We start from the raw sequence: 113,368 nt of genomic DNA, 5'->3' as shown, positions 1-113,368 counted from the left end.
TCTGCGCGAGCCCGGCCGGCGCCTCGCCGCGGGACATCAGCGCGATCCGGCGGGCGCCGAGCGCGACCAGCTTCTCGGCGGTGAGCAGGCCGAGCGCGCCGAGCCCACCGGTGATCAGATAGGTGCCCCCGGGGTCGATCTCCTCGGCCACCGGCGTCGGCCGCCCGCCGAACCGGACCACCAGCTTTCCGGTGTTGGCGCCCCGCGACAGGACGCCGAACGCCTCCGTCACCTCGTCGAGGTCGTACGCGGTGACCGGCGGCGGCCGCAGCTCGCCCGTGCTGATCAGGTCGGCCACCGGGCGGAGGATGTCCCGGGTGATGCGGGCGATCTCCGACGGCGCGAACTCGCTCAGGTCGAAGTTGTGGTACTCCGCGTCGGGCCGCTGCGCACGGGCCTCCTCCGGTGTGCGGATGCCGAGCTTGCCGAGCTCCACGAACCGGCCGCCCTCGGCGAGCACCCGGAACCCGGCGTCGACGTACTCCTTGTTGAGGGAGTTGAGCACGACGTCCACGCCGCGCCCGCCGGTCAGCCGGAGCACCTCGTCGGCGAAGTCGGTGGTGCGCGAGTTCATGACGTGCGCCACGCCCTGCTCGCGCAGCAGCGGCCACTTGCGCGGCGAGGCGGTGGCGTACACCTCGGCGCCCGCGAGCCGGGCCAGTTGCACCGCGGCCTGCCCGACGCCGCCGGCCGCGGCGTGCACGAGCACCGTGTCGCCGCGCTTGAGGTGCGCCAGGTGGTGCAGCGCGTACCAGGCGGTGACGAAGGCGGTGGGCACCGCCGCGCCCTGCTCGGCGGTGATCCCGTCCGGCCGGCGGGCCACCATCGCGGACGGCACCGTCACCCGGCTGCGCAGCGCGCCCAGCAGGCTGACGAGCACCGGCGTGCCGGGAGCGAACTCGGCGTCGGGCCCGGCCGCGACCACCGTGCCCGCGCCCTCGAAGCCGAGCGGCAGCTCGCCGTGCTCGCGGAGCATGCCGAGCGCGTTGAGCACGTCCTTGAAGTTGAGGCCGGCCGCCTCGATCCGCACCTCGACCTCGTCGCCGCGCGGCGGGGCCGGCCGGGCGGCGGGGACGGCCCGCACGCCGGAGAAGTCGCCGTACTCCTCGATCTCCAGCGCCACGTCCCCGGTCTCGTCCGCGACCGGGACGATGCGGCGGACGTGCCGGTGGCCCTCGCGGTGGGCGATCTGGAACTCGGTCGCCTCGGCGTTGCGCCACTCGTCGGCCAGCGCGGTGGTGTCCCCGGCGGGCAGGTCCAGCAGGGTCGCCCGGAAGCCCGGGTACTCGCTCCACAGCGTCTGTCCGAAGCCCCACAGCGAGGCCGCGGGCAGGCCGTCCTCGTCCGCGGGGTCCTGCGCGCCCTCGGTGACCAGCCACAGCCGCCCGCCGAAGCCCTGCAGCCGGGGCAGCAGGGCGAGCAGGTCCGTGTAGTTCTCCTCGCACTCGGCGCGCAGCCGTTCGTCGGTGAGCGGGCCGGGCAGCCGCCGCCAGAACCAGGCGACGTCGCTCCCCTCCTCCGGCGCGCCGGAGAAGGCGGTCACGTCCGGGCCCGGGTCCGCGAGCTCGGCCGGGTCGCGGTGCGCCACCAGGACCGGACGGCGCTCTCCGTCGGTGCGGATCAGCGAGCGCTTCACCCAGCGCGGCCGGTGGTACCGGGACACGGTGCGGCCGCTGTTGACGACCTTCTTGAAGGCGATGTCCCGCAGCGAGCAGACCGGCCGGCCGTCCTCGTACAGCACCGCGTCCGCCGTGGTCCCGTCGCCGGTCAGCCGGGCGACGCTGCGCAGTGCGCCGCCGCGCGGCTTCTTGTGCAGCAGCACCCCGCCGAAGCCGACCGGCAGGTACGTCTCGTCCCCCTCCACCAGCGCGGCGAGCGACTGGATCACGCCGTCCAGCAGGCCGGGCGGCAGCAGCTCCACCGCGCCCGCCGACGGATTGGCCAGGCGCGTGACGGCCGCGCCCTCGACGTCGCGGGCGAGGTGGGTGATCCGCTTGAACTCCGGTCCGTAGGTCAGGCCGTGGTCGGCGTACTCGGCGTACAGCTCGTCCGCCGGGAAGACCGTGGCCGGGTCGGCGGCCGTCAGGCGCACCGGCTCGGCCGCCTCGCCGAAGCGCGCGGTGAGGTGGCGCCGCTCCAGGCCGTCGGCGAGGCTCACCACCTCGACCTCGCCGTCCGCCATCACCCGGGTGCGCACCTCGGCGGGGACGAGCAGCGGCTCCAGGATCCGCAGGTCGGTCAGCGGCCGGGACGTCTCGCCGTACTCCGCGTCCTGGAGCGCGAGCATCAGCTCGACGTAGCCGGCGGCCGGGAACAGGACCTGCCCCATCACCACGTGGTCGCGGAGCCAGCGCGGGTGCTCCGGCTCCAGCCGGGCGGTGAACTCGCCGGGCCCGGTCCGCCGGCCGAGCAGCGGATGCAGCGCCAGCGGGTCGGCGGTGCGGCGGTGGCCGCGGGAGGGCAGCCAGTAGCGGCGGCGGTCGAAGGCGTACGAGGGCAGCACGGCGCGGGCGGTGCCCCGGCCGTGGTGAAAGCCGCGCCAGTCGACCGCCAGGCCCGCCCGGTAGGCGCGGACCAGTGAGGTGAGGACGGTGCGGCCGGCCTCGTCCTGCGGTGCGAGGCTGGCCAGCCACAGGTGGTCCTTGGGCTCGGCGACGCAGCGGCGGCCCATGGCGGTCAGCGTGTCGGCGGGCCCGACCTCCAGGAAGAGGTGGTCTCCACGGGCCTCCACGGCCCGCATGCCGGCCTGGAAGCGGACCGGCTCCGCGACGTGCCGGACCCAGTAGTCGACCGTCGAGACGGTCTCCAGGTCGGCGACCTCGCCGGTGACGTTGGAGACGAGCGTGAGCTCCGGCTCGTGGAAGGCGATGCCGTCCAGCGAGGCGCGGAACCGCTCGGTGATCTCCGCCATCAGCGGCGAGTGGAAGGCGTGGGAGACGGGCAGCTCCTTGACCCTGACGCCACGCGCGGTCAGCTGTGCCACGACCTCGTCCAGCGAGGCGCGGCCACCGGAGACGACGCAGTCCTGCGGCGTGTTGAGCGCCCCGAACGAGAGGTCCGCGTACGGCGCGACGAGCTCGGCGACCTCCTCGGCGGGCGCCGCCACGGCGACCATGGACCCGGGTGCCCGGACCGACTGCATCAGGGCGCCGCGGGCCGCCACCAGGCGCACCGCGTCCTCGAGCGAGAACAGCCCGGCGACCGCGGCCGCCGCGACCTCGCCGACGGAGTGGCCGACCAGCACGTCGGGCCGTATCCCCCAGCTCAGCCAGAGCTTGGCGAGGGCGTACTCGAGGGAGAAGAGCGCGGGCTGGGTGAACCGGGTCTGGTCGAGGTCCCCCGGCTCGCCCTCCTCGCCGAACATGAGCGCCTTGACGGAGCGGCCCAGGTGCGCGGCGAAGAGCCGGTCGCAGGCGTCCAGGTGCTCGCGGAAGACCGGGTGGCGCGCGTACAGCGGCGCTCCCATGCCGGTGTACTGCGCGCCCTGGCCGGTGAACAGCAGCGCCACCTTGCGCTCTGGTTCCGCCGTGGGCTCCTGGTCGAGGAGCGCGAGCAGTTCGTCGCGGTCGCCGACCACGCCGGCGATACGGTGGCCGAAGTGGGCCCGGCCGAGCGTGCTGGTGCGGCAGACCTCGTCGAGACCGAGGTCGGGGTGGTCTTCGAGGTGCCGCCGATGACGGGCGGCCAGCTCGCGCAGCGACTCGGGTGTCTTGGCGGAGAGCGCGAAGACCCCGGCGCCGCCGGGCTCGGGGTCGCGCGCGGTGGTGGGCGGGGCCTCTTCGAGGACGGCGGACGCGATGGTGCCGGCGAAGCCGAAGGAGTTGACCAGGGCGCGGCGCGTCGGCGCCGACCAGGCGACGGCCTTGGTCGGGACGGTGACGCGGTAGCGGTCCCAGGGAATGTGCGGGGACGGCGTCTCCCAGTGCAGGTGCGGGAAGATCTCCCCGGCCTGCAGCTGGAGCACGGCCTTGATCAGTCCGCCGACACCGGCCGCGGCCTCCATGTGTCCGACGTTGGTCTTCAGGGAGCCGACGGTGACGCCCTCGGGGAAGGTCGCGTCGACGGCGCCGAGCTCGATCGGGTCGCCCAGCGACGTGCCCGTACCGTGCGCCTCCACGTAACTCACGTCGGCCGGTTCGAGCAGCGCCGCGTCCAGCGCCGCCCGCATCACCGCCTCCTGCGCGGAGCCGTTGGGCACGGTCAGGCCGCCGCTCTCGCCGTCCTGGCGCACCGCGGTGCCGCGGACCAGGGCCAGCACGGTGTCGCCGTCGGCCTTGGCCCGCGACAGCCGTTTGAGGACGACGGCGCCGCAGCCCTCGCTGCGGCTGTAGCCGTCGGCCCGCTCGTCGAAGGTCTTGCACTCGCCGTCCGGAGCGAGCATCCCGGCCTGCGAGAAGACCACGTGGTTGCGCGGGTGGTGGATGACGTTGACGCCGCCGGCCAGCGCGATGGAGCACTCGCCGCGGCGCAGCGCCTCCACCGCCAGGTGGAGGGTCACCAGCGAGGAGGAGCAGGCGGTGTCCACCGTGAGACTGGGCCCGCGCCAGCCGAGGACGTACGAGACCCGGCCCGACACCGCGCTGTTGGCGGCGCCGGTGCCGGTGTAGGCGTCCATGTCCTCGTACGGCAGCTGCACCACTTCGAGGTTGAAGTCGACGCCGCTGGAGCCGAAGTACACGGCGCCGTCACCGCCCCGCAGGCCGGTGGGGTCGATGCCCGCGTGTTCGAGCGCCTCCCAGCAGGTCTCCAGTGCGAGCCGCTGCTGCGGGTCGATGTACTGGGCCTCCTTGGGGGAGATGCTGAAGAACCGGGGGTCGAAGCGGTCGAAGTCCCGCAGGAAGCCGCCGCCGGCGGTGCGGATCCGGCCCGCGGCGACCTGGCCCTCCCCGTCGTCCGCGAACTCCGCGGCGTCCCACCGGTCCTCGGGCACCGGCCCGGTCCCGGAGCGGCCGGCGCGCAGGAACTCCGCGAATCCCTCGGGTGTGTCGTTCTCACCGGGGAACCGCAGGCCGACACCGACGACCGCAATGGGTTCGTACTTCTCCAGCAGCAGGTTCTCCAGGAGCTTGCGCTCCTCACCCTCGTTCACGCGCGGACATCCTCACTTCTTGTAAAGGTCGTCGAGGAGCTTTCCTACGAGTGCCTTCTCCGGCCGCTGCTCGGTCCGGCGCCGGCGCTCCGTGCCGAACAGCTCCGCCAGCACGTCGGCCGCCAGGTGTTCCAGGAGGCGGGCGACGGTCGGGCTCTCGAAGAGCAGCGCCTCGTTGATGCCGGCGCCGAAGCGCTGCTCCAGGCGCTGCTTGAGCTCGGTGGCGCGCAGCGAGGTCAGGCCGAGGTCGAAGTAGTTGGCGTCCAGCGCGAGTTCCTCGCCGTCGCCGAGCAGCAGTGCGGTCCGGAACTCCGCGACGACGCTCTCCCGCAGCGCCGTGCGGCGTTCGGACAGGGGCAGGGCCGCCAGTGCGCGGTAGCCGGGGGCGGTGCGGTCCACCCTCAGCCTCCGTTCACCGGCGCGTTGGTGATGACGATCTTGACCTCGCCGCGGCTGTCGCCGCCGGCCTGGTCCCAGAAGCGGCAGCTCGTGTTGAGGACCACCATCGCGCCGCGGTCCGCGCTCGGCTCCCGCTCCAGCACCTTGTCCACGACGATCTCGCCCTCGAAGCGGCCGGTGTGGATGGCGCGGCGGTAGCTGCTGGAGAGCTTGGCGATGAGGATGTCCGGGAGCTGCCGGTCCCAGTAGTCCTGCATGGTCCACCGGTCGAACGGCGCGAAGAGCCCGTCCTGCACGGCCTTGGCGGCGATGTAATAGAACATCTGGTTGTAACAGATGTTGAACTCGACCGCGTTGAAGTGCCCGGTGGAGTCGATGTAGCAGGACTCCTCGATCTCGAACGCGCAGAGCGCGCGGGCCACGTGGTCCTCGCTGTCGCCGAGGACCACCTCGGCGGACTTCAGGTACTGGCAGTTGTCCCGGTACGGAGTGAGCACGCGGGTCAGCAGGTCCGGGTCGTTCGCCAGCGTGCGCGGCCCGGAGAGCGCGATCTCGGTGGTCATGGTGTGCCGCTTCCTCAGGTGGTGGCCGGGGTGGTCAGTAGGAGACCGGGATGGAGGTGGGGATCCGGATCAGGTAGGCGCGGCGCCACGGGATGTCCTTGACCGGCGTCGTCAGCGCCAGGCCGGGCAGCCTGCGCAGCACCGCCTCCAGCGCCACCGACATCTCCAGCCGGGCCAGCTCGGAGCCCGGGCAGTAGTGCGGCCCGTAGCCGAAGGCCACGTGGTGGTTCTCCGGACGGTCGAAGGAGAGCACGTCCGGGTCCTCGAACCGTTCCGGGTCGCGGTCGGCGGCGGCCATGCAGAGCATCACCTGGTCGCCGGCGCGGATCGTGGTGCCGCCGAGTTCGAGGTCCTCCGCCGCGAAGCGACGGGCCGAGGTGTGCGCCGTGCCGTAGTAGCGGAGGAACTCCTCCACCGCGTCGGGGAGCTTCTCCGGGTTCTCGCGCAGCTCGGCGAGGCGCTCCGGGTTGTCGAGCAGCGCCATCACCGAGCCGCCGATCATGCCGACCGTGGTGTCGTAGCCGCCCAGCAGGATCATGAAGCCGAGGCCGACCAGCTCCTCCTCGGTCAGCTCGTTGCCGTCGTCGTCGCGGGTGGCGATCCACTCCGAGACGACGTCGTCGCCGGGCTCCGCACGCCGCTTGGCGATCAGCTCCTGCAGGAAGGCGAGCATCGACTCGCCGGCCTCCTGCGACGCGGCCCGGTCGAGGCTCAGGATGGTGTCGGACCAGTAGGCGAAGTTGCCGCGGTCCTCCTCGGGCACCCCGAGCATGTCGCCGATCACGGCGATCGGCAGCGGCGCGGCGAGGGCCGCGATCAGGTCCGTCTCCCCGGTCTCGCCCATCGCGTCGATCAGCTGCTCGGTGATCTCCTCGATGCGCGGCCGCAGCGCCCTGATCCGGCGGATGGCGAAGGCGCGGTTCATGAACTTCCGCAGCCGGGTGTGGTTCGGCGGGTCCTCGCTGGCGAGCGTGTTGGACAGGAACGCGGAGGGCACCGCCAGGTTGTCCCGGTACGCCGGGTTGGCGTGTTTGATGTTGCGCACCAGCCGCTTGTCGCCGAGACCCTGGCGCACCTCCTCGTACCCGGTGACGTACCAGGACGGGGCGCCGGCCGGGGTCTCGATGCGGTGCGCCTTGCCTTCGCGGTGCATCAGCGCGTACGTGGCGTACGGGTCGGCGTGGTAGGTGTCGTCGAAGGGCATGCGGGCGAACGGGCAGCCCTCCGCCTTCTCCCCCGCCGCTGTCGTCGGTTCCGTGGTTTCCGTCATGGGTCGGCTCCTCCTCGGCGGACGTCAGGCGCCCGTGCCGGCAAAGAACGGGTGCGCGTCGTGCACCGTGACCCGGTGCGAGACGGCGGGCTCGGGCGTCGTGGTGTGCAGCGCGCGGTGGATCAGGCTGCGGTTGTCCCAGACCAGCAGGTCGCCCTCCTCGTACGTCTGGAGGTGGGTCAGCGGGTGCGTGCACTCGGGGTCGAGCTGTCCGGTCGCCTCGAGCAGCCGCGGCACCAGCGAGTCGTCCAGCCGCTCGCCGGCCTCGTTCTCCAGGGCACAGGTGAAGCCCTCGGAGATGTAGAGCACCGTCTCGCCGGTGACCGGGTGCGTGAACGTGGTGGGGTGCTTGACCGCCGGGGTCTTGCGCTCGATCTCCTCCAGCAGCTCGGAGACCGGCCGGTACACGTCCGAGGGGCGGATCTTGAAGTAGCGGCGCGGCGACTGCTCGGCGCGCGTGCCGGCGATCGCGTCCTTCAGGTCCTGCGGCAGGCTCTCGTAGGCCCTGCCCATGTCGATGAAGTACGTGCCGCGGTTCTCCTGGGGGATCACCTGCGGGTAGATCAGGGTGAGCCCGAAGGGGCGCGGCATGAACTGGTAGTCCGCGTGCCAGAACTTGCCGGTCTTGGGCACGCCGATCTGCTTGCCGTCCGCCGGCACGTTGGAGGAGACGAAGATCTCCCGGTACTCCGGGTGGTGGTACATCGGCTCGTAGTAGACGTCGATCTCACCGAGCCGGCGGCCCAGGTCGATGAAGCCCGGCGAGTCCAGGTCCTGGCCCTTCAGCACCACGATCTTGGCCGTGTAGACCTGGTGCAGCAGCTCCGCGATCTCCTGCTCGCTCGCCGAACGCGGGTCGAAGTCATGGATCTCCACGCCGAGCGCCGAGGACTCCGGTGCTTGGATGCGCATTGGTTGCCTCCCCATCGGTGCCGCCTCCGCAGCTTGCGCTCCGAGTCTCGCGAAGTGCTCGTAAACTTCTCTAAACTCTGTCCAAAGCGCGGTTGAAAGCGACCGGCGGCGAAGGGGTCCACGTTTTCGCGGCGGCGAGATCCACTGGACCACCCCGATCTCCCGCGCAGGCGGTACGACGGCACTTCCGCGTCGATTCCGCGGAAGGCGGACGGAGAGCGGCGGAGCGGGAACCGGAGCGCACCACCGGGCGGTAAGCGCTCTTTACGACGCGCTTTAGCCGCCATTGTTACCTTCTTCCCGGGAGCGGTGCGGAATCTTTCCGGGCTCCAGGGGCCTCTGTCGCGGACGGCAGTCCCCGTCACGCTCCGCCTCAATTGCACACATGGAGGATCGCCACTATGCCGGAACAGACGGGCGTGCTCGACCTGGAGGACCTGCGCTCCACCCTCGCCGAAGTCCTCGACGTCGACGTCGCGCAGGTCACCGACACGGCCGACTTCGCCGAGGACCTGGACGTGGATTCACTCATGGCGCTGGAAATCCTGGTCGCCCTGGAGGAGAAGTACCACGTCACCATGGTGGACGAGAATCCGCAGCACATTCGGTCCTTGTCGGCCACCTATGCCCTGCTTCTCGAGAAGCTCACCTCCAAGTAGGGTCTTCCATGCTCCGCACACTGCTGAGACTCACCCTCGCGGCCCTTGTCCGACTGATACTCCGGCCGCGGGTTCGGGGGCTGGAGAATCTTCCGCCCGGCCCGTTCATCATCGCCTCCAATCACCTTTCCTTTTTCGACTCGCTCTTCATTCCGATACTGACCCCGCGCCGGGTCCATTTCGTGGGCAAACAGGGCTGGCTCGAAATGCCCGGCCTGAAAGGGAAGGCGCAGGCCCTCTTCTTCCGCTCCATCGACATGATCTCGATCGACAAGAGCAGCGGAGCCGGCGTGACCTCGGGACTGACCGGCGCACTGGACATCCTGAAGCGGGGCGATGTCGTCGGCATCCACGTCGAAGGGGGCCGCTCTCCCGACGGGCGGCTGTACAAGGGCAACGCGGGCGTTGCCTGGCTCGCCCTGGCCGGCGGATTCCCCGTGGTCCCCTGCGGTCTCATCGGCACCGACAAAGTGCACCCGGTCGGCAGCAAGCGGCTTCACGTCGCCCGGTTCACCGTCAACTTCGGAGCGCCCCTCACCTTCGAGGAGGACCACGGCCGCCAGGCGGACCGCCGCGTCAGGCGCACCGTGACCGACCGGATCACCCAGGCGATCGCCGCCCAGTCCGGCCAGGAGTACGCGGACATCTACCTGTCCACGGTCAGGGAGCGCATGAAGCAGAACAGCGGCGCATGATCACGGGCCGCGGCCACCCTCCCTCGCTCGCCCCGCCCCGGCCGGTACGCCCGCCACGTGGTCCGGCAGATGTGCGACACTGTCGTACGAAGCTTGGTCCTGTGGAGCAGTTTGGAGTGCTCGCCACCCTGTCAAGGTGGAGGCCGCGGGTTCAAATCCCGTCAGGACCGCTGAGGTTTCACGTGAAACCTCGCGGCTGGGTAGCTCAGTTGGTACGAGCGATCGCCTGAAAAGCGATAGGTCGCCGGTTCGACCCCGGCCCCAGCCACAGCACAGGCCCCGATCCCCGGATCGGGGCCTTGTTGTAGGTGCCTGCGGGGCCTGTGCGGACGCCGCGGCAAAAGCGTTCGCCAGGTTTTTCCCGAGGATGAGATCCTGGAACCCGTATGTCTACGCACCCTGCCCCCGCCCTCGGCACCCTCGCCCCCCGGCTGACCGAACTGTCGCTGCGTGACGCGCACCGGCTCGGCCGCAGGCTGGAGGGTGCGCGGAAGATCCGTAAGCCGGAGGCCCGCGCCGCCGTTCTCGCCGAGATCGAGACGGAGGTCGCCAAGGCCGAGCAGAGCATCGCCGAACGCCGGGCGCGCGTGCCGGCCGTCACCTACCCCGAGCAGCTCCCGGTCAGCCAGAAGAAGGACGAGATCGCGGCGGCCATCCGTGACCACCAGGTCGTGATCGTCGCCGGTGAGACGGGGTCCGGCAAGACCACGCAGATCCCGAAGATCTGTGTCGAGCTGGGCCGGGGTGTCCGCGGCATGATCGGGCACACCCAGCCCCGACGGATCGCCGCGCGCACCGTCGCCGAGCGGGTCGCGGACGAGCTGGACACCCCGCTCGGGGAGACCGTCGGCTGGAAGGTGCGCTTCACCGACCAGGTGAACCCGCAGTCCACCTTCATCAAGCTGATGACGGACGGCATCCTGCTCGCCGAGATCCAGACCGACCGCGAGCTGCGCGCCTACGACACGATCATCATCGACGAGGCCCACGAGCGGTCGCTCAACATCGACTTCCTGCTGGGCTACCTCGCCCAGCTGCTGCCGAAGCGTCCCGACCTCAAGGTCGTCATCACCTCGGCGACCATCGACCCCGAGCGCTTCTCCCGGCACTTCGGCGACGCCCCGATCATCGAGGTCAGCGGGCGGACGTACCCCGTGGAGGTGCGCTACCGGCCGCTCCTGGAGGAGGACGGCGAGGACGCCGACCGGGACCAGATCACGGCGATCACGGACGCCGTCGAGGAGCTGATGGGCGAGGGCAAGGGCGACATCCTCGTCTTCCTCTCCGGCGAGCGGGAGATCCGCGACACGGCGGACGCGCTGGAGAAGAAGAAATACCGGTTCACGGAGGTCCTGCCGCTGTACGCGCGCCTCTCGCACGCCGAGCAGCACCGAGTGTTCCAGCAGCACACCGGGCGCCGGATCGTCCTGGCGACCAACGTCGCCGAGACCTCCCTCACCGTCCCCGGCATCAAGTACGTCATCGACCCCGGCTTCGCCCGCATCTCCCGCTACAGCCACCGCACCAAGGTCCAGCGGCTGCCCATCGAGCCGATCTCGCAGGCCAGCGCCAACCAGCGCAAGGGCCGCTGCGGCCGTACCTCCGACGGCATCTGCATCCGGCTGTACTCCGAGGACGACTTCGACGCCCGCCCGGAGTTCACGGACGCGGAGATCCTTCGCACCAACCTCGCCTCCGTCATCCTGCAGATGACCGCGGCCGGCCTCGGCGACATCGAGAAGTTCCCCTTCATCGATCCCCCGGACCACCGCAACATCCGCGACGGTGTGCAGCTCCTCCAGGAGCTGGGGGCGCTCGACCCGGCGCAGAAGGACGTGCGCAAGCGGCTGACCGAGACCGGCCGCAAGCTCGCCCAGCTGCCCGTCGACCCGCGCCTGGCCCGGATGGTGCTGGAGGCGGACAAAAACGGCTGTGTCCGCGAGGTCATGGTCATAGCCGCCGCGCTGTCCATCCAGGACCCGCGGGAGCGTCCGGCGGACAAGCAGGCCCAGGCGGACCAGCAGCACGCCCGCTTCAAGGACGAGACCAGCGACTTCCTCGCCTTCCTCAACCTCTGGCGCTATGTGCGCGAGCAGCAGAAGGAGCGCGGCTCGTCGTCCTTCCGCCGGATGTGCAAGCAGGAGTACCTCAACTTCCTGCGCATCCGCGAGTGGCAGGATATCTACACGCAGCTGCGCACGGTCGCCAAGCAGATGGGCATCCACGTCAACGACGCCGAGGACGCCGCCCCCGACGACCGCGTGCACGTGTCGCTGCTGGCCGGGCTGCTCTCCCACGTCGGCATGAAGGACGTGAAGGAGGCCGGGGGCGACGGCGGGAGGAGCACGGGGAAGAACGAGTACGTGGGCGCCCGGAACGCGAGGTTCGCGATCTTCCCGGGCTCGGCGCTGTTCAAGAAGCCCCCGCGCTTCGTGATGTCGGCCGAACTGGTGGAGACCTCCCGCCTCTGGGCCCGCGTCAACGCGAAGATCGAGCCGGAGTGGGTGGAACCGCTCGCCGGGCACCTCCTCAAGCGCACCTACAGCGAACCGCACTGGGAGAAGGACCAGGCGGCCGTGATGGCGTACGAGAAGGTCACGCTCTACGGCGTGCCCATCGTGGCGCAGCGCAAGGTGAACTACGGGCGGATCGACCCCGAGGTCAGCCGCGAGCTGTTCATCCGCAACGCCCTGGTGGAGGGCGACTGGCGCACGCACCACAAGTTCTTCGCCGACAACCGCAGGCTGCTGACCGAGGTCGAGGAGCTGGAGCACCGGGCACGGCGCCGGGACATCCTGGTCGACGACGAGACGCTGTACGACTTCTACGACCAGCGGGTGCCCGAACACGTCGTCTCCGGCGCGCACTTCGACTCCTGGTGGAAGCACAAGCGGCGCGAGCAGCCCGACTTCCTCGACTTCGAGCGCGAGATGCTCATCAACGAGAAGGCGGGGGCGGTCACCAAGGACGACTACCCGGACTCGTGGCGGCAGGGGCCGCTGAAGTTCCGGGTGACGTACCAGTTCGAGCCGGGCGCGGACGCCGACGGAGTGACCGTGCACGTGCCGCTCCAGGTGCTCAACCAGGTGACGGACGAGGGCTTCGACTGGCAGATCCCGGGCCTGCGCGAACAGGTCGTCACGGAGCTGATCCGCTCCCTGCCCAAGCCGGTGCGCCGCCACTACGTGCCCGCGCCGAACTACGCCCAGGCGTTCCTGGACCGGGCGGTGCCCCTCCAGGAGCCGCTGACGGTGACCATGGCGCGGGAGCTGAAGCGCATGGTGGGGGTGCCGTTCGACGCCGAGGACTTCGACTGGGCGAAGGTCCCCGACCACTTGAAGATCACGTTCCGGATCGTCGACGAGCGCCGCCGCAAGCTCGCCGAGGACAAGGACCTGGAGGCGCTCAAGCTCCGGCTGCGCCCGAAGGCCCGCAAGGCGCTGTCGCAGGCCGCGGCGGCCACGGCGGAGCGCAGCGGCGGGGAGTCCCTCGAGCGTTCCGGGCTGACGGACTGGACGATCGGCACGCTGACCCGGGTCTTCGAGACCCGCCGGGCCGGCCAGCCGGTGAAGGCGTACCCGGCGCTGGTGGACGACGGCCCGAAGGCGAACACGGTCTCCGTCCGCCTCTTCGACACCGAGGCCGAGCAGGCGCAGGCCATGTGGAAGGGCACGCGGCGGCTGATCCTGCGCAACATCCCGGTCAATCCGGCGAAGTTCGCGTCCGAGAAGCTGACGAACCAGCAGAAGCTGGGCCTGTCCGCGAATCCGCACGGCTCGATCCAGGCGCTGTTCGACGACTGCGCCATGGCGGCGGCGGACAAGCTGATCGCGGACTTCGGCGGCCCGGCGTGGGACGAGGAGTCGTACCGCAAGCTCTACGACAAGGTCCGCGCGGAGATCGTCGACACGACGGTCCGCACGGTGGGCCAGGTGCAGCAGGTGCTGGCGGCCTGGCAGGCGTGCGAGCGCCGGCTGAAGGCCGTACGCAGTCCGGCCCTGCTGGCGAACCTCCAGGACGTACGGACGCAGTTGGACGCGCTGGTGAAGCCCGGCTTCGTCACCGAGGCGGGGATCAAGCGGCTGCCGGACCTGATGCGCTACCTGGTCGCGGCGGACCGCCGGCTCCAGCAGATGCCGACGGGCGTGCAGCGGGACACGTCCCGCATGGAGAAGGTCCACGAGATGCGCGACGAGTACGCGTGGCTGCTCGAACAGATGCCGCAGGGCCGTCCGGTGCCGCAGCAGGTCCTGGACGTCCGGTGGATGATCGAGGAGCTCCGGGTCAGCTACTTCGCGCACGCGCTGGGCACGGCGTACCCGGTCTCCGACAAGCGGATCGTGAAGGCGATCGACGCGCTCGCGCCCTGACGGGAGGGTGACGAAGCCTGCACGGAGGGTGAGTTCGACCGGGGGCCCGCCCTCCTGTACAGTCTGTTCTCGCAGCGCACCGCACAAGAAGCGCCGCGAAACCTGGTCCTGTGGAGCAGTTTGGAGTGCTCGCCACCCTGTCAAGGTGGAGGCCGCGGGTTCAAATCCCGTCAGGACCGCAGTGAAAGAGGCCCCGCACCGTCTGGTGCGGGGCCTCTTTCGACGTGGTCGGGTCTGCTCACGTGGACGCCAGGAGACCCCAGAAGCCCTGAGGGGCCCTCAGAGGCCCTCCCGCGGCCTTGACGACGTCACATTCGCTCGGTACTCCAAAGGCAGGGCACGTCCCCCGTGTGGCCCCTGGAGGTGGCGTATGGCGGCGTCGGTCAGGCATGAGACCAGGGCCCTGCTCCGGGCGCACCTGTCGGCCGCGTTGCCGTACCGTCACGTGACGCGCCACTGCCCCATCTGCCACCGCCTGTTGCGGCTGGCGCTGGACTCGCCGGGTCCACAGTCTCCTACGAGCCGTCAAGAGGGCGTCGAGGACGGGAGCGCGCCCACGGCGTGAGCCCCGCCGGCCCCAACACCCTTGCCGCACAGACCTCGTGGAGGCCACGGCTCCATTAGCGCACGGGCGCAGGACCCAACAACCTCCGCGCCGTGTGACGGGTGTCACCGCATGAGTTTTTGAAACAGAGGCCCTTACGCCTCCCCTACAACTGGTCAATTTAATATGTGCAATTGCACCGCCTTGGCGGCACCCGCACAGCGGAACCGACACCGCCCCCCAGACTCCGACAAGCCCGCTCACAGAACCGGCCGCCGGCCCGCCGGCCGACACAGGACCGGACACGGACCGGACACCGGCCGGAGCACCGGCCCGGACACAGAAAATCGCGCTGGACCCGGCGGAGTCCAGCGCGATCGACGACGCACCTCTGTTGGGGCAGGGACCGCGTCGCTTGGAGCTGTGGTTCCAGGCGCCTCGGCAGGTTGGGGGACCTGCCGTTCTGCCCGGTTATTCGGTTGTTCAGGCCTCGCTGCGCTGCTGCGGAATGCCCGCGAGCAGGGCGCGGACCTCGGCTTCGCGGTAGCGGCGATGCCCGCCGAGCGTGCGGATCGACGTGAGCTTGCCGGCCTTCGCCCAGCGCGTGACCGTCTTCGGGTCGACGCGGAACATGGTGGCGACCTCAGCCGGGGTCAGCAGCGGCTCGGCATCAGGGGTGCGAGCGGTCATGAGCGGCCTCCTCGGGAGAACCGAACCTTCTCGGTTCATTCCTCTAAATTCTGCACCTTGACCCGCGTTGCCCGAAATGGCGGACGCGAGTCGAGTCGGTTATAGGACGAACGGCTTGTCCTCGGCACTACAACTACACCATCTGTCCAGCCGCGTCGGCCAAACCGATGGAATTGCCCTCCCAGGTGTTCATCAGCGACGGAAGCCGATGGACCATGCCATAGCGGACAGTCACGCCTCTGTGACGATCAGTCACAGGGCGCACAGGGGACACCCGACCTGACATCAGACCCCCCAAAGCGTGCAATGCTGAGATTCCGCCCACAGTGCACCACAGCAGGACGGAAGGAGCCCTCCCCGGGCTCCTTGTCCTATTTTGGCATGAGGAGGGGGAAGCGGCGCAAGAGTGATGTACGTGCGGTCCGTCACGCTTGACGCAAACGCCCGGATCGGGACCTACGTCCTTTGTCGACAAAGGATCAGCCCACACCGAACAGGTGTCGGAGCGGAAGACGAAACCCCACATCGAGCGGTACGTCAAACGTCAGTTCACCGACCGGCCCGGGCGGTCAGTTGGCGGACCGCCGGTCCCGGACCGCCCGCCAGCGCTCCACCAGCCGCCCGTAGGCCGCCCCCGCGGCGGCCCCGTCGCCGTGCCGCAGCGCCTCGATCCCCTCGGCCACGTCCGCCGCGGAGTGGTCCGCCTCCAACTCGCCCGCCGGCAGGGCGTGCACCAGCCCGCCGTAGTCCAACTCGACCAGGGAGCGCGGGTGGAACTCCTCCAGCCAGCGCCCCACGTCCACCAGCCCGTCGATGAGCGGCCCCTCGTCGACGGCCTCCCGCAGGGCCCGCAGCCCCCGGGCCACCCGCCGTCGGGCCTGGACCATCGGGGTGCGGTAGCGCAGCACCGGCGCGGTCGACGCCGGGCCGCCGCCGCCCTCCTCGTACTCCCGCTCCTCGTCGGAGACCAGCACGAACCAGTTGATCGGCACCTGCCAGGTGGCCGTGCGGATCCACGGCCGGGCGTCCGGGTTGCGCTCCAGCCAGCGCTCGTAGTCCTGCGCGCTCTGGCGGCGTACGACCGGGGGGATCAGCGCGTCCAGGACCGGCTCCGGGAAGTCCTCGGCCAGCTCGCCCAGCGCCCGCCAGCCGCGCAGCCGGGTCCGCCAGGGGCAGACGCAGACCACGCCGTCCACCTCCGTCACGAAGGCGTCGGCGCTCTCGTGCACCGGCACCGCCACGGGCGGGGTCGGCAGCAGGTCGGCCAGGGAGCGGCGCAACTCGTCCTGGTAGGAGGGCCGGTCGGCGCGGCGGGCGTAGCGGGTCCAGTGGGCGCGTTCCTCGTCGGGGAAGGCCGCCAGCGGCTCGTAGACACGCAGATACGCCGCATACGGGACGATCACCGAGGACACCTTGGGCACGCCTGCTCCCTCCCCCGCGCACCGGCGCGAAAACCTGCGGAAAGCCGTGGAAACAGATCACAAACGCGCGAGAATCTCTGCAAATCGTCGCACGCCCGTACTCCGTGCGGAGGTGATCCTGCGCACGGTGGGGCGGGCCGGCACCACCAGGCTCTAATCTCGTGCCACGGTCCCCGCCACCCGCACGGGGGCTGCCGCCCATCGCCGCACCTACACAGGAGTCACCACCGTGACCGACGTAACCGGCGCACCTGCTGATGTACTGCACACCCTGTTCCACTCGGACCAGGGGGGTCATGAGCAAGTCGTGCTCTGCCAGGACCGCGCCAGCGGCCTGAAGGCCGTCATCGCCCTCCACTCCACCGCCCTGGGCCCCGCGCTCGGCGGTACCCGCTTCTACCCGTACGCGAGCGAGGCGGAGGCCGTCGCCGACGCGCTCAACCTCGCCCGCGGGATGTCGTACAAGAACGCCATGGCCGGGCTCGACCACGGCGGCGGCAAGGCCGTGATCATCGGCGACCCCGAGCAGATCAAGAGCGAGGAACTGCTCCTCGCCTACGGCCGGTTCGTCGCCTCGCTCGGCGGCCGCTACGTCACCGCCTGCGACGTCGGCACGTACGTCGCCGACATGGACGTCGTGGCCCGCGAGTGCCGCTGGACCACCGGGCGCTCCCCGGAGAACGGCGGCGCGGGCGACTCCTCCGTCCTCACCTCCTACGGCGTGTACCAGGGCATGCGGGCCGCGGCCCAGCACCTGTGGGGCGACCCGACGCTGCGCGACCGCACCGTCGGCATCGCGGGCGTCGGCAAGGTCGGCCACCACCTGGTCGAGCACCTGCTCGCCGAGGGCGCGCACGTGGTCGTGACCGACGTGCGCAAGGACGTCGTGCGGGCCCTCACCGAGCGGCACCCGTCGGTGGTCGCCGTCGCCGACACCGACGCGCTGATCCGGGTGGAGAACCTGGACGTCTACGCGCCCTGCGCGCTCGGCGGCGCGCTGAACGACGCCACCGTGCCGGTGCTGACCGCCAAGGTGGTGTGCGGCGCGGCCAACAACCAGCTCGCCCACCCGGGCGTGGAGAAGGACCTCGCCGACCGCGGGATCCTCTACGCACCGGACTACGTGGTGAACGCCGGCGGTGTGATCCAGGTCGCCGACGAGCTGCACGGGTTCGACTTCGACCGGTGCAAGGCGAAGGCGTCGAAGATCTTCGACACCACGCTGGCCATATTCGCACGTGCGAAGGAAGACGGTATTCCGCCGGCCGCCGCGGCCGACCGGATCGCCGAGCAGCGGATGGCGGAGGCACGCGGCCGGCGGTGATCCGGCCATGACGGCGGGGGCCCGGCAGGGCCCCCGCGGGTTTGACGCGTACCCGCCGGAGGGGGCAGTTCGAGAGAACTCTCACTTATCCCGGCGGGTCGACCGCCGAAAGGTGGTTAAAATCGCGGTTGACCAGCGAGGACGGGGCGCCTCGACGGTCCTGGGCAGGTCCACGTGCTGCGGGCGACGTACCGTATGGGCGTGGGCTCAGGTACCGTGGAAGCCCTACGGACCGGTCTCTCCGCGGAGAGCCCGTTCCGGACCATGAACGCGTGTCAAGACTCTGGGGCCGTCGAGCCCCGTCGTTGAGGGGGTCGAGCCATGGGGCGCGGCCGGGCCAAGGCCAAGCAGACGAAGGTCGCCCGCCAGCTGAAGTACAACAGCGGTGGGACTGATCTCTCCCGCCTGGCCGAGGAGCTGGGCGCATCGCCATCGAACGCACAACCGCCGAACGGCGAGCGATTCGAGGACGATGAGCAGGACGACGACGTGTACGCACGTTACGCCGACCTCTATGAGGACGACGACGAGGACGAGGACGGCCAGTCCCCTTCCCAACAGCGACGCGGCGCTTGACCTAGCACGGAACACCAGCCCGGTCGGTGATGATGTCTGTCACCGACCGGGTTCTGTGCTGCCCGCGGCATCTCAGGCGGCGTAGTCGCCCACCAGTGCCGCGCCCGTCGTGTGCGCGCCGCGGTCGGTGATCTCGCCGGCCACCCAGGCGTCCACGCCGCGGTCGGTGAGGGCCGTCAGGGCCACGTCCGTCGACTCCTCGGGCACGATCGCGATCATGCCCACGCCCATGTTGAGGGTCTTCTCCAGTTCCAGGCGCTCCACCTTGCCGGTCCGGCCGACGAGGTCGAAGACCGCGCCCGGGGTCCAGGTGGAGCGGTCGACCACGGCGTGCAGGCCGTCGGGGATCACGCGGGCCAGGTTGGCCGCGAGTCCGCCGCCGGTGACGTGGCTGAAGGCGTGGACCTCGGCGGTGCGCATGAGGGCCAGGCAGTCCAGGGAGTAGATCTTGGTCGGCTCCAGCAGCTCCTCGCCGAGGGTGCGGCCGAGGCCGTCCAGGTGGGCGTCGAGCGCCAGGCCGCCCTCGTTCAGCAGGACGTGGCGGACCAGCGAGTACCCGTTCGAGTGAAGCCCGGAGGACGCCATGGCGATCACCGCGTCGCCCGTACGGATGCGGTCCGGGCCGAGCAGCCGGTCGGCCTCCACGACGCCCGTACCGGCGCCCGCGACGTCGAAGTCGTCCGCCCCCAGCAGGCCGGGGTGTTCGGCCGTCTCGCCGCCCACCAGGGCGCATCCCGCCAGCACGCAGCCCTCGGCGATGCCCTTGACGATGGCGGCGACCCGCTCGGGGTGGACCTTGCCGACGCAGATGTAGTCGGTCATGAACAGCGGCTCGGCGCCGCAGACCACGATGTCGTCCATGACCATGGCGACCAGGTCGTGGCCGATGGTGTCGTAGACGCCGAGCTGCCGGGCGATGTCGACCTTGGTGCCGACGCCGTCGGTGGCGGAGGCGAGCAGCGGGCGCTCGTAGTTCTTGAGGGCGGAGGCGTCGAAGAGGCCGGCGAAGCCGCCGAGGCCGCCGAGGACCTCGGGGCGGCGCGTCTTCTTCACCCACTCCTTCATGAGCTCGACGGCGCGGTCGCCCGCCTCGATGTCGACGCCGGCGGCTGCGTAGCTGGCACCAGTTGTGTCAGGCATGACGATGAGAACCTTCGTGTCGTACGGCGGTGGGGCGGGGAGGCGGACGGCTACGGGCGACGGATGGCGTCGGCGGCGGCCGTACCGGCGGGCCCCGCGGCCAGCTCGGTCTCCAGGAGCTGCTTGCCGAGCAGCTCGGGGTCGGGGAGCTCCATCGGGTACTCGCCGTCGAAGCAGGCGCGGCACAGGTTCGGCTTGGCGATGGTGGTCGCCTCGATCATGCCGTCGATGGAGATGTACGCCAGGGAGTCGGCGCCCATCGAGGTGCCGATCTCCTCGACGCTCATGCCGTTGGCGATGAGCTCGGCGCGGGTGGCGAAGTCGATGCCGAAGAAGCAGGGCCACTTCACGGGGGGCGACGAGATCCGGATGTGGACCTCGGCGGCACCGGCCTCGCGCAGCATGCGGACCAGGGCCCGCTGGGTGTTGCCGCGCACGATGGAGTCGTCCACGACGACCAGCCGCTTGCCCTTGATGACTTCCTTCAAGGGGTTCAGCTTCAGGCGGATGCCGAGCTGGCGGATGGTCTGCGAGGGCTGGATGAAGGTGCGGCCCACGTAGGCGTTCTTCACCAGACCGTTGCCGAAGGGGATGCCCGAGGCCTCGGCGTACCCGATCGCGGCGGGGGTGCCGGATTCCGGGGTCGCTATGACGAGGTCGGCCTCCGCGGGGGCCTCCTTCGCCAGCCTGCGCCCCATCTCGACGCGCGAGAGGTAGACGTTGCGGCCGGCGATGTCGGTGTCCGGGCGGGCCAGGTACACGTACTCGAAGACACAGCCCTTGGGCTTCGCTTCTGCGAATCGGGATGTTCGCAGGCCGTTCTCGTCGATGGCGACGAACTCGCCCGGCTCGATCTCCCGGACGAAGCTCGCACCGCAGATGTCGAGGGCGGCGGACTCCGAGGCGACCACCCAGCCGCGCTCGAGACGGCCCAGGACCAGCGGACGGATGCCCTGCGGGTCGCGGGCGGCGTAGAGGGTGTGCTCGTCCATGAAGACGAGGGAGAAGGCGCCGCGCACCTGCGGCAGCACCTTGCCGGCCGCCTCCTCGACGGTCAGCGGCTTGCCGTCGTCGTCGACCTGGCCCGCGAGCAGCGCGGTGATCAGGTCCGTGTCGTTGGTCGCCGCGACGCGGGTGGAGCGGCCGTCCTGCTTGGGCAGGTCGGCGACCATCCCGGCGAGCTGGGCGGTGTTGACGAGGTTGCCGTTGTGCCCGAGCGCGATGGAGCCCTGCGCGGTGGCACGGAACGTCGGCTGGGCGTTCTCCCACACGGAGGCACCCGTGGTCGAGTAGCGGGCGTGACCGACCGCGATGTGACCCTGGAGCGAACCGAGCGAGGTCTCGTCGAAGACCTGGGACACCAGGCCCATGTCCTTGAAGACGAGGATCTGGGAGCCGTTGCTGACCGCGATTCCCGCGGATTCCTGGCCCCGATGCTGGAGGGCGTACAGCCCGAAGTACGTGAGCTTTGCGACCTCTTCGCCCGGAGCCCAGACACCGAAGACGCCGCAAGCGTCCTGGGGGCCCTTCTCGCCGGGAAGCAGATCGTGATTGAGTCGACCGTCACCACGTGGCACGCCACCGAGTGTAGGCGAGGTCGACCACTGGTCCGAATTGGGGACAAGGGGCCAGCGGGTGATCACGGTCCGGCGGTGATCCGGCCCGTGGCGCCGTTGTCCCTGGTCAGCGGGAGGGTTTCATGATCGGAGCGGCGATGCGGCCGAACCGTCGAAGGGGTCCGGAAGCCGCTTCCCGGCGTCCATGAGTGAGCCTTCGCACATCATTCGGGTCGCGGACGGGACGCCGAGCGTGACGCGTCCGTCGCCGACGGTGGCATCCGCCTCCCCTCAGCCCAGCAGCGGCAGCAGGGCTGAGAGGTCGGCCCGCTCCCCGCTCGCGCTCACCGCGGCCCCGTCCAGGGCGTCCTGCCAGGCCAGCCGCCCGGTGGCCAGCCGGATCCAGGTCAGCGGGTCGGTCTCGACGACGTTGGGCGGGGTGCCCCGGGTGTGCCGGGGGCCCTCCACGCACTGGACGACGGCGTACGGCGGGATCCGCACCTCCGTCGAACCGCCGGGCGCCTTCACGGCGAGGGCGTCGGCGAGCAGCCGGGTCGCGGCGGCCAGGGCCTGCCGGTCGTAGGGGACGTCGAGGCCGGGGACCGCGGCGTTCAGGTCGTCGGTGTGGACGACCAGCTCGACGGTGCGGGTCACGACGTAGTCGGCCAGCGGCAGGGCACCCGCGCTCGTCGGGACCAGCCTGCTCCCGGGGTGGGTGTCGAGCCGCCCGGTGAAGCGCCGCTCGGCCTCGGCGAGGCCGGCGTCCGGGTCGGGGTGCTCGGCGGCGAGCCGGCGGGCGGCGGAGGCGATGGCGTCCGCGTCGGCGGCGATGGCGGACGGCCAGTCGGGCAGCCGCCCGTCCTGCCGCGCCGGCTCGGGCTCGTCCAGCAGCAGGTCCACGGCGGTCAGCGCCCTGCCCACGTGCGCCACCAGCTCCCGCACGGTCCACTCCCCGAGCCGGGTCGGCAGGGCGAGCTGCTCGGGGGTGAGGGTGCGGACGGCCGCCCGTACGTGCCCGAACTGGGCGAGGACGGCGGCGCGGGTGCGGGCGGGGTCGTAGGCGCGGGGGCGCTTTCTGGCCGGGGGCATGCGGTGAGCCTATGCGGGCGAGGTGGCCGGCGAGGGCGTCTCGACGATCTCGCCGTTGCGCGGGACGCCGATGCCGCGCCAGGTGAAGGGGACGCCCCGGGCCGTGTCCGGGTCGGGGCCGTCCATCAGCTGGAAGTGCACGTGCGGCTCGGTGGAGTTGCCGGAGTTCCCGCACCGGGCGACCACCTGTCCGGCGCGGACGCGCTCGCCCTCGCGGACGGTGAAGGAACCCCGCTGGACGTGGGCGTACAGGGCGTGGGTGCCGTCGTCGAGCTCCAGCACCAGGTGGTTGCCGACGAGGTGCCGGACGCCTGCCATCTCCCGCACCGAGCCCTCGACGACCATCAGGTACAGCAGCGCGGGCAGCGAGGTCCGGCTCAGGTGGTCGCGCCGGCCGTCGGCGGCCCGTACGACCGTCCCGTCGGCCACCGCGAGGAGCGGGGCGCCGAACGCCGGGAAGGCGCGGGCGCGCCGGGCGAGCGGCCACAGGAGGCGGAAGCCGGGGCGGGCGCCGGGCTCCGGCTCGGCGACGAGGTCGATGGCGAAGGTCTGGCCGTAGGCGTGGACGCCGTGGCTCGGGGTGCGGTCGGCGGGGCTGTTCAGCGCGGACCAGCGGCCGGTGACGGGCGGGGCGACCTCGACGGGCGCGGGGGCCCGGCCGGGGGCGTCCGGGGCGCCGCCGTTCCACCGGTTGACCACGGTGATCAGGGCGTGGGCGAGGACCAGCGGCAGGACGACGCACCACCACGGGAGCGCCGGGTCGAGGAGGACGGCGACGGCCACCAGGGCGGCGAAGGCGAGTTGCAGCCCCCGGAAGGTCATCATGGCGAGCTTGCGTGCGGACATCGTTCCCCCTTGCTCGTGACGGACCCGAGGGGCCTGGCGGTCCCGGCGGTCCCGGTCAGTTCCGCGCGGTCGACAGCGCCACCAGGAGCGGCACGACCCGCCCCGGCGGCACCTCGTGACGGCCCCGGCCGGTGGTGTGCAGCCAGCCGGCGCCGGTGAGCTGGCGCAGGTGGTGGTAGATCTGGCCGGTCGTGCCCATCCCGTCCAGCTCGGCCAGCTCCGCGGCGGTGCGCCGGCCGCCCAGGACCTCCCGCAGCAGCCGCAGCCGCACGGGGTGCCCGAGGGCGGCGAACACCTCGGCGGACTCGGCCCAGTCGGCCTCCAGGAGGCCGTCGGCCAGTGCGCCGTGCTGCCACTCGTACCGCTCCCCGGTCGGCAGCCGGACCGCGCCGGTGAACAGGACGCCTCCGGTCGCCGCCCCCATCCCGGTGAGCTGCTCCTTCAGTCCTTCCAGGGCCCAGAAGTCGCCCTCCTGGGGCCCGGGGGCGGGCCGGTCGGCGGCCTCCAGGGCGGCGAGGCGCCGTTCGAGGTCGGCCACGCGTTGTTCCAGGTGCTCCACGCCTTTGAGATTACGTAAGTTCGTAATTCCGCGCAAGCGCGTTCCCGCCGGGCACGCGAAAGGGCCGCCCGGAACGCTCCGGACGGCCCCTCCACGTACGTCGTACCGCTGCTACCCGAGCAGCCCCGGGATCGTCCCCTCGTGGGCCTCGCGCAGCTCCGCCAGGGAGAGGGTGAACTCGCCCTGGACCTCGACCGCGTCGCCGTCGACCACGCCGATGCGGGTGACGGGCAGGCCGCGGGCACCGCACATGTCGTTGAAGCGGACCTCTTCCGAGCGCGGGACGGCGACGACCGCGCGGCCCGCCGACTCCGAGAACAGGAAGGTGAACGCGTCGAGCCCGTCCGGTACGACCAGACGCGCGCCCCGGCCGCCCAGCAGCGCCGACTCGACGACCGCCTGGACCAGACCGCCGTCGGACAGGTCGTGCGCGGAGTCGATCATGCCGTCGCGGGAGGCGGAGATCAGGATCTCGCCGAGCAGGCGCTCGCGCTCCAGGTCGACCTTCGGGGGCAGGCCGCCGAGGTGGCCGTGGATCACCTGGGACCAGGCCGAGCCGCCGAACTCCTCACGCGTGTCGCCCAGCAGGTACAGCAGCTGGCCGTCCTCCTGGAAGGCGACCGGCGTGCGCCGGGCCACGTCGTCGATGACGCCGAGGACCGCGACCACCGGGGTGGGATGGATGGCGGCCTCGCCGGTCTGGTTGTAGAGCGAGACGTTGCCGCCCGTGACCGGGGTGCCCAGCTGCAGGCAGCCGTCGGCCAGGCCGCGCACGGCCTCCGCGAACTGCCACATGACCGCAGGGTCCTCCGGCGAGCCGAAGTTCAGGCAGTCGGAGACCGCCAGCGGCTTCGCGCCCGTCGTGGCCACGTTGCGGTAGGCCTCCGCCAGGGCGAGCTGCGCGCCCGTGTACGGGTCGAGCTTGGCGTAGCGGCCGTTGCCGTCGGTGGCGATGGCGACGCCGAGGCCGGACTCCTCGTCCACGCGGATCATGCCCGAGTCCTCGGGCTGGGCGAGGACGGTGTTGCCCTGCACGAAGTGGTCGTACTGCTGGGTGATCCACTGCTTGGACGCCTGGTTGGGCGAGCCGACCAGCTTGAGGACCTGGTCCTTCAGCTCCTCACCCGTCCCGGGCCGGGGCAGCTTGTTCGCGTCGTCGGCCTGGAGGGCGTCCTGCCAGTCCGGACGGGCGTAGGGGCGCTCGTAGACCGGGCCGTCGTGGGCGACGGTGCGCGGGTCGACGTCGACGATCTTGCCGCCGTGCCAGAAGATCTCCAGCCGGTCGCCGTCGGTCACCTCGCCGATGACGGTGGCGATGACGTCCCACTTGTCGCAGATCTCGAGGAAGCGGTCGACCTTCTCCGGCTCGACCACCGCGCACATGCGCTCCTGCGACTCGCTCATGAGGATTTCCTCGGGCGAGAGCGTCGAGTCGCGCAGCGGGACGTCGTCCAGCGTGACGCGCATGCCGCCGGAGCCGTTCGACGCCAGTTCGCTGGTCGCGCAGGACAGGCCCGCCGCTCCCAGGTCCTGGATGCCGACGACCAGCTTCTCGGCGAAGGCCTCCAGGGTGCACTCGATGAGGAGTTTCTCCTGGAAGGGGTCGCCGACCTGGACGGCGGGGCGCTTGGACGGCTTGGCGTCGTCGAAGGTCTCGGAGGCCAGGATCGAGGCGCCGCCGATGCCGTCGCCGCCGGTGCGGGCGCCGTACAGGATGACCTTGTTGCCCGCGCCGGACGCCTTGGCGAGGTGGATGTCCTCGTGCCGCATGACGCCGATGGCACCGGCGTTGACCAGCGGGTTGCCCTGGTAGCAGGCGTCGAAGACGACCTCGCCGCCGATGTTGGGCAGGCCCAGGCAGTTGCCGTAGCCGCCGATGCCGGCGACGACGCCGGGCAGGACGCGCTTGGTGTCGGGGTGGTCGGCTGCGCCGAAGCGCAGGGGGTCGACCACGGCCACCGGGCGGGCGCCCATCGCGATGATGTCGCGCACGATGCCGCCCACGCCCGTGGCCGCGCCCTGGTAGGGCTCCACGTAGGACGGGTGGTTGTGCGACTCGACCTTGAAGGTGACCGCGTAGCCCTGGCCGACGTCGACGACACCGGCGTTCTCGCCGATGCCGACGAGCAGGGCGTCGGACCGGGGGGCCTTCTCGCCGAACTGGCGCAGGTGCACCTTGCTGCTCTTGTACGAGCAGTGCTCGGACCACATCACGGAGTACATGGCCAGCTCCGCGCCGGTGGGGCGGCGGCCGAGGATCTCCACGACCCTCTCGTACTCGTCCTTCTTCAGGCCCAGCTCGGCCCAGGGCAGCTCGACGTCGGGGGTCGCGGCCGCGTGCTCGACCGTGTCCAGAGGCGTCCGGCTCATGCGTTGACCAGCTTCTTGAGGATCGAGGTGAAGAACGGCAGACCGTCGGTACGGCCCGTACCGATCAGCGGCTCGACGGCGTGCTCGGGGTGCGGCATGAGGCCGACGACGTTCCCGGCGGCGTTGGTGATGCCGGCGATGTCGTTGAGCGAGCCGTTGGGGTTCATGTCCAGGTAGCGGAAGGCCACCCGCCCCTCGGCCTCCAGCTCGTCCAGCGTGCGCCGGTCGGCGACGTAGCGGCCGTCCATGTTCTTCAGCGGGATGTGGATCTCCTGGCCGGCCGTGTAGTCGCCGGTCCAGGCGGTGTCCGCGTTCTCCACCCGCAGCTTCTGGTCGCGGCAGATGAAGTGCAGGTGGTCGTTGCCCAGCATGCCGCCCGGCAGCAGGTGGGCCTCCGTGAGGATCTGGAAGCCGTTGCAGATGCCCAGCACCGGCAGACCGGCCTTCGCCTGGTCGATGACGGTGTCCATCACGGGCGAGAAGCGGGCGATGGCGCCGGCGCGCAGATAATCGCCGTACGAGAAACCGCCGCACAGCACCACGGCGTCGACCTGCTTGAGGTCCTTGTCCTTGTGCCAGAGAGCGACGGGCTCGGCGCCGGCGACGCGGATCGCGCGCTGCGTGTCCCGGTCGTCGAGGCTGCCGGGGAAAGTGACGACGCCAATACGAGCGGTCACTTCGCGGCCCCCGCGACCACGTCCTCGGACTCGACCTTGACGGTGAAGTCCTCGATCACGGTGTTGGCGAGGAAGGATTCCGCAAGATCATGGATGCGGGCGAGGGCGGCGTCGTCGACCGGCCCGTCCACTTCCAGTTCGAATCGCTTTCCCTGACGGACGTCCGAGATCCCTTCGAAACCCAGTCGCGGCAGTGCGCGCTGCACCGCCTGGCCCTGGGGGTCGAGGATCTCCGGCTTGAGCATGACGTCGACTACGACGCGTGCCACTGGCACTCCCGGTGTGTGGTGCTGAGCAGGTTCCTTCAGACTACCCGTACAAAATTTCTACGCGCGTAGCCTTGGAGGAATCTACGTGAGCCCAGTCACGATTCGGCATCGGGAGGGGGTGCTCACGAAAAGCTTCGGGAAAGATCCCGGATCCGGTGCGGGGCAGCTATTGCGCGACGGACACGCGGGGAGATTTAGTCGGTCTTCCCATTGCAATGCCGGGCACGGTACAAATGAAATGTCATTAGCCGATACTTTGCCCAATTACAGGCGAACAGTCGGCATCATCGCGGCGTCTTGGCACGTTCGGGCACGTCATCGCGGAGATGCCGCACGAAGGGACCGATATTCGTGGCGCAGCGTGTCGTGGTCACTCTCTTTGACGACATCGACGGCTCGGAAGCGGCGGAGACGATCGCCTTCGGAGTCGACGGCCGGATGTACGAGATCGACCTGAACGAAGCCAATGCCCGGAAACTGCGCAAGGCGCTGGAGCCGTACGTCTCGGCCGGCCGCAAGCGCTCCCGCTCCGGCAGGACCTACCGGCAGACGGAGGTCGCCCCCGACCCGGCGGCGGTCCGCGCCTGGGCCCAGGCACACCGGATGGACGTGCCGGCGCGGGGCCGGATCCCGAAGAGGGTGTACGAGGCCTTCGCCGAGGCGCAGTGAGCCCGCCGCCGCGGCCGGCACGGCGGGCCGCCCGCCCGGCACGGGCGGCCGACGGGCGCTCAGCGGCCCCTCGCGGCAACCGACTTGCGCGGCACCCCGGGTGATCAGCTAAAGTCTGGAGCACGCCGAGGGGCGAGGCCGAAAGGCCCAGCTCACGGAACACGCGGGTGTAGTTCAGTAGTAGAACATCCCCCTTCCAGGGGGAAGGCGCAGTGTGCAATTCCTGTCACCCGCTCTGCACCGCCGTACCGACGACCCGTTTGGATCAGGTAGGCTGGTGCTCGCACCGATCAGTGAAAGCTGGTCGGGAGCACATGCGGACGTAGCTCAGTTGGTAGAGCGCAACCTTGCCAAGGTTGAGGTCGCGAGTTCGAGCCTCGTCGTCCGCTCGGGAATGAGACCCCGGTCCTCCAGGACCGGGGTCTTTTCGTGCGTCCGGGTGCGGTGGCCCGCACCCCGGCCCTGACATTTGTCATGCCCGGTGATGACGGCCCGCACTGTCGTCCCCTCCCGGGCGCCGGAATGCTTGAGCCATGCAAACCAACGGACACGAACACGTGATTGAGGTCACCGACCTGCGGCGTGTGTACGGGGGCGGGTTCGAGGCCGTGCGCGGGGTCGACTTCTCCGTGCGCCGCGGCGAGGTCTTCGCCCTGCTCGGCACCAACGGCGCCGGGAAGACCTCGACGGTCGAGTTGCTGGAGGGGCTCGCCGCCCCGGCCGGCGGGCGGGTGCGCGTCCTCGGGCACGACCCGTACACCGAGCGCGCCGCCGTACGCCCCCGCACCGGGGTCATGCTCCAGGAGGGCGGCTTCCCCTCCGAGCTGACCGTCGCCGAGACGGCGCGGATGTGGGCGGGGTGCGTGAGCGGTGCCCGGCCGCCGGCCGAGGTGCTGGCCCTGGTCGGACTGGAGGCCAAGGCCGGCACCCGCGTGAAGCAGTTGTCCGGGGGCCAGCGGCGCCGCCTGGACCTGGCACTCGCCCTGCTCGGCGACCCGGAGGTGCTCTTCCTCGACGAGCCCACCACCGGACTGGACGCCGAAGGCCGCCGGGACACCTGGGAGTTGGTGAGCACGCTGCGCGACGGCGGTACGACCGTGCTGCTGACCACGCACTACCTGGAAGAGGCCGAGAACCTCGCCGACCGGCTCGCGATCATGCACGACGGCCGGATCGCCACCACCGGCACCCCCGCCGAGGTGACCGCCGCGCAGCCCTCCCACATCTCCTTCGAACTGCCCGAGGGCTACTTCGTGGGCGACCTGCCGCCGCTGGCCGAACTGGGCGTCGACGACCACGAGTCCGAGGGACGGATGGTCAAGCTGCGCACCCGGGAACTCCAGCGCGCCGCCACCGGCCTGCTGGTGTGGGCCGGGCAGGCCGGGGTGGAGCTGCGCCGCCTGGACGTGCGCTCGGCGTCCCTGGAGGAGGCCTTCCTCAGCATCGCCAAGAAGGTGTCCGGGCAGGCGCCCGCCCCCACGACCGGCACGGGCGGGACGAACCAGAGGCACCAGACGAAGCAGGGGAACCAGACGAAGCAGGGGAACCGGACGAAGCAGGAGTACGCGGCATGAGCGCCACGGACACACCGGCCCGCGCCGAGCGCGCCGCCGGGACCGCGACCACCACACCGATGAGCCGCATGACGGCCCTGGCCCGCGCCGAGCTGATCCTGCTGGGGCGGAACAAGGGCACCGTCTTCGCCGCGCTGTTCATCCCGTTCGTGATGCCGTTCAGCGTGCGGGCGGGGGCCGAGGAGATGGACCTCGGCAAGGCCGGGCTGACCATCGGCACGCTCGTGCTGCCCGCCGCGATCGGCTTCTCGCTGCTGTTCGCCGTCTACTCGGCCCTGGTCGGCGTCTTCGTCGTCCGGCGCGAGGAACTCGTCCTCAAGCGGCTGCGCACCGGTGAGCTGCGGGACGTGGAGATCCTCGGCGGGTCCGCCCTGCCGGCCGTCCTCAGCGGGCTCGTGCAGTCGCTGCTGCTCGCGGCGGGCTGCGTCGCGCTGCTCGACCTGCCGGCGCCGCCGGCCCCGCACCTGGCCGTCGTCGGTCTGCTGCTGGGTCTGGTGATGTGCGCCGCGCTCGCGGCGGCCACCGCGAGCTTCACCAAGACCGGCGAGAGCGCGCAGGTCACGCCGCTGCCGTTCACCTTCCTCTCGATGCTCGGCTCGGGCCTGTTCTTCCCGCTCGACCTGCTTCCCGACCGGCTGGCCTCCGTGTGCGAGCTGCTGCCGCTGACCCCCGTCATCACCCTGGTGCGCGGCGGCTGGACCGGCGACCTGTCGGCGGCCGAGACGCTGGGCGCCCTGGCGACGGCGGTGGCCTGGACCGTGCTCGCGGTGTTTGCTGTACGACGGTGGTTCCGGTGGGAGCCGCGGCACTGACGTACGAGGGCGGGCGGGGACGTGCGCGGGGCGTACGAGGCGAGCGGGAATGGCGGACGGATGCGCAGGCCGGGCGGATGGTGGCGGCTCAAGAGCACGCCGGAGAAGGTGGAGACGTACACGCGGTGGTCGTTCCACTTCTTCGCGGTCATCGAGGTGTTCGCGCTGGGGGTGACCGCCTACGGCCGGACCGGCGCCGGGCTCGCCACCGTGCTGTGCCTGCTGGTCGCCGCGCACGCCGCCGTCTGCATGCTGGTCGCGTCCCGGGCCCTGGACTGGACGCGCGGCCGGCGGCCGCAGCCGGTGCGGCTCATGTGGGTGCTCGGCGCGGTCAGCGCCGTGGTCTCGGTCGTCGCGGTCGCGATCGCGGAGCGCGGACCGGCCGGCGAGGTGGAGACCGCGGCGGGCTCGGTCTACGGCGGGGTCCTGTGCTTCGGCGCCGGTGTCATCACGCTCGGGGTGAGCGGCCGGCGGCGCATGATCGCCGTCGTCGGCGCCTTCGCGGTGGGCGCGGGGCTCCTGACGTTCCCCCTGGGGATGCCGGTCCTCGCGTCGGTCGTGCTGGCCGGCCTCGTGTTCGTGACCGGCGGGTTCCTCGCGGTGACCTCGCTGTTCTCCCTCTGGCTGCTCAACGCGGTCTACGCGCTCGACGACGCCAAGGAGACCCGGAGCAGGCTCGCCGTCGCCGAGGAGCGGCTGCGGTTCGGCCGGGACCTGCACGACGTGATGGGGCGCAACCTGGCGGTGATCGCCCTCAAGAGCGAGCTGGCCGTCCAGTTGTCCCGGCGCGGCCGCCCCGAGGCGGTGGAGCAGATGATCGAGGTGCAGCGCATCGCCCAGGAGTCGCAGCGCGAGGTCCGGGACGTCGTGCGCGGCTACCGGGAGGCCGCCCTGGAGGTGGAACTGGCCGGCGCCCGCGGCGTGCTGTCGGCGGCCGGCATCGTGGCGAAGGTCACCGGGGAGGCGAGCGGCCTGCCCGCGGAGGTGCAGTCGGCGCTCGGCTGGGTGGTACGGGAGGCGACCACGAACGTGCTGCGGCACGGGGACGCGAAGAAGGTCGCGGTGACGGTGCGGACGTCGAAGGGGCGGGTAGTGCTGACGGTGGAGAACGACGGGGCGGCGGAGACCGGGGCGGACGGCCCCTCGGCCGGCTCCGGCAGTCCGGCCGGTGCGGCCGGTGGGGCCGGTGGGGCCGGCTCGGGCGGCGGCTCCGGGCTCGCGGGGCTGCGGGAACGGCTCTCCGCGGTGGACGGCACGCTGCGGGCGGGCCCCGTCGGCAAGGGCGTGTTCCGGCTGACGGCCGAGGTGCCGCTGCCCGCCCCCGCGGCCGGGGCCGCACTGGAGGTGGCGTCGTGACCGTGCGCGTCCTGCTCGCCGACGACGAGCACCTCATCCGCGGGGCGCTGGCCGCCCTGCTGGCCCTGGAGGACGACCTGGTCGTCGTCGCCGAGGCGGCCACCGGCCCCGAGGCACTGGCGATGGCGCGGGCGCACGCCCCGGACGTCGCCGTGCTGGATCTCCAGATGCCCGGCGCCGACGGTGTGAAGGTCGCCACATCACTGCGGGCCGAGCTGCCCGCCTGCAAGGTGCTGATCGTGACCAGTCACGGGCGCCCCGGACACCTGAAGCGGGCGCTCGCGGCGGGGGTGCGCGGGTTCGTCCCCAAGACGGTCAGCGCCCAGCGGCTCGCCGAGCTGATCCGCACGGTGCACGCCGGAAACCGGTACGTCGACCCCGAGTTGGCCGCCGACGCGATCTCCGCCGGGGACTCGCCGCTGACCGCGCGCGAGGCCGAGGTGCTGGAGCACGCCGCCGACGGGGCGCCCGTGGCGGAGATCGCCGAGCGCGCCGCACTCGCCGAGGGGACCGTGCGGAACTACCTGTCGTCCGCCGCGACCAAGCTCGGGGCGGAGAACCGGCACGCGGCGGTGCGTCTCGCACGGGAGCGGGGTTGGGTATAGTGGCTCTCGCGCCACGGGGAAACCCACGACGCACCGTGCGAACGTAGCTCAGTTGGTAGAGCGCAACCTTGCCAAGGTTGAGGTCGCGAGTTCGAACCTCGTCGTTCGCTCCAGTGGACAAGCCCCCCGGCTCCGGCCGGGGGGCTTCTTCGTGTCCGTACCCGCTACGACCAGGCCTGGCCGGTCAGCAGCTCGTACGCCTCCACGTACTTGGCACGGGTGGCGTCCACGACCTGCTGCGGCAGCGGCGGCGGGGGCTGCTCGCTCCGCCGGTCCCAGCCGGACTCGGCCGAGGTCAGCCAGTCCCGCACGAACTGCTTGTCGTACGACGGCTGCGCGCGGCCCGGCTGCCACCGGTCGGCCGGCCAGAAGCGGGAGGAGTCCGGGGTGAGGACCTCGTCGGCGAGGACCAGGTCGTCCCCGTCGAAGCCGAACTCGAACTTGGTGTCCGCGAGGACGATGCCGCGCTCGCGGGCGACGTCCCGGGCGCGGGAGTAGACGGCGAGGGTGGCCTGGCGCAGGCGGGCCGCCGTGTCCGGGCCGACCTGGCGGGCGACCTCCTCGTAGGAGACGTTCTCGTCGTGCTCGCCGACCTCGGCCTTGGTGGCCGGGGTGAAGATCGGGGCGGGCAGCTCCGAGCCGTCGACCAGGCCCTCGGGGAGGGCGAGGCCGCAGACGGTGCGGGACTCGTCGTACTCCGCCAGGCCCGAGCCGGTGAGGTAGCCGCGGGCCACGCACTCCACGGGGACCATCCGCAGCGACTTGCAGACCAGGGCGCGGCCCTCCCAGTCGGCGGGGGCGCCGGGGGGCAGCTCGCTGCTCAGGACGTGGTTCGGGACCAGGTCGGCGAGCTGCTCGAACCACCACAGGGAGAGCTGGGTGAGGACCCGGCCCTTGTCGGGGATCTCGGTCGGCAGCACCCAGTCGTAGGCGGAGATGCGGTCGCTGGCGACCATCACGAGGTCGCCCGCCTCGTTCCGGTACAGCTCGCGCACCTTGCCGGTGTGCAGATGCACCAGGCCCGGAACCTGGAGCGGCTCGGGCTTTTCAACGAATCCGGACACGGTTCCTCCCCGTGGTTCTGAACAATACGTCGATTGTCCCGTACGTCGCGGGGAGGGCGACGGGCGGGGCGACGGGGGCGTGCGGGGCGGCGTGAGCGTGCGGGGGTGGCGTGCGCGGGTCAGTCCCGTTTGCAGATGCGGTCCAGGAGGTTGGCGGTGGCGCGCTGGATCCGCGGGTCCACGTGGCCGGGACGGTCCAGCGCCGGGGACCAGGCGAAGGTGCCGGACGCGAAGACCCAGGCGCCCGACGGTGCCCGGTACAGGGACGTCTCCTGGTGGCGCCGGACGCCGTCGGCGTCGGTGTACGGGGAGTGGGCTAGCAGGACCCGCTCGTCGTGGTCGGGGAGCGCGGTGCGCGGGAAGTAGCGGTCGGCCTCGCCCGCCACCAGGTCCTCGATCTCGTCGCCCTCGTGCGCCCCGGTGGCCTCCCAGAGCCAGTGACCGGCGTTGCGGACGATCATCGGGTGCGGTTCGGGGACCCGGCCGGCGTACTGGATGCCGAGCAGTTGCTGCTCGGGGCGGTCGATCTCCCGCCACAGCGCCGGCCGGCCGGGCCCCTTGCGCTTGCGGCAGGTCAGCAGGCGGTCGGGGACGCCGGAGGGGGAAGGGGCCAGCTCCACCTGCCAGTACATGGTGTTGGCGGAGAGGAAGACCAGGGACGTCCCCTGCTCGCGGGCCAGTTCCGCGGTGCGGCGCATGGCGCTGGACCAGTACTCGTCGTGGCCGGGGAAGACCAGGCCCCGGTAGCGGGCCGGGTCGACGCGGCCGGAGTGCAGGTCGCGGGCGTCGGCGTAGGCGACGTCGTAGCCGTAGCGCTCGGCGAAACGGATGAAGTCGTAGGCGTGGCCCACGTGGAGGGGCAGACCCGCGCCGGCGTACGGGCGGTCGAAGGAGACGGTCGTCGCGGCGTCCGCCTCGCCGAGGAGCCGGCCCTCCTCGTCCCAGGCGTGGTAAAGGCTGGCGCCGGTGCGGCCGTCCTCCGGGTAGAGGTTGTACGCCTGCCAGGTGACGTCCGGCAGGAGGAGGAGCAGGTCGGCCGGGTGGTTGTCGCGGACCGTGAAGGGCACGTGGGAGCGGTAGCCGTCGGCGGTGGTCAGGACGGCCACGTACGCGCCGATGCTCCAGTACGAGGGGATCTGCAGCCGCCAGGACTGCCACCAGTGGTGGCAGGAGACCGTGCGGTCGGCGGTGAGCGGCGCGGGCTGGACGATGCCGGACAGGCGGGGGCTGGTGGTGATCTTGGCGGCGCCGTCACCGCCGTAGTGGCCGATCCGGTAGATGTCGACGCCGAACTCCTGCGGCGGGTCGACGGTGACGTGGAAGTCGATGGCCTCGCCGGGGGCGACGGCTCCCGTCGCGGTGAAGCCCTTGATCTGGCGGCCGACGTCGTCGGCGGCGCGGGGTCCTCCGCCGGTGCCGCCGCCGGTGCCGGAACGGTCCTGGTCGGCGTACCACGGGACCACCTGGCCGGTGTCGCCGAAGTACGTCTCGCCGCCGCGCAGCCACGGCACCGGACCCTGTCCGAAGGGGTCCGTCACGGCGTGCGCGAGTGCTCCCGACTCCCAGCGGCGGATCTGCTCGGGCCCCATGGGACAGTCCCCTCCCTCGTCCCCCGTGGTCGTGCGTATGACGAACGCCTTTGCCATGTGCGCGATCGGTCCCAGCACATCACATTTCGCACGCGGGCTGTCACGGTTCGTCGCGAAGTGGCCGAAAGTGGAATGGGAGCGTCCGCTTCGCTCGGGTCCGTCGGTGCGCGGGGCCGGGGGACGGCGCGGGCGTCAGACCAGACGCACCGGCTTCTCCGGGCGTATGCCGAGCTCGGTCATCCAGGCGCGCAGCGGGCCCGGGTCGCCCGTCTCGACGAGGCTGAGCACGCTGGGCTCCAGGTCCGCGGTACGGGCGCCGTCGAGCAGGAGCGACGGCCCGTCGAGCCAGTCGAGGCCGGGAACGGCTCCTGCGGTGTCCATCGCCGCGCAGCAGACCATCGCCGTGATGTGCGCGGTGAGGATCTCGCGTCCGGTGCGCGGGGGCTGCAACGGCAGGAGGGGGAGTACGCGGTCGTCCCAGAGGGCGGCGTCGGGCCCCGGGGGCGCGGAGGAGGGGGAGGAGGGCGAGGAGGGGGAGGAGGCGATCCCGGCTCCGGCGGGCAGCGCCCGTGCCTCCTCGCGGGCCAGCTGCGCAGTGAGCCCGGCGGCGAGGGCCGCACCCCGGGCCGTGGTGCCGGCGAGGTCGTCCTCGTCGTCGAGGGGGGTGGCGGGGTCGGCGTACGCCGGATGCGGGGCGGCGGGGTCGGCGGGGTCGGCGGGGTCGGCGGGGTCGGCGGGCTGAGGGTGCCGGGCGTTCCGGTCGCCGTACCGGCCGTCGGGGTCCGGGGCGGGCGGCCGGGCGGGGGTGCCGCTTGCCGCCCACGACCCGGCGGGCGGGCCGGTGTCCGCGTCGGCGGGGGTGCCGCTCCTGGACCGGGGGCCGGCGGCGGTGTCGGGGTCCTCGCCCGTGGGAGGGGTGCCGGGGTCCGGGGTCGTGAGGTGGTCCAGGACGCGGGCCAGGGTCGGGTCGTCCGTGTCCGGTGCGCCGCCCCCGGCGGTGCGGCGGACGCCCAGGGTGTCGAGCACCCGGTGCAGGCGGGCCGCGTCCGTGCGCCAGGTCCGGTCGACGACCTCTTCGGGATAGGCGTCCCATCCGACCGGCGACCAGTCCGGACCGGTCTCGGCCGGCCCTCCGTGGAAGAGGCGTGCGGCGAGGAGGGAGACCGCCTCGTCCATCGCCCCGGGCTCCTCCAGCAGGTCACAGGCGGGACGCTCGCCCAGGCGGGAGGCGAAGCCCTCGGCCAGGCGGTCGCGGCGGGACAGCTCCGTGAGGGCGGCGACGACGCCCACGTCCAGCCGCGAGGGCCAGCGGCCCATCCGCCAGGCGGGCAGCGCCACCCGGGTCAGCAACCGGTCCCAGCCCGCGTAGGCGAGCCCGACCTGCTCCTGCGCGACGATCCGCAGTCCGTAGTCCACCGCCTGTGCACGCTCGGACGCCGCGGCCGCGACCCCGCGCTCCATCTCGGCCGCGTGCCCCCGGCAGCTGCGCAGCAGGAACCGCGACACCCAGCCCAGGCCCGCGCACGCCGTCCGGGACAGCGGGTCGCGCCGGCCCGCCGAGGCCACCGCCACCGCGGCGTCCAAGCCCCGTATGAAGCGCCGGGCCGCGGCTATGTCGGGGTGCGCCGAGGGTCCCGTACCGGCGACGACGGGGCGAGGACGGCGCGCAGCTCGCCCACCCGCATCCACCACAGGAACGGCGAGCCGATGACCAGGACGGGCGCCGCGACGGCACTCCGACGGCGGGCCGCGTCGCCCAGGCCGGGCAGGACGTCGTCGGGCCCGTCCGCGGGGGGCGGTGCGTGGCGCGGAGGGGGACGGTCCTCCAGCCAGCTGTCGCAGTCCGGGGTGAGCGCTATCGCCGAGGGGGCGGGGACGTCGAGCCGGTCGGCCAGGTCCCGCACCATCCGGTACAGCTCGGGCGCCGACTCCTCGGCGACCGTGACCGTGGGGGTCACGGCGGGCCTGGAGCGGGTCACGACCAGGGCGACCCCGGCGGCGGCCAGCAGGACGAGCAGCGCGAGGACGCACACGATCCAGCGGACGACGTCCCAGCCCGCGCCCACGAGGCGCCCGGTGGACCCGCCGACCAGGAGGATCACGGCCGCGGCGGCGGGCAGCAGGGCCACGGCCAGCGCGCGGCTGCGGACCCGCAGCACCGCCAGCGCCCTGGTGCGCGCCGCGAGCGCGCCCATCTCCACACCACCAGTACCGGTCACGGCCGGACCTCACCCCCTCATCGCTGTCCTGTCTGCCCTGTCTGCACGAGACCGTCCTGCTGCACTGCCGCTCCTCCCGCTCCTTCTGCTTCTCCGGTTCTGCTCACTCCACCCACTGTGGCACCCGGCACTGACATCGCAATGCCGGTGGGCCAAGTGCCGGAACGCATGCGCGGCACCATAGTTGGGGCCCCCGCGCCCGTCAGCCGTATGGCCCATCGGTCACCCGATGGAATGGCTTTGGGGAAAGGTGGAGACGGACAGCAAAGGTCAGGCCCCGGCTCCTGGGCGGGAGCCGGGGCCTGCCGGGGCCGGTCCGGTGACCGGTGACGACGGAGGGGCGAGGGGTAGGGGGCTACGGGCGTACGGGGGTTACGCGCCCGCCGCCTTCGCCGCGATGTCGGTGCGGTGCTGCGCTCCGTCGAGGCCGATGCGGGCGACGGCCCGGTAGGCGCGGTCGCGGGCCTCGGTGAGGTCGGCGCCGGTGGCCGTGACGGACAGGACGCGGCCGCCGGCGCTGACGACGGCTCCGCCCTCGGCGCGGGTGCCGGCGTGCAGGACGTAGGCGTGCGGGGCGTCCTCGGCGGCAACCTCGTCGAGACCGGTGATCGGGTCGCCGGTGCGCGGGGTGCCGGGGTAGTTGTGCGAGGCGACGACCACGGTGACGGCTGCCTCGTCGCTCCAGCGCAGGGGCTCGAGGTCGGCGAGGTTGCCGGTGGCGGCGGCCATCAGGAGACCGGCGAGCGGCGTCTTCAGGCGGGCGAGCACGACCTGGGTCTCGGGGTCGCCGAACCGGGCGTTGAACTCGATCACGCGCACCCCGCGCGAGGTGATCGCGAGCCCGGCGTAGAGGAGTCCGGAGAACGGGGTGCCGCGCCGGCGCATCTCGTCGACGGTCGGCTGGAGCACGCTCTGCACGACCTCGTCGACCAGCTTCGGGTCGGCCCAGGGCAGCGGCGAGTAGGCGCCCATGCCGCCGGTGTTGGGGCCCTCGTCGCCGTCGAGGGCGCGCTTGAAGTCCTGGGCGGGCTGGAGCGGGCGCACGTTCTCGCCGTCGGTGACGGCGAAGAGGGAGACCTCGGGGCCGTCCAGGAACTCCTCGACGACGACGCGGTCGCAGGCGTTGGCGTGCGCGCGGGCCGTCTCGAGGTCGTCGGTGACGACGACGCCCTTGCCCGCGGCCAGCCCGTCGTCCTTGACGACGTAGGGCGCGCCGAAGGCGGCGAGGGCCGCGTCGACCTCGTCGGGCGTGGTGCAGACGTAGGAACGGGCCGTGGGCACACCCGCGCCGGCCATCACGTCCTTGGCGAAGGCCTTGGAGCCCTCCAGCCGCGCCGCCTCGCCCGAGGGCCCGAAGACCGGGATGCCCGCCTCGCGCACGGCGTCGGCGACCCCGGCGACCAGCGGCGCCTCGGGTCCTACGACGACCAGATCGGCACCGAGCCGGGTGGCGAGCGCGGTGACGGCCGCGCCGTCGAGGGCGTCGACCTGGTGCAGTTCGGCGACCTCGGCGATACCGGCGTTGCCGGGTGCGCAGTGCAGCGCGGTGACGTCGGGGTCGAGGGACAGGGAACGGCACAGGGCGTGTTCGCGGGCGCCGCCGCCGATGACAAGGACCTTCACGGGGTGAAGCCTAATGGGAAGGCGGCGGCGCGGTTTGTGCGGGCTTCCGAAGGGACGGGGCCCGGTCGCTTGTGGCTTCCTCCAGTCACGGTGCCCGGCGGGGCTACTCGTTGGCGATCTCCTCGACCACCGTGGCGCCCAGCTCGCGGACCAGCAGCTCCTTGCCGGACAGCGCGGACTCGTCGAGGTCCGGGTCGTCGTCCTCGGGGATGTCGTCCTCGGGGGACACCGAGGGCGGCTCGGGTGCCGAGGGCCGGGGCGCGGGGGCGGGGGCCGGTGCGGACGCCGGGGACGGAGCGGACGCCGTAGGGGGCGCGGCGGGCGGGGACGCGGGGGCGGACGGCCGCGGTGCGGGCGCGCCCCCGCCGCCGAAGCCGCCTCCGCCTCCACCTCCGCCGTAGCCACCGCCCCCGCCGCCGTAGCCGCCGGACGGGCCGCCGCCGGAGGGGGGCGCCGAGCCGCCGGAGGGGTCGACGACCGCGTCGATCTTCCACTGCACGTTGAACTGCTCGGCCAGGGCCTGCCGCAGCACGTCCTCGCTGCCGCTGCTGACGAAGTTGTCCCGGGCGCCGGCATTGACGAAGCCGAGCTGGAGGGAGGTGCCGTCGAAGCCGGTGACCTGAGCGTTCTGGCTGAGCAGGATCCAGGTGAACCGGCGGCGGTTCTTGACCGCCTCCAGGATGTTGGGCCAGATCGAACGGGGGTCGATCCCGGGAGCGCCCGGCGGCGGAGAGGCAGGCGCGGGAGCGGCCGCCTCGGGAGCCGGTGCCGGGGCCGGGGCCGGATGCGCGGCGGGGCCGGGAGCGGTCGCCGGGCGGGACTGTCCGCCGCCCGCCGGGGCCGCCGTGGGCCACCCGCCGGGGCGGCGCCCGCCCCCCGCGGGAGACGCGGTCGGCCAGGCACCGGGGGCGGGGGCCGGAGCCGAGGCCGGAGCCGGGGCGGAGGCAGGCGCAGGGGCGGAGGCGGGCGCAGAGGCCGCCGCAGGACCGGCGGCGGCCGGAGAAGGCGCGGCCTGCGGCTGCCCGCCCCCGGCAGAAGGACCACCCGAGTCGGCCACCCCTCCACCACCGGCACTGGCACCGCCACCGGAGGACGCACCTCCGCCCGGGCCGCCCCCCGGCGCCCCGGCGCCCTGCCCCCGTACCGCCGCACGGGCCGCCGCGGGACCGCCGCCCGGCGGCAGCGGAGCCCCGGCGGGCGCCGCGCCACCCGGGGCGGCATGCGCCTCGGGCCCGGGCACGTACCCCATGGCGGGCGCGCCCGCGCCGGCCGAGAACTGCACCCCGCGCTCGATACGGTCCAGCCGCGCCATGACGGACCGCTCGTCGCCGTACGCGGCCGGCAGCAGCACGCGCGCGCAGATCAGCTCCAGCTGGAGGCGCGGCGAGTGGGCGCCGCGCATCTCGGTGAGCCCCTCGTTGACGATGTCGGCGGCACGGCTCAGCTCGGCGGCGCCGAAGGACCGCGCCTGGGCCTGCATCCGCTCGACGACGTCGGCGGGGGCGTCGATGAGCCCCTTCTCCGCGGCATCGGGCACGGCGGCGAGGATCACCAGGTCCCGCAGGCGCTCCAGCAGGTCGGTGACGAAGCGCCGCGGGTCGTTGCCCCCCTCGATCACCCGGTCCACGACCCCGAAGGCGGCGGAGCCGTCCCCCGAGACGAACGCCTCGACGACGGAGTCGAGCAGGGAACCGTCCGTGTAACCGAGCAGGGCGGTGGTCATGTCGTACGTCACACCGTCGGCACCGGCGCCCGCGAGCAGCTGGTCCATGACGGACATGGAGTCGCGCACGGACCCCGCACCGGCCCGTACGACCAGCGGCAGCACGCCGTCCTCGACCGCGATCCCCTCCCTGCCGCACACGTCGGCGAGGTAGTCGCGCAGGGTGCCGGGCGGCACGAGCCGGAACGGGTAGTGGTGGGTGCGCGACCGGATGGTCCCGATGACCTTCTCGGGCTCGGTGGTCGCGAAGATGAACTTGAGGTGCTCCGGGGGCTCCTCGACGACCTTCAGCAGGGCGTTGAAGCCCTGCGGGGAGACCATGTGGGCCTCGTCGATGATGTAGATCTTGTATCGGCTGGAGGCGGGTCCGAAGAAGGCCTTCTCACGCAGGTCACGGGCGTCGTCCACACCTCCGTGCGAGGCGGCGTCGATCTCGATGACGTCGATGGAGCCCGGACCGTTGCGCGCGAGGTCGCGGCAGGACTGGCACTCGCCGCACGGCGTCGGCGTCGGACCCTGCTCGCAGTTCAGGCAGCGGGCCAGGATCCGGGCGCTGGTCGTCTTGCCGCAGCCGCGCGGACCGCTGAACAGGTACGCGTGATTGACCCGGTTGTTCCGCAGCGCCTGCTGCAGCGGGTCGGTGACATGCCCCTGCCCGATGACCTCGGCGAAGGACTCCGGGCGGTAACGGCGGTAGAGCGCGAGAGACGACACGCATACGAGGTTATAGGCGCCCACCGACAACCGGACCGCCCGCAAAGGAGACGCCCCCCACGCACCCGCCAGAGCCGACCTACCCTTGCTGCCTTCCGGCCCTGGGGGAGTTCAGTCAGATAGCGCCGCGTGAGGGGCTGGGCCACACGTTACCCGATGTGGGGCCCCCGGAACGAGTTCGCAAGCACTCCCCGGCGTCATGTAATGTTCTCGGCGGAGGATTCGCCTAGAGGCCTAGGGCGCACGCTTGGAAAGCGTGTTGGGGGCAACCCCTCACGAGTTCGAATCTCGTATCCTCCGCCAGTGCCTCACCGGGCACGATGTCGAAGGGCCCCACCGTTCGCGGTGGGGCCCTTCGACGTGCGTGGCGCAGTTTTGGTTGCAGTTCCCGTCTACCGCCCGTTGAGGACGGCCCGGCAGACGTTGCAGTACATGGCCGCGTTCCGCCCGTAGCGCCGCATCAGCTGGCCGCAGCCGGCACACAGCCCGAGCTCCCACGGCGGGCATCCCAGCGCGGCGGAAGCGGCGGCGCGTTCCACGGTGGTGATCCGCATCGGGTCGCGGGAGCGCTGGACCGGCATGCGGGCAAGCGTGAAGCCGCCAGTCGGCTGGTCGAGATCACGGACGGGCCGGCCGTCGCTGACGAACCAGCCCTCCTCTCCGGCTCGGCAGGCGCGGTCGATCTCCTGCTCGGCGAAGGTGACCACGTCATCCTCGTCCTCGGCCGGGGCCGTCGGGAGAGGAGTCTTCTCACCGATGAGCTCCTGCCACAGCGCGCGGTCGTCGGCCGAGACCCACATGTGCCGACCGGCGCGGCCGCTTCCTCGGTTGGGCACGTAGACCGGGACGCTGTCGCCCGTCGCGCTCTGAAGGACCAGGTCCTCGATGTGGACGGGCTTCCGCTTCGGGAGGCACAGAGCGGGCACGAACCAGTCCGCATGAATTGCGCCACAGTGACCGGCGCCCTCGCTGATGAGGCAGTGGCGCTCGCTGCTCGGTACGCACTTCCAGACTTCGAGGTGCCGGTACCCGCCGCGGATCACCATCTCCTTGCCGTCGGCGATGTCCTTCCACGGCATGTCGTCGACGCGCGCCCAGGGAGCCCTGTCGATCAGGGAAGCCGTCCGGTCCTTCGCCACCCAAAGCGGGGTGATGCCATGCTCCACCGCGTTGACCGAGCGCCGGTGCACGCTGCTGGGGCTGAGGTGGTGGTACTGGATCTCCCAGCCGATCCGTATGCCGCCGGGCCCGACGACGACGGCGTCCGAGACACTGCGCCGGTTGCCGATGGGAACCTCGGCCTCGGCGTCCAGGCCGTACCGCCCGGCGGTCTCGACGATCCGCTCCTTGGTGGCCTTGTGCTGGGCACTCTCCGTCGGCGTCGCCTTGTGCGTGATCGGCAGGTGCGAGGCGACGAGCGGTCGCCGACCGCCCACGCGCCCTCGGCGGATGAACATCCAGGGCGACTTGCCGCCCGACTCCGAGAGACACTCGCGCTTGTCGTGGTGCGCAAGGCATTCGAGGAGCTGCGGGTCGCGCTCAGAGACCTTGGAGGTGATCTCCTGGAGCAGATCGGGACGGTCCGGGTGACCGAGGTCGGGCAGGGACAGATTGATCTCTATGCCATATCCGGTGTGCCACACCCCATTAGCCATCCCTCCACCATAGGAACGACCACTGACACTCAACAGTGCACATGGGGCCCAACACCGCTATTCAGAAAGGTGGTTCGAGCACAGTCTCTGAACGTCGACGTAGCGCGGATGGTCCTATCGGCGAAATCCGGAAGATCTGTGCTCGCAGCGGTGGCGTGTCCTAGGACCCCAACGGCAGCTCGCACCAGACAGCCTTGCCCCCGCCTAGGCTGCGACGGGACCCCCAGGACGAGGCAATCGCGGCAACGACCGAGATACCACGACCGGCTTCGTCGGCTGGTCCAGCTTGCCGTCGGCGCGGCAGATAGTCGCCCCCGTCCGCGACCTCGATGATCAGCCGACGGTGGGTACGGCGCAGACGGAGCTCCATGGGTGGAGTGCCATGTTGGAGAGCATTCGACACCAACTCACTCGCGGCCAGCATGCCAAGGTCACACGTCTCAACCGGGAGGCGCCAGGAGGTGAGCGTGTCCCTTGTGAATGCCCTGGCGCGTGGGGCGGTTTCCGTGCCGCCGACGAGTTCCAGCGTCGCCTTGCCGAAGAGCTCGGCGTCGGCGCCGGTGCGGGTCGGATGCTGGAGGGCCATTACGGCGATGTCGTCATCGAGATATGCGTCGACGTCCAGAGCACCCAGGAGCGTGGCGCAGACGTCGGCAGGAGTGCCCTGGGCGCCAGCGAGCGCGCGCTCCAGTACAGCCACGCCTTCGTCGATGTCCTTACCACGGCGTTCGACAAGGCCGTCGGTGTAGAGGACGGCAGTGGAACCGGGCGGCAGGGCGATGCTGCCGGAGGTGTGCAGCCAACCGCCGGTACCGAGGGGCGGGCCGGTCAGGTCCTCGGCTCGGCGGATGGTGCCGTCCTTGTCCCGTACGAGGATCGGGAGGTGGCCGGCAGAGGCGTAGAGCAGCTTGCCCTCGTTGGGATCGTGGACCGCGTAGACGCAGGTGGCGATCTGGCTTGCTGCAATCTCGGCGGCGAGGCCGTCGAGCAACTGGAGCACTTCGTGCGGGGGCAGGTCGAGCCTGGCGTAGGCTCGGACGGCGGTGCGCAGCTGGCCCATGACGGCGGCGGCGCGCACGCCGCGCCCCATCACGTCGCCAATGACAAAAGCGGTGCGGCTGGCGCCGAGGGTGATGACGTCGTACCAGTCGCCGCCAACCCCAGCATCAGAGTCTCCGGGCTGATAGGTGGCGGCGATCCGCAGGTCATCGGGCTGCTCCAGCTCCTGCGGGAGCAGGGACTGCTGGAGGCTAACGGCCGTCTTGTGTCGATCCTTCTCGGCGAGAGCGAGCCTCTCGCGCAGCAGAGCAACGATCTCGTCTGAAGAGGAATCAAGTCCTCCAGCATCCCCGCCCGGCCGGTGAGAGTTGTTCAGGGTTGTTCGGAACAACTCGGGGTTAGAGTCTTGTGCGGGCGCTCTGGGATGGGGGACCACGCTTCCAGGGACGACGCGTGCTCCGGAGGAATCGGGCCGCTCTGAGGTGACACCCAGTTCATCTGCGGCGTCCCGCACAGCCTCCTGTTCACGGTTCAGCGCATCGTCGGTCCGCGTCAGGATCTCGTCGATTTGGTCAAGAGCGCTGTTCTCACCTGGTACTTCGTGAGCGATGGCGTCAGCGGGGATTGCGGGCAGGTCTCCAGCATCGCTGTCCAGCGGCTGTTGGCCGATGTCCAGCAGATACGCCTCCAACATCTGCACGCGCCGGGCAGCGAGGTCGGCGATGCGCTGGGCTTCGTCGCGCTGCCTTACCGCGCGCTCAAGCTGGGCGCTCAGGCGCGCCTCTTGATCGCGAGCGCGTTCAAGCAGCGGCTGCAGCGAACGCATCGGGTCCCGTGAGTGCACACTGTCCCCGGTGAGTGCGTCGATACGTCGCGACAACTCTGCGACCTTGGCCTGTGCCTGGCCGAGGACAAGGAAGAGCATCGAGGCGATCCGGAGTGCCTGCTGACGCCCCTGCTCACTCGTCTCGTATGCCTGGCGCGCACGCACAAGGTCTCTGTAGACCTCGATCGTACGTTCCTTCTCCTTGATGAGCTCGCGCGGCGAAACGACCACCTGACCATCGATGCCGACCAGGGTCGGAGCGTTCTGTGCCTTGTCCCAGAGGGCCTTGGCGTCGCGTACACGACCCAGCGCCTGCTGGCCCGGCTCGTTAGGGAAGCACACATCTGCCACGGCCTCCACGACATCCCACGTGAGGTCTTCACCCGACAATTGGATGCGCAGACGGCGGAGATCTGGGACTCTCCCGGCCGCGAAGTGTTCCCGGGTCAAGCGATTGTGGACGTCTCGAACGCTCAGACCCGCCTCATCGATCCACGATCGAATCATCAGCACCAGCGCATTGGCTTCGGCGCTGGCTCCTTTGGGCGGCGCCCAGGGACGCCCCGGACGCTTCTTCCTCTCCCCCACCGTCACTCCCCGTGTTGTTCCGCGACAACCCTCCATTGTCAGCAGAACAACATCCAAGCGGTATCACCAGCCACCGCGCAGGTGGATCGTGGAGGCGCATCGACCGTGAATGCACCTACACGTACCGAACTTGGAGACTTCCCCGTGCACCTCACACAAGCTGGACTGCTCCTCGTCACCTTGCTGGTGATTACCCTTCTGGCGATGGGAGTAGGTGGCGCAGCAGTGGCCCTCGCGCGTTGGGAGGGGCTCACGGTGCCCGCCGCTATCAGTCGAGGGGGCATCGCCTTCGCCGGGGCCATGACCCTCGGAGCATCCTTGGTCGGTCTCTTCCTGATGCTCAAGTGAGGTGGGGGAGCAGCCGACCGGTGTCGCCCGCTCCCCCACGCTTGTGCCGACCTTCAACCCGAGGAACGTGTCACAAGGGCATCTACCACTCGTCGGTGTCCCCGTACTTTCCTGGGTTCTGAGCGCGGTCCACAGCCTGTGCACGCGCCTCGGCGAAGGCCGCCTCCACGGCGTCCTTGTCCGTGCCTCGCACCTGGGCCTCGACCTCCTGGCCCGAGCCGGGGCGCCGGGCCCCCTGGAAACAGGGGGCCCTTCGTCGTTGCATCCCAGCGGTCGGCGGGCCCGGGGAGGAGACGGCGCGGCGCCCGGTGCGTGGCTCCGTGTTCTTCGTCTCGCGCCCCCGCGCCCGCATCCGCGCCGGGAGGCGGCCGGCCCTCCGGCCGCGCGGGTCCGGCGTTGCTCCGTCCAGGCGAAGTCCCGGGCGCCAATCGGTGCACTCTTCGGGTCGGACACCCGGTCGACGATTTTTGCGGGTATGGAACGGATTGGTGTGTTCCGTTCCAGCGAAGGAGGGCCGGTGGCCGAGCGCGTGGTGCATCGACGCGGTTATCGAAAAGGCCTCGGCGGTGAGATGTGCGCCGAGTTCCTGGGGACGTTCGTCCTGATCTTGTTCGGCGTCGGTTCGGTGGCCGTCGCGGTCGCCGGACTGCCGGGCTCGGGCCGCCAGGCCGTGGCCTTCGGCGCCGCCAACTGGCTCATCATCTCGTGGGGCTGGGGCCTCGCCGTCGTGTTCGGCGTCTACGTGGCCGGCGGCATCAGCGGGGCGCATCTCAACCCCGCGGTGACCCTGGGCTTCGCGGTGCGGCGGGACTTCCCGTGGCGGAAGGTCCTGCCCTACTGGCTCGCACAGGTCGTGGGGGCCTTCGTCGCCGCCGCGCTCGTGTACGCCTGCTACCGGTGGGCCATCGACGCCTCCATCGCCAAGGCGGGCGAGACACGGAAGACGTCGCTGAGCACGTACTCGATCTTCGCCACGTTCCCCGCCGAGTACTTCGGGAACTCCTGGTGGGGCCCGCTGCTCGACCAGATCGTGGGCACCGGCATCCTGCTGTTGCTGATCTGCGCGCTGATCGACACCCGCAACACGGCTCCGATGTCCAATCTCCACCCGTACCTCATCGGGCTCGTCGTCGTCGCGATCGGCCTCGCCTTCGGCACCAACGCCGGGTACGCGATCAATCCGGCCCGCGACTTCGGTCCCCGCCTGTTCACCTTCTTCGAGGGCTGGGGGGACATCGCCCTGCCGGGCACCTTCCAGTGGTTCAGCGGCTACTGGTGGATCCCCATCGTCGGCCCGCTCATCGGCGGGGTCGTCGGCGTGCTCGTGTACGACCTGCTCATCAGCCCGGTGATCAAGGCCAGGCTGAGCGAGCGCGAGGAGGGGCCGGCCACCGAGGAGCCCTAGGAGTGCCCTAGGAGGCCGCCGGCGCCCGTCCGGCATCTCCCCGGCCCCTTCGGCCACGCGCGCCAACCATCCCGACCGTCCCGATCATCCCGATCGTCCCTGGAAGGACGATTTGCCCCCTCCCGCCGACCGGAGAACCATGAGAGGTGGGTAGGGGGACATCGGCGCGCGAACGGAGGTCGCGACCATGAAGGCTGTCGTCTACAAGGGGCCGTTCTCTGTGGCGGTCGAAGACGTGGAGAAGCCGGACGTCCGGCACCCGAACGACGTGGTCGTGCGCGTCACCTCCACCGCGATCTGCGGGTCCGACCTCCACATGTACGAGGGTCGTACCGCCGCGGAGCCGGGCATCGTCTTCGGCCACGAGAACATGGGGATCGTCGACCAGGTCGGTGAGGGCGTCACCGGGCTGAAGGAGGGCGACCGCGTGGTCATGCCCTTCAACGTCGCGTGCGGCTTCTGCACCAACTGCGCCGCGGGCTACACGGGGTACTGCACGACCGTCAATCCCGGCTTCGCGGGCGGCGCGTACGGCTACGTGGCCATGGGTCCCTGGCAGGGCGGCCAGGCCGAGTACCTGCGCGTCCCGTACGCCGACTTCAACTGCCTGAAGCTGCCCGAGGGCGACGCCCACGAGACCGACTTCATCCTGCTCGCCGACATCTTCCCCACCGGCTACCACGGCTGCGAACTGGCCGATGTGCGTCCCGGGGAGAGCGTCGCGGTGTACGGCGCCGGACCCGTCGGGCTCATGGCCGCCTACTCGGCGCTGCTGCGCGGGGCCAAGAAGGTGTTCGTCGTCGACCGCGTCCCGGAGCGGCTGCGCAAGGCCGAGGAGATCGGCGCGGTGCCCGTCGACTTCTCCGCGGGCGACCCGGTCGAGCAGATCAAGGAGCAGACCGGCGGCGCGGGCACCGACAAGGGCGTGGACGCCGTCGGCTACCAGGCGACGGCGGGCAAGACCGGCGAGGAGGAACCGGCGACCGTGCTGAACTCACTGGTCAACACGGTCAGGCCCACCGGGGCGCTCGGTGTTCCCGGACTCTACGTCCCGTCCGACCCGGGCGGCCCGGACGAGCAGGCCAAGCAGGGCATGCTCCTCGTCGCGATCGGCCGGCTCTTCGAGAAGGGGCTGCGGGTCGGGACGGGCCAGTGCAACGTCAAGCGGTACAACCGCCAGCTGCGGGACCTGATCATCGAGGGCCGGGCCCGGCCCAGCTTCGTCGTCTCCCACGAACTGCCGCTGGACCAGGCGCCGTCGGGCTACGACAAGTTCGACAAGCGGGTCGAGGGCTACACCAAGGTGATCCTGCATCCCTAGGCGGCGAGGACCCCGGGGCTAAGGGGTACGGCGGCGCAGGCGCAGGCGGAACCAGAGCGCCGCGCCCGCCGCCAGGGGCACCGCGGCCAGGGGCACCGTCCACCACGGCAGGCCGGCCCACGCCGCGGGCAGGCCCACGCCGAAGCAGACGCCGAACGCGGAGAAGAGCAGCCACCTGCCGTACGGCTCCCAGGTCAGCGGTGCGTGGTCGAGCGGCCTGACCAGACGGGCGGCGCCGAACACGAGGCACTGGACCGCGAGGAGCCCGGCGAGCACGCCGACGGCGGCGTTCGCCTGGAGCTCGTCACGGGGCGCCTCCAGGGTGTCCTGCCGTACGCCGTCCTCGGCGAGCGTCATGATCTCCCCGTGCCAGGCGGTGGCCGTGACCCGGTCGCCGGGCCTCAGCCGCTCCAGGAGCGGTCCGGAGCCGTTGAAGTGGACGGTCCCCCGCCAGGAGTCCCGGTAGGTCAGGGTGGCGTCGTGGACGGATTCCTTGCCGGCGGTCCTGTCCACCGTCTTCTCCACGGTGAGCTGCCAGGTGCTCAGGCAGTCGGTGTCGCCCCGGTCCAACGCGCCGGAGGAACAGGGCCCGGCCGCGCGGTAGTCCTGGTACCGCCCGCTGTCGGAGGGGAGCCACCAGGCGAACGCGAGCCAGCAGGCCGCAGCCGCGGCCAGGGACAGCAGGAGCAGCAGGACGCCCGTGCGCCGCGCCGGAGCCGGGTCCCGCGGTGCCGCCGTCCCCGGTGGTGTCGTCGTCGCCCTCGCTCTCATCGCCCGCCTCCTTCCCGGCCAGCTTCCGTCCTCCGGGACCCGGAACACAACGAGGGGGGACGGCAGCGGGACGGGGCCCGGGACTTCCGCGTTCCGGCAGTCACGGCCCCGCTGCGGCTCCGGGTGTCGTTGGAGTCCTGCCGGGTCCCGCGACCCGGCGAGATCGGACGACCCCCCTAGCGGTCGACGCGCAGCCGTCGGGTCTCGCTCACCTGGTCGGTCTCCGACACCCGGACCGTCGCCTTCATCGTCCAGGTGCCCGGGAGGGGCAGGGTGAGGGTGTTGGCGCTCCAGTACCCGCCCCGGTCGACGAGGTCCGCCTCGATGGGGCCCACCTCCTGGTCGGGGAGGGTGAAGGCGAGGCGGAGTTCGGGAACGGCGGCCAGGCTGCCGTCGGGACCGAAGACGACGGCCTGCACCGCGTTGTCGCCGGTACGGCCCGGGTCCAGGGTGATCTGGACCGTGCCGCGGCCCGAGGCGCCGATCCGGAACGGGATCGTGGTGACGGACGCGGGCAGCACTCCGCCCGCCGGTACGGCCGCTCGTGCGGCCCCCTCCGCGGAACGGCCCGGCGGGGTGGCGGTGAGCACGGTGGTGACCCCCAGCACGACGGCGGCGACGACCGCCTCGACGAGGACGGAACGGTACAGGCCCCTGCGCAGAGCGGCTCCGGCCGCGGTGCCCCCCGCCCCGGCACCCGGACCCGGGCCGGCGTCCGACGGGCGCGGTGCCTCCGTCGGCGGGCGACGGTGCGAACCCCGGCCCAGAGCGGCTCCGCCCGCGGTGCCCCCCGCCCCGGCGCCCGGACCCGGGCCGGCGTCCGACGGGCGCGGTGCCTCCGTCGGGGGGCCGCCGCCCGCCGGTTGCGGCACCCGCTCGGGCACGCGGGCCGACTCGCGCACGGCGTCGGGCGTCGTCACCAGCGCCGCCGTCCACCTCCGGGAGACCGCCGCCGCGCCCAGCAGGACGGCCGCCAGGACCACTTTCGCCAGCAGCAGCCTGCCGTACGTCGTCGCGGTGAGCGCCTGCCAGGAGCCGAGGCCGCGCCAGGACTGGTAGACGCCCGTGACGACGAGGACGGTGACGGCGGCGAAGGCGGTCCGGGAGAAGCGGACGACCGTGGCCGCACCGGGGGCGGAACGCGAGGCGCGCAGGGTGGTGAGCAGGGCCACGAGGCCGCCGAGCCAGACCGCGGTGGCCAGCAGGTGCAGCACCGAGGACGCCATCGCGACCGGTACCTGCGGGCCGGCCGCGGCGTGCTCGGCGGCGGCCCAGGTCAGGGCGAGGGCGACGGCCAGGACGACGCCCACTCCGGCGGCGGGCCGCGTGCTCCCCCGGCGCGCACGCGCCGTCCGGGCGAGGTACGCCCCGACCGGTACCAGCAGCCCCAGCCGGGTCAGGAGCAGGGCGCCGGGGCGGGTCGTGAGGGTGTCGCCCAGCGCGGCCGGGTCCAGGGCCGCCGACGGGCCCGTGCCCGCCTCGTACGGGGCGCGCAGCACCAGCAGGGCGACGGTGGCGGCCAGCAGGGTCCACCCGGCCGCCACCAGGGGACGGCGCAGCGGCGCCGGGTCCGGTGGGCGGCACAGGGCGACGAAGGCGGCGGTGCCGACGAGCAGGGCGACGGCGAGGTAGGAGAGGTAGCGGGCGGTCTTGTGGAGGGTCGCGGTCAGCGGGTCCTCGGTGGGGCCGGGGTCCACGGGTGCGGCCGACCGCGAGGGTGCGCCGACCGAGAAGGTGAAGGCGCCCGAGACGGGGTGGCTGTCGGCGGACACCACCCGCCAGGCCACGGTGTACGTCCCCTCCCCCAGCCCGCCGAGGAGCGCGACGCGGGCGGTGTCGGCCCGTCCGTCCGCGCGTCCGGCCTCCCCCGTGCGCACCCGGTGGCCGCCCGGGTCCAGGACGCGGAAGGAGTCGTCGCGCAGGCCGACGGACTCGCTGAAGGTCAGGGTGACGTGGGCCGGGGCCCGCTCGAAAACGGCCCCGTCCCCGGGGTCGGTGCCGTCGAGGGCGGCGTGGGCGGACGCCGGTGCGGCGGTGCCGAGGAGGAACAGGAGCAGCACGGTGCCCAGCAGCACCAGCCGCGGAACTGCCCGCGGGACCGCCGGTCGTCGCCCCCGGTCTCCAGCGCCCACACCGCCGCCACACCTCACGTCGCATCTCCGTCGTCGGGGCCCACTGCCTCGCCGATACGTACGGACGGGGAGGCCCTCGCGCTCACCCGTGCGCCGGGCGGCTCCTCACCACGAGGGACGGGCCGTCACCCCGCCGTCCACCACGAGGTCGTGGCCGGTCACCCAGGACGCCAGCCGCGAGGCGAGGAACACGCAGGCGTCGCCCACGTCCTCCGGGCGCCCGAGCCGTCCCGTCGGCGCCGCCCGCCGCCACCGCCGTACGCCCTCCGGCCAGGCCTCGGACAGGCCCTCGCGGTCGATGAGGCCCGGCGACACGGAGTTGACCCTGATCCCCCACGGGCCGTACTCCAGGGCCGCCGACCGGGCGTGCATGACGACCGCCGCCTTGGAGGCGCTGTAGTGCGCGTGGGCGGGAGCGGGAGCGCCCGCCTCGATGGAGGCGATGTGCGTGACCGTGCCGCCGCCGTCCTGGTCCCGCATGATCCGGGCGGCGGCCTGTGTGCAGGCGAAGACGCCGGTGAGGTTGGTGTCCACCACCTCCCGCCACTCCGCCGCCGTCATGCCGGGCAGTTCCCGCACCGGCTGCACGCCCGCGTTGTTGACCAGCGCGGTGAGCCGCCCGCCGGCCCAGTCGGCGGCCTCCTCCACCAGGCGCCGGCAGGCGTCCTCGTCGGTGAGGTCGGCGCGCAGCACGGTGGCCCGTCCGCCCCGGTCGCGGATGCGCCGTGCCACGTCCCGCGCCGCCTGAGTCGCCGTACGGCAGTGCACCACCACCGCCGCGCCCTCCTCGGCGAGGCGCAGCGCGATGCCCCGGCCGATGCCGCCGCCCGCGCCGGTGACCAGGGCTGCCTGGCCGTCGAGGAGGGGGGAGCGGGGGCGGGGAGACGGGAGAGGGGAAGAGGAAGCGGAAGGTTGTGGGGACGAGGAGGGTGAGGAGGGCGGGGTCATGCGCGGCACAGTGCCACGATCCGGTCGGCCGCGGCCGGGTAGCGCGCCGTGAGGACGGCGGCGTCGCCGTGCTCGTAGTCCCCGTACGTGAATCCGGGCGCCATCGTGCAGCCGAAGAACGACCACGCGCCGCCCGCGGCCACCCTGCCGCCCATCCAGGTCCCGGCCGGGACCGTGAACTGCACGTGCTGCCCGCCCAGGACGTCCGGTCCCAGCACGGCCGTGCGCGCGCTGCCGTCCGGGGCGAGGAGGAGCAGGTCCAGCGGATCGCCCAGGTAGAAGTGCCAGATCTCGTCGCCGGGCAGGCGGTGCAGGGCGGAGAAGTCGCCCGGGCGGGCGGTGAGCAGGGCGACGATGGCGGTCCCGGCGGGGCGTCCGTCCGGGCGCTCGGGCCCTGCCCAGGTGCGCCGGAACAGGCCGCCCTCACGGGGGATCGGCTCCAGTGCGTAGTGCGCGATCAGGTCCTCGGCGGTGGGCGCTCCAGTCACCCGGGGAACGCTACCTCCCGGCGGAGGAACGCGAGTTGCGCCTTCTTCTCGGGCAGGTACACGTCCGGCAGGTCGACCTCGGGGAGGACCACCGCGGGACCGGCGGTGAAGCCCTGCTTGAGGAAGCGGGCGATCGCCTTGGCGTTGGCCACGTCCGGGTCGACCACGATCCGCGTCCGGTCCAGCCCCAGCAGGGCGTAGGTCACGAGGGCACCCGAGAGGGCCGCGGTCCAGCCGGGGCGCGCGCCCTCGGCTCCGGCGGGGGCGAGGAGCAGGTGGACGCCGATGTCGCCCGGCTCGGCGTCGTAGCACTCGCTCACCCGGTCGGCGGCGGGGTCGTAGGTCTGGAACAGGGCGACCGCCTCGCCGTCCTTGACGACCAGGAAGGCGTGGTGGGTGTCGAGGGTGGCCATGTGCGCGTACGTCGCGGTGACCTGGTCCACCGTCAGGCCGTTCATGCCCCAGAACGCGGCCCGTTCCTCGCTCACCCAGCCGTGGACCAGCGGGGCGTCCGCGGCGGGGTCCAGGGGGAGGACCCGGACGGTGCCGAAGCCGTCGAGGCGCTGTTCGTGGACGGCGGCCCGGTCGCCGTACGGGATCGGGTGCGGGTCAGTCATCGGATTCCTTCGTGAGGCGGGTGAAGTCGGTGACCACCGGGACGAGTTCGCCGGTGAGCCACAGGGCCTGCTGGTCGCGGCGGTGGGCTGAGCCCGGTGCGCCCGAGGCTCCGTGCGGCACCACCCAGCGGCTGTTCTGGCGGTCGGCCAGGTCCCAGACGTACCGGGCGGCCGGGCCGCGTGCGGCGCGGTCGGTGAGGCCGGGGACGGGGGAGGTGCACAGCACGCAGTCGTGGTCGCCGGAGAGGCCCGGCTCCCGCGCGGGGGCGGTGGCGTCCGGCAGGGCCCGCCAAGGGGCCAGGCGGTGGGTGTCGCCCCAGGTGCCGGCCGGCGGGTCCGCGGCGACCTCCTCCAGCGCGGCGCGTACGGTCGCGGCGCGGTCGACGCCGTACAGGTCGTCCGCGCGCAGGAGGTGTTCGAGGGCGTACGCCACGCGCGGCACCAGCGCGAGCCACGGCTGGAGCACATCGGGGTACGCGGGCGCCACGGCCGCGGGGGCGAGGGCCGGGTGCGCCGCCAGCCTCCGCACCACCGCCGCGCGCACGGCCGCGTAGGCCGCCGCGTCGGTGCTGTCGGCGTCCATGCGGCGGTCCCAGGCGAGGAGGCGGGCGCCCAGGGCGGCGGCTTCGGGGGTGAGGGGGCCGGTCCCTGTGGTCTGGGTGGTTGGGGTGGTGCCGGTGGTCTGGGTGGTGGCGGTGGTCAGCCGCTTGATGTGGGCCAGGAGGGGCGTCGCCGAGGCCAGGTGGGTGTCCGTGTGGATCGTGGGCATGTCCGATGCCGACCAGCGCTCCCTGCCCGCCAGCAGGGCGGTGATGCGGTCGGCGCGGTGCGGCGGGGCGAACTCGACGCCGAGGGGCGTGGCCGGGCCGCGCTGATTGGCCATCACCGCGACGCCGTCGGTGAGGCCGGCGCGGGGCGGGGTGTGCCAGCCGGTCCACTCGTGGCCGGGTTCCCAGGCCGGCACGGAGCGCAGCCCGTTCGCCTCCGGCCGCACCGGCACCCGGCCCGCGACCCGGTGCAGCAGGCCGCCCCCGGTGTCGGCGGCCTGCACCACGTTGACCGGCTCGGTCCACGCGTCCAGGGCGCGGTCCACGTCGGCGACCGTGCGGGCCCGCAGCAGCGGCAGCAGGGCGCCGAAGCCGAGGTCGGCCGTGACGCGGGGCGGGTACCGCAGGCTCAGGGCTGCCGGGGTGCCGTCGTCCAGGCCCTCGGGGCCGCCCGCGATCACGGGACCGCGGCCGGTCTCGATGACCTCCACCTCGACGGTCTCCTCCCCGGCGACGTCGATGCGTTCCGTGTGGCGGGCGGCGCGGTGCCAGGTGCCGTCGGGGCCGAGCGCCTCGACACCGGCGCCGGTGCGGCGCAGGCGCTCCCGGTACAGGTCCTGGTAGTCGGCCATGGCGTTGGTGATGGCCCAGGCGACCGTGCCGGTGTGGCCGAAGTGGGCGATGCCGGGGACGCCGGGCACGGCGAGGCCGACGACGTCGAACTCCGGGCAGGACAGGTGGATCTGCTGGTAGACGCCGGGTTCCTCGATGAAGCGGTGCGGGTCCCCCGCGATCAGCGCGTGCCCCGTCGTGGTCCGTCCGCCGCTCACCAGCCAGCCGTTGCTGCCCGCGGTGCCGGGGCCGTCGGCGGCGAACAGGGCTACGGCCTCCGGGCCGAGGTGGGCGGCGATGTGCTCGCGCCAGAGCTTGGCGGGGAAGCCCGCGAAGAGGATGTGCGTGGCGAGCCAGACGCCGAGCGGGGTCCAGGGCTCCCAGCGGCCGGGGGCCAGGCCGGTGCGGGCGAACTCGGGGGCGGGTTCGCCCGTGGTGAGGCCCTCGTTGACTCCGTCGACGTACGCCCGCACCCAGGCCGCCGTCTCCGGGTCCTGCCGCTCCAGGGCGGTGAAGCAGCGGCGTGCGGTGTCCGCGAGGCGGGCGCGGCGGGCGAGGCGGTCCCAGGACAGGGCCTCGGGGCCGAGGAAGGACGCGGAGGTGCCCTGGGCGCGGTGCCGCTCGACCTCCAGTTGCCAGGCGCGGTCGCGGGCGGTGACCCGGCCCTGGGCGCGGGCGAGTCCGGCGGCGGAGTCCGCGCGCAGGTGCGGGATTCCCCAGGCGTCGCGGTAGGTCTCGGCGCTCACCCCTGTGCCCCTACTTTCCTTTAGGTTAGGCTCACCTAAGTTTGTCGTCGTGGCCGAATAGTACGTGAAGGGTGAAGGAACCATGGGGCAGGGGCGGGGCTGGGAGGGCGCGGTCCTCAAGCTGATGCGCGCGAAGGACTTCGAGTTCACCGTGACGGACGCCGAGGACGTCACCCCGCACTACCGGCGGCTGCGGCTGAGCGACGGCGGCATGCTCGCGGTGACCGGTGTCCACCCCACGATGTGGGTACGGCTGTGGTTCGACAACGCGGGCCGGCCGCACCAGCGGGGGTACACGCTGGTCGACCCGGACCCGGCGGCCGGCACCTTCGCCATGGAGTTCGCCCTGCACGAGGGGTGCGCGAGCGACTGGGCGCGGGCGGCGCGGCCGGGGGACACGATCGAGGCGACGGTCCAGGGCACGGGGTTCGAGGTCCCGGCGCCCCTTCCCTCCCGCGTCTTCGCCGTCGCGGACCCGGCGTCCCTGCCCGCCCTCAACTCCCTCCTCGACGCGCTGGGGCCGGTGCCGGCGACCGTCTGGTTCGAGGGCGCGGCCGACGCCGGTCTGCCCTTCCGCACGGTGCCCGGGCGGCACGAGGTCCGCGCGGTGCCGCGGCGGGACGCGGGGGCGCACCTGGTGGCGCGGGTGAAGGAGGAACTGCCGGAACTGCTGGGGGGCGTCACGGAGCCGTATGTCTGGATCGCCTGCGACACGGCGACCACACGGGCGCTCGGCTCGTACGTCCGCAAGGAGCTGGGGGTGCCGAAGCAGCGGGTGAACGCGCTGGGGTACTGGCGCGCGGCCTGAGCGCTTACGCGCGATCATCGGGACCATGGACGTCACACTGCACCTCGCCCAGGACCCCGAGGCCGACGAACTCCTCGGGCGCAGCCCGCTCGCCGCGCTGGTCGGCATGCTGCTCGACCAGCAAGTGCCGATGGAGTGGGCGTTCAAGGGGCCGTCGACCATCGCCCGGCGGATGGGGGCGGAGGACCTGGACGCGCACGACATCGCGGCCTACGAACCCGAGGAGTTCGCCGCGCTGCTCTCCGAGAAACCGGCCGTCCACCGCTATCCCGGGTCGATGGCGGGGCGGGTGCAGCAGTTGTGCCGGTACCTCGTCGAGACGTACGACGGTGACGCCGAGGGCGTCTGGCGGGGCGTGTCCACCGGGAAGGAGCTGCTGAAGCGGCTCCAGGAACTGCCGGGGTTCGGCAAGCAGAAGGCCCAGATCTTCCTCGCCCTGCTCGGCAAGCAGCTCGGCGTCCGCCCGGAGGGGTGGCGCGAGGCCGCGGGGGCGTACGGGGAGCCCGACGCCTTCCGGTCCGTGGCGGACATCAGGGGGCCGGAGTCGCTGGCCAAGGTGCGGGCGCACAAGCAGGAGATGAAGGCTGCGGCGAAAGCGTCCGGCAAGTAGGTGGTGCGGGTGCGTTTGCCTGCGGCGCCTGTGCGGGGTGGGTGGGGGTGCGCGTGGCGCGGTGCGTTGGGGGTGGGTCGGGGCCGCGCCGGGGGGTGTCCGTCCTCGGAACGGCGCGGAATCGGTGGGCCACAGATCTCTCCGGCGATGACGCGCCAACCGCTGCGGGCGGACACCCCCCGACACGTCCCCTTCTCGCCGTACGCGGCTGCCCCGCCGCGTCGCCCCCGCTGCGGGCAGTCGTGCCTCCCCCAGCTGCGGGCAGTCGTGCCTCCCCCAGTGCCTGAAGGCCTGGGAGGTACCCCCAGGCGGCACGGGTGGGCGCAGCGGCACCCCGCCGGCGCCGGGCCCCGTGGCCCCCACCCCGGGGTGCCCGAGAGCAGCGCCCGGGACACCCCCGTGGCCCCTCCCCGGTGGCGGAGACGCCGGCTCCGCTCCCAGCATGGGGCATGAGCGAACCACCCACCGGCGCCGCCGGGCAGGAGTCCGAGCCGCCCTTCGAAGGCCCCCTGCACCTGCTGTCCCGCGCCGCCTGGCAGACCGTGCTGTTCACCGGGATCGTCTCGCTCGTCCTGGGCGTGCTGGTCCTCGTCTGGCCCGGTGCCTCGCTGCTCGCGGCCGGCGTGCTCTTCGGGCTCTACCTCGTCATCAGCGGCATCCTCCAACTGGCCGCCGCCTTCGGCACCCACCGCAGGACCTCGCTGCGAGTGCTCGCCTTCATCAGCGGTGCCGTGTCGATCCTGCTGGGACTGTTCTGCTTCCGCGGCCCCCTGCAGTCGGTGCTGCTGCTCGCGCTGTGGATCGGCATCGGCTGGCTGTTCCGCGGCGTCACGCAGATCGTGGCCGCCGCGCACGACCCTGCGATGCCCGCTCGCGGCTGGCACGTCTTCCTCGGCGTCGTCACCGTCGTGGCCGGCATCGTCCTGATCGACTCGCCGGTCGAGTCGGCCACCGTCCTCATGCTGGTCGGCGGCTGGTGGCTGGTCGTCGTCGGCGTCGTCGAGATCGTCACCTCCGTACGGCTGCGCGGGCGGGCGGAGCGGGTCCCCCACAGCCTGTGAACGGCCGTCCGTACGCCGAGCGGGCGGTTCTCGCCCCGGGCGCGGTGGACGGCGTACGGCGGGCGGGGACACGAAGGGGGTGAGACCCGCACCGCACGCCGCCGCCGTCCGCTCCGGACGTATCGGCGCCTGTCTGCGGGTCCTGGTCCTCCTGCTCGTCCTCGTCGTGCCCGGCACCCACGTGGCGGCCCCGGTCGCACCGGTCGCCGGTGCGACCGCGGAGTACGACCACCTCGACACCGTCCTGCGCGTTCCGGGCCGCAGCGGCCGGCCCGTGGCCGTGCTCCGGCCCGCCCCGCCCTCCTCCCTGACGGGCCGTCGCCGGGCGGTGCTGCTGCGAAGGGCTGCTCGTGGCGAAGGTGCCCCTTCCCTTCCCCGTGGCCCCCGTTCCGTGGTCCTGCGCTGCTGACCGTGCCGGGCCGGCCGACCGCCGGTCCCCCTCGCGCACGGACAAGCACGCCAAACACCAGGAACGAGGAACCGCCATGCCCCACGACCCGTACGCCGTCCTGCGCGCCCTCCTGCGCGCCGAGGCCGCCCGCCGTACCCCCGCATCCGGCACCGCGCCGCAGGCACCCCGCGAACAGCGGCTCCCCTCGCGGGAGCACGGGCGCGGCTGACGCACCGTTGCACGAGGGGGGCGGGGTGGCGGAGGCGGTCGTGCGGCTCTCCGCCACCCCGGGACGGCCCCCGTGGGGGCCGATCTGACGGGGCCTTTGGCGATTGGTCCCCTTTACGCGTCTTTTCCGGCGCCGTACTCCGGCGCCATGGCTGCGCCCGCAACGCCCGGGCCGGTAGGCTTTCCGTGTGATCTTCAAGCGCATCGGAAACGGCCGGCCGTACCCCGACCACGGCCGGGAAAGCACCCGGCAGTGGGCGGACGTCGCTCCGCGCCCGGTCCGCCTCGATCAGCTCGTGACGACCAAGGGTCAGCTCGACCTGGAGACGCTCCTGGCCGAGGACTCCACCTTCTACGGCGACCTCTTCGCGCACGTCGTGAAGTGGCAGGGCGATCTGTACCTGGAGGACGGACTGCACCGGGCGGTGCGGGCCGCGCTGCAGCAGCGCCAGGTGCTGCACGCCCGCGTACTCGAACTCGACTGACCCCGCGCTTGACCCTTTCGGGTTGCCTTGCACCCGACTGCGGAACGTCGACTGATCATCTAATAGGCATCGCCGCTCCCGAGCATTACGCTGCGCTCATGAGCATGCTGACTCCTCCCGGCATGGGTGGCCAGTACAAGATCACGGGGGGCAAGTACCCGCGGATGCGCCCGGTCCGGCGACGCGGCCGCGTCGTGTTCGCCGCCGTCGCCTGCGTCACCGTTCTCGGGGTGCTCGGCTGGGGCACGCTGCAGCTCATCGACGTCTTCACCGGCGGCGACAAGGCCTCGGCGGCCGGCGCCGCGGGCTGTGCCACCCCCGCGAAGGCGAGTGCCTCGCCGTCCGCCCCGGTGCTGCCGAAGCCCGGCCAGGTCACCGTCAACGTGCTCAACGCGACCACCCGCAGCGGACTGGCCCAGAAGACCGCCGACGAGCTGAAGAAGCGCGGCTTCCGCGTGGGCGAGGTGAGCAACGCGCCCGCGGAGTACGACAAGAAGGTCACCGGCACGGGCCTGCTGCTCGGCCCGGCCGCCTCCGTGAAGACGTCGCTCACGCTGCTCGGGACCCAGCTCCCCGGCGCCGAGCACCGCACCGAAGCGGCCCGCAAGGGCGCCGCCGTCGACCTGATCATCGGCGACGGGTTCAAGGGGCTGGCCAAGCCCGCGGACGCCGACGCGGCGCTGGCCGGACTGACCGCGCCGCAGCCGACGCCCACGGCTCAGAAGAAGAGCTGCTGAGCGGTTACTCGGCCGCTCCGTACATGCGGTCGCCCGCGTCGCCGAGGCCCGGGACGATGTAGCCCTGCTCGTTGAGCCGCTCGTCGACCGAGGCCGTCACGACGGTCACCGGGGTGCCGGCCAGCTCGCGCTCCATGAGTTCGACGCCCTCGGGCGCGGCCAGCAGCACCACCGCCGTCACGTCGTCGGCGCCCCGCTTGATCAGCTCCCGGATGGACGCGACCAGGGTGCCGCCGGTGGCCAGCATGGGGTCCAGGACGTACACCTGGCGGCCGGACAGGTCGTCCGGCATCCGCGTGGCGTAGGTGGACGCCTGGAGCGTCTCCTCGTTGCGCACCATGCCGAGGAAGCCCACCTCGGCGGTCGGCAGCAGCCGGACCATGCCGTCGAGCATGCCGAGACCGGCCCGCAGGATCGGCACCACCAGCGGGCGCGGGTGGGAGAGCTTCACGCCGGTGGTCTTCGAGACCGGCGTGTGGATGTCGACCTGTTCGGTGCGCACGTCGCGCGTGGCCTCGTAGGCGAGCAGGGTGACCAGCTCGTCGGCGAGACGGCGGAAGGTCGCGGAGTCGGTGCGCTGGTCGCGCAGCGTGGTGAGCTTGTGGGCGACCAGGGGGTGGTCGACGACGTGGAGACGCATGCCCACCACAGTAACCGGGCCCCGTGGGAGCGGCGTCCCCGCGGCAGTGGCAAGGCCCCGCGAGACCGCTCCACCCGTTCGCAGGCGTCAAACCGCCCGGCCGGGGGAAGGGGGGAGGGACGGACGCTGGGTGGTGAGACTGTGCCTGACCGGGACTTCCACAACACGCCGTCCCCGGGAGCGGACCGGGGGACGGGACACGGGGCGGGGCCGAGCGCGGTGCCGGAGCGGCAGCCGGACGGCGTCGGCGATCCGCCGCGGGACCCCGGGCCGGAGCGCGAGGCCGAACGGCGCCGGCGCCGGGCCCAGTTCCTGCGCGACCTCGCGGAGGCCCGCCAGTTGCGGGACCGCGTGCAGCCGCGCCGCGCCAAGACCGCCCGGCTGCGGCACGCGATGCGCATGCGCACCTTCCGCTGGTAGCCGCACCCCGGCGGACGACTTCCTGAGCCGCCCGGGGAAGATCGCGCGCCGCGCCGACGTTGGTGGTGACGGACGTACGCGGGGACCGCGAGAATCCGCGTACGATCCGCACGTGGCGGCGACGAGAACGCTGCTGGACGGCTGCCCGGGCACGCATCTTCCGGGACGCCGGTCGAAACAGCCGGACACAGGGCGCGGAAGACGTCCCCTGACTGCCTTGTTTCTGCCACGATTCCGAGTGGGTGGGGCTCGAAGCACCGCACCCCCGCCCGCAGCCTCCGCCGGGGGGACCCCCAACCGGCACGCCTAGGACCAGTGGGAGAGTCACGGTGTACTTCGCCGCACTGCTCGCGCGCACCGAAGACGGGTGGGAAGCGAGCGACACAGAGCTCGACGATGTGGAAACCCTGTCGGATCTTGCCGACCTGGCCCGGGAGGCCTCTCCCGACGAGGACACGGTGCTCGTGCTGATCGAGCAGGAGGACGCGTGGTTCGGAGTCGTCCGGGTGGACGGCGAGGAGGACCCCCGTATCTATGTCTCGGACGCCGCCGCGGCGGCCCGCAGCAGCTACGGCGAGATCCTCCTCACCGACGAACTGCTCGGCCGGGAACCCGGTGAGGACGGCGACGACCTCGACGCCCTCGACCTCGACGGCACGGAGGACGGCGAGTCCGACGACGAGGACGGCGGCGACGGCTCCGACGCGGCCGCCGGCTCCGGCGAGGCCGTGCCGCACGGGCCGGTCGGCGACGCGGAGATCCTCGACGACCTCGGCATGAGCGAGAAGGAACTGCGCTCGATGTCCGGGGACGCGGTCGGAGTGATCGCCGAGGCCCTCGGCGCCCTGGACGTCCTGGAGACCGTCCGCTGACCGCGCCGGAGGGGCAGGACCCCGAGCAGGCACCGCCCGACCCGGTGCGCGACCCGTGGCGGGCCGCGATGCGGCTCGCCCTGGCCGAGGCCGGGCGCGCCGCGGAGGGCGGGGACGTGCCCGTCGGCGCCGTCGTACTGGCGCCGGACGGGCACACGGTGCTGTCCGCCGGGTACAACGAACGCGAGGCCGGCGGGGACCCGACGGCCCACGCCGAGATCCTCGCGATCCGGCGGGCCGCCGCGGAGACCGGCGAGTGGCGGCTGGTCGGCTGCACGCTCGTCGTCACCCTGGAGCCGTGCACGATGTGCGCGGGCGCGCTCGTGCAGTCCCGCGTGGACCGCGTGGTCTACGGCGCCCGCGACGACAAGGCGGGGGCGGCCGGGTCCCTGTGGGACCTCGTGCGCGACCGGCGCCTCAACCACCGTCCCGAGGTGATCGGGGGGGTGCTCGAGGACGACTGCGCCCGGCTGCTCACGGACTTCTTCCGCGACCGCTGACCCCGGTCAGGACGGGTGTTCGTCGACCGCGATACCGATTTCAGAGCATGCCGCTGAGTGCTGTAAGGTCTCCCTCGGTAGCGTGTCCGAGCGGCCGAAGGAGCTCGCCTCGAAAGCGAGTGTGGCGCAAGTCACCGAGGGTTCAAATCCCTCCGCTACCGCTTGGGAAGGGCCCCGTCGAAAGACGGGGCCCTTCGTGCGATCATGAGCGACCGAGACGTGGGTCGAAAGGACAGGGGAGGCCGCGGTGGCGGTGAACTCGAAGAAGATCGCCGTCTATGTGGTCGTGGTCTTCGTGCTGTACGTGATCATCACCGATCCGGCCAAGGCAGCCGACTACGTGCAGATAGGCTTCCAGGGCATATCCGACGCGGCGGGCGCCGTGGGCGACTTCATGACCTGGGCCGCCAACGGAGGAAAGTGATGATCCGCCACCTTGTGCTGTTCAAACTGAACGACGGCGTCGAGCGCGACGACCCCCGCGTCGTGGAGGGCGTCGACGCCTTCCGGGCGCTCGGCGGCCAGATCGACGAGCTCCGCTTCTGGGAGTGCGCCTGGAACATCAGCGACCGGCCCATCGCCTACGACTTCGCCATCAACTCGGCCGTGGACGACGCCGACGCGCTCAAGCGCTACCTCGCACACCCGGCGCACCAGGCGGGCGTCGCGCTGTGGCGGGAGTTCGCCACCTGGGTGATCGCCGACTACGAGTTCTAGAACGACCGCGGGCCCTCAGGGCGCCGCGATCCCGTGTTCGGCCCCGCACCGGCCTGGTGCGGGGCCGTTCTGCGTTCACTCAACACGGCGTTATGCGGTGCTTGCACACAGTGGACATGTCTTGTGATGCTATGACCGCTTTTGACGGATGAGTTACGGAAGAATTGACAGATCACGAGGTGGAGTTGACCGTGCCGGCCAGTACTGCGCCTCAAGCACCGCCCGCACCCCCCGCCCAGGCCCAGGAGACACCCGCGCCGCAGCGCAGCCGGGGCGCCGACACCCGGGCCCTGACGCAGGTGCTGTTCGGCGAGCTGAAGGGCCTCACCCCGGGCACGCCGGAGCACGACCGGGTGCGCGCGGCGCTCATCGAGGCCAACCTCCCGCTGGTGCGCTACGCCGCCGCCCGCTTCCGCTCCCGCAACGAGCCGATGGAGGACGTCGTCCAGGTCGGCACGATCGGGCTCATCAACGCCATCGACCGCTTCGACCCGGAGCGGGGCGTGCAGTTCCCGACCTTCGCCATGCCGACCGTCGTCGGCGAGATCAAGCGGTACTTCCGCGACAACGTGCGCACGGTGCACGTGCCGCGCCGGCTGCACGAGCTGTGGGTGCAGGTCAACAGCGCCACCGAGGACCTGACGACCGCCTTCGGGCGCTCCCCGACCACCGCCGAGATCGCCGAGCGGCTGCGCATCACCGAGGACGAGGTGCTGTCCTGCATCGAGGCGGGACGGTCGTACCACGCGACCTCGCTGGAGGCCGCCCAGGAGGGCGACGGGCTGCCCGGCCTGCTGGACCGGCTCGGCTACGAGGACCCGGCGCTCGACGGGGTCGAGCACCGCGACCTGGTGCGCCACCTGCTCGTCCAACTCCCCGAACGGGAGCAGCGGATCCTGCTGCTGCGCTACTACAGCAACCTCACCCAGTCCCAGATCAGCGCGGAGCTCGGCGTCTCCCAGATGCACGTCTCGCGGCTTCTGGCGCGCAGTTTCCAGCGGTTGAGGTCGGCCAACCGGATCGACGCGTAAGCTCGACAGGGGCCTCACACGGGCTCGAAAGCACGAGCGAGTTGTCACCGGCGAGAGCGAATCGCTCACCGGGACCGTTGTGGACGGAATCGGGCTGAAAGCCCATCAGACCCCCTGTTTCCAGGGGGTATTCGCGTCTCGGATGTCGACATGTCACTACAGCGCGTTGCCGACATGTGACATTCTGCCGGAGACGCGTTTGCCGAGGCTTCGGCTCCGGTATTCAGGTGAAGGCTGCGTTCCCGGCGTGGGAGCGTGCGCCCCGACCGTCCCGCGACCCAAAGGGGGTGGCATGTCCGCAGAACAGGGCAGCTCGAAGGTGCTCGCGCTCGCGGAGAGCGAGACCGCGCCCGACTCGATCGAGGCGCTCGGCGCCGTCGAGACCGTCGGCCCCATCGACTCCGTCGGTGCCGTCGGTGCCGTCGACGGCGACCGGGCCGGCGAGGCCGTGCCGGACCTCGACGCCGTGCCGGCCCAGACGCTTCCGGTCACGGAGGCCATCGACACCCGCACCCTGTCCCGTTCCCTGTTCCTGCGGCTCGCCGCCCTCGACGAGGACAGCCCCGAGCGTGCCTACGTCCGGGACACCCTGATCGAGCTCAACCTCCCCCTGGTGCGCTACGCCGCCGCCCGCTTCCGCTCCCGCAACGAGCCGATGGAGGACATCGTCCAGGTCGGCACCATCGGCCTGATCAAGGCGATCGACCGCTTCGACTGCGAGCGGGGCGTCGAGTTCCCGACCTTCGCCATGCCGACCGTCGTCGGCGAGATCAAGCGGTTCTTCCGCGACACCTCCTGGTCGGTGCGCGTCCCGCGCCGCCTCCAGGAGCTTCGCCTGGCGCTGACCAAGGCCAGCGACGAGCTGTCCCAGAAGCTGGACCGCTCCCCGACGGTCGGCGAGCTGGCCGCCGTGCTGGGCGTGTCCGAGGAGGACGTGGTCGACGGTCTGGCCGTCGGCAACGCGTACACCGCCTCCTCGCTGGACTCCCCGGCCCCGGAGGACGACGGCGGCGAGGGCTCCCTGGCGGACCGCCTGGGCTACGAGGACACGGCACTGGAGGGCGTGGAGTACCGCGAGTCCCTCAAGCCGCTGCTGGCCAAGCTGCCGCCCCGGGAGCGGCGGATCATCATGCTGCGCTTCTTCGCCAACATGACCCAGTCGCAGATCGGCGAGGAGGTCGGCATCTCGCAGATGCACGTCTCCCGGTTGCTCACCCGGACCCTGTCGCAGCTGCGCGAGGGCCTGATCTCCGACTGAGCCGGCGGCGCAGGGCGTCCGCACGACAGCACGGCGGCCGCCGTGGCACCTCGGGGGTGCCGCGGCGGCCGTCTTCCGTATGTCCGCCACCGGCCCCGAAGGGCCCGGCGGCCGTCCTAGCCGAGCGCCAGCCAGGCCACGGCCGCGACGACGATCACGGCGGCCAGGATGCCGACGATCAGGCCGACGCGGGGCCCGGACGAGGAGGCGGGGGCAGCCTGCCGGCTCTGCGGGGCGTCGTCGACGAACGCGCGGAACATCTGCGTGCTGCCTGCGGGGTCGTTTGTGCCCTGGGGGCCCTGGGTGTTAGCCATGGGCCGAGACACTAGCGAATCCCCGGGTGCGGCCCAAGTGCGGGGCCCGCGAGCCCTCTTGGGCAGGTCCACCCCTTATCACCTGCGCATTTACTTTCGCAATACTTGTCTTTGCCAACTTTTTATGCCAGACCCCCCGGTTTTGTTTGCCTGTAGCAACTAACGAACCTTATGGTTGCCCTAAGCAACGAATCGGGAGGTGCGCATGGCCGGAAAGGCGCAGTACGAGGAGCTGATCCGCCAGTTCAGCGCCTTCGGTGCCGTGAAGCGGGAGATGGGACGGCTGCTGCCGTCCGACTGCCCCGGCGGGTCCGTCGCCGTACTGACCCTGCTCGGCCGGCACGGGGACATGCGCATGAGCAAGCTCGCGGAACTGCTCGCGGTGGACATGTCGGTGACCAGCCGGCACGTCGCCCACGCCGCCGAGCGCGGCTGGATCGAGCGCTTCCCCGACCCCGCCGACAAGCGCTCGCGCATTCTGCGCCTGACGCCCGCGGGGCAGGAACAGCTCGACGAGATCGCCGAGCGGAGCACCCAACTGCTCTCCCACCGCCTGAGCGACTGGTCCGACGACGAGGTCGGTCAGCTCTCCCGGCTCATGGCCCGCCTCAGGGCCAGCTTCGACGACTGCCGGGTCCCCGCGGCCCGGCCTCCCGCACTGTCCGGGGACGACACGTCCACCCGTACACCCGCGATCACCATTAAGTAAAGGAAGTCCATGGCAACGACCACACCAGCCGGTGTGCGGGCTCATGCCAAGCACGGGGGAGGCTCCGACGGAGACGCTCCGATGACGCACCGGCAGATCATGGAGGCATTGTCCGGGCTGCTGCTCGGCATGTTCTGCGCGATCCTGTCCTCGACCATCGTCACCAACGCACTGCCCGAGATCATCGGGGACCTCGGTGGCGGCCAGAGCGCCTACACCTGGGTCGTCACCGCCTCGCTGCTGACGATGACCGCGTCCACCCCGCTGTGGGGCAAGCTCGCGGACCTGTTCAGCAAGAAGGCACTGGTCCAGACGGCCCTCGTCGTCTTCGTCATAGGTTCCGTCATCGCCGGTCTGGCGCAGAACCCGGCGATGCTGATCACCGCCCGCGCCATCCAGGGCCTCGGCGGCGGCGGTCTGTCCGCCCTGGCCCAGATCATCATGGCCGCGATGATCGCCCCGCGTGAGCGCGGCCGCTACTCCGGCTACCTCGGCGCCACCTTCGCCGTCGCCACCGTCGGCGGCCCGCTGCTCGGCGGCGTCATCACCGACACCAGCTGGCTCGGCTGGCGCTGGTGCCTCTACGTCGGCGTGCCCTTCGCGATCATCGCGCTGATCGTGCTGCAGAAGACGCTGCACCTGCCCGTGATCAAGCGGAAGGTCAAGGTCGACTGGGCCGGTGCCTTCTTCGTGACCGCGGCCGTCTGCCTGCTGCTCGTCTGGGTCACCTTCGCCGACGACAAGTACTCCTGGATGTCCTGGCAGACCGGGGCCATGGTCGGCGGCGCCGTCGTGCTGACGCTGATCTTCCTCTTCGTCGAGTCGAAGGCCAGCGAGCCGATCATCCCGCTGCGCCTGTTCCGCAACCGCACCATCACCCTGGCCTCGCTGGCCTCGCTGTTCGTCGGTATCGCGATGTTCGCGGGCACCGTCTACTTCAGCCAGTACTTCCAGCTGGCCCGGGACAAGTCCCCGACCATGTCGGGCGTCATGACGATCCCGATGATCGGCGGTCTGTTCGTCTCGTCCACGGTCTCCGGCATCATCATCACCAAGACCGGCAAGTGGAAGCGCTGGCTGCTGTCCGGCGGCGTACTGCTGACCGCGGGCCTGGGCCTGCTCAGCACCATGCGCTACGACACCCCGTACTGGCACATCGGCGTCTTCATGGCGCTGATGGGTCTCGGCGTCGGCATGATGATGCAGAACCTGGTGCTCTGCACGCAGAACCAGGTGGAGCCGAGCGACCTGGGCGCCGCGTCCTCCACGGTCACCTTCTTCCGGTCCCTCGGCGGCGCGGTGGGCGTCTCGGTGCTCGGCTCCATCATGTCGAGCCGGATCAGCCACTACGCCACCGACACCATCGGGCAGCTCAAGCCCGAGGAGCAGATGGCGGCCGGCAAGGCCATGGGCTCGGGGCAGATCCCCGACATGGACCTGCTCCCCGCACCCATCCGCACCTGGCTGGAGAGCGCCTACGGACACGGCATCGCCGACATCTTCCTGTACGTCGCGCCGATCGCGCTGCTCGGCTTCCTGGTGACGCTGTTCATCAAGGAGGTGCCGCTGCGCACCAAGGGCGCCCTCGCCCAGGCGGCGGAGTCCTCGGGCGAGTCCGCCCCGCCGGTGGCGGGCACCCCCGCGGAGGCCGTCCGCGTCGCCGACGCGCCGGTCCCGGCCGGTGCGATGGCGGCCGTGTCCGCCACGCCCGCCGCGGCCCCGGACGCCTCGGCCGTCTCGGACACCGCGGCCGCTCCGGCCACGCGGCGGCCCGCCGCCGTCGCCACGACGGCCGGCTCCGGTGAACCGCAGGCACCCGTGTCCGGCGGCATCGCGGTCCGCGGCTTCGTCCGCGGCGCCGAGTCCGCGCCGGTCCCGCAGGCCGCCGTCACGCTGATCTCCCTGGCCGGCCGCCAGCTCGGCCGGTCCGTCGCCCAGGCCGACGGCTCCTACGCCGTCGACGCGCCGAGCGCCGGGTCGTACGTGCTGATCGCCTCCGCCGACGGGTTCCAGCCGCAGGCCTCCACCATCGTCGTCCACGACGAGCCGGTCGCCTACGACATCCTGCTCAGCGGCACCAGCGGGCTCACCGGTCTGGTGAGGGCCGAGGAGAGCGGGCAGCCGGTCAAGGACGCCATGGTGATCGTGACCGACGTGCGCGGTGACCTGCTGGCCAGCGCCACCACCGGCGAGGCGGGCGAGTTCGCCTTCACCGAGCTGGTGCCGGGCACGGTGACCGTCGCGGTCAACGCGGCCGGCTACCGGCCCCGCGCGCTGCCCCTCGAGGTCGGCGGCACCGGCGTCACCCGCGTCGAGGTCGACCTCCAGGCCGGCGCCCAGATCCAGGGCGTCGTGCGGGCACCGCACGGTCCGCTGGCGGACGCCCGGGTCACCCTGGTCGACGCGGCGGGCAACGTGATCGGCACGGCCACCACCGGGGCGGACGGGGCGTACGCCTTCACCGACCTGGACTCCGGCGAGTACACGGTCATCGCGACCGGCTACCCGCCGGTGGCCACCGCCCTGACGGTCGCCGGCCCCGGTGCCGACGGCCACGACATCGAGCTCGCCCACCCCGGCGAGTAGCAGGCCCCGGCCCGTGGTGGCGTGCGCGCTCTGAGCGGAGGTGCGCCCGCCCCCACGGGCCGGTTTCTTTTACGACCACTTTCTGAGCCTTTGCAGGGAGAAAACGGGATGGGACTGACCGCGAGGATCCGAACGCGGGACGGATGGGCCGTGTCGCACGCGGTCGTCACGGTGACCGACATGACCGGCGTGCAGGTGCTGCGCGCCGAGGCGGACACCGAGGGCGCCGTGCGGGACACCACCGCGCTGACGCCGGGGGCGTACACCGTGATCGTCACCGCGGTCGGCTACGCGCCCGCCGCCTCCAGCGCGATCGTCACCGCGAGCGGCCGGGCCGAGGTCGGCACGGTGACGCTGTCCCGCCAGGGCGGCACCGAACTTCCGCCGCCGGGACCGTGGACGGTCGACCCGGCGCACTCCAGCGTCGCCGCCGTCGCCCAGCACCTGGGCATCTCCAGCGTGCGCGGGCGCTTCACCGACTTCGCCGCCACCGTCGAGATCGCGCCGGACGACGTGACCAAGTCCCGGGTGGAGGCGGTGATCAAGGCGGCCTCCATCGACACGGGCAACGGCATGCGCGACACCCACCTGCGCTCGGCCGACTTCCTGGACGTGGAGCGGTTCCCGGAGATCACCTACCGCTCCACGGGCGTGAGCGAGGCCGGGCCCGACCGCTGGACCGTCCACGGCGAACTGGGCCTGCACGGGGTCGTCCGCGAGGTCGACCTGGACCTCGCCTACCTCGGCACCGGCGCCGACCCCTGGGGCGGCACCCGGGCGGCCTTCCGTGCGACGACGGAACTGCACCGCGAGGACTTCGCCATGAACTACAACCAGGTCGTCCAGGCCGGCATCGCCGCCATCGGCACCACGCTCAGGGTCGAGCTGGACGTCCAGGCGGTCCAGGGGGAGTCACTTCCGGCCGTGTGAGGCACCGCCGGACGCCCGGGCCACCACCTGGGCGCACAGGTCCCGGAGTTTGACGTTCCGGTCCTGTGAGACCCGGCGCAGCCGCTCCAGGGCCCGGCGGGCGTCGATGCGCTCCCGGGCCATGAGCATGCCGACCGCCTGGTCTATGACGCTGCGGGAGAGCAGGGCGGTGCGCACGTCGGCCGCCGAGGCCCGCTCCCGCTCGATGCGCAGGGCCTCGTTCACCGCGTCCGCGGTCCGCTCCGCGAAGGCGCGGGCCGCGTCCAGCCCCCCGGCCAGGGAGTCGGGCTCGACGCCGTAGAGATTGAGCGCGGCGCCCGTCTCGCCCTCGACGGCCAGCGGCAGCGCCAGCACACAGCGCACCCCGGTGGCCAGCGCGTACCGCGTGTACGCGGGCCAGCGGGTCTCGGCGGCCAGGTCCGCCGAGTACTGGGCTCTGCCCGACTCGGCGGCGTCCACGCAGGGCCCCGAACCGTTCTCGTACTGGCGCAGGTCCAGGCCGCTGGGCAGACCGGTGCTGCCCGCCAGCGTCATCAGCCGGTCGGCGCGGCGCACCGTGACCGAGCAGGCCCCGGCGCCGGGCACCTGCTGGACCGCCCGGTCCGTCAGGTCGCGCAGCAGGGTGTCCAGGCCACCGCCGCGCGCGAGGGCCTGGTCGAGCGTCTCCGTACTCGGGTCCGTGTCCGTGGTCTGCGGGGTCATGACCGTACGGATGTCCCGTCACCGCTCGGTCACACCTCGGCCACCGGGCGCGGAGGGGGCGTCGACGATGCGTCGGGCCAGGTCGCGGAGTTTCACGTTCTCGCGCTGGGAGGCCTTCACCAGCGACTCGAAGGCACCGGCCGCGTCGATGTCCAGACGCTCCATCAGGATGCCGGTGGCCTGGCCGATCAGGTCCCGGGTGCGCATCGCCTCGGTGAGCTGCTCGCGCACGGTCGCCGAGTCCAGGGCGAGGGAGACGTGCGCGGTGAACAGCCGCCCGATGCGGGTGGCGTCCTCGTCGAACGCCTGCGGCTTGCGGGCGTACGCCGTCAGCACGGTCAGCCGGCGCCGGTCGGCGCGCAGCCGCAGGGACAGGGCCGAGCGCAGGCCGAGCCCGGACAGGGCGTTGCCGCCGCCGTCGGCCTCGCTGTCGTCCGTGCGCACCACGGGCGTCGTCCACAGGCGCTCCCAGTCGGGGTGCGGGATGTGGCCGCCCTGGCCGCCCTGCCGGGGCTCGGCGGCGAACCGTATGGTCTCGTCGGTCCAGGCCAGGGTGCGCAGCCGGCCGCCGCGCTGGATCTCCGAGATGCCCGCGTGCTCGGCGTCGGGCAGGAGGCGTACCGCCAGTTCGACGGCGGTGTTCAGGGTGTCGCCGGGAGTGTCCGTCCCGTGCAGGTCCCGGGCCGCGGCCGTCAGGGCGTCGGCCAGCTCGAAGCCCACCGGAAAACGCGGCAAATCAGTAAATTCGGACGCAGCCACCACGAACCTCTTCGGCATGCGCGGCCTCACGGCCGTGCGCAGGAGAGCTCCGCAGCACATTCCCGACTGCGAGCACAGGACGAACAGCAACTTTAGCTGCTTGGTTGCGCGCCGGTGACGCTCGGTCGACGGTCCGGGCGGGCGGGCTGCCCTGCGGGCCCCCGGGGCATCCCGCGCCTTTCGCGCCGCAGCGCCGCGTGATGGAATGGGGACGGGTCAGGAAGCGGCCCGGCCGGAAGCCCGACGGACGTCTGTCAGGTGAGTGCTGTGTCCTTCCACCCCCAGCCCTGCGAACCGTGCGAGCCGTGTGATCCACCCGGCTGCGCCGTGCTCGCGCTCCCCAGCGAGATCGACTTCTGCAACGCGTCCGGGCTGCTGCCCCTGATCATGACCGCCGTGGAGCAGCGCTCCGACGGGCTGCGCCTGCTCGTCCTGGACCTGTCCGGGACCCGCTTCATGGACTCCCAGGGCGTCCGCCTCCTCGCCGCCGTACGCCACGGGCTGCCCGCCCGCACCCAGGTGCGCGTGGTGGCCGCCCCCAAGGGCGTGGCGAGCCGCGTCCTCGAACTCTCCGGCCTGCGCCGCGACGTCCCGGTCCACGACAGCCTCGCGGAGGCGCTGTGCGCGGAGGGCGGGACGGCGCGGCCGGACCGCGGGGCGGCGGGTGACGGCACCGCGGCCTAGGCTGACGGCATGGCACCGAACATCGCGACGAACACCCGTGTCTCCCTGGACGAGTTGCTGGACTTCGTACGCCCCCGCCATCGGGCGATCCTGCTCACCCGGCGGGCCGACGGCAGCCCGCAGGGGTCGCCGCTGACCTGCGGGGTCGACGACTCGGGCCGGATCGTCGTCTCGACCTACCCCGAACGGGCCAAGACCCGCAACGCGCGCCGTGACCCGCGGGTCAGCCTCGTCGTGCTCAGCGACGAGTGGAACGGCCCCTGGGTCCAGATCGACGGCACCGCGGAGGTCATCGACGCCCCGGACTCCGTGGAGCCGCTGGTGGAGTACTTCCGCGCCATCTCCGGCGAGCACCCCGACTGGGACGAGTACCGGCAGGCCATGGTCGCGCAGGGCAAGTCCCTCATCCGGGTGCGGCCGCAGAGGTGGGGTCCGGTGGCGACGGGCGGCTTCCCGGCCCGGCTGGCGGCGGACGACTGAGGCCCCCCGGCCCACGACTGAGGCGCCCCCGACCCGGGCGCGGGGGCCGCGGCGGGTCAGCCCCGCTCGACCATCGCCTCGATGCCCGCGACGAGCAGGTCGAGGGCGAACTCGAAGTCCCGGTCCAGCATCTCCGCGACGGTGTCGCCGCCCCGGGCCGCCATGATCTCCTGGGCGTCCTGCAGGACGCCCGCGTTGTCCGGCACCTCGGTCACCGCGTTCATGGAGTCCCGGAAGTATTCGTCCGGGCTCAGTCCGGTGTCCTCCACCCGGGCGAGGAAGCGGCCCTCGATGGTGCCGTAGCCGTAGACGAACTGGAAGACGGCGGCGATGGCGCCGGTCAGGCGGTAGGCGGGCAGCCCGCTGCGGCGCACGACGTTCTGCACCGACCGGGAGAAGGCCAGCGCGTGCGGCCCGATGTTGAGGTAGGTGCCGACCAGCCGCGACGACCAGGGGTGGCGCACCAGCAGCGCCCGGTTCTCCCGGGCCAGCGCGCGCAGCTCCGCCCGCCAGTCCCGACCGGCGTCCGGGTCGGGGTGGCGCAGCTCGCCGAAGACGGCGTCCAGGGCGAGTTCGAGCAGCTCGTCCTTGGTGTCGACGTACCAGTAGACGGACATCGCGGTGACGTTCAGCTCGGCGGCCAGGCGGCGCATGGAGAACCCGGCCAGGCCCTCGGCGTCCAGCAGCCGCACGGTGACCCGGGTGATCCGGTCCCGGTCGAGCCCGGACGGCTGCCCCCCGCGCCGCCCGCTGCGGCGCCCCTCCCCGTTCAGCCAGACACTGGCCCGGGGCCCCTGCCGCCCTGCCTTCGCCATGGGCACCTCTCCTCGATCCGTCGCACGCCGCCCGGCGCGGCGCCCCGCAGGGACGCGGGACCGCATCATTGTGCGGCTCCGCCGGGCGACCCGAGCGCTCAGGCGCTCACGACCTCCGAGTCTGCCCGCTCCGCCCGCCGCAACAACACCGCCGCCACCACACCGCCCAGCAGCACGGCCCCCGCCCCCACGAGCTGACTGCTCTCCACCCCGGAGGAGAACGCGTCGAGGACCCGCGCCCGCTCCCCCTCCCCCCGTGCCGCGGCCAGCGCCGCCGGCAACGACGTCGCCGCGACCGGCGCCAGCGCCGCGAACCGGGAGTTGAGCACCGCCCCGAGGACGGCCACCCCCAGTCCGTTGCCGAACTCGGCCAGCGTGCCGTTGACGCCCGCGCCGACCCCGGCCTTGGCCGGCGGGATGGCGCTCATCAGGGCGTGGGCCATGGCCGGGTTGCCCAGCGCGCACCCCACGCCGATCAGCAGCAGCCCCAGCAGCGTGCCGGCGTAGCCCGCCCCGGTCAGCGTGGCGATGGCCACCAGGCCCGCCGACATCAGCACCATGCTCAGGAGCACCGCGACCGGCGTGCCCAGCCGGGCGAGCCACGCCGCCGCCACGCCGGAGAAGTTCAGCAGCACCACCGTCAGGGCCAGCGGCGCGGTCCGCAGCCCGGCCTCCAGCGGGCCGTACCCGAGCACGAACTGCAGGTGCTGGGTGAGCAGGAACAGCGCGCCGCCCATGCCGAAGGTGATCAGCACCAGTCCGGCCACGGCGCCGGTGAAGCGCTGGTCGCGGAAGAAGCCGAGGTCGAGCATCGGGTAGGGCACGCGGCTCTCCCAGAGGGCGAAGAGCGCGAGCACCATCACCGCGACGGCGGCCGTGGCCAGGACCCGGCCCGAGGTCCAGCCGTGTCCGGGGCCGGAGATGATCGCGTAGACCAGTGCCGCCATGCCGATAGTGGAGAGGACGGCGCCGAGCAGGTCGGGCCGGTCGCCCTGCCGGTTCTTCGACTCCGGGACCAGGGTCACGACCGCGACCAGGCCGAGGACGACCACCGGCAGGTTGATCAGGAAGATCGCCCCCCACCAGAAGTGGTCGAGGACGAAGCCGCCGATCAGCGGGCCGCAGGCGAAGCCGAGCGCGCTGACCGCGCTCCAGATCCCGATCGCCCTGGCGTGCTCGGCCGGCGCGAAGATCTGCATGACCACGGCGAGCGTGGTGGTCAGCAGCAGGGCGCCGCCGACGCCCATGCCGGCCCGTGCCGCGATCAACTGGCCGGTGCTGTCGGCGAGTCCCGCCGCCAGCGAGCCGAGCCCGAACAGGGCGAGTCCGGCGGCCAGCATCTTCTTGCGGCCGTACCGGTCGGCCGCGCTGCCCGCGGTGAGCAGCAGGCCGGACTGGACGAGCGAGTAGGCGTTGATCATCCACTGGATGTCGGAGGTGGCCGCGCCCAGTTCGTCGGTGAGGGAGGGGATGGCCACGTTCAGCACGGTGTTGTCCAGGACCACCGTGAGCTGGGCGAGGCTGATGACACCGAGGATCAGCCAGCGCTGCGGATGGCCCTGGACCGGGGCGACGGTTTCCCGTTCCCCGGCCGATTCCTGGGGTGAGGTCGTCATGTTGTACAGCGTATAGGAGATCCCTGTACGCTGTACAACACATCATGCGGCCGAGCGGTCAGTCCGTCGGGGACGTGAGGTCGTAGAAGGTGGCCGAGCCGACCGTGACCTCCTTGAAGGTGGCCTCGACCCACGAGGTGATCTGCGAGGAGCTGCCGGAGCCGCCGCCCATGCCGCCGGCGATGAAGTAGTGGATCCTGCCGTCCGCCACGTACTCCTTGAACTGCGCCAGGGTCGGCGACGGGTCCGTGCCGTTGAAGCCACCGACGGCCATCACCGGCTCGCCGGTGCCGAGCTGGTAGCTCGCGGCGTTCTGGGAACCCACCGCCGCGGCGACCCAGGTGTAGGCGTCGGCGTCCGTCTCCAGCAGCTTCTTCGCCTCGGAGCCGACTTCGGCGCCGTTGAGCAGGCCGCCCATGCCGCCGCCCGCGCCCGTCCGGCCGCCTTCGCCGTTGGGGCCGCCGTTCTGGCCGTTCTGGTTGCTCTGGCCGTTGGGCCCCTGACCGTTCGGCGCCTGACCGTTCGGCGCCTGGCCGTTCGGCACCTGGCCGTTCTGGTTGGTGCCGCCCCCCGGAGCGGTGCCGCCACCGGGGAACCCGCCGCCGGGGCCGCCCTGGTTCTGCCCCTGCCCCTGGCCCGGCGCCGTCCCGCCGCCCGGGAAGCCACCGGGGCCGCCGCCCCGGCCGCCGCCTCCGGGACCGCCGCCCCGCATGCTCGCGCCGGACGGACCGGCCGTGACGATGGAGCCGCTGTGCCCCTCCCGCACGGTGCTCAGCGTGTACGCGGTGGGCGCCGCCAGCGACGCCGCCAGGCCGAGGCCCGCGGCCGCGAGCGCGGTCCGCCGTCCCAGCCGGCCGGCGAAGACGAGCCCGAGCGCGGCGACCAGGCCGCCGACCAGGACCGGCACCCTCAGCCAGGGCAGGTAGTCGGGCGTGCGGTGGAGCAGGACGTACCCCCAGGCGGCGCTCGCCGCGACGGCGGCGGCCAGCGCGAGCGACGCCCAGATCCGCTCGCGCCGCTCCCACAGCGTCGCCGCGCCCATGCCGACGACCGCCGCCAGGTACGGCGCGAGGGCGACCGTGTAGTACTGGTGGAAGATGCCGGCCATGTAGCTGAAGACGGCCGTGGTCATCAGCAGGGAGCCGCCCCAGACCAGGAAGGACGCGCGCGCGGTGTCGGTGCGGCCGGCGCGGCGCGTGGCGACGAGGCCCGCGACGAGCAGGATCAGGGCGGCCGGGAGCAGCCAGGAGATCTGGCCGCCGATCTCGGAGTTGAACATCCGGTCCCAGCCGGTCTCGCCCCACTGCCCGCCGCCCCCGCCGCCGGGGCCACCGCCGCCGCCGACGCTGCCGGTCTCGTCGCCGCTCAGCCGGCCGAGGCCGTTGTAGCCGAAGGTCAGCTCCAGGAAGCTGTTGTTCTGCGAGCCGCCGACGTAGGGCCGCGACGACGCCGGCCACAGCTCCACGACCGCGACCCACCAGCCGCCGGAGACGACGATCGCGGCGGTCGCCAGCGCGAGCTGCCCGAGGCGCTTCTTCAGCCGCACCGGCGCGCAGACGCCGTACACGAGGCCGAGCGCGGGCAGGATCAGGAAGGCCTGGAGGGTCTTCGCCAGGAACGCGAAGCCGATCGCGACGCCCGCCCACACCAGCCACTTGGTCCGGCCGTCCTCCAGCGCCCGTACGACGAGGTAGCAGGCGAGGGACATCAGCAGGGCCAGGAGCGCGTCCGGGTTGTTGAAGCGGAACATCAGCGCGGCGACGGGCGTGAGCGCGAGCACCCCGCCCGCGATCAGGCCGGCCGCGGGGCTGAACCGGCGCCGCACGGCCGCGTACACGACGGCGACCGTGCCCACCCCCATCAGCACCTCGGGGACGAGAATCGACCAGGAGGAGAGGCCGAAGACCCGCACCGCCAGGGCCATCGGCCACAGCGCGGCCGGAGGCTTGTCGACGGTGATGGCGTTGCCGGCGTCGAGGGAGCCGAAGAAGAACGCCTTCCAGGACTGGCTGCCCGCCTGCACGGCCGCCGAGTAGAAGGAGTTGGCCCAGCCGGAGGCACTGAGGTTGTACAGGTAGAGCAGGGCGGTGGCCAGCAGGAGGACGAGGAAGGCGGGGCGCACCCAGCGCGGGTCCTCGGGGCGCCCGCGCCACGGCCGGGCGGGGCGGGACGGCCGGGGCCGGTGACGGGCGGGCGGCGCCCCGGCCGGCGGGCCCCCTTCCTCCTCGGCGGGGGTGTGCACGGCCGGGTCGTAGTGCGTCGTCATCGGACGTCCCTCGGGTCGGTGTCGGCGGGGCGCACCGGCTGGAGCCGCACGGTGGCGTCGCTCCGGGTCCGGTACGGGTCCACGGGGCCGGATACCGGCAGCCGCGGTTCCGGAAGGCGGTGGTCCGGCGCGGGGGCCGGGGGCTCGGCGTCCGGGAAGACCCAGGCGCGGAAGAGCAGGAAGCGCAGCACGGTGGCCGCGAGGTTGGCGGCGATCAGCACCGCAAGCTCGGTGGAGTGGTCCGGGTCGGCCGTCGCCGCGCTCAGGGCGGCCAGCGAACCGCTGGTCAGCGCGAGGCCGATGCCGAAGACGACCAGCCCCTGCGCCTGGTGCCGCACCGCACCGCCCCGGCCCCGCACCCCGAAGGTCAGCCGCCGGTTGGCGGCGGTGTTGGCGACCGCGGAGACCAGCAGGGCGAGCGCGTTGGCGAGCTGGGAGCCGGCGAAGTGGCGGAAGCCGCTGTAGAGGAGGAGGTAGAAGAGGGTGGACAGGGCGCCGACGACGCAGAAGCCGACGAGCTGCCGGGCCAGTCCCTGCGGCACGCCGGACAGGTCGCGGTCGCGCGGGTCGTCGCCGAAGGGGCGGGCCAGCCGGTCCAGCGGCAGCGAACCGGTGGCCAGGGCCCTGCCGACCCGCCACACGCCCTTGAGGTCGTCGGTCGCCGTCCGCACGATGTGCACGGTGGAGTCCGGGTCGTCGACCCAATCGACCGGCACCTCGTGGATGCGGCACCCGGCGCGTTCGGCGAGCACCAGCATCTCCGTGTCGAAGAACCAGCCGGTGTCCTCCACCAGCGGCAGCAGCACCTGGGCCACGTCCCGGCGGATCGCCTTGAAGCCGCACTGGGCGTCGGAGAAGCGGGCCTGGAGGGAGCCGCGCAGGATGAGGTTGTAGGTGCGGGAGATGAACTCCCGCTTGGCGCCGCGCACCACCCGCGAGCTGCGGGCGAGCCGGGAGCCGATCGCGAGGTCGGAGTGGCCGGAGATCAGCGGCGCCACCAGCGGCAGCAGCGCGTTCAGGTCGGTGGAGAGGTCGACGTCCATGTAGGCGAGGACCGGGGCCTCCGAGGCCGACCAGACGGTCCCGAGCGCCCGGCCGCGCCCCTTCTGCTCCAGCCGGACGGACCTGACCGCCGCGAGGTCCGCCGCCAGGCCGGCCGCGACGCGCGGGGTGCCGTCCGTGGAGGCGTTGTCGGCGACCGTGATGCGGAAGGCGTAGGGGAACGTCCGGGCGAGGTGCTCGTGCAGTCGGCGCACGCACGGTCCGAGGTCCTTCTCCTCGTTGTAGACGGGGATCACTACGTCCAGGACAGGCGTACCGGCTCCTGCGGCCGGGAGGTGCTCCCGCGCCGGCAGGGAGCCGGGAGAAGAGTCGGTTCGCATGGAGCCGACTGTTCTCAACTCCCCTGTCGCACCCGTGTGGTGAGACTGTGCTGCGCCTGTGAGTGCGCCGGAGCGTCCGGCGCGTTCCGAACGGCGGGAAGATACACGGTGAAGACCGTCCGCCCCGGCGCGCTGTCGACGGTCACACCGCCGCCGTGCGCGGTCGTCACGGCCTGCACGATGGCGAGCCCGAGGCCCGTCGAACCGGTCGCGCGGGAGCGGGCGGAGTCGCCGCGGGCGAACCGTTCGAAGACGTGCGGCAGCAACGCGGCCGGTATGCCGGGCCCGTCATCCTCGACGTCCACGCACAGCCACCCCCCGCTGCCGCGCACGCGCGCGGTGACGGTGGTGCCCGGCGGGGTGTGGTTGCGGGCGTTGCCCAGGAGGTTGACCAGCACCTGCTGGAGCCGGGCGGGGTCCGCCGACACCGTGGCCGGGGCGTCGGGCAGGTCGAGCCGCCAGGTGTGACCGAGGCCGGCCGCGCGGGCGTCGCTGACGGTGTCCACGACGAGCGGCACGAGGTCGGTCGGGCCGAACTCCAGCGGGCGCCCGGCGTCCAGGCGGGCCAGCAGCAGCAGGTCCTCGACCAGCAGGGACATGCGGCCGGCCTCGGACTCGATGCGGCCCAGCGCGTGCCGGGTGTCGGGGCCCACCTGTTCGCGTCCCCGGCGGGTGAGTTCGGCGTAGCCCCGGATGGAGGCGAGGGGGGTGCGCAGTTCGTGGCTGGCGTCGGCGACGAACTGCCGTACCCGCGTCTCGCTCTGCTGCCGTGCGTGCAGGGCCCCGTGGACGTGGTCCAGCATCCGGTTGAGCGCGGAGCCGACCCGGCCGACCTCGGTGTGCGGGTCGCACTCGGACTCCGGGACCCGTTCGTCGAGGTTCACCTCGCCCGCGTGCAGCGGGAGTTCGGAGACCCGGCCGGCGGTGGCGGCGACCCGGCGCAGGGGGCGGGTGGCGACGCCGACGATGACGGCCCCGGCGAGGGAGGCGGCGACGAGACCGGCGGCGGTGACGCTGGCCTCCACGAGGATCAGGGTGCTGATGGTGCCGTCGACGTCGGAGGTGGGCAGGCCCGCGTAGTAGCCGTCGTGGTACTCGACGCGGTAGTCGCCGAGGCCGGGGATCGTGACGGTGTGCGCGTCGCCGTCCTGGGGGACGGAGGCGAGCGCGGTGCGCTGGGCCGTGTCGAGGGAGACCGCCGTGGTCCTGCTGGGGTCCGTGCTCTCGTCGTTCTTCTCGCCGTACTTGGCGTCGGCCACGGCACCGTCGCTGGTCTCGGCGACGATCGTGTCGCGCGGCTGGGGGCCGCCGTGCGTGACGAACTCGTCGAGGTCCATCCGCTTCGGGCCCACTGCGCCGGGCACCGGATCGCCCGGCGGCCCGAATCCGGACACCCGCCGCGCGACCTCGGCCACCTGGCCGTCCAACTGCTCGTACAGGTGCGAGCGCAGCGCGAGCGTCGTCACCGTGCCGATCACCGCGCACACCACCGCGATCAGCGCCACCGACGCGACGACGAGCCGCGTCCGCAGGGTCCGCGGCCGCGGTCGTCGCCGCCGGATCATGCCGCGGGCTTGATCAGGTATCCGGCGCCGCGCCGGGTGTGGATCATCGGCTCGCGCCCGGCGTCGATCTTCCGGCGCAGGTAGGAGATGTACAGCTCCACGACGTTGGCCTGGCCGCCGAAGTCGTAGGACCACACGCGGTCCAGGATCTGCGCCTTGCTCAGCACCCGCCGCGGGTTGCGCATCAGGAAGCGCAGCAGCTCGAACTCGGTGGCGGTGAGGTGGATCCCGTCGCCGCCCCGGGTGACCTCGTGACTGTCCTCGTCGAGGGTGAGGTCGCCGACGACGAGCACGGAGTCGGAGCGCCGGTCGGCGGCACCGGAGCGGCGGATGAGTCCGCGCAGCCGGGCGACGACCTCCTCCAGGCTGAACGGCTTGGTGACGTAGTCGTCCCCGCCCGCCGTGAGACCCGCGATCCGGTCCTCGACGGCGTCCTTGGCGGTCAGGAACAGCACGGGCACGTCCGGCAGGTCGCGGCGCAGCCGCCCCAGCACGCTCAGGCCGTCCATGTCCGGCAGCATCATGTCCAGTACGACGGCGTCGGGCCGGAACTCGCGGGCGGCCTGGACGGCGCCGTGGCCGTCGCCGGCGCTGCGGATCTGCCAGCCCTCGTAGCGCAGGGCCATGGACAGCAGTTCGGTGATGGACAGCTCGTCGTCCACTACCAGCACCCGGACGGGGCTCCCGTCCGGCCTCAGCAGTTCGGTGCGCCCCTGGGGCGAAGTGGTGGTCATGGCGGCCACCTTGTCGGGGCGCTCTGAGAGGGTCCTTTCCCCAAGCTGTGATTTCTCTGAGAAACGCACAGGCACCGTTCGGGCACGCCGTTGGCCCCCCCCCGCCCGGGACAGTCCGCCCCGCCCGGGAGAGTCCCTCAGACCTCCCCGGTCAGGCCCTCGGCCGTGAGGGTGAGGTGGCGGACCAGCACCTTCGCCGCGGTGTCGGCGTCGCGGGCCAGCGCCGCCTCCTCCAGCCGGCGGTGCTCCTCGAGGCCGTCCCGGCCGGGATTGCGGTGCGTCGACCAGCGGCGGGCCAGTTCGCTCGCCGTCCACAGCCGGTCGAAGGTCTCCAGCAGCACGGGGTTGCCGCAGCCCTCCATCAGGGCGCGGTGGAAGAGCCGGTGCGCCTCGGACCACGCCTCGCTGTAGTACTCGCCCTCCCCGGGCGTGTACGCGGGGGTGCGGGACAGCCGGTGGTGGGCGGCGCGCACCCGGGCCTCCCAGTCGACGTCGCCGCGCTCGACGGACATGCGCAGCAGGACCGGTTCGATGGTGCGGCGGGCCTCCGCGATCTCCTGCCAGCGACGGTCGGAGTAGGCCGGGACGGCGAAGCCGCGGTTGGGCAGCCGGTCGGCGAGGCCGTCGCCGACCACCCGCACCAGGGCCTCGCGCACCACGGCCAGGCTCACCCCCTGCTCCTTGGCGAGGTCCTGCGGCTTGAGGGCGGCGCCGGGGGCGTGGTCGCCGCGCATGATCGCCTCCCGCAGGTGTGCGTAGACCTGCTCGGAGAGCATCCGCTTGCCGGTCGGCGGGGGCGGGGTGGGGCCGGTCTGAGTCATGGAGGCAGCATAGACGATCTGTTGGATAATCGATTATCGGTGTTATGGTCGATTGCAGTGGCCGACACGGCCCCGCCTCTCCCGGCACGGCACGGCCCACGGAGGCCGGCCTGCCCCCGAAAGGAACGACGCGATGAGCGCCAACGACCCGTTCGCCCGCCTCCCCGAGGCGGCCTCCTTCACCCTGACCAGCACCTCCGTCGCCGACGGCGCCCGCTGGCCGTCCGCGCAGCACTCCTCCGGCGTCCCCGGCGGCAAGGACCTCTCCCCGCAGCTTTCGTGGAGCGGCGCGCCGGAGGGCACCAGGAGCTACGCCGTCACCGTCTACGACCCCGACGCCCCCACCGGGTCCGGCTTCTGGCACTGGGCGGTCGCCGACATCCCCGCCACCGTCACCGAACTGCCCGAGGGCGTCGGCGACGACACCGGTTCGGGTCTGCCCGAGGGCGCCTACCAGCTCCCCAACGACGCCCGCGCGGCCCGCTACATCGGCGCCGCCCCGCCGGCCGGGCACGGCCCGCACCGGTACTTCGTCGTGGTGCACGCGCTCGACGTCGAGTCCATCGGCGTCCCGGCCGACGCCACCCCGGCCGTCCTCGGCTTCACCATGGCCGGCCACGTCCTCGGCCGCGCGGTCCTGACCGCGACCGCCGAGACCCCCGCCTGACCCACCGCGTGTCCAGGCTCATCGACACCACGGAGATGTACCTCCGCACCGTCCTGGAGCTGGAGGAGGAGGGCGTGGTGCCGTTGCGCGCCCGCATCGCCGAGCACCTGGACCAGAGCGGTCCCACCGTGAGCCAGACCGTCGCCCGCATGGAACGCGACGGACTGCTGCGGGTCGCCGCCGACCGGCACCTGGAGCTGACCGACGAGGGCAGACGGCTGGCGACGCGCGTCATGCGCAAGCACCGGCTCGCGGAGTGCCTGCTCGTCGAGGTGATCGGACTGGAGTGGGAGCAGGTCCACGCCGAGGCCTGCCGCTGGGAGCACGTGATGAGCGAGGCCGTCGAACGCCGCCTGCTGCGCCTGTTGCGGCACCCGACCGAGTCGCCCTACGGCAACCCGATCCCGGGCCTGGAGGAACTGGACGGGACGGCCACCGCCGTCCCGCGCCCGTCTCCCGCCGGGAGCACGGTCAGCCTCGGTGACCTGCGCCCCGGGCCGGACGGCAGGGGCGCGGTCGTCCGGCGCATCGGGGAGCCGGTCCAGGCCGACCCCGGCCTGCTGTCCGCCCTGCGGCGGGCCGGGGTGCGGCCGGGCGCGGTGGTGGACGTCAGGCCGTGGCCCGGCGGCGTGACGGTCGGCCGCGGCGGCCGGACCGCCCGGCTGGCGGCGCGGACCGCCGCGCACGTCTTCGTCGCCCCGCTCTGAGCCCGGTGGGCACCGGTCCGTCCACGCGGCCGTTGCCGACCGGGTCCCGCGCCTCAGCCCTCCCGGAGTTCCCGGCTCCCCGGCAGCCCGAACAGCCGGGCCGCGTTGTCGTGGCACACGCCGCGCAGCCACGCGTCCCCCAGCTCCAGCCGCTCCAGGGCGCGCAACTGGTGCAGGTAGGGGTACGGGATGTTGGGGAAGTCGGTGCCGAGCAGGACGCGGTCGCCGAGACCGGCCAGCCGGGGCAGCGCGCGGCGCGGGAAGGGCGCGAGCCGCTCACCGAAGTCGGTGAACGCCATGGTCGTGTCCAGCCGCACCTCCCCGTACCGCTCGGCGAGGTCGAGGAAGTCCTCGTACTCGGGCATCCCCAGGTGCGCGACGACCAGCCGCAGCCGGGGGTGCCGGGCCAGGACGCGGGCGATCGGCTCGGGTCCGGTGTGCTTGCCGGGCGCCGGGCCCGAACCGCAGTGCACGACGACCGGTACCCCCGCCTCGGCGAGCACGCCCCACGCCGGGTCGAGCAGCGCGTCGGCCGGGTCGTAGGCGCCCACCTGCACGTGCGCCTTGAAGACCCGCGCCCCCGCCTCGACGGCCCGTCGGACGTACGCCTCGACGCCCGGCTCGGGGAAGAGGGTGGAGGTGTGCAGGCAGTCGGGGGTGCGGCGGGCGAAGTCCACCGCCCAGTCGTTGAGCCACTGGGCCATGCCCGGCTTGTGCGGGTAGAGCATGGCGGTGAAGGCGCGCACGCCGAACGCCCGCAGCAGTCGCGCGCGTTCGTCCTCCTCGTGCCGGTAGGTGATCGGCCACTCGACCCCGCCGGTCAGCGGCCCGAGGGCGTCGAAGTAGGCCCAGACCTTGCGCAGCACGCGCTCGGGCATGAAGTGCGTGTGCACGTCGACCAGCCCGGGCAGCCCGAGCTCCTCCCAGAACCGGCGGACGGGTCCGGCTTCGTGATCACTCATGGGCCCACGATCGCGCGCCGGGTTCCGGTGGACAAGGGGGGAGGGGGCGCCGAGGGGACCGCCCCGGACATCGAGGGCCCCCACCCGGGGGTGAGGTCAGAACAGCCCGTCCTGCACTCCGGCCGCCGCCCGTCCCAGCTCCCGCAGGGGCACGGCGCACGGCTCGCCCCCGGCGGAGACCAGCTCCCACCCCGTCATCAGCCGGGTGTCGAGCACGACGACCCCGCGCTCCGTCGCCAGGTGCAGGTCCGGCCCGGCTGCCGCCACCAGCTCGCCCCCGACCGCGCCGCCCGCCACCAGCTCGGCCACCTCCGCCACGGCGGCCGGTCCCCGCCGCTCCCCCTCGATGCCGAAGACGCCCGCGTGGTCGACCGGCCGGAACGGCTCCGGCGTCAGCGTCTCCGGCCACCCGCCGAGCGCGACCGCCCGCGCGTGCAGCCCGGCGATCTCGGCCGCCCGCTCCGCCTCCGACGCGGGCAGCGCGGCCCGCACGGCCCGCTTGCGGGCGTACGGGACCCGGTCGGGGACGCCCAGTGCGGCCCGCAGCAGCTCCTCGGTGCGGCGCGCGGCCATCAGCGGTCCGCGGCCCAGCCAGCTGAAGCAGACGGCGCCCTGCTCCAGCAGCCGGGCCGTGCCCCGCTCGTCCGCGGTGATCCCCACCTTGACCAGACCCGGCCCGAACCAGGCCAGATAGACGCGGTACGGCCGCGGGTCGTCCGCGACGGTGTCGGCGGCCACCGAGTGGGCCCGGTCGAGGCGCGCGCACTCCTCGCACCGCGCCCCCGTGCTCCGCCCCGGCACGCCCGCCCGCACGGGACACGCGTGCCCCCGTGCCCCCACGCAGGTCCGCACACCCCCCTCGGCGACCGCGAAGGCCACCCGCTTCCCCCGGGCCAGCGCACTGCGCCGGCCCCCGGCCCACGACAGCACGGGGCCCCCGGCCGCCCACCGCAGCCCCGCGCACCTCCATGCCCGTGCCATCCCCACCGACAGTAGAGGGCGCCACTGACAACGGCCGGTGCCGACGGAACGGGCGGGCACCCACCCGTGGTGAGTGCCCGCCCGGAAGTACCGTACGTTCATGGCAGAAAGTGCAGCGACGTGCCCGGAGCGCCTGGTCATGGAACACATCACCAGCCGCTGGGGCACCCTCGTCCTGATCGCCCTGCTGGACCGCCCCCACCGCTTCGGCGAACTGCGCCGGGAGATCGGCCGGGTCAGCGAGAAGATGCTGGCCCAGACGCTGCGGACCCTGGAGCGCGACGGCCTCGTGCACCGGGACGCCCGGCCCGTGATCCCGCCCCGCGTGGACTACTCCCTCACCGGCCTCGGCCGCGAGGCGGCCGAGCGGGTCCGGGACCTCGCGCACTGGACGGAGCGGAGGCTGGCGGCGGTCGAGCGGGCCCGCGAGGCCTACGACGCGGCGAGCCCCTGACCCACCGCCGCCCGGACCGGCGTCACTGCTTCAGCACGGCCTCCATCACGCGCTTGGCGATGGGCGCGCCGAGCCCGCCGCCGGAGATGTCCTGGCGGGAGATCTCCATGTCGGTCGGGTCGATGAACACGGCCACGGCGACCGAGGACCCGTCGTCCTTCTTGCCGTAGGAGACGAACCAGCCGTACGGCACCTCGTCGTTCACGTTGACACCGCGCTGCGCGGTACCGGTCTTGCCGCCGACCGTGATGCCGTCGATCTGGGCGCGGCGGGCGCTGCCCTCCTTGGCGGTGAACTCCATCATCTCCTGGACCTTCTGCGCGGTCTCGGCGGAGACGGCCTCGCTCATCGTCGCGGGCTCGGTCTTCTCCAGGGTGTCCAGGTCCGGGCCCTTGACCTCGTCCACGATGTAGGGCTGCATCACCTTGCCGTCGTTGGCGATCCCCGCGGTGACCAGGGCCATCTGCATCGGCGTACTGGTCAGGCTGCCCTGGCCCATGCCGGTGAGGGCGGTGCCCGGCGCGTCGAGGTCCTCGGGGTAGAGGCTCTTGGTGGCGAGCAGGTCGCCGAAGTCGTCGGAGTAGACGTCCTCGTTGAAGCCGAACTTCTCGGCCGTCTCGCGCAGCTTGTCCTGGCCCAGCTTGGAGGCGGCGTCGAGGAAGACGTTGTTGCAGGAGTGCTGCATGGCGGTCTTCATCGAGGCCTTGTTGCAGACCGCGTCGCCGGCCTCGCTGCCGATCTTGTTGGTGGACTGCGGCAGCGGGTACGGGGAGACGGCGTCGGTGCGGGCGTCGACGTCGGTGACGATGCCGTGCTCGAGCGCGGCGGCCGCGGTGAGGATCTTGAAGGTGGAGCCCGGCGGGTAGGTCTCCCGCAGCGCGCGGTTGGCCAGCGGCTTGTTCTTCTTCTTGTCCAGCGCGACGAAGCGGTCGGACTCCTTGAAGGTGCTGCCCGCGAACGTCGCCGGGTCGTAGGAGGGCGCCGAGACCAGCGCCAGCACCTTCCCCGTGCGCGGATCCAGGGCGACCACGGCCCCCCGCGCGCCCTTCAGGTCGGTCAGCCCGTCCCAGGCGGCCTTCTGCGCCTTCGGGTCGATGGTGGTGACCACCGAGCCGGGCCGCCGCCCCTCGCCGCTGACCACGTCGGCGAACCGCTGGAAGGCCAGCCGGTCGTCCTTGCCGGTGAGGATGGAGTCGTAGGTCTTCTCCAGCAGCGTCATGCCCTGGGCCTGCGAGGCGTATCCGGTCACCGGCGCGTACATCGGCCCGTTGGCGTAGGTGCGCTTGTACTTGAGGTCGGTGCCCTCGGTCTCCGTGGAACCGGTGACGGCTCGTCCGCCGACGACGATGTCACCGCGGGGCGTGGCGAACTGCTCGATCTGCACCCGCCGGTTGTCGGTGTCGGACGCCAGCTCCGGGGCCCGGACGTACTGCAGCCAGTTGGCGCGGATCAGCAGGCCGAGCACCAGCAGCCCGCAGAAGATCGCCACGGCCCTCAGCGGCTTGTTCACCGTCGGCCTCCGTCGGGGCTCGGCTGCCGGTCGGATATCAAGACGGGTCCTCTCAACATGGGCTCACCCTAGACACAGTGGGGAAGGGGGATCAGCACCGATGCCGCCCACCCGCGTGGCCCACCGATGCCAAAGACCCCGCCGGGGAATCCGGCGGGGTCTTTGATTCATGTGCACTCGGCAGGATTCGAACCTGCAACCTTCTGATCCGTAGTCAGATGCTCTATCCGTTAAGCTACGAGTGCTTGTCTTTTTCAGTTTTACCGCCGCTCCCGGCCCTTCCGGCCCGCTCGCGGCGACAGGAAGAACATTACATGACTGCCGCCGTCATGTGAAATCCATGGGCCACACCCCTTGTGACCTGCACAAAAGCCCATCCGGGGCCCGGCCGACAACATCAAAGCCCCGGCCGTGGGGCCGGGGCTTCGAAGGGGTGCGGAGGCGGAGGGATTTGAACCCTCGATGGGGGGTAAGCCCCAAACCGCATTAGCAGTGCGGCGCCATAGACCGGACTAGGCGACGCCTCCAGACAACATCACCACCTCGCGTGCGAGCGCGAGTGGCGCGTGCCGATGATGACACAGTCGAGCGCGCTGTCACCAATCGGCCCCCACGGTACTAGGCGGGAAGCCCGCAGGGCAAAGCCCTTACGGCGCGGTCGCGGCGTCCGCACGGGCGTACCGCGCGCCGGGTCGCGCAACGTCCGGGCGGCCGGCGCGTTGGTCAGGTCATGTTCCAGGTCTCCCGCACCCCCGCCGCCCGCCTCCTCGGCGCCGCCGCCCTGTCCGCCGCCGTCCTCGCCTCCGTCTGCGCCGCGCACCCGGCCGCCGCCGGCCCCGGCGCTCCGGAGGGCGACCGCCTCACGGTCACCGTCCGCGACGCCGGACCGGGACTGGACGGCACGTACGAGCTGTCCTGCCACCCCTCCACCGGCGACCACCCCGACCCGGAGGGCGCCTGCGCCGCCGTCGAGGGCGACACCCGGTGGGGCCGCGACACCTTCGCGCCGGTGCCCGAGGGCAGCGTCTGCACCATGCAGTACGGCGGCCCGGCCACCGCGCACGTCACCGGCGTCTGGGCCGGACGCCCCGTCGACACCACGTACGACCGCCGCGACGGCTGCGAGATCTCCCGCTGGGACCGCATGGTGCCGCTGCTGCCCGACCTCGGCGGCCCGGCCCGGTCCTAGCGTCCCGGTCGCGCGGGGCGGACGGCGGCGGGGGCCGGGCCCGGCGGCCATCGGTCACACGTTCTACGTCACTTCCTCGTGCGACCTCCGTCCCATCCCACCCCGCCCGCCGGGCCCCAACCCTTAGACTCCCTCGCGTGACACCCCGGGGGCCGATTGGCAAGATGGCCCAGGCGGTCGGGAAGTGCGGTAACAGGAGGGAAGCGTCTCGTGAGCAGCAGGCCATCCCGAGGCGCTGCTCGCCTCGCAGCCATACTGGACGCGCTGCCGGACGCGTTGGTCCTGGTCAACGCCAACGGCACCGTGGTCAACGCGAACACCATCGCGCTGGAGGCGTTCGAGACGCCGGGCACCGCGCTGGTCGGGCGGGGACTGCTGGACCTGCTGCCGCAGTTCGACTCGCGGCTCATCCCCGGGTCCATGCGCCGCCCCGACCACATCGACCCGCGGGCGCGCACCAAGCCGACCCGGATGGTCGCGCGGCGCACCGACGGCAGCGAGTTCCCGGTCGAGGTGACCAGCGCCAACCTGGAGACCGGCCAGCAGGCCTACGACACCTACGGCTACACCGGCGACGAGCTGCTGATGCTCGTCGTCCGCGACCTCTCCGGCACCGTCGACACCGAGGCCGAGCTGGCCCGTTCGCAGCGGCAGACCGAGATGATCCTGCGGGCCGCCTCCGAGGGCGTCGTCGGCACCGACACCGACGGGCGGATCGTCCTCGTCAACCCGGCCGCCGCCCAGATCCTGGGCTACCGCGCCGGTGAACTGGGCGGGCGCGAGCTGCACACCCTCGTCCTGCACTCGCGCGCCGACGGCTCGCCGTTCCCGTACGACGAGTCCCCGCTCGCCGACACCCTGCGTTCCGGGCGCAAGCACCGGGTGCGCGGGCAGGTGCTGTTCGCCAAGAACGGCGACCAGTTGCCGGTCGACCTGACGACCGCGCCCGTGCGCGACGGCGACCAGCTCGTCGGCGCCGTGATGACCTTCACCGACCGGCGCCCCTACGACGCCCTCGTCAAGGAGCACGAGGAGGCGGAGCAGCGGCACGCCGGGGAACTGGAGCGGCTCGCCGAGGAACACGCCTCCGAACTGACCGCGCTGCGCCAGCGGCACGTCGCCGAGCTGGAGGAGCTGCGGGAGAAGCACGCGGAGGAGATCGCCGCGGACGCCGACCGCTACGCCGCCCTCGGTGAGCGGGAGAAGGACCGGTACGAGGCGCTCGCCGGCCGGCACGAGCAGCTGCTCACCCTTCTCGGCGACTCGCTGCGCGGGCCGCTGGACGAGCTGCGCCGGGAGCTGGCCGCGCTGGCGTCGGACGACGCGGGGCAGTTGTGGCCCGAGGCCAACCAGGTCCTGCACCACCTGTCGGCCGGCTACTCGCGCATCACCACCCTCATCGACAACGTCCTCGGCTACCAGCGCCTCGACGCCGGCACCGAACAGGTCGCCCGTACGAAGGTGATGCTCGACGCCGTCGTCGCCGCGGGTGTCGACGGGGCCGTGGAGCTGATCGGTCCGGGCCGGGTGCAGTTCGCCGTGCACGCGCCGCCGATCGAGGCCGAGGTCGACCCGCGCATGCTGGCCACCGCGCTCGCCCATCTCGTCGCGGACGTCGCGGGCGTCGACGCCACCGGCAACTCGCCCGTGTCGGCGACGGGCGGGTACCTGGACAACACCGTCGTGGTGGCGGCGGCGCAGCGCGGCGAGGTCGTGCGCATCGAGGTGCGCGGGCCGTACGCCGGCGGGGACCCGGTGCACGAGCCGATCGTGCGCGGGATCGTGCGGGCCCACGGTGGCGTGCTCCAGACGCACGAGGTGCCGGGCATGAGCGGCAGCGCGTTCGTGCTGGAGGTGCCGATCGGGGGCGGGGCCGGTGCGGTCGCGGCCCCGGGCACCGCGCCCGCCGGGGCGGCCCCCGCCGAGCCCGCCCTCCGTGCCGACGGCGTCGGTGCCGCGGGTGCGGACAACGCCGTGGCCGTGCGGGAGCCGGCTGCCGGGGGCGGGCGGCGGCGTGCGCGCCGGGCGTCCGTCGACGCTTTCCTGGAGAGCGAGGTCGCGGGAGCGCCGGGCGAGGGCGGTGCCGGCCCGGAGGCGGAGAACGCCGCGCCGACCGGGCGGCGCAGGCGGCGCGCGGCGCAGGCCGATCTTGCCAACCAGGCCCAGGGGCAGGGACAGGCACAGGGACAGGTACAGGGCACACAGGCCCAGGGGCAGGCCCAGGTGCAGGGGCAGGCCCAGGTGCAGGGTGCCGCTCCGGCTCCGCTTCCCGTGCCCGCGCAGGCGGGGCCCGGTGCAGGGACCGGGGCCAGTGGCACCGGGCGGCGGCGCGGGCGGCCCGCGGAGGCCCCGGGCACCGAGGTCGCCGGGGTCGCGCAGGGGGCGCCCGCCGGGGTGTCCGAGGGTGCCGTCGTCATGGCCGGCGAGCACGGCGGAGGCTCCGCGGCGTCCAACACCGGGCTGGGCGGCACCGTACCGCCGCAGGGTGTGCCCGCCTCGCCGGCCGGGCGCCGGGCCGGGCAGGACGGCGGGGAGCAGCACGCGCTGCCCCCGGCCCTGCCCGCGCAGGCCGGTGCGCCGGACCCCGGGGACCCGGCGCACACGGACCGGCCGACGGGGCGCCGACGCCGTGCCCTCGCCTCCGCGAACGAGCGTGCGGCGGCGCAGGAGGCCGCACCGCGCCAGGTGTTCGCGCTGCCGCCCGCCGACGCGGACCGTCCCTCCGACGGGACGGCTGAGACGGGGGCCGAAGCGCAGGGACCGGCCCGGACGCAGGGGCAGCCGGGCCGGGTTCCCGTGCCCGGTCCCGCCGCTCCCGGTGACGTCCTGCCCGACGACGGCCGCCACGACGCCGTACCGCACGACCAGGCCGACGACCACACGCCGCCGCAGCCGCACCCCGCCGAGGCGCCCACCGGACGCCGCCGCCGGGCCGGGACCCCGCGGCCGGCCGAGGGACCGGCGCAGCCCGCGCCCGTGCAGCCCGCCCCCGCGCAGGGCATCCCGGTGCAGGGGGCGCCGGCGCCGGTGCACGGAGCCCCGGTGCCGCCCCCGGCCGAGCCGCAGGTGCCCCGGCCGGCCGGCATCGGCACCGCGCTCCCCGACGCCCCGCACCTCGATGCCCCGCACCCCGGCACCGGGGCCCCCGCCGCCCCGGGCCGGCCCGCCCCCGCGCCGCAGCCGTGGCCCGCGGCCGGGGACGCCCAGGGCACCGGCGCCCCCGTACCGCCCGCCGCTGCCGCCGGGCCCGCGGCGGCACCCGGACCCGCGGCGGCCCCCGCGACGCCTCCCGCGCCCGCCGCCCCGGCCGTCCCCCGGAGTGTGCCCGCCACCACGCCGAGCCGGGGCACCCCGCTGCCGCCCGAGAACGCGCCCGCCCCGCGCGCGGCGCAGCCGCTGCCCGCCGAGGCGTCCGCGCCGGTCGACCCGAACTCGACGCAGGGACGGGCGATCAGCGTGCGCACCCTGGGCCAGGGCGTGCCGTTCAACCGGCAGGCGGTCCAGGTGCAGCAGCCGTCGGCGACGCCCGCCCCGCACCAGCCGGGCGGCGGTGGACGGCGCCGCAAGCTGGGCACGCCCCCCGACCCGGCCGCCGGCGGGGCGGCGCCGCAGGCCCGCCCGCACCCGGCCACGGAGCAGCCGCCCGGCGCGCAGCCCCCCGCCACGCCGCCGACCGCCGCGCAGCCGCAGAAGCAGACCCAGCCGCAGCCCGCGGAGCAGCCTCCCCTGGCCGGCGGTCAGGGACGGCTCGCGCCGGTCACCGAGGGCGCCGGGCGGTCGTACGCCATAGGGGCGCCGGACCGGGACGCCGCCGAGGGGCCCGAGCCGCTGGACGGGCCCGGCGGTGCCGTCGAGGTGGCCGACCCCCCGCGCCCGCAGCCGATGGACGACGAGCTGCCGCCGGAGCCGCTGGACAACCCGCGCCGGCTGCTGGTGTGGCCGGCGCCGGACGTGTCGACGCAGCAGGCGCTCAGCGACCGCGGCTACCGGCCGGTGATCGTGCACTCGCGCGAGGAGGTCGACGCGCAGATCGCGGCGTTCCCGGCCGCGCTGTTCGTGGACCCGCTGACCGGACCGATCACGCGTACGGCACTCCAGTCGCTGCGCCAGGCGGCGGTGGCGGCCGAGGTGCCGGTGCTGGTGACGGCCGGGCTCGGACAGGCCTCGCGGGACGCCGCCTACGGTGCCGATCCCGCCGTCCTGCTGAAGGCGCTCGCGCCCCGGGACAGCGAGCAGCACCCGCCGCGCGTGCTGCTGATCGAGGAGCACGCCGAGATCGCGCTGGCGCTGACCGCGGCGCTGGAGCGGCGCGGGATGCAGGTGGCGCGGGCGGCGAGCGACGCCGACGCGGTGACGCTGGCGGGCCAGTTCCGGCCGAACCTGGTCGTGATGGACCTGATGCGGGTGCAGCGGCGCCAGGAGGGCGCCGCCGGGATCGTCGACTGGCTGCGCGCCAACGGGCAGCTCAACCGCACCCCGCTGGTCGTCTACACCGCGGCCGTCGAGCACGACGACCTGCCGCGGCTGGCCTCGGGCGAGACGGTGCTGTTCCTGGCGGAGCGTTCCACCAGCGGTGAGGTGCAGTCCCGGATCGTCGAGCTGCTCTCGCGGATCGGGACCAACTGAGGCCCCGGCGGCCCGGTCCTACCGTTCGACGATCCGGCGGGCCGCCTCCTTGATGGAGGCGCGCAGGCGGTCGCCGTCGCCGTCCTCACCGCCGACGAGGATGCGCTTCATCTGGGGCACGACCACGGCCCAGTTGGCCATCGCGACCAGCAGGAACAGCAGGTCGGGCGCCGCGATGGCGCCGGTGATCACGCCGCGCTCCTGGCCGTCCCGCAACGCGGCGACCTTGCGGGCGTAGTGCGCCTGGCGTTCGGCCTCGTGGGGCAGCTCGGCCGTGCCGTACTCCATGCCCTCCCAGAAGAGCAGACGCAGCAGCTCGGGGTGGGCGGCGTGGTAGTCCAGCAGGCGGTCGATCCAGCCCTCGATGTCGTCCGGGTCGACGGGGACGGAGATCGCGAGGTCGAGCATCTTCTTCTCGAGCACGGACGCGAACAGCTCGCCCTTGTTGCCGTAGTAGGCGTAGATGAGCTGCTTGTTGGCCTTGGCCTCGGCCGCGATGCGGTCGATGCGCGCGCCGGCGATGCCGTGGCGGGCGAACTCCGCCACCGCCGCCTCGAAGATCCGGGCCTTGGTGGCCTCGGGGTCCCTTGCTGCCATGGGGCCAGGGTAGCGGGGGCGGGACGGTAACCAACTATTTGGTTGACAGGGTGCGGGAATGCGGGCCAGACTCCCGGGGTTAATTCCAACCAACCAGTTAGTTGCAAGTGTGCGCTCGAAGGAGTCGCTCGCCCATGCCGTCATCGCCCTCCGCCTCCGCCGCATCGCCGCAGACCGGTCTCCGGCGGACCGAGCCCGGGGACACGTCCGGGACCGCCGGTTCGTCCGGGACCGGTCCGTCCGAGGCCGGTCCGTCCGGGGCCGCCGGTCCGTCCGGGGCCGCCGGTCCGTCCGGGGCCGCCGCCCGGCTCTTCCTCCCCCTGATCGCCCTGTGCACCGCCGTCACGGCCGCCAACATCTACCTCGCGGCGCCGCTGCTCCCCCTCATCGCCCGCGACATGGGCTCCACGCCGTCGGCGGTCGCCTGGCTCGCCTCGGTCGCGCAGCTCGGATACGCGGCCGGCCTGCTCTTCTTCGCCCCGCTCGGAGACAGCGTGAACCGCCGCCGCCTGGTGGCCGTCCTCTCGCTGGTCGCCACGGGGGCGCTGCTCGCCGCCGCCGCGTCGGCCGGCACCGGCGCGCTCGCGGGCGCCGTCCTGGTCGCCTCGGCCGCGACCGTCGTCCCGCAACTGCTCGTCCCGCTGGTCGCCGAGCGCGCCCCGGCCGACCGCCGGGCCCGGCACGTCGCCGCCGTCATCGGAGGACTGTTCACCGGCATCGTCGCCGCCCGGGTGCTCGGCGGTCTCGCCGGGCAGGCCTTCGGCTGGCGCGCGGTGTTCGTGGGCGCCGCCGTGCTGACCGCCGTACTGGGACTCGCGACCGCGTACATCCTGCCCGTGGAGCGGCGCCTGCGGAGGGGCCCGCTGTTCGCGGGGCTCGTCGCGATACCGGGCCTGGTGCGCCGCTCGCCCGACCTGTGGCGGGCGTGCGTGCGCCAGGCGGGCATGTACGGCGCCTGGAGCGCGCTGTGGACCTCGCTCGCGCTGCTCCTCACGGAGGACGAGGGCTACGGCATGACCACGGCCGCGGCCGGCCTGTTCGGTCTGTTCGGGCTGGCGGCGAGTGTGGTCGCCCCGCTCGCCGGGGGCCTGGTCGACCGGTTCGGCGCCGCCAAGGTCGTACGGTCCGCGTACGCGCTGGCCGCCCTGTCGGTGCCGCTGTTCTGGCTCGGCGGGCAGGCCATGGCGGCCCTGTGCGCGGCCGCCGTCCTGGTGCACGCCGCCCTGGTCGCCTCGCACGTCGCCAACCAGACCCTCGCCCTGACCACCACCTCGGCCCCGGCCACCGCCAACACGGCCTACGTCGTCGCCGGCTTCGCGGGCGGCGCGCTCGCCTCGGCCCTCGCGGGGCCCGCGTTCGGCCACTGGGGCTGGGGCGGCGTGTGCGCGGTGGCGGGGGCGTGGCTGGCGCTGGGGTGGACGGCCACGGCCGTACGCCCGGCGCGGTGAGGACGCCGTACGCCTGACGCGGCGAGAACGCCGAACGCCTGATGCGGCGAGAACGCCGAACGCCTGATGCGGCGAGGACGGAGGCAGTGCCGGGCGGGGAGCCGTGGGGTCCGCCGCCCGGCACCACCGGGCGGGCACCGGGTCAGAGCCGGGTCACGTCGAGACCGCCGTCGGCGTACTGCCGGCGCAGCACCTTCTTGTCGAACTTGCCGACGCTCGTCTTCGGCACCGTCTCGATGACCGTCCAGCGTTCCGGCAGCTGCCACTTGGCGATCTTGCCGTCCTCGGCGAGGAAGGTGCGCAGGGCGGCGAAGTCGACGTCGGCGCCCTCCTTGAGGACGACGGTGGCCAGCGGGCGCTCGCCCCACTTGTCGTCGGGGACGGCGACCACCGCGGCCTCGGCGACGTCCGGGTGGGCCATCAGCGCGTTCTCCAGCTCGACGGAGGAGATCCACTCCCCGCCGGACTTGATGACGTCCTTGGCCCGGTCGGTGAGGGTGAGGAAGCCGTCCGGGGAGATCGTGCCGACGTCGCCCGTCTTCAGCCAGCCGTCCTCGCTGAACTTGTCCTCGGGACGCAGCGGCTCGGCACCGGGGCCGTTGTAGTAGGCGCCGGCGATCCAGTTGCCGCGCACCTCCAGCTCACCGGCGGACTCGCCGTCCCAGGGCAGGCGCTCGCCGCCGGGACCGGTGAGGCGGGCCTCGACACCGGCCGGGAAGCGGCCCTGGGTGAGGCGGTAGGCGAACTCCTGCTCCGTGCCGATCGCGTGGGCCGGCGGCCGGGCGACCGTGCCGAGCGGCGAGGTCTCCGTCATGCCCCAGGCGTGGTAGACCCGCATCCCGAGCGCGTCGAACGCCTCCATGAGGGAGGGCGGACAGGCGGAGCCGCCGATGGTGACCTGGGTGAGCGAGGAGACGTCGCGCGGCCTGGCCGTCAGCTCGGCGAGCAGACCCTGCCAGATGGTGGGGACGGCGGCGGCGTGGGTGGGCCGCTCGCCCTCGATCATCGCGGCGAGGGGCGCGGGCTGCAGGAAGCGGTCCGGCATCAGCATGTTGACGCCGGTCATGAAGGTGGCGTGCGGCAGCCCCCACGCGTTGACGTGGAACTGCGGGACCACGACCAGTGAGGTGTCCTCGTCGGTCAGCCCCATCGACTGGGCCATGTTGACCTGCATGGAGTGCAGGTAGATGGAGCGGTGGCTGTAGACCACGCCCTTGGGGTCGCCGGTGGTGCCGGAGGTGTAGCACATGGCCGCCGCGGCCCGCTCGTCCAGCTCGGGCCAGTCGTAGGCGGTGGGCTTCCCGGCGATCAGTTCCTCGTACTCGTGCACCTGGACGGCGGCCCCGTCCAGCGGCGAGCGGTCGCCCGGCCCGGTGACGACGACGTGCTCGACGGTCTTCAGGTGCGGCAGCAGCGGGGCGAGCAGCGGCAGCAGCGAACCGTTGGCGATCACGGTCCGGTCGGCGGCGTGGTTGATGATCCAGGCGAGCTGCTCGGCCGGTAGGCGGAGATTGAGGGTGTGCAGGACCGCGCCCATGGAGGGGATCGCGAAGTAGGCCTCGACGTGCTCGGCGTTGTTCCACATGAGGGTCGCCACGCGCTCGTCGTCGCCGACGCCCAGGTCCTCACGCAGGGCGTGCGCCAGTTGGGCGGCGCGGGCGCCGATCTCGGCGAAGGAGCGGCGGTGCGGCTCGTCCTCACCGGTCCAGGTGGTCACCTGCGAGCTGCCGTGGATGGCCGACCCGTGGGTCAGGATCCTCGATATCAGCAGCGGTACGTCCTGCATCGTGCTCAGCACGGTGTCCTCCCGGGGCGACATTGCCTACGCGGCGGTAAGGGTTGCGCTGATTCTGCGCACATACCGCGCGGTATGTCACTAGTCCCGGACGATCGATCACCGGGCGGGGACGGACACGCGATCCCACCCAGGGCTCACAGACCGGCTCAGGACCGGACAAACCCCAGCTCAGGGTCCTCGCGGAGCTTGCCGAGGGCCCGGGAGACCGCCGACTTCACGGTGCCCACGGAAACCCCCAGCACTTCGGCCGTCCGGGCCTCGCTGAGGTCCTCGTAGTACCTGAGGACGACCATCGCCCGCTGCCGCGCGGGCAGCTTCATGATCGCCCGCCACATCGCGTCGTGCAGGGCCTGCCGCTCCGCCGGGTCGTCGGCGCCGGACAGGGGCTCCGGCTCGGGCAGCTCGTCGCAGGCGAACTCGTCGACCTTCCGCTTGCGCCACTGCGAGGTCCGGGTGTTCACCAGCGCCCGGCGCACGTAACCGTCCAGGGCGCGATGGTCCTCGATGCGCTCCCAGGCCACGTACGTCTTGGTGAGCGCGGTCTGCAGCAGGTCCTCCGCGTCGCTCGGGTTCGCGGTGAGCGAGCGGGCGGTGCGCAGCAGCACCGGCTGGCGGGCCTCGACGTACGACGAGAACGACGGGTACGGGAAGGTCTGCGCCCTCGTGACGGCCGTGGCCAGGGCTGCGGCGGAGGCCGGGACCGGGGTCGACGCCGTGGCCATCGCCATGGCCGGCGCCGTGGCGGTGGCGGCGTTCGAAGCGCTGGTGCAGACAGGTGCGGTCATGGCTCAACGCTATGAGCGCGGGGCCCTCCGGCGGATCGGCCGCAGGTCCCGAAGCAGAGTCCCCCTCAGGTTGTAGGGGTGGTGGTGGCCCCACCTCCTGTAGGTGGAGTGGGTGAGGCGGCGTACTGCGGGTTGACCCTGAGGGCCCCGGGCCGGTCCCGCCCGGGAACGACGGGAACGCCCGCCGCGGGAACGGCGGGGGACTCCCGCCGGAGACACGGCGGGGACACACGGGGACATGCGGGGACACCCTGGGGAAAGCTGCGGGGGCTCCCGCCGAAGAAACGAAAACGTCCGGGCGACGGTACCGAAGCACCGCCGCCCGGACGCACTGCGACCCCATGAAGCACACCCGCACAAGGAACCGAGGGGCCGGCGCGGCAGCGCACCCGCGCCGGCCCCTCAGCTCACCACCACAGCGGGGAGAAGCTGACGGCCACGTTCTCGTTGCCCTGATTGATCGCCGTGAACGCGGAACCGTCGACCTGCGCGGTGTTGCTCTGGTTCGATGCCCCCGAGCCGACCGCCTGCTGCTGCGTGGTGGACGAGTTGCCGTTGTTGTCGTCGCCGACGCCGCTGCCGAGGATGCCGGCGTTGGCGCTGGCGGCGGTCGCACTCGATCCGTCGTCCGCGAAGGCGCCGTTGTCCGCCGTCGCGACCCCGCCGAAGAGCGCGACGGCGAGCGGGAGGGCGGCGACGGCGGCGACGACACGGGCGGTACGGATGCTTGCCATGTTGTTCCTCCAGAACAAGTGCGCACCGGCTTCAGCCGACAACGCGTGAAGTACGTGAACCGGGACTGGTGCCAAGGCAGTTGGCCGACCGCCTCGACGCTGTGCACGACGTCGCGTGATCAGAATTGCCCAACGGATCCCGGTGAACCACCCCGGAAGCACCGATTCGCTCTCAAGCGTGAGGACAAGTCGATAAACCCCTTTGCTTCCCTTCCGTACCATCCGGGCACACAGAGGACAGCCCCACCCCAAGCCCCACAAGAGGTGAAGCGTTCCGTCACTATTTCTCCCCGTCCGCCCCTCCCCGGCGTGTCACACCTCCACCTCTTCCCTTCATCGAACATACGTACGACCATAGACCCATGGCGACCACCGACCGGCGGGCCACGACGCTGGCCCTCGCCCACGCCCTGTCAGCCGCGGAACGCGGGCTGGCCGTCATCCCGCTGGCCCGCACCAAGCTCCCCGCGCTGCGCTCCCCGCACCGCGGCGCCCCGGCCCCCGGGCCCGTCCCCTGCCGCGGCGAGTGCGGCCGCTTCGGCCACGGTGTCCACGACGCCTCGACCGACCCGGCCCGCATCCGCGCCCTGTTCGCCGCCGCACCCTGGGCCACGGGGTACGGCATCGCCTGCGGTCTGCCGCCGCACCACCTGATCGGCGTCGACCTGGACGCGAGGCCCGGCGAGCCGGAGCCCGCCTCCTCGACCGCACTGCGCGAACTGGCCCTGCGCCACCTGTTCACGATCCCGCCCACGGTCGTCGTCCTCACCCCCGGCGGAGGCCGCCACCTCTGGCTCACCGGTCCGCCCGACACCGTCGTCCCCAACTCGGCCGGCCGCCTCGCCCCCGGCATCGACGTCCGGGGCGCCGGCGGCTACCTGGTCGGCCCCGGCTCCCGCACCCGCCACGGCACCTACACGCCCCTCCCCGGCACGGCCCACCTGGCTCCCGCGCCCTGCCCGCGGGCCCTCCTCCGCCTGCTGCTCCCGCCCCCCGTGCGGCGTGCCGGGGGCGGTGAGCCGGTGGCGGGCGGCCGGGGCCTGGTCCAGTTCGTCCTCGCCGCGCACGAGGGCCAGCGCAACACCCGCCTCTTCTGGGCGGCCTGCCGCGCCTACGAGAACGGCATCGGCCCGGCCCTGCTGACCCCGCTGCTGGAAGCCGCGCGCACCACCGGCCTGCCCGAACGCGAGGCCCGCGCGACGATCGCCTCGGCGGCCCGCATGACGACCCGGCGCCCCTGACGGAACCGGCCGCCCTGAACAGCTGCAGCCACCCGTGAGCACCGTCGCTCCCCAGACCGGCCGCGTCCGCCGCCGACAGCATCACGTGGCACTGCCCTTCGGACAAGGCCGTGCCTCATGTGCCAGTTGGTCACTGGCCGTCTGCCGGTCCCTTCCCATGCCAGGCGTAGACACGGACCGGGTCGAGGTGGAGTTCGTTCGGGCCCAGGCAGTCGGCCGCCCAGGTGGCCAGGCGGGAACCACAGCAACACGCCAGATTGGGGCCATGCGCACCAGTGGGCCCGCAGCACCCGAGCCAGTTGTTCCCCAGCGCGAAAGGTTCGAGGCGCGGCAAGACCTCGTCCGGGTGTACGACGAAGCTGTCACGCCGCCCGGCAGACACCGTGACGCCCGTACTGGCAACCCGCAGCAGCTCGCGCCCACCGCTGCGGACGAGGCGACGGGGCTCATCGATGACGACGAACGGGGCGCCCCACGGCTCGGGGTCGATGGCGTAATGCCCGTTGGGGACGGTGGAGCGAGCCCGACCGGTCTTCGCGTCCCTGCCATCGTCCGGGTCATCCACTCGCGGAACGGCCGGGAGCGCCACCAGGTCCCCGGTGAGGGCGATCCCGCACTTGACGCAGTAGAAGACGGTCACACACTGGGTTCTACCGCGGGCCGGGCCGGAACGTCCAAGGATTCGGGCAAGAAGGCGGCCCCCGGCCAGGTGCATGGTCAGGGGCCGTCCAATCGAGTCGCACGGCAGTCAAGCCGAAGGGGCACCCGCAGAGCCGTCGTCGGCGTCCGCTGGTCGCTGCAGTACGTCCGCCGGATGTGCGTGACGAGCACGGTCTTCTGACCGGACACACAGATCGGCCTCGTTGATACCGAACCGGGCAGCGATTCCGCATGGGTCGGCACTTTGGCGTCGGTCGTGCTCTCCCGGTCGCCCTGCCTGCCAACGGCCTTCACGTCCACACGGAACGACGACCATCGGGCTGCTCACGCGCCCGATCCGGCACGGACCTCCAACACGTCCTGCGGATCGGCAGTTGCTTCCCAAGTCGTATCAGCGACTGCTCCACGACGGCCCCCGACCGTAAAGCCTGGTCAGGGGCCGTCAAACACCGCGGTGGGTGTGGGATTTGAACCCACGGTGACTTGCGCCACGACGGTTTTCAAAACCTTTCGCTCGTCGGGCAGGTTGTGATCTCTTTCGCAGCTCAGAGGCTTGTGCGCTGCCAGATCCGGCCGTCGTCCTCGGCGGCGTGCCCGCTACGTGCCCCAGCACCTGATCGCATCTCTTGTCGTGCTCGGCGTACCTCTCCGATAGCGAACACCCCAGCCACGGCTATCGGGGCGCGCGGCTAGTTCGTCGACTTTCGGCCAGTGTCCGAGCACCTCAACTGACCGTGAGCGGGTCGTGACATGCTGCGGTTTGATCATCAGCGGCAGCGTTGCCTCGCTGCGGGTGGAAAGGGAGTTCATGCGCGCGCGGCGGTTTTGTTTCGTTGCACTTCTCGCCATTGGCCTTTCGGCCTGCAACTCACCGGCGGACAGAGGTCCGGCAGACGGGGTGCCGTCGGCTTCCTCCTCGAAGGGGCCCGCTGAAAAGGGGAAGCCGGAGCGCGTTCCGCATGATCCGCCAGAGTCGTTCACGGCTCGGGGAGCGGTGGCCCTGCCGCCGGAGGCGACGGCGGGCCGGACCAATCTGCTGGGCGATGTGCGTGACCTCGCGGTGGCCTTGCACCGTACGTCGGCGTATGTGGCTTCCGCCGGCCGGATGCAGACCGTGGACTTGACCACCGGAAAGGTGGTGGCGGTGGCGCGCCCGCGCGCGGAAGCCCTGGGCGAGGACGATGATGCGACCGCGCCGCTCGTGTCGGCCGACGGCTCCCTGGTAGTGACGCCGTTCGTCACCAGACAGCCTGGCGCCGGAACACAGGCTCCCTCGATGGAGCTTGAGGTCGTCGCCACCATGCCAGAAACAGGAAAGGCCGCCTGGAGCACACCGATCAAAATCCCGCGAGCATGGGCACAGAGGGACAGCTCCACGCCTGAGGCTCACGTGGTCGGCTTCGCGGGAGGCAATGTGATCGTGACCGTGCACACCGGCTATAACGCGATGACGGCCGGTATCGACATCGCCACCCACCAGGTGCGGTGGACAGCACAGAACATTCGGACGCGGGCCGTCACCGCGGAGGCCGCGGTAGGCGTCGACATTCTTGACGGACTCGGCCCCGACCAGCTGGCCGGTCTCGATCCGGCCACCGGCAAGGAGAAGTGGCGGACAGAGAAGTACATCGGTGACACCACCGTCGAATCTGCTGGCCCGTCCCTCGTCCGGGTGCGGGGCTACGCCGGCGACGAGGGCACGCGCTTCGACCGGCTCCTGAAGCCTGGCACCGGCAAGGTACAGGCGGACGTGCCCAAGGGCCTGGACAGTTTGAGCTGCCCGTTCGACCAGGCCAAGACTCTTGTCTGCACGTCTCAGAGCCTTCTCGTCGCCCTGGACTCCACCAGCGGCAAGGAACTCTGGCGGCTGGAGGACGGCCAGGCTGACGGCCGTTTCGCCCCCAAGGTCACAGCATGCTGGCACGGCAGGATCTACGCTCGGGCCTCGTCGAACACCGCGGTGGCCCTTGACGCCCGGACCGGCAAGGACAGGCCAGCCGGACTCGACGTAGCTCCGGTATTGGTAAACGAGTACCAGGGCCTGGTCCTGGTGGACGGTGAGCTCCTCGCCTACCCCACCGAGGGCTGAGTACCGCACAACAGGAAGATCACCCCTGGTCGGGTGGGTGGTGAAGGGGTGGGTGCTGATCGACTCGTCATAGACCGATAATGGACGGCGGCCGGCCACTGGCAGGTCTATCGCCGACGCAACGTGGCCGAGCGCTGTTTCCACCGGCCAAAGGCTCCGCGGTACCGCGACCAGATACGACAAGACCGCCACCTCCTACGAAGCAGCGGTCAGTCTGGCGGCATTCCTGCTCTGGGCGAGATCCGTTTGAAGACGGACTCTAGATCACGTCTGAGCAGGCACCGCAGCGGAGCCGTCGTCATTGTCTTCGCTGCCGCTGAGCCAGGAGTCCGCCGCTTCGGCGACCTGGTCATCACGACCGGCGACCGGCCGGGCATAGTGCCGGGTCGTGATGCTCGCGTTCGAATGGCCGAGTCGATGGGCAGCGGTCATCACGCCGTACCGATCGGCGATCCAAGTGCCGTGAGAGGCACGCAGATCATGCGGAGTGACATCGGTCAGGCCAGCAGCCGAGACAGAAGGATCGAAGTACGCCTTGCGCCACTGGTTGTAGCGCAGGGGCTTGCCGCCAGGGGTCGTGAAGAGGAGCGCGTCATCCCCTCCGGGCAAAGTCTCCAAGTGCCGGCCGAGCCGCTTGGCAAGGGACGCGCCCACTCGGAGGAGGCGCTTCTGATGCGACTTGGGAGTGTCGAAGACCAGCGCGCCGTTCGCCTCGGCCAGGTTCTCGTCGACCAGGACGAAGCCGCCGGACACGTCGACGTCCACGCGCCGCAGGGCGAACGCCTCGCCCACCCGAAGCCCCGCGTACGCGAGGAGCGCGATCAGCAGGTCATGCGGCTTGGTCGCGCCCTTGACGATCCGCGACGCTTCCAGTGATGTGAGGATGTGCGGCTCGGTCTGCGGCATCCGAGGCAGCCTTACGCCCCTGCACGGCGTCTGCGGGATCATGTCGTTGTCGACGGCAGAGCGCATGATCTGCGACAGCACGCGGTACGCCTGCCAACGCCGCCGCCCCTGCACTCCGTATCCGTAGCCGGAGTCGTCGTGGCGCGAAGACGGCCGCCTCCTGGCCATCCGCCGAGCCGACAACGGCACCTGGGAACTCCCCGGCGGCGTACTCGAACTCAACGAAACCCCAGAAGCCGGCGTAGCCCGCGAAGTCTGGGAAGAGACAGGCATCCACGTCGAGGTCGACGAACTCACCGGCGTCTACAAGAACACCACCCGAGGCATCGTCGCCCTGGTCTTCCGCTGCAAGCCCTCCGGCGGCACCGAACGCACCTCAAGCGAGTCCACAGCCGTCTCCCTGGCTCACACCCGACGAGGTCAACGACCGCATGTCCGAGGTCTACGCGATCAGACTCATGGACGCCCTGGACGGCAACGGCCCCCACGTACGAAGCCACGACGGCAAGCACCTCATCCCAGCGGGATAAGACTTTCCCTACTTCATCAAGGCCCGCGCACGGCGCGGGCGCGCGCCGCCTCAACGGCGCGGCCCGCCTCCTGTCTTCGCCCCGGCTGGCCGCGCCCGGCGGCGCGCTATGTGCAACGGGCAGAAGCGTGGAAGTCACCCGCGAGTCAAAGAAGTGCCTCCGGCGGGGGCGCTCAGGCTCCGAGATGGCGGGGGCGCCGCTGGCGAGTGCCAGGCCGAGTGTGGCGGGCGCGGGGAGCTCCCATCCCGTCTGCCGTCGACCCAGGCAGAGCCGAGCAGACACGGCTCCTGGCGTCCAGGTCGTTCGTACAGTGGCGCGCTCCACCTGGACGCCAGGAGCCGCGCCCGCTCCACGGTGTGTGGGTCGACGGCAGACGGGATGGGAGCTGAGGAGGGCGGTGGGTCGAGGAGCGGATGCAAGCCTAATGCAGTCCTCAATATGAAATACCCATGCTGGGCACACCACAAAGAGACCGGACAGAATGTCCGGGTCTGGCTTAGTGATCTTGCGTGGGTCTAGGTGCCAGGTGAGGTCGCGCCTATCAGCTGAAGCAACTCCCTTCCCCATTGGCTGATTCGGATCTCATGCGCGCCAGCCAGGCGAAGAGCGCTTTCCAAATTCTCTTGCGTGACGCTTTGAGCGCGTTTGGTTCCGCAGTAGCCGCACAGGGCAACTCCGAGGATCAGTAGGAAGTCTCGCCCTCGAAAGTAGGGTTTTGATCCCCTCGGGCATACTGGCTCGCATGTCAAGGGACGCACGCCCAGGGCGTGGTCTACGAGTTCCTGCAGTGTCGGCACATCAGGACTATCACTCGACTTCTCATGCAGGGCGTTGCAATAAGGGCGGATCTTCAGCGTCATCGTCTTCCTGTCGATTTTGCTAGACAGGTCGACCTTGTCGAACGCCAAACCCCACCTATTCTCGGCGTTAGCTCGACGCAAACGTGTTATCGGCTCCAAGATGGCCATGAGCTGAAGGGTAACCTTCTGCACCCCACCAAGCTTGTCCATCTTGTCGCAACTGCCGATTTCGAGGAGGAGATCAACTCCCGCCTTGGATACGGCGAGCATCGCCTCCATGTCGGCGTTTTCATATGGGTGTATCGAGCGTAGTCTCTGTTCAGCCATTGCGACCTCATCATCAAAGTCGCGATCCACGACACATGCAAATTTGCCCTGGGCCCACTCCTCTAGCTTTTCAGCCGCTTCTAGGGCCAAGCTGCGGGTGGTAGCCGGGAAATAGGCTATATCACAGTCTTGGAACGCCCTTTGGAGGATTCGAGTATCGCTCGGCCCTTCTACGATCAGCAATGGGCGCTGGTCGCGCTGCCGGTGTAGACGGATTCTATCTGCTAGTCGATCGAAGTCCCTGAGCGACGGAGAAGCTGCCACGCTAAACCTCGCTATCCAGGTCCTCGTCTGTATCCATCTCGGCTAGATCCGTATCTGGGATTCTAGGAGCTTCAATCTCCCGAACGATATCCCAATTGCCATTGATAATTGCACTCGAATGAGTGGCGAGAACAATTTGCAGTTCCGACAATCTGGCGACTTCGCTAATGTCATCCAAGAATGAGTGCTTCCATGCCGCGTGCATCGAAATTTCGGGCTCGTCGATCAGAACGAGGGACCCGCCGCGTGCAGAGAAGAGCAACATACTGAAAACAGCGAGGAGGTGCTGCTCACCCGAGGAGAGCGCATGAACTGCGACGGGCCGACCATTGATCTTAGAGCGGAACCTGATCTGGCCTTTCGGGCTCAGGAACATCTCTTTGCCGATGAACTTGGTTTCAACAATTCGGCGCAGAGATTTCAGTTTTTCGTGGATCGGGAGGAGAGGTTGAAGTTTGCGCTCCCAGTCGTCCAAGAAGACGTTGAGGATTCGCCGCTCAGTAGGTGTGGTCTTCTCCTCAGGGAAGCGGACATCGACGGGGCGGACGCTCAGCCCACTTGCATGCAACTCGGCATGCTGGTCTGCGATCCTCTGGTACCTATCCTTCAGATCCTTCTCATTAATTGTCGTCCGGGCTTTCTGCAAGACACGAGCGGCGAACGATTGATCGGCGTCTAGAGACTCATTTAGGGAACGGCGACGCGCTTCCTCTAGATGGGCAGCGACTTGGTCGATATACAGTCGAATTCGTCGTACGGTAGCGCCCGGACCGCTGGTTGCCGGACGATGTCCTTTGCCTGCATAGATTGGGACGGCATCAAGGCGTTGGGTGTCTACGAGGATTGATCTTGCATCCTGATAGACCTCAATCATCGACGCATTATTTTGAACGAAGGAGAGGGGGGATGTATTAATCCGGAGTCCCCATCGCCGTGCTGTCTCGCGAGACATTAGGCGGTCTAGGCGTGTGTCAAACCAGCTGCCGTCAGGCAGTTTAACGGCCCAATCTGGGCCCTCAGATCCCTCCATGCGGCCGGAATACGGAAGTATGATTGCCTGAAACTTCCGCGCCAGCGGCCGCTTGACGTAAAGGTGAAACCCTGCCAGTTCACCGCTTTCAAAGTGCGGCGAAATTTTTAGTGCAAACTTATCAGAGAAGCGAACCTCGATCTCTTTGAATTCTACAGATGCGAGAGTTTCGAGGTCGAGGGAGATGAGTGCATGAAGAAGCCTCAAGAAATGGGTCTTGCCGATACCGTTGGGCCCCGAAATGATGGTGATGGGAGATCCCTTGGTGAATTCGACGTCATGGTCAACGTAGCCGAACAAGCCAGTGATCTTGACTCCAGAAATCGAACGCACTGCGGTTCCCCATCCCAGCCCGTGTCAGTTGCATGGATGCTATCCCACACGTCCACATGCGTGACGTGGTTTCACTTAAGATCCTGTCCTCATTGACTGGTCGGCCATCAGGCGCGCGTCCGGTCCGATCGCTAGGGCTCGGTGAAGGGACCCCGTACAGCTGGGTTTGCCCCTGAACGCCACGGGCCCTCCTGCGGCTCTCACCATGTCTTGCCCAGGGAGGGCGGAGCCCTCCACCTGCGGTGACGTCGCCACAGACTCCGTTGGCTTGGGCCGTCTCTGGGCCGTCTGCGGAGGGCCTGCGACGACCAATGACGACCACCGCACATGGCTGAGCGCCCAGGTCACACAAATGGATCTGCGACACTGGTACGGCCATGCCTAAGCCCGGAGAACTGAGTTGACATGCGCTGATCCCGCGCACCGGGTGAGTGTCTACTGCGTGACAATGCCGACGAACAACGGCGGACGAGCTCGGACGTCTGCGGACCATCAACGCAGGTCAAGGGCACATCCTCCCAAGAAAGCACCCGTCCCGAAGTTGCTTCGGGACGAAGAGGTCGCGTCCTTTTAGCTGATGGAAGCCGAGGGCGGATCCTGGGCCGTCCCGGCCGTCCACGGTCACCCCGACACTGACCGGCAACGACAGAAGCCCACGGCATCTGAACTGTTCAGATGCCGTGGGCTCCTTCAGTCCCGCTGGTCAGCGGAGCCGGTGATCAGTAGACGGGCTTCTGAGCGCTGACAGGAGGGCCACCCCAGGGACGCCGCCTTGACCGTGCCCTTTAGGGCTGGAGTTCGCTCACCGCCAGGAGATGACCGCGGCTGATTGCCACGCGGACCACGTCTCGTAGGGCTCGGGTCACTTCGGTCAGCATGAGCCGCAGGTCATCGCGGCCGGCGTGCTGGTCGCCGAGGACTCCCGGGGCCCGCTCCAGAAGATCGGTTGCCATCCCAAGCTGTACCGATTCGATGTTGTCCGCCAAGCGGGACATGTAACCGCCGCTGTCATCGGTGCTCAGGTAGCAGGGCTTGCCGTCCGGGCCCGACCACGGGAGGAGTCGTAGTTCATTCTGCGGCGTCATCTGTGCGCCTGCCTTTCTTCGATCACGTGGTGGGTGCTGAAGACGGCGTCGACACGATCCCCAGGGAACACCAGTAGTGCCGCCTCAATGACTCGCCCGGTGTTGTCTGCTGCAACGCGGGTGATCGCGAGGACGGCCAAGGCTGTGTTGATCCGCAGGGTCGACGCCTCATCCGGCGTTGGGAGACGGGCGGACACCGTCTCGTGCACCTCGGCCGGTGGCGGGTCCGGCGCAGAGAAACTGCCTTCCGCCCACACACTTGAGGACCGGTTGCTGAGCGCCGTGGTCGGTGTCAGGTCTCGCGGTACGTAGACACGGGCCAGGCTGTGTGGAGACTCTCCCTCGTAGCTGAGTCGGAGGAATTCGGTCAGTGGGCTTCCGTCGTCCACCTTCAGCAGCGCTGTCAGGTGCCCCCGGGCGGGCAGTGCCGTGGTGCGGACTGTCGCGCGCAGGTCCACGTCTGCGGCAGTCCGAGGATCCATCGTGCCCCACCCACCGACGTACGTGATCTTGCGCAGAGGGCGGCGTACGAAGTTGCCCTTGCCGTGGATCTTCTCGACGAGGCCTTCTCCCTGGAGAAGGGCGAGAGCACTTCGCAGTGTCGCCGTGCTGACCTTGTACCGGTCCGCTAGGGCGGACTCAGACGGGAGGCGATCACCAGGCCCGAGGCGGCCGGTCGTGATCTGGCGTCTCAGGTCGTCGGCGACGACGAGGCGGCGAGACGTCATGGACTGCGTCACCGCCTTCTCGTCATCCGCACGGCAACGAGCCGGGTCCGCCCGTTTATGGTCAGCAGCTCTCCCGACTCGAACAGGAGTTGCTTCGCGCCCTGGGGCAGCTGGAAGAGGTCGCTCACCCGGCATGCCCGCCCACCGACTTGGATGATGTCGCCCCGCAGAACGGTGGCCGCCGTGACCTCGACGTTGGATACCAACGCACCCCCAGGGGCCCAGTTCCTCACCGCTTCACCGCCGGTCGCGTGGAGTGGTCCGGCGCGGGGTGGCACGGGCAGGCGCACGTCTCGTAGATCACCGGCAGGTCGACCGGCGTAGGAGATGGCGATGCTTCCGCGCAGGCTGCGTGAGTGCCGACCCGGCATGCGGTCGACCGGTAGGCAGCAGCCGCGGTTTCCGAAACGTGGATGCGTTGACGAGGAGGCATCAGCGAACACCTGCCAGGACCGAGAACGCCTCGGCCGACAGTCGCGGCGCCACGATCACCGAGCGCTGGCGTGCACGTTGTCGCTCCCAGGCCAGCACGTACGGACGGACGAGCGCGTTGTCCTCGCCCAGGAGCAGGTGAAGGCGGTCAGCGGTGTCCGGCATCCAGTCCGGGGCGGCCGGCGGTTCTACGGCGAGCGCGGGAGGCGTCGTCACAGCCGTTCGGGACGGTGTTAAGGCTCGGCGGTGCCTGCCCTTGGGGCAGTGCCGCGCTCTGGCGAGCGAGACGGCACGGCGGATACGGTTGAGCACGCTGCTCAGCTCCTATCGCTGATGGCTCGGTCCCCCGACATCGCCCGTCGTGGGGGCCGCTTTGCGTACGACCGCCCAAAGGGTGCGGCCGTTCAAGCTGGTGGCGTGAAGCCCGAATCGATCGGCCTCCGCCAGCACTTCCAGGACCTCCCGCCATGACTCGGCGGAGAGCGATTCCGGCACCTCCGCCTCGACCGACGTGCACCGGTCGCGCTCTTCCACACGCGTGATGAGCCCGACCGCCGATAACCGGGCGGCGATGGCCTCCGCGCTCACTCGCGAAGCGGGCACAGGGAAGCCTCCGTCACTCGGCGATCACTTTGAGTGAAGCTAGTTAACTAGATTAGAGCTAGTGGACTAGATTTTCCATATGCCTGAGCAGCCGCCCTATCTCCGCATCGCCGACGAGCTACGGCAGCGGATCGCGGAGCACATGTGGGAACCGGGGGACCGGCTGCCCTCCCGCGCGCAGATCGGCCAGGAGTGCGGCGTAGGCGAGAACGTCGTCCGCAGGGCCCAAGAGCTGCTGATCTCGCAAGGCGTGCTGGAGGGCCGGGCCGGTTCGGGCACCTACGTCGCCGAGCCCCGGCAACGCGTACGCGTCGTGCGGTCGTCGGCGCGCGAGCAGCCCGAAGGGTCTCCGTTCCGGGCGGACATGAAGGCCGTCGGCAGGCAGGGCGACTGGGAAAGCAGGACCGACGCCAAGGTGCCGGCCCCGACGAAAATCGCCGCCCGACTCGGCATCGCCGAGGGCGAGCTGTGCGTCCGGACCGCGTACGAGTTCCTGGCCGACGGCAGGCCCGTACAGCTGTCGACCAGTTGGGAGCCATACGACCTCACCGCCGGCACCCTCGTCGTCCTTCCCGAGGGAGGGCCGCACGCCGGGGCAGGCGTCGTGAATCGGATGGCCGCCATCGGTATCACCGTGAGCCATGCCGTAGAGCAGCCCGAGCCCAGGCAGGCGACCGCCGAGGAGGCGTCGCTACTCGGCATCCAGAAGGCCGCTCTCGTCACGCACATCCGGCGGACGTACTACAGCGACCAGGGACGGCCGGTCGAGACAGCTGACATCGTGGTGCCCGCGGCGCACTGCGAGATCGTGTACGAGATTCCGATCAGCCGCGCGTAAGCGACCAGGCGGCAGGTCCCCTCAGGGCATGCCCCCGCCGTGCCCCTTCCGTGCCCGATCGGCCGGGAAATCGCGGGAAACAGCGGTGCTCGGCGGGTAGCGCGTACGGCGACGGCCCCCGACCGTAATGCCTGGTCAGGGGCCGTCAAACACCGCGGTGGGTGTGGGATTTGAACCCACGGTGACTTGCGCCACGACGGTTTTCAAGACCGTTCCCTTAGGCCGCTCGGGCAACCCACCCCTGCGCCGTCCCGGCGGGGGCGGAGCGGGTACAGCCTACCGGCCCCGTCCGCCGCGTGGGGCTCACGTGAGGTGAGGGGGGCGGGCCGCAGCCCAGGCCGCCTCGATCATCGGGAAGATCTCGTCGAGGGCGGCCTCGGGGTCGGGGGCCTCGCGGGACAGCGAGTAGGCGTCGATCACGAACCGCGCCAGGGTGCGGGCGGCGGTTTCGCTCCGGGTCAGGGTGGGGTCGGCGGCGATCGCGGCGGCCAGGGCTTCCGCGTGGCGCAGGCGGACCGAGTCGTCGTACTTCCGCAGGGCGGGGGACGCGTCGATCATGCGCCAGATCGGGGCAGCGCTGTCCGCGGTGCAGTGCCGGACCAGGGCCAGGATCTCGCGGCGCAGCGCCGGCACGAGCGGCTCGTGCGGGGCCCGGTCGGTGACCGCCCGCGTGAGGCGGCGCTCGAAGTCCTCGTCCTGCTCGAAGACCAGGGCCTCCTTCGAGGCGAAGTGGGAGAAGAGCGTCGTGACGGCCACGTCGGCCTCGGCGGCCACGTCACGGATGCCCACCGCGTCGTACCCGCGTTCCAGGAAGAGCCGCAGCGCGGTGTCGGCGATCTTCTGGCGGGTCGCGGCCTTCTTGCGCTCACGTCGGCCCGACTGCTGCACGGTCATGTCCGCAGGCTAGCAGGTACGAAACCGTAACCGTTAGGAAAAGCTAACCGTTAGTGTTACGTTCGGCGGCATGAGGAAAGTGAGCTTCGCCGAGTTCGGCGGTCCGGAAGTTCTGCAACTGGTCGAGGCCGAGGAGCCCCACGCGGGCCCCGGCCGCATACGCGTCGCCGTACGGGCGGCGGGGGTGAATCCCGTCGACTGGCGGATCAGGGAGGGGCAGGTGCTGGGGGCCCACCCAGTCGTGCTGCCCTCCGGGGTCGGGCTGGACGCCGCCGGGGTGGTGGACGAGGTCGGTGAGGGGGTCACCGGGGTCGAGGTCGGGGACCGGGTGTTCGGGGAGGGCGTCGACACCTACGCCGAGTTCGCCGTGCTCGGGGCCTGGGCGCGGATGCCGGAGGGGCTGACCTTCGAGGAGGCCGCCGGGTACCCCTCCGTGGTGGAGACCGCGCTGCGCATCGTGCGCGAGGTCGGTGTACGGCCGGGGCAGACGTTGCTGGTCAGCGGCGCGTCGGGCGGAGTCGGGTCGGCGGTGCTGCAGATCGCCCGCGACCGCGGCATCGGGGTGATCGGTACGGCCGGCGCGGCCAACCAGGACTACCTGCGCGGCCTCGGCGCCCTCGCCACGACGTACGGCGAGGGCTGGGTCGAGCGGGTGCGGCGGCTCGGCGCTGTCGACGCCGCTCTCGACCTGGCCGGTTCGGGTGTGCTCCGCGAGTTGGTCGAGCTGACCGGGAGCCCGGAGAAGGTCGTCAGCATCGCCGATCTCAAGGCTCCCGAGTACGGCGTCCGGTTCTCCGGAGTGGCCGGGAGCGTGCCGGCGGCGCTCGCCGAGGCCGTCGACCTGATCTCGCGCGGGAAGCTCCACATCCCGGTCGAGAAGGCGTACCCACTGGCCGAGGCCGCCGCCGCGCACGTCGACAGCCAGGCCGGTCACACGCGCGGGCGCCGGGTCGTCGTCGTCTGACCCCGCGCGGAGGGCGGTGCCCGTCGCCGCGGCTCGCCCGCCCGCCCCCCCGGACGCACGTCGCCACCGGGGGCGGGTCCCCGGTGGCGACGTGAACGGCCGTGGTGCTGCGGAAGCGGCGTCAGTCGTCGCCGGTCTTCGAGCCCAGGGTGACCTCGGTGGTGTGCTGCTTGCCGCCGCGCTCGTAGGTGACCGTGACCTTGTCGCCGGGCTTGTGGGTCCAGATCTCGCCGATCAGGGTCGGGCCGCTGTCGATGACCCGGTCGTCGAGCTTGGTGATGACGTCACCGGGCTTCAGACCCGCGTCGTCGGCGGGGCCGCCCTGCTCGACGGGGTCCGAGCCGCCCACGCCCTGCTCGGTGAGCTTGGCGCCGCTCGTCGTCTCCTCCAGGGAGACGGAGGCGCCGATCTTCGCGTACACCGGCTTGCCGTTCTTGATGAGCTGCTGGGCGACGAACTCGGCCTGGTTGATGGGGATCGCGAAGCCCAGGCCGATGGAGCCGGCCTGGCCGGTGCCGAAGCCGCCGTTGCTGGTCGACTGGATCGCGGAGTTGATGCCGATGACGTTGCCCTGCGCGTCCAGCAGCGGGCCGCCGGAGTTGCCGGGGTTGATCGACGCGTCGGTCTGCAGGGCGCTCATGTACGACGCCTTGCTGTCGGCGCTGCCGTCGCTGGAGGCCACGGGGCGGTTCTTGGCGCTGATGATGCCCGTGGTCACCGTGTTGGACAGGCCGAACGGGGCGCCGATGGCGATCGTCGAGTCGCCCACGGCCACCTTGTCGGAGTCGCCCAGGGGGAGGGGATTCAGGTCCGAGGGGGCCTTCTCCAGCTTGATGACCGCCACGTCGTAGCCCTGGGCGTGGCCGACCACCTGGGCGTCGTACTTCTTGCCGTCGGGGAAGGTCGCGCTGAGCTTGCCGCCGTCGACCGCCTCCGCCACCACGTGGTTGTTGGTGACGATGTGGCCTTCCTTGTCGAAGACGAACCCGGTGCCGGTGCCGCCCTCGCCGTTGCTTCCCTCGGCCTGGATGGTGACCGTGCTCGGCAGCGCCTTGGCCGCCACACCGGCGACGGTGCCCGCCTCGCGCTTGAGGGAGCCGCCGGTGTCGGAGGCGGAGACCGTGGTGGAGCCGCCCCCGTCGTTGTTCCTGGCCAGGGTGTAGCCGAGGCCGCCGCCCAGGCCGCCCGCGACCAGCGCGGCGATCAGGACACCGGCGACCAGACCGCCCCGCCCGCCGCCCGGCTTCGGGGCGGGCTGCTGGTACGAGGCACCCCAGCCGCCCGCGCCGCCGCCGGAACCGTCGCCGAAGCCTCCGCCGCCGAAGCCGCCGGTGCCGCCGCCTCCGTCGTACACCGGAGGCTGGGCCGGGGTGCCCGGCGGCGGGGGCGGGGGCCACGAGGCGTCGGGAGCCGAGGAGCCGTGAGGTGCCTCGCCGCCCTGGGGTGCCTGGTGCTCCTGGGACACCGGAGCCGGGGTCTGGGGGGTCTGCGGGGCCGAGTGCGACGCGGGAGGCTGGGGGGAGGCAGCGGGAGCATCGACCGGCACAGGGGGTGCGGACGGGGCCGGGGGTACCGCGGTGCCCTCGTTCTCGGTGCTCACAGCTTTTCTCCTCGCTCCACGGCTGGTTGTCGCTCACCCTGGTCGCGCTCAGCCACGCTCACGCGCTGCTCCACGGTCCGGCGCGATACGGATGTGCCGGTGATTTTGTATGGCATCAGCTTTTCCCACGGGCCGTCAGGGCACCATAAGCGGTTGCTGTGGGTCCCCGACGGTCCTTTACATAGGTCATCCAAGACTAAACGGACTCAATGCCGATTCCACCGATGGCACGTCTACCCGCCCGCGGTGGCACCATGACGCGGTGACCCACGCACG

General features: G+C 71.9%; 98 protein-coding genes, 11 tRNA genes, 1 other RNA gene and 3 pseudogenes (2 of these 113 cut by a window edge). 52 read left to right on the top strand and 61 right to left on the bottom strand.

Annotation, left to right across the window (positions count from 1 at the left end):
* The 5 genes in view from Sdi02f_RS19735 to scoE are tightly spaced (at most 34 nt apart) and all read right to left on the bottom strand, a layout consistent with a single transcriptional unit that may run on beyond the window.
* Positions 1-5,089: the 5' portion of a type I polyketide synthase gene (locus tag Sdi02f_RS19735; RefSeq protein WP_108933742.1), read on the bottom strand. It extends 995 nt beyond the left edge of the window; the window shows 5,089 of its 6,084 coding nt (coding positions 1-5,089); it begins with the start codon at positions 5,087-5,089; the stop codon falls past the left edge of the window.
* 12 nt (positions 5,090-5,101) lie between these two features.
* Positions 5,102-5,488, bottom strand: coding sequence for an acyl carrier protein (locus tag Sdi02f_RS19730; protein ID WP_063788240.1), 387 nt, complete (start codon positions 5,486-5,488; stop codon positions 5,102-5,104).
* Positions 5,489-5,490: 2 nt separating this feature from the next.
* Positions 5,491-6,051, bottom strand: a complete 561-nt coding sequence (locus Sdi02f_RS19725; RefSeq protein ID WP_037825698.1) for an FcoT family thioesterase — start codon at positions 6,049-6,051, stop codon at positions 5,491-5,493.
* Positions 6,052-6,085: 34 nt separating this feature from the next.
* Entirely contained in the window at positions 6,086-7,321 is a 1,236-nt protein-coding gene (locus Sdi02f_RS19720) for a cytochrome P450 family protein (protein WP_051783753.1), read from the bottom strand.
* A gap of 24 nt (positions 7,322-7,345) precedes the next feature.
* Positions 7,346-8,233: a (3R)-3-[(carboxymethyl)amino]fatty acid oxygenase/decarboxylase gene (gene scoE, locus Sdi02f_RS19715; protein WP_108933741.1), complete on the bottom strand. Its 888-nt coding sequence runs from the start codon at positions 8,231-8,233 to the stop codon at positions 7,346-7,348.
* Positions 8,234-8,634: 401 nt separating this feature from the next.
* On the opposite strand from scoE, the gene Sdi02f_RS19710 reads away from it, so the two are divergent.
* The 7 genes from Sdi02f_RS19710 to Sdi02f_RS36495 all read left to right on the top strand — a co-directional run bounded on the left by Sdi02f_RS19710 (position 8,635) and on the right by Sdi02f_RS36495 (position 14,522).
* Positions 8,635-8,892: an acyl carrier protein gene (locus Sdi02f_RS19710; RefSeq protein WP_030404872.1), complete on the top strand. Its 258-nt coding sequence runs from the start codon at positions 8,635-8,637 to the stop codon at positions 8,890-8,892.
* Between the two features lie 8 nt (positions 8,893-8,900).
* On the top strand, positions 8,901-9,587 hold the full coding sequence (locus Sdi02f_RS19705) for a lysophospholipid acyltransferase family protein (RefSeq protein WP_030404873.1): 687 nt from the start codon (positions 8,901-8,903) through the stop codon (positions 9,585-9,587).
* Positions 9,588-9,682: 95 nt separating this feature from the next.
* Positions 9,683-9,757: transfer RNA gene (locus tag Sdi02f_RS19700), tRNA-Asp, on the top strand.
* 24 nt (positions 9,758-9,781) lie between these two features.
* Positions 9,782-9,855: transfer RNA gene (locus tag Sdi02f_RS19695), tRNA-Phe, on the top strand.
* A gap of 118 nt (positions 9,856-9,973) precedes the next feature.
* Complete coding sequence (gene hrpA, locus Sdi02f_RS19690; protein WP_030404874.1) at positions 9,974-13,957, top strand: ATP-dependent RNA helicase HrpA; 3,984 nt, start codon at positions 9,974-9,976, stop codon at positions 13,955-13,957.
* A 104-nt stretch (positions 13,958-14,061) separates the two neighbouring features.
* Positions 14,062-14,136 (top strand) — tRNA-Asp (locus Sdi02f_RS19685).
* Between the two features lie 191 nt (positions 14,137-14,327).
* Positions 14,328-14,522, top strand: a complete 195-nt coding sequence (locus Sdi02f_RS36495; RefSeq protein ID WP_030404875.1) for a DUF6274 family protein — start codon at positions 14,328-14,330, stop codon at positions 14,520-14,522.
* A 462-nt stretch (positions 14,523-14,984) separates the two neighbouring features.
* Here Sdi02f_RS36495 and bldC read toward each other — a convergent pair whose 3' ends face one another.
* Together bldC and Sdi02f_RS19670 are read right to left on the bottom strand one after the other, a co-directional pair.
* Positions 14,985-15,191 (bottom strand): developmental transcriptional regulator BldC, encoded by a 207-nt coding sequence (bldC, locus tag Sdi02f_RS19675; RefSeq protein ID WP_003949541.1) that lies wholly within the window; start codon positions 15,189-15,191, stop codon positions 14,985-14,987.
* Positions 15,192-15,760: 569 nt separating this feature from the next.
* A complete protein-coding gene (locus Sdi02f_RS19670) occupies positions 15,761-16,612 on the bottom strand; it encodes a DUF8083 family protein (protein WP_030404876.1) in 852 nt (283 codons plus the stop codon).
* Positions 16,613-16,841: 229 nt separating this feature from the next.
* Between Sdi02f_RS19670 and Sdi02f_RS19665 the strand changes: the two genes are divergently transcribed.
* A complete protein-coding gene (locus tag Sdi02f_RS19665; RefSeq protein ID WP_030404877.1) occupies positions 16,842-17,936 on the top strand; it encodes a Leu/Phe/Val dehydrogenase in 1,095 nt (364 codons plus the stop codon).
* A 321-nt stretch (positions 17,937-18,257) separates the two neighbouring features.
* On the top strand, positions 18,258-18,512 hold the full coding sequence (locus tag Sdi02f_RS19660) for a DUF3073 domain-containing protein (RefSeq protein ID WP_030404878.1): 255 nt from the start codon (positions 18,258-18,260) through the stop codon (positions 18,510-18,512).
* Between the two features lie 72 nt (positions 18,513-18,584).
* Here the strand turns inward: Sdi02f_RS19660 and purM are convergent, their stop codons facing one another.
* The 8 genes from purM to purS form a co-directional block, all read right to left on the bottom strand.
* Positions 18,585-19,652, bottom strand: coding sequence for a phosphoribosylformylglycinamidine cyclo-ligase (purM, locus tag Sdi02f_RS19655; protein WP_030404879.1), 1,068 nt, complete (start codon positions 19,650-19,652; stop codon positions 18,585-18,587).
* A gap of 50 nt (positions 19,653-19,702) precedes the next feature.
* Complete coding sequence (gene purF, locus Sdi02f_RS19650) at positions 19,703-21,229, bottom strand: amidophosphoribosyltransferase (protein ID WP_030404880.1); 1,527 nt, start codon at positions 21,227-21,229, stop codon at positions 19,703-19,705.
* Positions 21,230-21,499: 270 nt separating this feature from the next.
* On the bottom strand, positions 21,500-22,297 hold the full coding sequence (locus Sdi02f_RS19640; RefSeq protein WP_108933740.1) for a maleylpyruvate isomerase family mycothiol-dependent enzyme: 798 nt from the start codon (positions 22,295-22,297) through the stop codon (positions 21,500-21,502).
* 9 nt (positions 22,298-22,306) lie between these two features.
* Positions 22,307-23,143, bottom strand: a complete 837-nt coding sequence (locus Sdi02f_RS19635) for a M23 family metallopeptidase (RefSeq protein ID WP_031087492.1) — start codon at positions 23,141-23,143, stop codon at positions 22,307-22,309.
* Positions 23,144-23,198: 55 nt separating this feature from the next.
* Complete coding sequence (locus Sdi02f_RS19630; protein ID WP_031185086.1) at positions 23,199-23,681, bottom strand: ArsR/SmtB family transcription factor; 483 nt, start codon at positions 23,679-23,681, stop codon at positions 23,199-23,201.
* A 132-nt stretch (positions 23,682-23,813) separates the two neighbouring features.
* A complete protein-coding gene (purL, locus tag Sdi02f_RS19625) occupies positions 23,814-26,072 on the bottom strand; it encodes a phosphoribosylformylglycinamidine synthase subunit PurL (protein ID WP_108933739.1) in 2,259 nt (752 codons plus the stop codon).
* Positions 26,069-26,749, bottom strand: a complete 681-nt coding sequence (gene purQ / locus Sdi02f_RS19620; protein ID WP_031049884.1) for a phosphoribosylformylglycinamidine synthase subunit PurQ — start codon at positions 26,747-26,749, stop codon at positions 26,069-26,071. The genes purL and purQ overlap by 4 nt, the downstream gene beginning before the upstream one ends.
* The gene (gene purS, locus Sdi02f_RS19615; RefSeq protein WP_003974895.1) at positions 26,746-27,018 is read right to left on the bottom strand and encodes a phosphoribosylformylglycinamidine synthase subunit PurS; all 273 of its coding nucleotides are present in this window, start codon (positions 27,016-27,018) and stop codon (positions 26,746-26,748) included. The genes purQ and purS overlap by 4 nt, the downstream gene beginning before the upstream one ends.
* Positions 27,019-27,369: 351 nt before the next feature.
* Between purS and Sdi02f_RS19610 the strand changes: the two genes are divergently transcribed.
* From Sdi02f_RS19610 to Sdi02f_RS19575, 8 genes are all read left to right on the top strand, one after another.
* Positions 27,370-27,687, top strand: coding sequence for a histone-like nucleoid-structuring protein Lsr2 (locus Sdi02f_RS19610; protein ID WP_030404885.1), 318 nt, complete (start codon positions 27,370-27,372; stop codon positions 27,685-27,687).
* Between the two features lie 163 nt (positions 27,688-27,850).
* Positions 27,851-27,922, top strand: a tRNA-Gly gene (locus Sdi02f_RS19605).
* An 81-nt stretch (positions 27,923-28,003) separates the two neighbouring features.
* A tRNA-Gly gene (locus Sdi02f_RS19600) sits at positions 28,004-28,076 on the top strand.
* Positions 28,077-28,220: 144 nt separating this feature from the next.
* Positions 28,221-29,261: an ABC transporter ATP-binding protein gene (locus Sdi02f_RS19595; RefSeq protein ID WP_108933738.1), complete on the top strand. Its 1,041-nt coding sequence runs from the start codon at positions 28,221-28,223 to the stop codon at positions 29,259-29,261.
* Positions 29,258-30,073, top strand: coding sequence for an ABC transporter permease (locus Sdi02f_RS19590; protein ID WP_108933737.1), 816 nt, complete (start codon positions 29,258-29,260; stop codon positions 30,071-30,073). The genes Sdi02f_RS19595 and Sdi02f_RS19590 overlap by 4 nt, the downstream gene beginning before the upstream one ends.
* Positions 30,074-30,133: 60 nt before the next feature.
* The gene (locus Sdi02f_RS19585) at positions 30,134-31,429 is read left to right on the top strand and encodes a sensor histidine kinase (protein ID WP_108933736.1); all 1,296 of its coding nucleotides are present in this window, start codon (positions 30,134-30,136) and stop codon (positions 31,427-31,429) included.
* Positions 31,426-32,034, top strand: coding sequence for a response regulator transcription factor (locus Sdi02f_RS19580; protein WP_030404889.1), 609 nt, complete (start codon positions 31,426-31,428; stop codon positions 32,032-32,034). The genes Sdi02f_RS19585 and Sdi02f_RS19580 overlap by 4 nt, the downstream gene beginning before the upstream one ends.
* 37 nt (positions 32,035-32,071) lie before the next feature.
* Positions 32,072-32,147: transfer RNA gene (locus tag Sdi02f_RS19575), tRNA-Gly, on the top strand.
* Between the two features lie 51 nt (positions 32,148-32,198).
* Here Sdi02f_RS19575 and Sdi02f_RS19570 read toward each other — a convergent pair.
* The 6 genes and pseudogenes from Sdi02f_RS19570 to ffs form a co-directional block, all read right to left on the bottom strand.
* The gene (locus Sdi02f_RS19570) at positions 32,199-33,098 is read right to left on the bottom strand and encodes a phosphoribosylaminoimidazolesuccinocarboxamide synthase (protein WP_108933735.1); all 900 of its coding nucleotides are present in this window, start codon (positions 33,096-33,098) and stop codon (positions 32,199-32,201) included.
* A 119-nt stretch (positions 33,099-33,217) separates the two neighbouring features.
* A complete protein-coding gene (locus tag Sdi02f_RS19565) occupies positions 33,218-34,687 on the bottom strand; it encodes a N,N-dimethylformamidase beta subunit family domain-containing protein (protein ID WP_030404891.1) in 1,470 nt (489 codons plus the stop codon).
* A gap of 192 nt (positions 34,688-34,879) precedes the next feature.
* Positions 34,880-36,906: pseudogene (locus tag Sdi02f_RS19560) on the bottom strand (hypothetical protein).
* A 372-nt stretch (positions 36,907-37,278) separates the two neighbouring features.
* A complete protein-coding gene (gene purD / locus Sdi02f_RS19555) occupies positions 37,279-38,529 on the bottom strand; it encodes a phosphoribosylamine--glycine ligase (protein ID WP_108933734.1) in 1,251 nt (416 codons plus the stop codon).
* Between the two features lie 103 nt (positions 38,530-38,632).
* Positions 38,633-40,966 carry a DNA polymerase III subunit gamma and tau gene (locus tag Sdi02f_RS19550; RefSeq protein ID WP_108933733.1) on the bottom strand — a complete coding sequence of 778 codons (2,334 nt, stop codon included), beginning with the start codon at positions 40,964-40,966 and terminating at the stop codon, positions 38,633-38,635.
* A gap of 46 nt (positions 40,967-41,012) precedes the next feature.
* Positions 41,013-41,107: signal recognition particle sRNA small type (ffs, locus tag Sdi02f_RS19545), an RNA gene on the bottom strand.
* A gap of 74 nt (positions 41,108-41,181) precedes the next feature.
* On the opposite strand from ffs, the gene Sdi02f_RS19540 reads away from it, so the two are divergent.
* Positions 41,182-41,269 (top strand) — tRNA-Ser (locus Sdi02f_RS19540).
* A gap of 89 nt (positions 41,270-41,358) precedes the next feature.
* Here the strand turns inward: Sdi02f_RS19540 and Sdi02f_RS19535 are convergent.
* Positions 41,359-42,621: a competence protein CoiA family protein gene (locus Sdi02f_RS19535; RefSeq protein WP_234328515.1), complete on the bottom strand. Its 1,263-nt coding sequence runs from the start codon at positions 42,619-42,621 to the stop codon at positions 41,359-41,361.
* A 160-nt stretch (positions 42,622-42,781) separates the two neighbouring features.
* Positions 42,782-44,314, bottom strand: coding sequence for an ATP-binding SpoIIE family protein phosphatase (locus Sdi02f_RS19530; protein WP_078869711.1), 1,533 nt, complete (start codon positions 44,312-44,314; stop codon positions 42,782-42,784).
* 1,639 nt (positions 44,315-45,953) lie between these two features.
* Here Sdi02f_RS19530 and Sdi02f_RS19515 point away from each other — a divergent pair.
* Together Sdi02f_RS19515 and Sdi02f_RS19510 are read left to right on the top strand one after the other, a co-directional pair.
* Positions 45,954-46,787, top strand: coding sequence for an MIP/aquaporin family protein (locus tag Sdi02f_RS19515; protein WP_174843376.1), 834 nt, complete (start codon positions 45,954-45,956; stop codon positions 46,785-46,787).
* Positions 46,788-46,974: 187 nt separating this feature from the next.
* Positions 46,975-48,108 (top strand): glutathione-independent formaldehyde dehydrogenase, encoded by a 1,134-nt coding sequence (locus Sdi02f_RS19510; protein ID WP_030405196.1) that lies wholly within the window; start codon positions 46,975-46,977, stop codon positions 48,106-48,108.
* A gap of 18 nt (positions 48,109-48,126) precedes the next feature.
* On the opposite strand, the gene Sdi02f_RS19505 is transcribed toward Sdi02f_RS19510, so the two are convergent.
* From Sdi02f_RS19505 to Sdi02f_RS19480, 6 genes are all read right to left on the bottom strand, one after another.
* Positions 48,127-48,879, bottom strand: coding sequence for a hypothetical protein (locus Sdi02f_RS19505; protein WP_030405195.1), 753 nt, complete (start codon positions 48,877-48,879; stop codon positions 48,127-48,129).
* 176 nt (positions 48,880-49,055) lie between these two features.
* Positions 49,056-50,954 (bottom strand): copper resistance CopC/CopD family protein, encoded by a 1,899-nt coding sequence (locus Sdi02f_RS19500; protein ID WP_108933731.1) that lies wholly within the window; start codon positions 50,952-50,954, stop codon positions 49,056-49,058.
* 162 nt (positions 50,955-51,116) lie between these two features.
* Positions 51,117-51,959: an SDR family NAD(P)-dependent oxidoreductase gene (locus Sdi02f_RS19495; protein ID WP_031185093.1), complete on the bottom strand. Its 843-nt coding sequence runs from the start codon at positions 51,957-51,959 to the stop codon at positions 51,117-51,119.
* Positions 51,956-52,447, bottom strand: coding sequence for a cupin domain-containing protein (locus Sdi02f_RS19490; RefSeq protein ID WP_030405179.1), 492 nt, complete (start codon positions 52,445-52,447; stop codon positions 51,956-51,958). Before Sdi02f_RS19490 ends, Sdi02f_RS19495 begins: the two co-directional genes overlap by 4 nt.
* Entirely contained in the window at positions 52,444-53,064 is a 621-nt protein-coding gene (locus Sdi02f_RS19485) for a GNAT family N-acetyltransferase (RefSeq protein WP_030405180.1), read from the bottom strand. Before Sdi02f_RS19485 ends, Sdi02f_RS19490 begins: the two co-directional genes overlap by 4 nt.
* The gene (locus Sdi02f_RS19480) at positions 53,057-55,189 is read right to left on the bottom strand and encodes a penicillin acylase family protein (RefSeq protein ID WP_108933730.1); all 2,133 of its coding nucleotides are present in this window, start codon (positions 55,187-55,189) and stop codon (positions 53,057-53,059) included. The genes Sdi02f_RS19485 and Sdi02f_RS19480 overlap by 8 nt, the downstream gene beginning before the upstream one ends.
* A gap of 82 nt (positions 55,190-55,271) precedes the next feature.
* On the opposite strand from Sdi02f_RS19480, the gene Sdi02f_RS19475 reads away from it, so the two are divergent.
* The 7 genes from Sdi02f_RS19475 to Sdi02f_RS19450 all read left to right on the top strand — a co-directional run bounded on the left by Sdi02f_RS19475 (position 55,272) and on the right by Sdi02f_RS19450 (position 59,509).
* The gene (locus Sdi02f_RS19475; protein WP_031087514.1) at positions 55,272-55,997 is read left to right on the top strand and encodes a siderophore-interacting protein; all 726 of its coding nucleotides are present in this window, start codon (positions 55,272-55,274) and stop codon (positions 55,995-55,997) included.
* A 25-nt stretch (positions 55,998-56,022) separates the two neighbouring features.
* A complete protein-coding gene (locus tag Sdi02f_RS19470; RefSeq protein WP_030405183.1) occupies positions 56,023-56,607 on the top strand; it encodes an HhH-GPD-type base excision DNA repair protein in 585 nt (194 codons plus the stop codon).
* Between the two features lie 449 nt (positions 56,608-57,056).
* Positions 57,057-57,668 (top strand): HdeD family acid-resistance protein, encoded by a 612-nt coding sequence (locus tag Sdi02f_RS19465; RefSeq protein WP_031185095.1) that lies wholly within the window; start codon positions 57,057-57,059, stop codon positions 57,666-57,668.
* A gap of 79 nt (positions 57,669-57,747) precedes the next feature.
* A complete protein-coding gene (locus Sdi02f_RS19460; RefSeq protein ID WP_051783829.1) occupies positions 57,748-58,077 on the top strand; it encodes a hypothetical protein in 330 nt (109 codons plus the stop codon).
* Positions 58,078-58,153: 76 nt separating this feature from the next.
* Positions 58,154-58,288, top strand: a complete 135-nt coding sequence (locus tag Sdi02f_RS36755; protein ID WP_267884307.1) for a hypothetical protein — start codon at positions 58,154-58,156, stop codon at positions 58,286-58,288.
* 187 nt (positions 58,289-58,475) lie between these two features.
* Positions 58,476-58,772 carry a type II toxin-antitoxin system VapB family antitoxin gene (locus tag Sdi02f_RS19455; protein WP_003999914.1) on the top strand — a complete coding sequence of 99 codons (297 nt, stop codon included), beginning with the start codon at positions 58,476-58,478 and terminating at the stop codon, positions 58,770-58,772.
* A gap of 122 nt (positions 58,773-58,894) precedes the next feature.
* Positions 58,895-59,509: a LytR C-terminal domain-containing protein gene (locus tag Sdi02f_RS19450; RefSeq protein ID WP_030405185.1), complete on the top strand. Its 615-nt coding sequence runs from the start codon at positions 58,895-58,897 to the stop codon at positions 59,507-59,509.
* A gap of 4 nt (positions 59,510-59,513) precedes the next feature.
* Here the strand turns inward: Sdi02f_RS19450 and upp are convergent, their stop codons facing one another.
* A complete protein-coding gene (gene upp / locus Sdi02f_RS19445; RefSeq protein WP_030405186.1) occupies positions 59,514-60,149 on the bottom strand; it encodes a uracil phosphoribosyltransferase in 636 nt (211 codons plus the stop codon).
* Between the two features lie 141 nt (positions 60,150-60,290).
* On the opposite strand from upp, the gene Sdi02f_RS35940 reads away from it, so the two are divergent.
* From Sdi02f_RS35940 to Sdi02f_RS19405, 8 genes are all read left to right on the top strand, one after another.
* Positions 60,291-60,569, top strand: a complete 279-nt coding sequence (locus Sdi02f_RS35940) for a hypothetical protein (RefSeq protein ID WP_078869710.1) — start codon at positions 60,291-60,293, stop codon at positions 60,567-60,569.
* 329 nt (positions 60,570-60,898) lie between these two features.
* Complete coding sequence (locus Sdi02f_RS19435) at positions 60,899-61,441, top strand: tRNA adenosine deaminase-associated protein (RefSeq protein ID WP_030405188.1); 543 nt, start codon at positions 60,899-60,901, stop codon at positions 61,439-61,441.
* A gap of 68 nt (positions 61,442-61,509) precedes the next feature.
* On the top strand, positions 61,510-61,941 hold the full coding sequence (gene tadA / locus Sdi02f_RS19430; RefSeq protein ID WP_030405189.1) for a tRNA adenosine(34) deaminase TadA: 432 nt from the start codon (positions 61,510-61,512) through the stop codon (positions 61,939-61,941).
* A 76-nt stretch (positions 61,942-62,017) separates the two neighbouring features.
* A tRNA-Ser gene (locus Sdi02f_RS19425) sits at positions 62,018-62,102 on the top strand.
* Between the two features lie 86 nt (positions 62,103-62,188).
* Positions 62,189-62,365 (top strand): hypothetical protein, encoded by a 177-nt coding sequence (locus tag Sdi02f_RS19420; RefSeq protein WP_030403190.1) that lies wholly within the window; start codon positions 62,189-62,191, stop codon positions 62,363-62,365.
* A complete protein-coding gene (locus Sdi02f_RS19415; RefSeq protein WP_030403189.1) occupies positions 62,365-62,658 on the top strand; it encodes a Dabb family protein in 294 nt (97 codons plus the stop codon). The genes Sdi02f_RS19420 and Sdi02f_RS19415 overlap by 1 nt, the downstream gene beginning before the upstream one ends.
* 191 nt (positions 62,659-62,849) lie before the next feature.
* The gene (locus Sdi02f_RS19410) at positions 62,850-63,689 is read left to right on the top strand and encodes an RNA polymerase sigma factor SigF (RefSeq protein WP_031087880.1); all 840 of its coding nucleotides are present in this window, start codon (positions 62,850-62,852) and stop codon (positions 63,687-63,689) included.
* 292 nt (positions 63,690-63,981) lie between these two features.
* A complete protein-coding gene (locus Sdi02f_RS19405; protein WP_031087878.1) occupies positions 63,982-64,947 on the top strand; it encodes an RNA polymerase sigma factor SigF in 966 nt (321 codons plus the stop codon).
* 116 nt (positions 64,948-65,063) lie between these two features.
* On the opposite strand, the gene Sdi02f_RS19400 is transcribed toward Sdi02f_RS19405, so the two are convergent.
* Positions 65,064-65,261 (bottom strand): hypothetical protein, encoded by a 198-nt coding sequence (locus tag Sdi02f_RS19400; protein ID WP_030403186.1) that lies wholly within the window; start codon positions 65,259-65,261, stop codon positions 65,064-65,066.
* A gap of 205 nt (positions 65,262-65,466) precedes the next feature.
* On the opposite strand from Sdi02f_RS19400, the gene Sdi02f_RS19395 reads away from it, so the two are divergent.
* The 3 genes from Sdi02f_RS19395 (at position 65,467) to Sdi02f_RS19385 (ending at position 69,486) form a co-directional block, all read left to right on the top strand.
* Entirely contained in the window at positions 65,467-65,970 is a 504-nt protein-coding gene (locus Sdi02f_RS19395; RefSeq protein ID WP_030403185.1) for a MarR family winged helix-turn-helix transcriptional regulator, read from the top strand.
* Positions 65,971-66,051: 81 nt separating this feature from the next.
* Positions 66,052-68,556, top strand: coding sequence for an MFS transporter (locus Sdi02f_RS19390; protein WP_031185096.1), 2,505 nt, complete (start codon positions 66,052-66,054; stop codon positions 68,554-68,556).
* 108 nt (positions 68,557-68,664) lie between these two features.
* Entirely contained in the window at positions 68,665-69,486 is an 822-nt protein-coding gene (locus tag Sdi02f_RS19385; RefSeq protein ID WP_030403183.1) for a YceI family protein, read from the top strand.
* On the opposite strand, the gene Sdi02f_RS19380 is transcribed toward Sdi02f_RS19385, so the two are convergent.
* Both Sdi02f_RS19380 and Sdi02f_RS19375 read right to left on the bottom strand, forming a co-directional pair.
* Entirely contained in the window at positions 69,469-70,188 is a 720-nt protein-coding gene (locus tag Sdi02f_RS19380) for a GAF and ANTAR domain-containing protein (protein WP_030403182.1), read from the bottom strand. The genes Sdi02f_RS19385 and Sdi02f_RS19380 overlap by 18 nt on opposite strands.
* An 18-nt stretch (positions 70,189-70,206) precedes the next feature.
* Positions 70,207-70,965, bottom strand: a complete 759-nt coding sequence (locus Sdi02f_RS19375) for an ANTAR domain-containing protein (RefSeq protein WP_037825215.1) — start codon at positions 70,963-70,965, stop codon at positions 70,207-70,209.
* Positions 70,966-71,274: 309 nt separating this feature from the next.
* Between Sdi02f_RS19375 and Sdi02f_RS19370 the strand changes: the two genes are divergently transcribed.
* Both Sdi02f_RS19370 and Sdi02f_RS19365 read left to right on the top strand, forming a co-directional pair.
* Positions 71,275-71,631 carry an STAS domain-containing protein gene (locus Sdi02f_RS19370; RefSeq protein ID WP_324288794.1) on the top strand — a complete coding sequence of 119 codons (357 nt, stop codon included), beginning with the start codon at positions 71,275-71,277 and terminating at the stop codon, positions 71,629-71,631.
* A 9-nt stretch (positions 71,632-71,640) separates the two neighbouring features.
* Positions 71,641-72,111 (top strand): PPOX class F420-dependent oxidoreductase, encoded by a 471-nt coding sequence (locus tag Sdi02f_RS19365; protein WP_030403179.1) that lies wholly within the window; start codon positions 71,641-71,643, stop codon positions 72,109-72,111.
* Between the two features lie 56 nt (positions 72,112-72,167).
* Here the strand turns inward: Sdi02f_RS19365 and Sdi02f_RS19360 are convergent, their stop codons facing one another.
* From Sdi02f_RS19360 to Sdi02f_RS19330, 7 genes are all read right to left on the bottom strand, one after another.
* Entirely contained in the window at positions 72,168-72,926 is a 759-nt protein-coding gene (locus Sdi02f_RS19360) for a TetR/AcrR family transcriptional regulator (RefSeq protein WP_030403178.1), read from the bottom strand.
* A gap of 98 nt (positions 72,927-73,024) precedes the next feature.
* The gene (locus Sdi02f_RS19355) at positions 73,025-74,542 is read right to left on the bottom strand and encodes an MFS transporter (protein ID WP_108933728.1); all 1,518 of its coding nucleotides are present in this window, start codon (positions 74,540-74,542) and stop codon (positions 73,025-73,027) included.
* Between the two features lie 58 nt (positions 74,543-74,600).
* Positions 74,601-76,808: a glycosyltransferase family 39 protein gene (locus Sdi02f_RS19350; RefSeq protein WP_108933727.1), complete on the bottom strand. Its 2,208-nt coding sequence runs from the start codon at positions 76,806-76,808 to the stop codon at positions 74,601-74,603.
* Positions 76,805-78,190, bottom strand: a complete 1,386-nt coding sequence (locus Sdi02f_RS19345; RefSeq protein ID WP_031087867.1) for a bifunctional glycosyltransferase family 2/GtrA family protein — start codon at positions 78,188-78,190, stop codon at positions 76,805-76,807. The genes Sdi02f_RS19350 and Sdi02f_RS19345 overlap by 4 nt, the downstream gene beginning before the upstream one ends.
* 14 nt (positions 78,191-78,204) lie before the next feature.
* On the bottom strand, positions 78,205-79,755 hold the full coding sequence (locus Sdi02f_RS19340; protein ID WP_053637826.1) for a sensor histidine kinase: 1,551 nt from the start codon (positions 79,753-79,755) through the stop codon (positions 78,205-78,207).
* Positions 79,752-80,489 (bottom strand): response regulator transcription factor, encoded by a 738-nt coding sequence (locus Sdi02f_RS19335; RefSeq protein ID WP_030403173.1) that lies wholly within the window; start codon positions 80,487-80,489, stop codon positions 79,752-79,754. Before Sdi02f_RS19335 ends, Sdi02f_RS19340 begins: the two co-directional genes overlap by 4 nt.
* 137 nt (positions 80,490-80,626) lie before the next feature.
* Positions 80,627-81,310, bottom strand: a complete 684-nt coding sequence (locus Sdi02f_RS19330; RefSeq protein ID WP_053637825.1) for a GntR family transcriptional regulator — start codon at positions 81,308-81,310, stop codon at positions 80,627-80,629.
* 133 nt (positions 81,311-81,443) lie between these two features.
* Between Sdi02f_RS19330 and Sdi02f_RS19325 the strand changes: the two genes are divergently transcribed.
* Both Sdi02f_RS19325 and Sdi02f_RS19320 read left to right on the top strand, forming a co-directional pair.
* Entirely contained in the window at positions 81,444-81,977 is a 534-nt protein-coding gene (locus tag Sdi02f_RS19325; RefSeq protein WP_031087860.1) for a YbhB/YbcL family Raf kinase inhibitor-like protein, read from the top strand.
* An 8-nt stretch (positions 81,978-81,985) separates the two neighbouring features.
* Positions 81,986-82,684: an iron-dependent transcriptional repressor DtxR gene (locus Sdi02f_RS19320; protein WP_031087859.1), complete on the top strand. Its 699-nt coding sequence runs from the start codon at positions 81,986-81,988 to the stop codon at positions 82,682-82,684.
* Positions 82,685-82,737: 53 nt separating this feature from the next.
* Here the strand turns inward: Sdi02f_RS19320 and Sdi02f_RS19315 are convergent, their stop codons facing one another.
* Both Sdi02f_RS19315 and Sdi02f_RS19310 read right to left on the bottom strand, forming a co-directional pair.
* Positions 82,738-83,646 carry an amidohydrolase family protein gene (locus tag Sdi02f_RS19315; RefSeq protein WP_108933726.1) on the bottom strand — a complete coding sequence of 303 codons (909 nt, stop codon included), beginning with the start codon at positions 83,644-83,646 and terminating at the stop codon, positions 82,738-82,740.
* A gap of 96 nt (positions 83,647-83,742) precedes the next feature.
* Entirely contained in the window at positions 83,743-84,627 is an 885-nt protein-coding gene (locus tag Sdi02f_RS19310; RefSeq protein ID WP_031087855.1) for a DUF2797 domain-containing protein, read from the bottom strand.
* A 100-nt stretch (positions 84,628-84,727) separates the two neighbouring features.
* Between Sdi02f_RS19310 and Sdi02f_RS19305 the strand changes: the two genes are divergently transcribed.
* Positions 84,728-85,081 (top strand): winged helix-turn-helix transcriptional regulator, encoded by a 354-nt coding sequence (locus Sdi02f_RS19305; RefSeq protein ID WP_030403167.1) that lies wholly within the window; start codon positions 84,728-84,730, stop codon positions 85,079-85,081.
* A 22-nt stretch (positions 85,082-85,103) separates the two neighbouring features.
* On the opposite strand, the gene Sdi02f_RS19300 is transcribed toward Sdi02f_RS19305, so the two are convergent.
* From Sdi02f_RS19300 to Sdi02f_RS19290, 3 genes are all read right to left on the bottom strand, one after another.
* Positions 85,104-86,591, bottom strand: a complete 1,488-nt coding sequence (locus Sdi02f_RS19300; protein ID WP_030403166.1) for a peptidoglycan D,D-transpeptidase FtsI family protein — start codon at positions 86,589-86,591, stop codon at positions 85,104-85,106.
* A gap of 172 nt (positions 86,592-86,763) precedes the next feature.
* Positions 86,764-86,836: transfer RNA gene (locus tag Sdi02f_RS19295), tRNA-Arg, on the bottom strand.
* 191 nt (positions 86,837-87,027) lie between these two features.
* Positions 87,028-87,118, bottom strand: a tRNA-Ser gene (locus tag Sdi02f_RS19290).
* 203 nt (positions 87,119-87,321) lie between these two features.
* Between Sdi02f_RS19290 and Sdi02f_RS19285 the strand changes: the two genes are divergently transcribed.
* Both Sdi02f_RS19285 and Sdi02f_RS19280 read left to right on the top strand, forming a co-directional pair.
* Positions 87,322-87,780, top strand: a complete 459-nt coding sequence (locus Sdi02f_RS19285) for an SSI family serine proteinase inhibitor (protein ID WP_030403165.1) — start codon at positions 87,322-87,324, stop codon at positions 87,778-87,780.
* A 210-nt stretch (positions 87,781-87,990) separates the two neighbouring features.
* Positions 87,991-92,406 carry a hybrid sensor histidine kinase/response regulator gene (locus Sdi02f_RS19280; protein ID WP_108933725.1) on the top strand — a complete coding sequence of 1,472 codons (4,416 nt, stop codon included), beginning with the start codon at positions 87,991-87,993 and terminating at the stop codon, positions 92,404-92,406.
* Positions 92,407-92,424: 18 nt separating this feature from the next.
* Here the strand turns inward: Sdi02f_RS19280 and Sdi02f_RS19275 are convergent, their stop codons facing one another.
* The gene (locus Sdi02f_RS19275) at positions 92,425-93,003 is read right to left on the bottom strand and encodes a TetR/AcrR family transcriptional regulator (protein ID WP_031084750.1); all 579 of its coding nucleotides are present in this window, start codon (positions 93,001-93,003) and stop codon (positions 92,425-92,427) included.
* Between the two features lie 134 nt (positions 93,004-93,137).
* Between Sdi02f_RS19275 and Sdi02f_RS19270 the strand changes: the two genes are divergently transcribed.
* Entirely contained in the window at positions 93,138-94,451 is a 1,314-nt protein-coding gene (locus Sdi02f_RS19270; protein ID WP_108933724.1) for an MFS transporter, read from the top strand.
* A gap of 142 nt (positions 94,452-94,593) precedes the next feature.
* On the opposite strand, the gene Sdi02f_RS19265 is transcribed toward Sdi02f_RS19270, so the two are convergent.
* From Sdi02f_RS19265 to Sdi02f_RS19250, 3 genes are all read right to left on the bottom strand, one after another.
* On the bottom strand, positions 94,594-96,270 hold the full coding sequence (locus Sdi02f_RS19265; RefSeq protein WP_030403161.1) for a long-chain fatty acid--CoA ligase: 1,677 nt from the start codon (positions 96,268-96,270) through the stop codon (positions 94,594-94,596).
* A 125-nt stretch (positions 96,271-96,395) separates the two neighbouring features.
* Positions 96,396-97,034 carry a SigE family RNA polymerase sigma factor gene (locus Sdi02f_RS19260; RefSeq protein WP_030403160.1) on the bottom strand — a complete coding sequence of 213 codons (639 nt, stop codon included), beginning with the start codon at positions 97,032-97,034 and terminating at the stop codon, positions 96,396-96,398.
* A gap of 407 nt (positions 97,035-97,441) precedes the next feature.
* Positions 97,442-97,768 (bottom strand): hypothetical protein, encoded by a 327-nt coding sequence (locus tag Sdi02f_RS19250; RefSeq protein ID WP_030403159.1) that lies wholly within the window; start codon positions 97,766-97,768, stop codon positions 97,442-97,444.
* Positions 97,769-98,130: 362 nt separating this feature from the next.
* Here Sdi02f_RS19250 and Sdi02f_RS19245 point away from each other — a divergent pair, with 362 nt between their 5' ends.
* Positions 98,131-99,009: a bifunctional DNA primase/polymerase gene (locus Sdi02f_RS19245; RefSeq protein ID WP_031185101.1), complete on the top strand. Its 879-nt coding sequence runs from the start codon at positions 98,131-98,133 to the stop codon at positions 99,007-99,009.
* Positions 99,010-99,139: 130 nt separating this feature from the next.
* Here Sdi02f_RS19245 and Sdi02f_RS19240 read toward each other — a convergent pair whose 3' ends face one another.
* Positions 99,140-99,649 carry a hypothetical protein gene (locus tag Sdi02f_RS19240; protein ID WP_108933723.1) on the bottom strand — a complete coding sequence of 170 codons (510 nt, stop codon included), beginning with the start codon at positions 99,647-99,649 and terminating at the stop codon, positions 99,140-99,142.
* Between the two features lie 780 nt (positions 99,650-100,429).
* Between Sdi02f_RS19240 and Sdi02f_RS19230 the strand changes: the two genes are divergently transcribed.
* On the top strand, positions 100,430-101,758 hold the full coding sequence (locus tag Sdi02f_RS19230; protein WP_167458203.1) for an outer membrane protein assembly factor BamB family protein: 1,329 nt from the start codon (positions 100,430-100,432) through the stop codon (positions 101,756-101,758).
* 264 nt (positions 101,759-102,022) lie between these two features.
* On the opposite strand, the pseudogene Sdi02f_RS19225 reads toward Sdi02f_RS19230, so the two are convergent.
* Positions 102,023-102,766: pseudogene (locus Sdi02f_RS19225) on the bottom strand (tyrosine-type recombinase/integrase); the annotation flags it as partial.
* Between Sdi02f_RS19225 and Sdi02f_RS19220 the strand changes: the two are divergent.
* Positions 102,755-103,194 (top strand): annotated as a pseudogene (locus tag Sdi02f_RS19220) (NUDIX hydrolase). The pseudogenes Sdi02f_RS19225 and Sdi02f_RS19220 overlap by 12 nt on opposite strands.
* A gap of 515 nt (positions 103,195-103,709) precedes the next feature.
* On the opposite strand, the gene Sdi02f_RS35670 reads toward Sdi02f_RS19220, so the two are convergent.
* From Sdi02f_RS35670 to Sdi02f_RS36485, 7 genes are all read right to left on the bottom strand, one after another.
* Positions 103,710-104,411, bottom strand: coding sequence for a hypothetical protein (locus tag Sdi02f_RS35670; protein ID WP_159107662.1), 702 nt, complete (start codon positions 104,409-104,411; stop codon positions 103,710-103,712).
* Positions 104,412-104,586: 175 nt separating this feature from the next.
* Positions 104,587-105,915, bottom strand: coding sequence for an AAA family ATPase (locus Sdi02f_RS19215; protein ID WP_159107661.1), 1,329 nt, complete (start codon positions 105,913-105,915; stop codon positions 104,587-104,589).
* Between the two features lie 818 nt (positions 105,916-106,733).
* Positions 106,734-107,033: a hypothetical protein gene (locus Sdi02f_RS19210; protein ID WP_108933720.1), complete on the bottom strand. Its 300-nt coding sequence runs from the start codon at positions 107,031-107,033 to the stop codon at positions 106,734-106,736.
* Positions 107,030-107,761 (bottom strand): GntR family transcriptional regulator, encoded by a 732-nt coding sequence (locus Sdi02f_RS19205; RefSeq protein WP_108933778.1) that lies wholly within the window; start codon positions 107,759-107,761, stop codon positions 107,030-107,032. Before Sdi02f_RS19205 ends, Sdi02f_RS19210 begins: the two co-directional genes overlap by 4 nt.
* A gap of 8 nt (positions 107,762-107,769) precedes the next feature.
* A complete protein-coding gene (locus Sdi02f_RS36490; RefSeq protein ID WP_087790310.1) occupies positions 107,770-107,994 on the bottom strand; it encodes a hypothetical protein in 225 nt (74 codons plus the stop codon).
* A gap of 199 nt (positions 107,995-108,193) precedes the next feature.
* Positions 108,194-108,409 carry a hypothetical protein gene (locus tag Sdi02f_RS19190; RefSeq protein WP_245962223.1) on the bottom strand — a complete coding sequence of 72 codons (216 nt, stop codon included), beginning with the start codon at positions 108,407-108,409 and terminating at the stop codon, positions 108,194-108,196.
* A gap of 108 nt (positions 108,410-108,517) precedes the next feature.
* Positions 108,518-108,796, bottom strand: coding sequence for a hypothetical protein (locus tag Sdi02f_RS36485; protein WP_108933717.1), 279 nt, complete (start codon positions 108,794-108,796; stop codon positions 108,518-108,520).
* Between the two features lie 79 nt (positions 108,797-108,875).
* On the opposite strand from Sdi02f_RS36485, the gene Sdi02f_RS19180 reads away from it, so the two are divergent.
* Complete coding sequence (locus tag Sdi02f_RS19180) at positions 108,876-109,634, top strand: GntR family transcriptional regulator (RefSeq protein WP_108933716.1); 759 nt, start codon at positions 108,876-108,878, stop codon at positions 109,632-109,634.
* Positions 109,635-109,789: 155 nt separating this feature from the next.
* Here Sdi02f_RS19180 and Sdi02f_RS19175 read toward each other — a convergent pair.
* Positions 109,790-109,874, bottom strand: a tRNA-Ser gene (locus Sdi02f_RS19175).
* 63 nt (positions 109,875-109,937) lie between these two features.
* Positions 109,938-110,528, bottom strand: a complete 591-nt coding sequence (locus tag Sdi02f_RS19170; protein WP_108933715.1) for a TetR/AcrR family transcriptional regulator — start codon at positions 110,526-110,528, stop codon at positions 109,938-109,940.
* 70 nt (positions 110,529-110,598) lie between these two features.
* On the opposite strand from Sdi02f_RS19170, the gene Sdi02f_RS19165 reads away from it, so the two are divergent.
* On the top strand, positions 110,599-111,492 hold the full coding sequence (locus tag Sdi02f_RS19165) for an NADP-dependent oxidoreductase (RefSeq protein WP_053662783.1): 894 nt from the start codon (positions 110,599-110,601) through the stop codon (positions 111,490-111,492).
* Positions 111,493-111,613: 121 nt separating this feature from the next.
* On the opposite strand, the gene Sdi02f_RS19160 is transcribed toward Sdi02f_RS19165, so the two are convergent.
* Entirely contained in the window at positions 111,614-113,092 is a 1,479-nt protein-coding gene (locus tag Sdi02f_RS19160; RefSeq protein ID WP_108933714.1) for a S1C family serine protease, read from the bottom strand.
* Positions 113,093-113,354: 262 nt separating this feature from the next.
* Here Sdi02f_RS19160 and Sdi02f_RS19155 point away from each other — a divergent pair, with 262 nt between their 5' ends.
* Positions 113,355-113,368: the beginning of a glycerophosphodiester phosphodiesterase gene (locus Sdi02f_RS19155; protein WP_030403141.1), read on the top strand. It continues 814 nt past the right edge of the window; the window shows 14 of its 828 coding nt (coding positions 1-14); the start codon lies at positions 113,355-113,357; its stop codon lies off the right edge, out of view.

Source organism: Streptomyces ardesiacus (assembly GCF_003112575.1).
Classification (GTDB): domain Bacteria; phylum Actinomycetota; class Actinomycetes; order Streptomycetales; family Streptomycetaceae; genus Streptomyces; species Streptomyces ardesiacus.
The sequence above is the reverse complement of the archived record's forward strand: the minus strand, read 5'-3'. Positions and strand labels throughout refer to the sequence as shown.

Coding starts and splice junctions, on each gene's coding strand:
- Sdi02f_RS19335 (WP_030403173.1), bottom strand. CDS start 80,489: ATGACCACCACTTCGCCCCAGGGGCGCACCGAACTGCTGAGGCCGGAC.
- Sdi02f_RS19265 (WP_030403161.1), bottom strand. CDS start 96,270: ATGTCGCCCCGGGAGGACACCGTGCTGAGCACGATGCAGGACGTACCG.
- Sdi02f_RS19485 (WP_030405180.1), bottom strand. CDS start 53,064: ATGACTGACCCGCACCCGATCCCGTACGGCGACCGGGCCGCCGTCCAC.
- Sdi02f_RS19465 (WP_031185095.1), top strand. CDS start 57,057: ATGAGCGAACCACCCACCGGCGCCGCCGGGCAGGAGTCCGAGCCGCCC.
- Sdi02f_RS19380 (WP_030403182.1), bottom strand. CDS start 70,188: ATGACCCCGCAGACCACGGACACGGACCCGAGTACGGAGACGCTCGAC.
- Sdi02f_RS19385 (WP_030403183.1), top strand. CDS start 68,665: ATGGGACTGACCGCGAGGATCCGAACGCGGGACGGATGGGCCGTGTCG.
- Sdi02f_RS19365 (WP_030403179.1), top strand. CDS start 71,641: ATGGCACCGAACATCGCGACGAACACCCGTGTCTCCCTGGACGAGTTG.
- Sdi02f_RS19450 (WP_030405185.1), top strand. CDS start 58,895: ATGGGTGGCCAGTACAAGATCACGGGGGGCAAGTACCCGCGGATGCGC.
- Sdi02f_RS19390 (WP_031185096.1), top strand. CDS start 66,052: ATGACGCACCGGCAGATCATGGAGGCATTGTCCGGGCTGCTGCTCGGC.
- Sdi02f_RS19275 (WP_031084750.1), bottom strand. CDS start 93,003: ATGGCAGCAAGGGACCCCGAGGCCACCAAGGCCCGGATCTTCGAGGCG.
- Sdi02f_RS19635 (WP_031087492.1), bottom strand. CDS start 23,143: ATGTCCGCACGCAAGCTCGCCATGATGACCTTCCGGGGGCTGCAACTC.
- purM (WP_030404879.1), bottom strand. CDS start 19,652: ATGCCTGACACAACTGGTGCCAGCTACGCAGCCGCCGGCGTCGACATC.
- Sdi02f_RS19305 (WP_030403167.1), top strand. CDS start 84,728: ATGGCAGAAAGTGCAGCGACGTGCCCGGAGCGCCTGGTCATGGAACAC.
- Sdi02f_RS19515 (WP_174843376.1), top strand. CDS start 45,954: ATGTGCGCCGAGTTCCTGGGGACGTTCGTCCTGATCTTGTTCGGCGTC.
- Sdi02f_RS19330 (WP_053637825.1), bottom strand. CDS start 81,310: ATGACTCAGACCGGCCCCACCCCGCCCCCGCCGACCGGCAAGCGGATG.
- Sdi02f_RS19325 (WP_031087860.1), top strand. CDS start 81,444: ATGAGCGCCAACGACCCGTTCGCCCGCCTCCCCGAGGCGGCCTCCTTC.
- Sdi02f_RS19205 (WP_108933778.1), bottom strand. CDS start 107,761: ATGACGTCTCGCCGCCTCGTCGTCGCCGACGACCTGAGACGCCAGATC.
- Sdi02f_RS19165 (WP_053662783.1), top strand. CDS start 110,599: ATGAGGAAAGTGAGCTTCGCCGAGTTCGGCGGTCCGGAAGTTCTGCAA.
- purL (WP_108933739.1), bottom strand. CDS start 26,072: ATGAGCCGGACGCCTCTGGACACGGTCGAGCACGCGGCCGCGACCCCC.
- Sdi02f_RS19270 (WP_108933724.1), top strand. CDS start 93,138: ATGCCGTCATCGCCCTCCGCCTCCGCCGCATCGCCGCAGACCGGTCTC.
- Sdi02f_RS19660 (WP_030404878.1), top strand. CDS start 18,258: ATGGGGCGCGGCCGGGCCAAGGCCAAGCAGACGAAGGTCGCCCGCCAG.
- Sdi02f_RS19345 (WP_031087867.1), bottom strand. CDS start 78,190: ATGCGAACCGACTCTTCTCCCGGCTCCCTGCCGGCGCGGGAGCACCTC.
- Sdi02f_RS19505 (WP_030405195.1), bottom strand. CDS start 48,879: ATGAGAGCGAGGGCGACGACGACACCACCGGGGACGGCGGCACCGCGG.
- Sdi02f_RS19710 (WP_030404872.1), top strand. CDS start 8,635: ATGCCGGAACAGACGGGCGTGCTCGACCTGGAGGACCTGCGCTCCACC.
- Sdi02f_RS19170 (WP_108933715.1), bottom strand. CDS start 110,528: ATGACCGTGCAGCAGTCGGGCCGACGTGAGCGCAAGAAGGCCGCGACC.
- Sdi02f_RS19310 (WP_031087855.1), bottom strand. CDS start 84,627: ATGGCACGGGCATGGAGGTGCGCGGGGCTGCGGTGGGCGGCCGGGGGC.
- Sdi02f_RS19595 (WP_108933738.1), top strand. CDS start 28,221: ATGCAAACCAACGGACACGAACACGTGATTGAGGTCACCGACCTGCGG.
- Sdi02f_RS19350 (WP_108933727.1), bottom strand. CDS start 76,808: ATGACGACGCACTACGACCCGGCCGTGCACACCCCCGCCGAGGAGGAA.
- upp (WP_030405186.1), bottom strand. CDS start 60,149: ATGCGTCTCCACGTCGTCGACCACCCCCTGGTCGCCCACAAGCTCACC.
- Sdi02f_RS19590 (WP_108933737.1), top strand. CDS start 29,258: ATGAGCGCCACGGACACACCGGCCCGCGCCGAGCGCGCCGCCGGGACC.
- Sdi02f_RS19530 (WP_078869711.1), bottom strand. CDS start 44,314: ATGTTGGAGGCGTATCTGCTGGACATCGGCCAACAGCCGCTGGACAGC.
- Sdi02f_RS36495 (WP_030404875.1), top strand. CDS start 14,328: ATGGCGGCGTCGGTCAGGCATGAGACCAGGGCCCTGCTCCGGGCGCAC.
- Sdi02f_RS19250 (WP_030403159.1), bottom strand. CDS start 97,768: ATGGCAAGCATCCGTACCGCCCGTGTCGTCGCCGCCGTCGCCGCCCTC.
- Sdi02f_RS19395 (WP_030403185.1), top strand. CDS start 65,467: ATGGCCGGAAAGGCGCAGTACGAGGAGCTGATCCGCCAGTTCAGCGCC.
- Sdi02f_RS19535 (WP_234328515.1), bottom strand. CDS start 42,621: ATGGCTAATGGGGTGTGGCACACCGGATATGGCATAGAGATCAATCTG.
- Sdi02f_RS36755 (WP_267884307.1), top strand. CDS start 58,154: ATGCCCCACGACCCGTACGCCGTCCTGCGCGCCCTCCTGCGCGCCGAG.
- Sdi02f_RS19415 (WP_030403189.1), top strand. CDS start 62,365: ATGATCCGCCACCTTGTGCTGTTCAAACTGAACGACGGCGTCGAGCGC.
- Sdi02f_RS19405 (WP_031087878.1), top strand. CDS start 63,982: ATGTCCGCAGAACAGGGCAGCTCGAAGGTGCTCGCGCTCGCGGAGAGC.
- Sdi02f_RS19510 (WP_030405196.1), top strand. CDS start 46,975: ATGAAGGCTGTCGTCTACAAGGGGCCGTTCTCTGTGGCGGTCGAAGAC.
- Sdi02f_RS19245 (WP_031185101.1), top strand. CDS start 98,131: ATGGCGACCACCGACCGGCGGGCCACGACGCTGGCCCTCGCCCACGCC.
- Sdi02f_RS19585 (WP_108933736.1), top strand. CDS start 30,134: ATGCGCAGGCCGGGCGGATGGTGGCGGCTCAAGAGCACGCCGGAGAAG.
- Sdi02f_RS19495 (WP_031185093.1), bottom strand. CDS start 51,959: ATGACCCCGCCCTCCTCACCCTCCTCGTCCCCACAACCTTCCGCTTCC.
- Sdi02f_RS19360 (WP_030403178.1), bottom strand. CDS start 72,926: ATGGCGAAGGCAGGGCGGCAGGGGCCCCGGGCCAGTGTCTGGCTGAAC.
- Sdi02f_RS19355 (WP_108933728.1), bottom strand. CDS start 74,542: ATGACGACCTCACCCCAGGAATCGGCCGGGGAACGGGAAACCGTCGCC.
- Sdi02f_RS19720 (WP_051783753.1), bottom strand. CDS start 7,321: ATGACGGAAACCACGGAACCGACGACAGCGGCGGGGGAGAAGGCGGAG.
- Sdi02f_RS19285 (WP_030403165.1), top strand. CDS start 87,322: ATGTTCCAGGTCTCCCGCACCCCCGCCGCCCGCCTCCTCGGCGCCGCC.
- Sdi02f_RS19180 (WP_108933716.1), top strand. CDS start 108,876: ATGCCTGAGCAGCCGCCCTATCTCCGCATCGCCGACGAGCTACGGCAG.
- Sdi02f_RS19210 (WP_108933720.1), bottom strand. CDS start 107,033: ATGACGCCGCAGAATGAACTACGACTCCTCCCGTGGTCGGGCCCGGAC.
- bldC (WP_003949541.1), bottom strand. CDS start 15,191: ATGACCGCTCGCACCCCTGATGCCGAGCCGCTGCTGACCCCGGCTGAG.
- Sdi02f_RS19705 (WP_030404873.1), top strand. CDS start 8,901: ATGCTCCGCACACTGCTGAGACTCACCCTCGCGGCCCTTGTCCGACTG.
- Sdi02f_RS19340 (WP_053637826.1), bottom strand. CDS start 79,755: ATGATCCGGCGGCGACGACCGCGGCCGCGGACCCTGCGGACGCGGCTC.
- Sdi02f_RS19260 (WP_030403160.1), bottom strand. CDS start 97,034: ATGACCGCACCTGTCTGCACCAGCGCTTCGAACGCCGCCACCGCCACG.
- Sdi02f_RS19640 (WP_108933740.1), bottom strand. CDS start 22,297: ATGCCCCCGGCCAGAAAGCGCCCCCGCGCCTACGACCCCGCCCGCACC.
- Sdi02f_RS19315 (WP_108933726.1), bottom strand. CDS start 83,646: ATGAGTGATCACGAAGCCGGACCCGTCCGCCGGTTCTGGGAGGAGCTC.
- Sdi02f_RS19375 (WP_037825215.1), bottom strand. CDS start 70,965: ATGCCGAAGAGGTTCGTGGTGGCTGCGTCCGAATTTACTGATTTGCCG.
- Sdi02f_RS19470 (WP_030405183.1), top strand. CDS start 56,023: ATGGACGTCACACTGCACCTCGCCCAGGACCCCGAGGCCGACGAACTC.
- Sdi02f_RS19400 (WP_030403186.1), bottom strand. CDS start 65,261: ATGGCTAACACCCAGGGCCCCCAGGGCACAAACGACCCCGCAGGCAGC.
- scoE (WP_108933741.1), bottom strand. CDS start 8,233: ATGCGCATCCAAGCACCGGAGTCCTCGGCGCTCGGCGTGGAGATCCAT.
- hrpA (WP_030404874.1), top strand. CDS start 9,974: ATGTCTACGCACCCTGCCCCCGCCCTCGGCACCCTCGCCCCCCGGCTG.
- Sdi02f_RS19475 (WP_031087514.1), top strand. CDS start 55,272: ATGGGGCAGGGGCGGGGCTGGGAGGGCGCGGTCCTCAAGCTGATGCGC.
- Sdi02f_RS19565 (WP_030404891.1), bottom strand. CDS start 34,687: ATGGGGCCCGAGCAGATCCGCCGCTGGGAGTCGGGAGCACTCGCGCAC.
- Sdi02f_RS19725 (WP_037825698.1), bottom strand. CDS start 6,051: ATGACCACCGAGATCGCGCTCTCCGGGCCGCGCACGCTGGCGAACGAC.
- tadA (WP_030405189.1), top strand. CDS start 61,510: ATGCGGCTCGCCCTGGCCGAGGCCGGGCGCGCCGCGGAGGGCGGGGAC.